117 protein-coding genes and 1 riboswitch (2 of these 118 cut by a window edge) are annotated in these 115,343 nt (G+C 38.3%); of the genes, 26 read left to right on the forward strand and 91 right to left on the reverse strand.

The genetic code is table 11. The annotated features are described in order from the left end of the window. A protein-coding gene (locus AC4NPH_RS09675) for an aspartate aminotransferase family protein (RefSeq protein WP_098597935.1) crosses the window boundary here: on the reverse strand, positions 1–44 show its start. It extends 1,273 nt beyond the left edge of the window; only the first 44 of its 1,317 coding nucleotides appear in the window; its start codon is at positions 42–44; its stop codon lies off the left edge, out of view. Between the two features lie 73 nt (positions 45–117). Beyond that, complete coding sequence (locus AC4NPH_RS09680) at positions 118–1,488, reverse strand: sigma-54 interaction domain-containing protein (RefSeq protein WP_255286293.1); 1,371 nt, start codon at positions 1,486–1,488, stop codon at positions 118–120. 189 nt (positions 1,489–1,677) lie between these two features. On the opposite strand from AC4NPH_RS09680, the gene AC4NPH_RS09685 reads away from it, so the two are divergent. The 4 genes from AC4NPH_RS09685 (at position 1,678) to AC4NPH_RS09700 (ending at position 6,227) form a co-directional block, all read left to right on the forward strand. Further along, complete coding sequence (locus tag AC4NPH_RS09685) at positions 1,678–2,484, forward strand: MurR/RpiR family transcriptional regulator (protein ID WP_098598565.1); 807 nt, start codon at positions 1,678–1,680, stop codon at positions 2,482–2,484. Between the two features lie 22 nt (positions 2,485–2,506). After that, on the forward strand, positions 2,507–3,334 hold the full coding sequence (locus AC4NPH_RS09690; protein WP_053486920.1) for a GNAT family N-acetyltransferase: 828 nt from the start codon (positions 2,507–2,509) through the stop codon (positions 3,332–3,334). Then, positions 3,331–4,440 (forward strand): o-succinylbenzoate synthase, encoded by a 1,110-nt coding sequence (menC, locus tag AC4NPH_RS09695; RefSeq protein WP_098597938.1) that lies wholly within the window; start codon positions 3,331–3,333, stop codon positions 4,438–4,440. Before AC4NPH_RS09690 ends, menC begins: the two co-directional genes overlap by 4 nt. A 431-nt stretch (positions 4,441–4,871) precedes the next feature. Next, a complete protein-coding gene (locus AC4NPH_RS09700) occupies positions 4,872–6,227 on the forward strand; it encodes an arsenic transporter (protein ID WP_013055776.1) in 1,356 nt (451 codons plus the stop codon). Between the two features lie 528 nt (positions 6,228–6,755). Here AC4NPH_RS09700 and AC4NPH_RS09705 read toward each other — a convergent pair. From AC4NPH_RS09705 to AC4NPH_RS09765, 13 genes are all read right to left on the reverse strand, one after another. Then, positions 6,756–6,959, reverse strand: coding sequence for an IDEAL domain-containing protein (locus AC4NPH_RS09705; RefSeq protein ID WP_016766443.1), 204 nt, complete (start codon positions 6,957–6,959; stop codon positions 6,756–6,758). Between the two features lie 49 nt (positions 6,960–7,008). Then, positions 7,009–7,176 (reverse strand): Fur-regulated basic protein FbpA, encoded by a 168-nt coding sequence (locus tag AC4NPH_RS09710; protein WP_013055774.1) that lies wholly within the window; start codon positions 7,174–7,176, stop codon positions 7,009–7,011. Positions 7,177–7,373: 197 nt separating this feature from the next. Next, on the reverse strand, positions 7,374–7,514 hold the full coding sequence (locus tag AC4NPH_RS09715; protein ID WP_170959560.1) for a hypothetical protein: 141 nt from the start codon (positions 7,512–7,514) through the stop codon (positions 7,374–7,376). 134 nt (positions 7,515–7,648) lie between these two features. Beyond that, entirely contained in the window at positions 7,649–8,491 is an 843-nt protein-coding gene (locus AC4NPH_RS09720) for an aldo/keto reductase (protein ID WP_080518329.1), read from the reverse strand. A 183-nt stretch (positions 8,492–8,674) separates the two neighbouring features. Then, the gene (locus AC4NPH_RS09725) at positions 8,675–11,989 is read right to left on the reverse strand and encodes an Ig-like domain-containing protein (protein WP_098598566.1); all 3,315 of its coding nucleotides are present in this window, start codon (positions 11,987–11,989) and stop codon (positions 8,675–8,677) included. Between the two features lie 217 nt (positions 11,990–12,206). Next, complete coding sequence (locus AC4NPH_RS09730) at positions 12,207–13,082, reverse strand: N-acetylmuramoyl-L-alanine amidase family protein (RefSeq protein WP_098598567.1); 876 nt, start codon at positions 13,080–13,082, stop codon at positions 12,207–12,209. Between the two features lie 196 nt (positions 13,083–13,278). Continuing rightward, entirely contained in the window at positions 13,279–13,743 is a 465-nt protein-coding gene (locus AC4NPH_RS09735) for a C40 family peptidase (RefSeq protein ID WP_013055770.1), read from the reverse strand. Positions 13,744–14,074: 331 nt separating this feature from the next. Next, the gene (locus AC4NPH_RS09740) at positions 14,075–14,254 is read right to left on the reverse strand and encodes a YfhD family protein (protein WP_013055768.1); all 180 of its coding nucleotides are present in this window, start codon (positions 14,252–14,254) and stop codon (positions 14,075–14,077) included. Between the two features lie 337 nt (positions 14,255–14,591). Beyond that, a complete protein-coding gene (locus AC4NPH_RS09745; protein ID WP_028407730.1) occupies positions 14,592–15,863 on the reverse strand; it encodes a cation:dicarboxylate symporter family transporter in 1,272 nt (423 codons plus the stop codon). Between the two features lie 217 nt (positions 15,864–16,080). After that, on the reverse strand, positions 16,081–17,004 hold the full coding sequence (locus AC4NPH_RS09750; RefSeq protein WP_013055765.1) for a response regulator: 924 nt from the start codon (positions 17,002–17,004) through the stop codon (positions 16,081–16,083). A gap of 1 nt (position 17,005) precedes the next feature. Then, positions 17,006–18,313 carry a sensor histidine kinase gene (locus tag AC4NPH_RS09755; RefSeq protein WP_013055764.1) on the reverse strand — a complete coding sequence of 436 codons (1,308 nt, stop codon included), beginning with the start codon at positions 18,311–18,313 and terminating at the stop codon, positions 17,006–17,008. A 578-nt stretch (positions 18,314–18,891) separates the two neighbouring features. Then, positions 18,892–20,346 carry a sodium:solute symporter family protein gene (locus AC4NPH_RS09760; protein WP_013055762.1) on the reverse strand — a complete coding sequence of 485 codons (1,455 nt, stop codon included), beginning with the start codon at positions 20,344–20,346 and terminating at the stop codon, positions 18,892–18,894. Beyond that, complete coding sequence (locus AC4NPH_RS09765) at positions 20,343–20,543, reverse strand: DUF3311 domain-containing protein (RefSeq protein WP_013055761.1); 201 nt, start codon at positions 20,541–20,543, stop codon at positions 20,343–20,345. The genes AC4NPH_RS09760 and AC4NPH_RS09765 overlap by 4 nt, the downstream gene beginning before the upstream one ends. Before the next feature lie 201 nt (positions 20,544–20,744). Between AC4NPH_RS09765 and AC4NPH_RS09770 the strand changes: the two genes are divergently transcribed. Then, a complete protein-coding gene (locus AC4NPH_RS09770) occupies positions 20,745–21,707 on the forward strand; it encodes a bile acid:sodium symporter family protein (protein ID WP_013055760.1) in 963 nt (320 codons plus the stop codon). Positions 21,708–21,864: 157 nt separating this feature from the next. Here the strand turns inward: AC4NPH_RS09770 and gdh are convergent, their stop codons facing one another. Both gdh and AC4NPH_RS09780 read right to left on the reverse strand, forming a co-directional pair. Next, the gene (gene gdh, locus AC4NPH_RS09775) at positions 21,865–22,650 is read right to left on the reverse strand and encodes a glucose 1-dehydrogenase (protein WP_013055759.1); all 786 of its coding nucleotides are present in this window, start codon (positions 22,648–22,650) and stop codon (positions 21,865–21,867) included. 62 nt (positions 22,651–22,712) lie between these two features. Continuing rightward, positions 22,713–23,564 carry a RhaT/GlcU family sugar-proton symporter gene (locus AC4NPH_RS09780; RefSeq protein WP_013055758.1) on the reverse strand — a complete coding sequence of 284 codons (852 nt, stop codon included), beginning with the start codon at positions 23,562–23,564 and terminating at the stop codon, positions 22,713–22,715. 289 nt (positions 23,565–23,853) lie between these two features. On the opposite strand from AC4NPH_RS09780, the gene AC4NPH_RS09785 reads away from it, so the two are divergent. Next, the gene (locus tag AC4NPH_RS09785) at positions 23,854–24,168 is read left to right on the forward strand and encodes a winged helix-turn-helix transcriptional regulator (RefSeq protein WP_013055757.1); all 315 of its coding nucleotides are present in this window, start codon (positions 23,854–23,856) and stop codon (positions 24,166–24,168) included. Positions 24,169–24,190: 22 nt separating this feature from the next. On the opposite strand, the gene AC4NPH_RS09790 is transcribed toward AC4NPH_RS09785, so the two are convergent. From AC4NPH_RS09790 to AC4NPH_RS09850, 13 genes are all read right to left on the reverse strand, one after another. Then, a complete protein-coding gene (locus AC4NPH_RS09790; protein ID WP_098197031.1) occupies positions 24,191–26,164 on the reverse strand; it encodes a diguanylate cyclase domain-containing protein in 1,974 nt (657 codons plus the stop codon). Between the two features lie 224 nt (positions 26,165–26,388). Further along, positions 26,389–27,162, reverse strand: coding sequence for an EAL domain-containing protein (locus AC4NPH_RS09795; RefSeq protein WP_097813336.1), 774 nt, complete (start codon positions 27,160–27,162; stop codon positions 26,389–26,391). Positions 27,163–27,441: 279 nt separating this feature from the next. Continuing rightward, positions 27,442–27,576, reverse strand: a complete 135-nt coding sequence (locus AC4NPH_RS09800) for a hypothetical protein (protein ID WP_013055754.1) — start codon at positions 27,574–27,576, stop codon at positions 27,442–27,444. Between the two features lie 254 nt (positions 27,577–27,830). After that, the gene (locus AC4NPH_RS09805) at positions 27,831–28,508 is read right to left on the reverse strand and encodes a YvcA-related protein (RefSeq protein ID WP_013055753.1); all 678 of its coding nucleotides are present in this window, start codon (positions 28,506–28,508) and stop codon (positions 27,831–27,833) included. Beyond that, positions 28,505–29,203, reverse strand: coding sequence for a YvcA-related protein (locus AC4NPH_RS09810; protein WP_013055752.1), 699 nt, complete (start codon positions 29,201–29,203; stop codon positions 28,505–28,507). Before AC4NPH_RS09810 ends, AC4NPH_RS09805 begins: the two co-directional genes overlap by 4 nt. A gap of 106 nt (positions 29,204–29,309) precedes the next feature. Beyond that, positions 29,310–29,672, reverse strand: a complete 363-nt coding sequence (locus AC4NPH_RS09815; RefSeq protein WP_055989245.1) for a hypothetical protein — start codon at positions 29,670–29,672, stop codon at positions 29,310–29,312. After that, entirely contained in the window at positions 29,673–31,286 is a 1,614-nt protein-coding gene (locus AC4NPH_RS09820) for a DUF6792 domain-containing protein (RefSeq protein ID WP_013055750.1), read from the reverse strand. Then, on the reverse strand, positions 31,279–31,962 hold the full coding sequence (locus AC4NPH_RS09825) for a YvcA-related protein (RefSeq protein WP_013055749.1): 684 nt from the start codon (positions 31,960–31,962) through the stop codon (positions 31,279–31,281). The genes AC4NPH_RS09820 and AC4NPH_RS09825 overlap by 8 nt, the downstream gene beginning before the upstream one ends. Before the next feature lie 258 nt (positions 31,963–32,220). Further along, entirely contained in the window at positions 32,221–32,610 is a 390-nt protein-coding gene (locus AC4NPH_RS09830) for a PepSY domain-containing protein (RefSeq protein WP_053486912.1), read from the reverse strand. Between the two features lie 205 nt (positions 32,611–32,815). Continuing rightward, positions 32,816–32,998, reverse strand: coding sequence for a DUF3973 domain-containing protein (locus AC4NPH_RS09835; protein ID WP_013055747.1), 183 nt, complete (start codon positions 32,996–32,998; stop codon positions 32,816–32,818). 229 nt (positions 32,999–33,227) lie between these two features. Next, positions 33,228–34,208, reverse strand: coding sequence for a UDP-glucose 4-epimerase GalE (gene galE, locus AC4NPH_RS09840; RefSeq protein ID WP_013055746.1), 981 nt, complete (start codon positions 34,206–34,208; stop codon positions 33,228–33,230). Between the two features lie 198 nt (positions 34,209–34,406). After that, a complete protein-coding gene (locus AC4NPH_RS09845) occupies positions 34,407–35,291 on the reverse strand; it encodes a fumarylacetoacetate hydrolase family protein (protein WP_491938711.1) in 885 nt (294 codons plus the stop codon). Then, positions 35,288–36,487 (reverse strand): amidase, encoded by a 1,200-nt coding sequence (locus AC4NPH_RS09850; protein WP_029324943.1) that lies wholly within the window; start codon positions 36,485–36,487, stop codon positions 35,288–35,290. The genes AC4NPH_RS09845 and AC4NPH_RS09850 overlap by 4 nt, the downstream gene beginning before the upstream one ends. 203 nt (positions 36,488–36,690) lie before the next feature. Here AC4NPH_RS09850 and AC4NPH_RS09855 point away from each other — a divergent pair, with 203 nt between their 5' ends. The 3 genes from AC4NPH_RS09855 to AC4NPH_RS09865 all read left to right on the forward strand — a co-directional run bounded on the left by AC4NPH_RS09855 (position 36,691) and on the right by AC4NPH_RS09865 (position 39,381). After that, positions 36,691–37,401, forward strand: a complete 711-nt coding sequence (locus tag AC4NPH_RS09855; protein ID WP_029324942.1) for a M50 family metallopeptidase — start codon at positions 36,691–36,693, stop codon at positions 37,399–37,401. Positions 37,402–37,540: 139 nt separating this feature from the next. Then, complete coding sequence (locus AC4NPH_RS09860) at positions 37,541–38,263, forward strand: suppressor of fused domain protein (protein WP_235565481.1); 723 nt, start codon at positions 37,541–37,543, stop codon at positions 38,261–38,263. Between the two features lie 185 nt (positions 38,264–38,448). Further along, on the forward strand, positions 38,449–39,381 hold the full coding sequence (locus AC4NPH_RS09865; RefSeq protein WP_013055741.1) for an aldo/keto reductase: 933 nt from the start codon (positions 38,449–38,451) through the stop codon (positions 39,379–39,381). A gap of 37 nt (positions 39,382–39,418) precedes the next feature. Here AC4NPH_RS09865 and AC4NPH_RS09870 read toward each other — a convergent pair whose 3' ends face one another. Then, complete coding sequence (locus tag AC4NPH_RS09870) at positions 39,419–39,772, reverse strand: DUF4181 domain-containing protein (RefSeq protein ID WP_098315104.1); 354 nt, start codon at positions 39,770–39,772, stop codon at positions 39,419–39,421. A 32-nt stretch (positions 39,773–39,804) separates the two neighbouring features. Beyond that, on the reverse strand, positions 39,805–40,674 hold the full coding sequence (locus AC4NPH_RS09875; protein ID WP_098315103.1) for a LysR family transcriptional regulator: 870 nt from the start codon (positions 40,672–40,674) through the stop codon (positions 39,805–39,807). A gap of 131 nt (positions 40,675–40,805) precedes the next feature. On the opposite strand from AC4NPH_RS09875, the gene AC4NPH_RS09880 reads away from it, so the two are divergent. Further along, positions 40,806–41,480 carry a class I SAM-dependent methyltransferase gene (locus tag AC4NPH_RS09880; RefSeq protein ID WP_098315102.1) on the forward strand — a complete coding sequence of 225 codons (675 nt, stop codon included), beginning with the start codon at positions 40,806–40,808 and terminating at the stop codon, positions 41,478–41,480. 569 nt (positions 41,481–42,049) lie between these two features. After that, positions 42,050–43,114, forward strand: coding sequence for a L,D-transpeptidase family protein (locus tag AC4NPH_RS09885; protein ID WP_013055737.1), 1,065 nt, complete (start codon positions 42,050–42,052; stop codon positions 43,112–43,114). A 66-nt stretch (positions 43,115–43,180) separates the two neighbouring features. Here the strand turns inward: AC4NPH_RS09885 and AC4NPH_RS09890 are convergent, their stop codons facing one another. Then, positions 43,181–45,112, reverse strand: coding sequence for a hypothetical protein (locus tag AC4NPH_RS09890; protein WP_098315101.1), 1,932 nt, complete (start codon positions 45,110–45,112; stop codon positions 43,181–43,183). A 136-nt stretch (positions 45,113–45,248) separates the two neighbouring features. On the opposite strand from AC4NPH_RS09890, the gene AC4NPH_RS09895 reads away from it, so the two are divergent. After that, positions 45,249–45,842: a YdbC family protein gene (locus AC4NPH_RS09895; RefSeq protein WP_013055735.1), complete on the forward strand. Its 594-nt coding sequence runs from the start codon at positions 45,249–45,251 to the stop codon at positions 45,840–45,842. 32 nt (positions 45,843–45,874) lie between these two features. On the opposite strand, the gene rpiA is transcribed toward AC4NPH_RS09895, so the two are convergent. The 16 genes from rpiA to AC4NPH_RS09975 form a co-directional block, all read right to left on the reverse strand. Next, positions 45,875–46,543 carry a ribose-5-phosphate isomerase RpiA gene (gene rpiA / locus AC4NPH_RS09900; protein WP_013055734.1) on the reverse strand — a complete coding sequence of 223 codons (669 nt, stop codon included), beginning with the start codon at positions 46,541–46,543 and terminating at the stop codon, positions 45,875–45,877. 82 nt (positions 46,544–46,625) lie between these two features. Continuing rightward, complete coding sequence (locus AC4NPH_RS09905; protein ID WP_013055733.1) at positions 46,626–47,216, reverse strand: YvcA-related protein; 591 nt, start codon at positions 47,214–47,216, stop codon at positions 46,626–46,628. Between the two features lie 131 nt (positions 47,217–47,347). Beyond that, positions 47,348–48,106 (reverse strand): carbon-nitrogen hydrolase family protein, encoded by a 759-nt coding sequence (locus AC4NPH_RS09910; RefSeq protein ID WP_013055732.1) that lies wholly within the window; start codon positions 48,104–48,106, stop codon positions 47,348–47,350. Between the two features lie 68 nt (positions 48,107–48,174). Continuing rightward, on the reverse strand, positions 48,175–49,437 hold the full coding sequence (gene ulaA, locus AC4NPH_RS09915) for a PTS ascorbate transporter subunit IIC (protein WP_013055731.1): 1,263 nt from the start codon (positions 49,435–49,437) through the stop codon (positions 48,175–48,177). A gap of 3 nt (positions 49,438–49,440) precedes the next feature. Beyond that, positions 49,441–49,716, reverse strand: a complete 276-nt coding sequence (locus AC4NPH_RS09920) for a PTS sugar transporter subunit IIB (protein WP_013055730.1) — start codon at positions 49,714–49,716, stop codon at positions 49,441–49,443. A 15-nt stretch (positions 49,717–49,731) separates the two neighbouring features. Continuing rightward, positions 49,732–51,750, reverse strand: a complete 2,019-nt coding sequence (locus AC4NPH_RS09925; protein ID WP_098315100.1) for a BglG family transcription antiterminator — start codon at positions 51,748–51,750, stop codon at positions 49,732–49,734. A gap of 167 nt (positions 51,751–51,917) precedes the next feature. Further along, a complete protein-coding gene (murQ, locus tag AC4NPH_RS09930; RefSeq protein ID WP_013055728.1) occupies positions 51,918–52,832 on the reverse strand; it encodes an N-acetylmuramic acid 6-phosphate etherase in 915 nt (304 codons plus the stop codon). 35 nt (positions 52,833–52,867) lie between these two features. Continuing rightward, positions 52,868–53,809, reverse strand: a complete 942-nt coding sequence (locus AC4NPH_RS09935) for a BadF/BadG/BcrA/BcrD ATPase family protein (RefSeq protein WP_255286294.1) — start codon at positions 53,807–53,809, stop codon at positions 52,868–52,870. Further along, entirely contained in the window at positions 53,766–54,854 is a 1,089-nt protein-coding gene (locus AC4NPH_RS09940) for a DUF871 domain-containing protein (protein WP_029324933.1), read from the reverse strand. The genes AC4NPH_RS09935 and AC4NPH_RS09940 overlap by 44 nt, the downstream gene beginning before the upstream one ends. After that, a complete protein-coding gene (locus AC4NPH_RS09945; RefSeq protein WP_013055725.1) occupies positions 54,851–55,186 on the reverse strand; it encodes a PTS lactose/cellobiose transporter subunit IIA in 336 nt (111 codons plus the stop codon). Before AC4NPH_RS09945 ends, AC4NPH_RS09940 begins: the two co-directional genes overlap by 4 nt. A gap of 17 nt (positions 55,187–55,203) precedes the next feature. Next, entirely contained in the window at positions 55,204–56,349 is a 1,146-nt protein-coding gene (gene anmK / locus AC4NPH_RS09950; RefSeq protein WP_063670782.1) for an anhydro-N-acetylmuramic acid kinase AnmK, read from the reverse strand. A gap of 1 nt (position 56,350) precedes the next feature. Then, positions 56,351–57,667 (reverse strand): 6-phospho-beta-glucosidase, encoded by a 1,317-nt coding sequence (locus AC4NPH_RS09955; protein ID WP_097826706.1) that lies wholly within the window; start codon positions 57,665–57,667, stop codon positions 56,351–56,353. Between the two features lie 16 nt (positions 57,668–57,683). Further along, entirely contained in the window at positions 57,684–57,950 is a 267-nt protein-coding gene (locus tag AC4NPH_RS09960; protein WP_013082025.1) for a hypothetical protein, read from the reverse strand. A 54-nt stretch (positions 57,951–58,004) separates the two neighbouring features. Further along, complete coding sequence (locus AC4NPH_RS09965; protein WP_057274422.1) at positions 58,005–59,306, reverse strand: PTS sugar transporter subunit IIC; 1,302 nt, start codon at positions 59,304–59,306, stop codon at positions 58,005–58,007. Between the two features lie 82 nt (positions 59,307–59,388). Beyond that, positions 59,389–59,694 carry a PTS sugar transporter subunit IIB gene (locus AC4NPH_RS09970; protein WP_013055720.1) on the reverse strand — a complete coding sequence of 102 codons (306 nt, stop codon included), beginning with the start codon at positions 59,692–59,694 and terminating at the stop codon, positions 59,389–59,391. A 14-nt stretch (positions 59,695–59,708) separates the two neighbouring features. Next, positions 59,709–60,563: a MurR/RpiR family transcriptional regulator gene (locus AC4NPH_RS09975; RefSeq protein WP_057274421.1), complete on the reverse strand. Its 855-nt coding sequence runs from the start codon at positions 60,561–60,563 to the stop codon at positions 59,709–59,711. Positions 60,564–60,778: 215 nt separating this feature from the next. Between AC4NPH_RS09975 and AC4NPH_RS09980 the strand changes: the two genes are divergently transcribed. The 3 genes from AC4NPH_RS09980 (at position 60,779) to AC4NPH_RS09990 (ending at position 63,241) form a co-directional block, all read left to right on the forward strand. Further along, complete coding sequence (locus AC4NPH_RS09980; RefSeq protein WP_063670778.1) at positions 60,779–62,329, forward strand: glycoside hydrolase family 10-like protein; 1,551 nt, start codon at positions 60,779–60,781, stop codon at positions 62,327–62,329. A gap of 91 nt (positions 62,330–62,420) precedes the next feature. Further along, on the forward strand, positions 62,421–62,915 hold the full coding sequence (locus AC4NPH_RS09985) for an NUDIX hydrolase (protein WP_029324927.1): 495 nt from the start codon (positions 62,421–62,423) through the stop codon (positions 62,913–62,915). A gap of 143 nt (positions 62,916–63,058) precedes the next feature. Continuing rightward, positions 63,059–63,241 (forward strand): CsbD family protein, encoded by a 183-nt coding sequence (locus AC4NPH_RS09990; protein ID WP_013055716.1) that lies wholly within the window; start codon positions 63,059–63,061, stop codon positions 63,239–63,241. Between the two features lie 30 nt (positions 63,242–63,271). Here the strand turns inward: AC4NPH_RS09990 and AC4NPH_RS09995 are convergent, their stop codons facing one another. The 3 genes from AC4NPH_RS09995 to AC4NPH_RS10005 all read right to left on the reverse strand — a co-directional run bounded on the left by AC4NPH_RS09995 (position 63,272) and on the right by AC4NPH_RS10005 (position 64,924). Next, positions 63,272–63,931, reverse strand: coding sequence for a haloacid dehalogenase type II (locus AC4NPH_RS09995; protein WP_029324926.1), 660 nt, complete (start codon positions 63,929–63,931; stop codon positions 63,272–63,274). 129 nt (positions 63,932–64,060) lie between these two features. After that, positions 64,061–64,534 carry a hypothetical protein gene (locus tag AC4NPH_RS10000; protein WP_098197015.1) on the reverse strand — a complete coding sequence of 158 codons (474 nt, stop codon included), beginning with the start codon at positions 64,532–64,534 and terminating at the stop codon, positions 64,061–64,063. A 222-nt stretch (positions 64,535–64,756) separates the two neighbouring features. Further along, positions 64,757–64,924 (reverse strand): hypothetical protein, encoded by a 168-nt coding sequence (locus AC4NPH_RS10005; protein WP_170959558.1) that lies wholly within the window; start codon positions 64,922–64,924, stop codon positions 64,757–64,759. A gap of 148 nt (positions 64,925–65,072) precedes the next feature. On the opposite strand from AC4NPH_RS10005, the gene AC4NPH_RS10010 reads away from it, so the two are divergent. Then, positions 65,073–65,522: a staygreen family protein gene (locus tag AC4NPH_RS10010; protein ID WP_053486899.1), complete on the forward strand. Its 450-nt coding sequence runs from the start codon at positions 65,073–65,075 to the stop codon at positions 65,520–65,522. Positions 65,523–65,548: 26 nt separating this feature from the next. Here the strand turns inward: AC4NPH_RS10010 and AC4NPH_RS10015 are convergent, their stop codons facing one another. From AC4NPH_RS10015 to pgsB, 6 genes are all read right to left on the reverse strand, one after another. Further along, positions 65,549–67,111, reverse strand: a complete 1,563-nt coding sequence (locus AC4NPH_RS10015; protein WP_029324924.1) for a gamma-glutamyltransferase family protein — start codon at positions 67,109–67,111, stop codon at positions 65,549–65,551. Positions 67,112–67,234: 123 nt separating this feature from the next. Continuing rightward, on the reverse strand, positions 67,235–67,438 hold the full coding sequence (locus AC4NPH_RS10020; RefSeq protein WP_063670776.1) for a CapE family protein: 204 nt from the start codon (positions 67,436–67,438) through the stop codon (positions 67,235–67,237). A 20-nt stretch (positions 67,439–67,458) separates the two neighbouring features. After that, on the reverse strand, positions 67,459–69,021 hold the full coding sequence (locus AC4NPH_RS10025; RefSeq protein ID WP_029324923.1) for a gamma-glutamyltransferase family protein: 1,563 nt from the start codon (positions 69,019–69,021) through the stop codon (positions 67,459–67,461). 29 nt (positions 69,022–69,050) lie between these two features. Beyond that, positions 69,051–70,247, reverse strand: a complete 1,197-nt coding sequence (locus tag AC4NPH_RS10030; RefSeq protein ID WP_013055708.1) for a CapA family protein — start codon at positions 70,245–70,247, stop codon at positions 69,051–69,053. Between the two features lie 40 nt (positions 70,248–70,287). Next, positions 70,288–70,737: a poly-gamma-glutamate biosynthesis protein PgsC gene (pgsC, locus tag AC4NPH_RS10035; RefSeq protein WP_013055707.1), complete on the reverse strand. Its 450-nt coding sequence runs from the start codon at positions 70,735–70,737 to the stop codon at positions 70,288–70,290. A 16-nt stretch (positions 70,738–70,753) separates the two neighbouring features. After that, positions 70,754–71,935 carry a poly-gamma-glutamate synthase PgsB gene (gene pgsB, locus AC4NPH_RS10040; RefSeq protein ID WP_013055706.1) on the reverse strand — a complete coding sequence of 394 codons (1,182 nt, stop codon included), beginning with the start codon at positions 71,933–71,935 and terminating at the stop codon, positions 70,754–70,756. Between the two features lie 909 nt (positions 71,936–72,844). Here pgsB and AC4NPH_RS10045 point away from each other — a divergent pair. The 5 genes from AC4NPH_RS10045 (at position 72,845) to AC4NPH_RS10065 (ending at position 75,120) form a co-directional block, all read left to right on the forward strand. Next, positions 72,845–73,498 carry a hypothetical protein gene (locus tag AC4NPH_RS10045; protein WP_013055705.1) on the forward strand — a complete coding sequence of 218 codons (654 nt, stop codon included), beginning with the start codon at positions 72,845–72,847 and terminating at the stop codon, positions 73,496–73,498. A gap of 84 nt (positions 73,499–73,582) precedes the next feature. Beyond that, positions 73,583–74,173 (forward strand): TetR/AcrR family transcriptional regulator, encoded by a 591-nt coding sequence (locus AC4NPH_RS10050; RefSeq protein ID WP_013055704.1) that lies wholly within the window; start codon positions 73,583–73,585, stop codon positions 74,171–74,173. A gap of 42 nt (positions 74,174–74,215) precedes the next feature. After that, positions 74,216–74,557 (forward strand): quaternary ammonium compound efflux SMR transporter SugE, encoded by a 342-nt coding sequence (sugE, locus tag AC4NPH_RS10055; RefSeq protein ID WP_014461313.1) that lies wholly within the window; start codon positions 74,216–74,218, stop codon positions 74,555–74,557. 1 nt (position 74,558) lies between these two features. Further along, positions 74,559–74,873, forward strand: coding sequence for a DMT family transporter (locus AC4NPH_RS10060; protein WP_013055702.1), 315 nt, complete (start codon positions 74,559–74,561; stop codon positions 74,871–74,873). A 73-nt stretch (positions 74,874–74,946) separates the two neighbouring features. Next, on the forward strand, positions 74,947–75,120 hold the full coding sequence (locus AC4NPH_RS10065) for a twin-arginine translocase TatA/TatE family subunit (protein ID WP_013055701.1): 174 nt from the start codon (positions 74,947–74,949) through the stop codon (positions 75,118–75,120). A 28-nt stretch (positions 75,121–75,148) separates the two neighbouring features. Here AC4NPH_RS10065 and AC4NPH_RS10070 read toward each other — a convergent pair whose 3' ends face one another. The 9 genes from AC4NPH_RS10070 to AC4NPH_RS10110 form a co-directional block, all read right to left on the reverse strand. Continuing rightward, positions 75,149–76,681: a diguanylate cyclase domain-containing protein gene (locus AC4NPH_RS10070; RefSeq protein WP_255286295.1), complete on the reverse strand. Its 1,533-nt coding sequence runs from the start codon at positions 76,679–76,681 to the stop codon at positions 75,149–75,151. A gap of 372 nt (positions 76,682–77,053) precedes the next feature. Then, the gene (locus AC4NPH_RS10075) at positions 77,054–77,281 is read right to left on the reverse strand and encodes a helix-turn-helix domain-containing protein (protein WP_013055697.1); all 228 of its coding nucleotides are present in this window, start codon (positions 77,279–77,281) and stop codon (positions 77,054–77,056) included. A gap of 4 nt (positions 77,282–77,285) precedes the next feature. Continuing rightward, positions 77,286–77,432, reverse strand: a complete 147-nt coding sequence (locus AC4NPH_RS10080) for a YvrJ family protein (RefSeq protein ID WP_013055696.1) — start codon at positions 77,430–77,432, stop codon at positions 77,286–77,288. After that, complete coding sequence (locus AC4NPH_RS10085; RefSeq protein ID WP_063670770.1) at positions 77,425–78,036, reverse strand: sigma-70 family RNA polymerase sigma factor; 612 nt, start codon at positions 78,034–78,036, stop codon at positions 77,425–77,427. The genes AC4NPH_RS10080 and AC4NPH_RS10085 overlap by 8 nt, the downstream gene beginning before the upstream one ends. 198 nt (positions 78,037–78,234) lie before the next feature. Continuing rightward, positions 78,235–78,414 carry a hypothetical protein gene (locus tag AC4NPH_RS10090; protein WP_055989280.1) on the reverse strand — a complete coding sequence of 60 codons (180 nt, stop codon included), beginning with the start codon at positions 78,412–78,414 and terminating at the stop codon, positions 78,235–78,237. Between the two features lie 148 nt (positions 78,415–78,562). Further along, entirely contained in the window at positions 78,563–79,006 is a 444-nt protein-coding gene (locus tag AC4NPH_RS10095; protein ID WP_013055693.1) for a TlpA family protein disulfide reductase, read from the reverse strand. Between the two features lie 117 nt (positions 79,007–79,123). Further along, positions 79,124–79,666 (reverse strand): peroxiredoxin, encoded by a 543-nt coding sequence (locus tag AC4NPH_RS10100; protein WP_014461319.1) that lies wholly within the window; start codon positions 79,664–79,666, stop codon positions 79,124–79,126. Positions 79,667–80,278: 612 nt separating this feature from the next. Beyond that, positions 80,279–81,265, reverse strand: a complete 987-nt coding sequence (locus tag AC4NPH_RS10105) for a Gfo/Idh/MocA family protein (RefSeq protein ID WP_029324917.1) — start codon at positions 81,263–81,265, stop codon at positions 80,279–80,281. A gap of 172 nt (positions 81,266–81,437) precedes the next feature. After that, positions 81,438–82,070, reverse strand: a complete 633-nt coding sequence (locus AC4NPH_RS10110; RefSeq protein ID WP_013055690.1) for an NAD(P)-dependent oxidoreductase — start codon at positions 82,068–82,070, stop codon at positions 81,438–81,440. Between the two features lie 423 nt (positions 82,071–82,493). Between AC4NPH_RS10110 and AC4NPH_RS10115 the strand changes: the two genes are divergently transcribed. After that, a complete protein-coding gene (locus AC4NPH_RS10115; RefSeq protein WP_013055689.1) occupies positions 82,494–82,691 on the forward strand; it encodes a cold-shock protein in 198 nt (65 codons plus the stop codon). Between the two features lie 47 nt (positions 82,692–82,738). On the opposite strand, the gene AC4NPH_RS10120 is transcribed toward AC4NPH_RS10115, so the two are convergent. From AC4NPH_RS10120 to AC4NPH_RS10160, 9 genes are all read right to left on the reverse strand, one after another. After that, positions 82,739–84,067 carry an amidohydrolase family protein gene (locus AC4NPH_RS10120; protein ID WP_029324916.1) on the reverse strand — a complete coding sequence of 443 codons (1,329 nt, stop codon included), beginning with the start codon at positions 84,065–84,067 and terminating at the stop codon, positions 82,739–82,741. Between the two features lie 500 nt (positions 84,068–84,567). After that, positions 84,568–84,669: riboswitch (purine riboswitch) on the reverse strand. A 161-nt stretch (positions 84,670–84,830) separates the two neighbouring features. Continuing rightward, on the reverse strand, positions 84,831–85,706 hold the full coding sequence (locus AC4NPH_RS10125; protein WP_061859596.1) for a sugar phosphate isomerase/epimerase family protein: 876 nt from the start codon (positions 85,704–85,706) through the stop codon (positions 84,831–84,833). 87 nt (positions 85,707–85,793) lie between these two features. Continuing rightward, complete coding sequence (locus AC4NPH_RS10130) at positions 85,794–87,242, reverse strand: aldehyde dehydrogenase family protein (RefSeq protein ID WP_013055686.1); 1,449 nt, start codon at positions 87,240–87,242, stop codon at positions 85,794–85,796. 151 nt (positions 87,243–87,393) lie between these two features. Beyond that, positions 87,394–88,350 carry a hydroxymethylglutaryl-CoA lyase gene (locus AC4NPH_RS10135; RefSeq protein ID WP_491938712.1) on the reverse strand — a complete coding sequence of 319 codons (957 nt, stop codon included), beginning with the start codon at positions 88,348–88,350 and terminating at the stop codon, positions 87,394–87,396. Then, positions 88,350–89,558 (reverse strand): CaiB/BaiF CoA transferase family protein, encoded by a 1,209-nt coding sequence (locus tag AC4NPH_RS10140; RefSeq protein ID WP_013055684.1) that lies wholly within the window; start codon positions 89,556–89,558, stop codon positions 88,350–88,352. Before AC4NPH_RS10140 ends, AC4NPH_RS10135 begins: the two co-directional genes overlap by 1 nt. A 111-nt stretch (positions 89,559–89,669) precedes the next feature. After that, a complete protein-coding gene (locus AC4NPH_RS10145) occupies positions 89,670–90,974 on the reverse strand; it encodes an MFS transporter (protein WP_013055683.1) in 1,305 nt (434 codons plus the stop codon). A 641-nt stretch (positions 90,975–91,615) separates the two neighbouring features. Next, complete coding sequence (locus AC4NPH_RS10150) at positions 91,616–92,512, reverse strand: shikimate dehydrogenase (protein ID WP_013055682.1); 897 nt, start codon at positions 92,510–92,512, stop codon at positions 91,616–91,618. Positions 92,513–93,027: 515 nt separating this feature from the next. Then, positions 93,028–93,606, reverse strand: a complete 579-nt coding sequence (locus tag AC4NPH_RS10155) for a DedA family protein (RefSeq protein WP_225519207.1) — start codon at positions 93,604–93,606, stop codon at positions 93,028–93,030. A 235-nt stretch (positions 93,607–93,841) separates the two neighbouring features. Beyond that, on the reverse strand, positions 93,842–94,822 hold the full coding sequence (locus AC4NPH_RS10160; protein ID WP_029324906.1) for a zinc-binding dehydrogenase: 981 nt from the start codon (positions 94,820–94,822) through the stop codon (positions 93,842–93,844). Between the two features lie 161 nt (positions 94,823–94,983). On the opposite strand from AC4NPH_RS10160, the gene AC4NPH_RS10165 reads away from it, so the two are divergent. Further along, complete coding sequence (locus AC4NPH_RS10165; RefSeq protein WP_053486889.1) at positions 94,984–95,880, forward strand: LysR family transcriptional regulator; 897 nt, start codon at positions 94,984–94,986, stop codon at positions 95,878–95,880. A gap of 277 nt (positions 95,881–96,157) precedes the next feature. Here the strand turns inward: AC4NPH_RS10165 and AC4NPH_RS10170 are convergent, their stop codons facing one another. The 4 genes from AC4NPH_RS10170 to AC4NPH_RS10185 all read right to left on the reverse strand — a co-directional run bounded on the left by AC4NPH_RS10170 (position 96,158) and on the right by AC4NPH_RS10185 (position 99,644). Next, entirely contained in the window at positions 96,158–97,192 is a 1,035-nt protein-coding gene (locus AC4NPH_RS10170) for an AI-2E family transporter (RefSeq protein ID WP_013055677.1), read from the reverse strand. A 168-nt stretch (positions 97,193–97,360) separates the two neighbouring features. Continuing rightward, positions 97,361–98,014, reverse strand: coding sequence for a 5,6-dimethylbenzimidazole synthase (bluB, locus tag AC4NPH_RS10175; protein ID WP_013055676.1), 654 nt, complete (start codon positions 98,012–98,014; stop codon positions 97,361–97,363). 470 nt (positions 98,015–98,484) lie between these two features. Beyond that, positions 98,485–98,904: a hypothetical protein gene (locus AC4NPH_RS10180; protein WP_013055675.1), complete on the reverse strand. Its 420-nt coding sequence runs from the start codon at positions 98,902–98,904 to the stop codon at positions 98,485–98,487. Between the two features lie 101 nt (positions 98,905–99,005). Further along, the gene (locus tag AC4NPH_RS10185; protein ID WP_016763237.1) at positions 99,006–99,644 is read right to left on the reverse strand and encodes a DUF1643 domain-containing protein; all 639 of its coding nucleotides are present in this window, start codon (positions 99,642–99,644) and stop codon (positions 99,006–99,008) included. A 382-nt stretch (positions 99,645–100,026) separates the two neighbouring features. Here AC4NPH_RS10185 and trhA point away from each other — a divergent pair, with 382 nt between their 5' ends. Then, the gene (gene trhA, locus AC4NPH_RS10190) at positions 100,027–100,677 is read left to right on the forward strand and encodes a PAQR family membrane homeostasis protein TrhA (protein WP_013055671.1); all 651 of its coding nucleotides are present in this window, start codon (positions 100,027–100,029) and stop codon (positions 100,675–100,677) included. Between the two features lie 43 nt (positions 100,678–100,720). Here trhA and AC4NPH_RS10195 read toward each other — a convergent pair whose 3' ends face one another. From AC4NPH_RS10195 to treP, 7 genes are all read right to left on the reverse strand, one after another. Next, positions 100,721–101,908, reverse strand: coding sequence for an NRAMP family divalent metal transporter (locus AC4NPH_RS10195; RefSeq protein ID WP_013055670.1), 1,188 nt, complete (start codon positions 101,906–101,908; stop codon positions 100,721–100,723). A gap of 9 nt (positions 101,909–101,917) precedes the next feature. Continuing rightward, positions 101,918–102,673, reverse strand: a complete 756-nt coding sequence (locus AC4NPH_RS10200) for a LamB/YcsF family protein (RefSeq protein ID WP_013055669.1) — start codon at positions 102,671–102,673, stop codon at positions 101,918–101,920. Positions 102,674–102,684: 11 nt separating this feature from the next. Then, positions 102,685–103,683 (reverse strand): 5-oxoprolinase subunit C family protein, encoded by a 999-nt coding sequence (locus AC4NPH_RS10205; protein ID WP_429582362.1) that lies wholly within the window; start codon positions 103,681–103,683, stop codon positions 102,685–102,687. Beyond that, the gene (gene pxpB / locus AC4NPH_RS10210; RefSeq protein ID WP_013055667.1) at positions 103,673–104,395 is read right to left on the reverse strand and encodes a 5-oxoprolinase subunit PxpB; all 723 of its coding nucleotides are present in this window, start codon (positions 104,393–104,395) and stop codon (positions 103,673–103,675) included. Before pxpB ends, AC4NPH_RS10205 begins: the two co-directional genes overlap by 11 nt. Positions 104,396–104,750: 355 nt before the next feature. After that, positions 104,751–105,467 carry a trehalose operon repressor gene (gene treR, locus AC4NPH_RS10215; RefSeq protein WP_013055666.1) on the reverse strand — a complete coding sequence of 239 codons (717 nt, stop codon included), beginning with the start codon at positions 105,465–105,467 and terminating at the stop codon, positions 104,751–104,753. Positions 105,468–105,555: 88 nt separating this feature from the next. After that, positions 105,556–107,241: an alpha,alpha-phosphotrehalase gene (gene treC / locus AC4NPH_RS10220; RefSeq protein ID WP_013055665.1), complete on the reverse strand. Its 1,686-nt coding sequence runs from the start codon at positions 107,239–107,241 to the stop codon at positions 105,556–105,558. Positions 107,242–107,256: 15 nt separating this feature from the next. Continuing rightward, the gene (treP, locus tag AC4NPH_RS10225; protein WP_491938713.1) at positions 107,257–108,720 is read right to left on the reverse strand and encodes a PTS system trehalose-specific EIIBC component; all 1,464 of its coding nucleotides are present in this window, start codon (positions 108,718–108,720) and stop codon (positions 107,257–107,259) included. A gap of 199 nt (positions 108,721–108,919) precedes the next feature. Here treP and AC4NPH_RS10230 point away from each other — a divergent pair, with 199 nt between their 5' ends. Beyond that, complete coding sequence (locus AC4NPH_RS10230) at positions 108,920–109,096, forward strand: YvzF family protein (RefSeq protein WP_013055663.1); 177 nt, start codon at positions 108,920–108,922, stop codon at positions 109,094–109,096. A 38-nt stretch (positions 109,097–109,134) separates the two neighbouring features. Here AC4NPH_RS10230 and aroD read toward each other — a convergent pair whose 3' ends face one another. From aroD to AC4NPH_RS10245, 3 genes are all read right to left on the reverse strand, one after another. Next, a complete protein-coding gene (gene aroD / locus AC4NPH_RS10235) occupies positions 109,135–109,920 on the reverse strand; it encodes a type I 3-dehydroquinate dehydratase (protein WP_029324895.1) in 786 nt (261 codons plus the stop codon). 66 nt (positions 109,921–109,986) lie between these two features. Then, entirely contained in the window at positions 109,987–111,744 is a 1,758-nt protein-coding gene (locus AC4NPH_RS10240) for a thiamine pyrophosphate-binding protein (protein WP_013055661.1), read from the reverse strand. Positions 111,745–111,795: 51 nt separating this feature from the next. Further along, the gene (locus AC4NPH_RS10245) at positions 111,796–113,226 is read right to left on the reverse strand and encodes an aldehyde dehydrogenase family protein (protein ID WP_029324893.1); all 1,431 of its coding nucleotides are present in this window, start codon (positions 113,224–113,226) and stop codon (positions 111,796–111,798) included. Between the two features lie 546 nt (positions 113,227–113,772). Between AC4NPH_RS10245 and AC4NPH_RS10250 the strand changes: the two genes are divergently transcribed. After that, on the forward strand, positions 113,773–114,330 hold the full coding sequence (locus AC4NPH_RS10250) for a shikimate kinase (RefSeq protein ID WP_013055659.1): 558 nt from the start codon (positions 113,773–113,775) through the stop codon (positions 114,328–114,330). Between the two features lie 24 nt (positions 114,331–114,354). On the opposite strand, the gene AC4NPH_RS10255 is transcribed toward AC4NPH_RS10250, so the two are convergent. Then, positions 114,355–115,343: the 3' portion of a LacI family DNA-binding transcriptional regulator gene (locus tag AC4NPH_RS10255; RefSeq protein WP_029324892.1), read on the reverse strand. The gene runs 43 nt beyond the window's last position; 989 of the gene's 1,032 nt are visible here — the last part of the coding sequence; the start codon falls outside the window, past its right edge; its stop codon occupies positions 114,355–114,357.

Below are 115,343 nucleotides of genomic sequence, written 5' to 3' on the forward strand. Positions count from 1 at the left end.
TCCGGTAGACTGTTCATTAACTGTGTAAGTGATGCCTGCGTCATCTGACTTCCTCCTCGCAATCTATCAAGTAATGTATTTGTACTTGTTTTACATGCAAAGAGCGTGCCAAATACGTTAAAAAACAGAATGTTTTTTTAATTTTCTAACAACTGAAGGCTGACTGATTCCAAGTGCTTCCCCTATTTCTGTTGTCGTTTTGTACTGTTTTTTTGCTTTTACTAATATCTCTTTTTCCAGCTCGTTTAATGCGTCATTAAGCTTCATTTCCCCATGTTCTTCAACGTGCTGAATCCGTTTTTTTCTATGCAGAGAATGCGGCAAATGCTCCATTGTAATCAGCGTTTGTGAAGACACAACCACGGCGTGTTCAATCACATTAATTAACTCTCGTACGTTTCCTTTCCACTCATGTGCAAGCAGTGCGTGAATAACCGCGTTATCAAACGTTCTTTTTCGGTTGTATTTCTTTTCAAACTGCTCGGCAAAATGTGTGAGCAGCGGAAAAATATCTTCGGGGCGCTCGTTCAAAGATGGAATGGTAATCGGTACGACGCTTAAACGAAAGTATAAATCTTCTCGAAACTCTTTTTCAGCAACGGCTTTTTCCAAATCTTTGTTCGTCGCTGCAATTAAGCGAAAGTCCACGGTTTTAGGCTTTCTTCCTCCAACGGAATAAAACTGTTTTTCTTGAATGAGCTTTAAGATTTTTACTTGATGCGCCGGTGACAGTTCTCCGACTTCATCTAAAAAAAGCGTACCTCCATCTGCTAATTCGACCAGTCCCACTTTTCCATTTTTAGATGCACCGGTAAAAGCACCCGCTTCGTAGCCAAACAGTTCAGCCTCAAATAAATGATCGGGAATCGCCCCGCAGTTCACTTCAATAAACGGCCCTTTGCTTCTTGTACTTTTGTAATGTATCAGCTTGGCTAAATGCGTTTTCCCTACTCCTGATTGCCCTAAAAGTAAAATATTTACGTCCACGTTCGAAACGTGAACGGCCGTACGAAGAACGTGCTGCATCTTTTCGCTGTTGCATACAATTCCTTCAGTTGATAGGTTTTGGTTTCTTAGCAGCATAAGCTCGCTCTTTACACGCTGCATTTCGCCTTCCATCGCATCAAGATATGTTTTCATTTCCATAAGCTCCGTCACATCATGAGAATAGCTGACGATTCTTTTAATCTCTCCTTTTTCATCTTTTACTGGAATGCCTGTAACGAGCACTTGCTTGCCTTGTTTAGTTGTTTGTACAAGCGTAATTTTCTTCTTTGTTTCAAGCACAATTGGCGTGACGATTGGTGTAAAAAGCCCTTGTTTTTCAAGTTCATAAACAGACTTTCCCAGCAGTTTTTCAGCTTTTACATCGTAAATGTTTCCCGTTCCTTCATGTATTCGGACAATGATGCCTTTTTCATCCGTCACAAGCAAATCATCTTTTAATGAATGAAGGATCCACTGATTTTCATTCCATTCTGAATTCATGTATGCTCCCTGCTTTCTATTCATTTTTGAATAAAATACAATTCGTTTTTGAATAACGGCATTTATTTTTGAATAATCAATTTATTATATCACGAGGACTTCTTTTTATTTTGAAACAGCAATTGAAATGAAGTTAAAAATGCATTAATATATTTTTATGAAGTTATAACTTCTTTTCTAGGAGGCTATATGAAGCAATCATTTCAAGAATTAATTAAACATAAATTCCCTAACCTTTCTCGCGGTCAAAAAAAAGTAGCTGAGTTTCTCGTTAATTTTACGGAAAAAGGCTCGCTGTACACGGCTGGGCAAATTGGCAAAGAAGCAGGTGTCAGTGAAACAACCGTTATTCGTCTAGCTTACGCACTGGGGTTAAATGGTTTTTCCGATTTGCAGGAGCTAATGCGAAAAGAATGGCTTTCTTCTGCCGAATCAAAAGAATCAGCTAGCAAGCCTGCAGCTGATTCTGCAGCGGAAGAAAAGAAACCTTTTAGTGAATGGCTTTCCCCTGTTGACGAAAAAGAATTATCTCAAGCTGTAGATGCGCTTATCAAAAGTGATCAAGTGTATATTGCAGGTTTCCGTGAATCTCATACGGCGGCTTACTGGCTGTATTATAAAATGAATCAGCTTCGCAATCATGTTCTTTTATCCTTTCCAACAGGATTTTTGCTTGAAACGCTATGCAATCTTACTAGTGAATCTGCTGTTGTTGTATTTTCACTGCCGCGCTATACAAAAGAAGCGCTCGAAGTAGCTCAGCAGGCTAAAAAACAAGGAGCGAAAGTAATTGCCATTACAGACCGCCGTTTGTCTCCGGTAGGCCAAATCGCTGATATCACGCTTTTAGCCGGAACAACCGAACATATTTTATCGCTTCTTGCCCTATCTCAAGTTGTAATTAGCAGCATGCAAAAAAGAGATGAAAAAACGGCTGGAAAACGACAAGAACACTTGGAAAAACTCTATGCCGAGCAAGGCATCTTTTTAGAATAGATAATAGAAAGGAAGTAGACAAATGACTGAAGCCTTAACGATTCGTTCACTTACAACAACCACTGAACTAGAAGAGGTACGCGCATTAGAAAGCCGCGTCTGGGGGAAAGAAGAAGCCACGCCTGTCCATCAAACCTTGACCGCTGTTAAAAATGGAGGTCTTGTTCTTGGTGCGTTTCTAAATGAAAAGCTGATTGGCTTTCAATATAGTTTTCCAGGGTTTGACGGAACGTGCGTCTATTTATGTTCTCATATATTAGCAGTTGACCCTGCCTATCGCAGCATGGGTATCGGTGCCAAGCTTAAGCATGCGCAGCGGCAAGAAAGTAAAAAAAAGGGTTATTCATATATTAGCTGGACGTATGATCCTCTAGAAAGCGCCAATGGGTATTTAAATATTGGAAAGCTTGGAGCCGTTTGTTCTACGTATATTGAAAACTGCTACGGAGACATGAACGATCCGTTAAATGCTGACTTGCCTTCTGATCGATTCGTTGTAGAATGGGCATCCGCAGAAGATACAAAACGAGCTCAGCCTCTTTATACGCCAGAACAAATAATGGACGCATCGCTCATTCAATGGACGTTAACGGATGAAGGATTTCCTTCTGTTAGAGATATTGACGAAAAACTGTTAAATGATGACGTTGTAGCTGTAGCTATTCCGTCTGCTTTTCAGCAAATGAAAGAAGCTTCTCCTTCTCTGGCATTGGACTGGCGTATGCGAACAAGACGCGTATTTCAAACGTGTTTTGCAAAAGGATTTGAAGTAACAGACTTCATGAAGCATCCAGAGAGCAGCGCACCCGTTCATTTTTATATTTTAACGAAAAAAGAGGTGCAAAAATGAACATAAAACACGTCATTTTACGGCATTTAAAAATGGATTTACTTCATCCGTTTACCACAAGTCTTGGAAAAGAAGTGGATCGAGATTTTATTTTAGTAGAAATTCAAGACGAAGACGGACGATCCGGCTGGGCTGAATCCGTAGCGTGCGCGGATCCTTTTTATAAAGAAGAAACGCTCAAAACAAACTGGCACATTATGGAGGATTTTTTAATTCCCTTGCTTCAAGAGAAAGAAATTCAGCACCCTGACGAAGTATCTCAACGCTTTGCTCATATTCGAGGCAATTACATGGCAAAAGCGGCGTTAGAAGGCGCTGTTTGGGATTTGTATGCGCGCAGGCAAATCCTCTCTCTATCTAAGGCGCTAGGAGGCAGTAAAAGTCAAATTGAAGTTGGTCTTAGCGTTGGCATTCAGCCTACGATTGACGAAACGCTTCGAAAAATTGAAGCCGGCTTGAATGAAGGATATAAGCGGATCAAAATTAAAATTAAGCCGGGCTGGGATCTTAACTTGACGCGCGCAGTTCGAAACGAGTTCCCTTCTATTCCCCTGATGGTTGATGCGAACTCTGCTTATACGCTTGCAGATGCTGATCACCTTGCTCAGCTTGATGAGTTTGATTTAATGATGATTGAACAGCCGTTGGCTCATGATGATTTAATTGATCACGCTGAACTGCAGGCCCGCATGCGCACGCCCATTTGCTTAGATGAAAGCATTCATTCAGCTGAAGACGTTCGAAAAGCTATTAAACTTGGAAGCACACAAATTATTAACATTAAAATTGGACGAGTAGGCGGACTAACAGAAGCCAAAAAAATTCATGACCTTTGTCAAACTCACGGTGTGCCCGTATGGTGCGGTGGCATGCTGGAATCGGGTATCGGACGAGCACATAATATTGCCATTACCACACTTGCTAATTTTACGCTTCCCGGAGATACGGCCGCATCATCTAAATACTGGCCGCGTGATATCGTTCATCCGGAAATCACGGTCGACAACGGTATTATTTCCGTTCCTGATACACCAGGCATCGGCTACGAACCTGATCACGATCAGATAAAAGCGCTAACTTTACACGAAAAAGTCTATACTTGCTAATCTTAAACAGACTGGAACAAAAGTATGTTAGCTGAAGGAAAATCCGAACGATGAATGGTTCGGATTTTTTTATTGATATGGTGAGCGTAGGTTTCATGTATATAGTGGCTTTTATCTGTGCAAGACGAAGACTCCTGCGGGACAAGCAGAAAGAAAAGGCTGGCATGGAAATCAACAGCAATATAAAAAGCAATGCCTACTAGCTCCTTTATCCAATTGATTTCTCTTTAGATTAGATGGGTTTAGTTATGTCCCAGCCTCTTTTTTATAGGCTCCTCTCCCGAGATGATACGTGCCTTGGCAAGATAAACAAACATATTAGCAAAAATGGTCTTATGCACAATCCTTCTAGTAATAAATGAATATAAATAGAGTGTAAGGGACATGCAAGGGTATATTCATTACAAATTTTAGAAGAAAGGAGCATACTGATGAATATTGAAATTGGAATTGCCATTTTCGTGTTTACAATGACAATGCTCGTCATTTTTTGGAGGCCAAACGGCATCAACGAAGCATGGCCGGCATCCATAGGAGCAGCCATTATCCTACTTACAGGGATTGTATCCAAATCAGACATTGTTGATATTTTCGGAAAGATAAGCGGCGCTTCTATCACCATTATTGCCACCATTGTTATGGCCGTCATATTAGAAAGTTTCGGATTCTTCCACTGGGCAGCTGCACGGCTAGTGAGTTTATCCAAAGGCTCAGGGTACCGATTATATTGGTACATTCAACTGCTTTGCTTTCTAATGACTTTACTATTTAATAATGACGGCAGTATTTTAATTACCACTCCAATTTTAATTCTACTTTTGAAAAACCTTCAGCTAAAACCCCACCAGCAGATCCCCTACCTTTTAAGTGGAGCGCTTATTGCTACCGCTTCCAGCGCGCCTATAGGTGTAAGTAATATTGTCAATTTGATTGCCTTAAAAATTGTTCATATGTCGCTTTATATGCACACGGCGATGATGTTCGTACCGGCGACACTTGGTTTATTATTTATGTCTTGGCTCATGTATACGGTCGTAAAACGCCATTTGCCAAAAAAACTGCCGCATGCTTCAAAAGATATAGAAGAGAGTTTCTTTACGAAACAGTTTCACCCCTTAAAAGGAAGCATTTCTGTTGAAACAAAACGTAAACGCACACAATTTATGCTGAAAGTTTTATTATTTGTGTTTGTTATGCGCTGTCTCCTATTTGTTGCCTCTTATTTCGGCATACCAATCGAATTGGTTGCTGTACTGGGCTCACTGATCTTACTTATTTGGAGATGGTATCACTTACGTACAAACCCAATTGATATTTTAAAGAAAACGCCGTGGCACATTTTTGTTTTTGCATTTTCGATGTACGTTATTATTTACGGACTGCATAACGTAGGCTTGACGGAGCTACTTGTAAAAGTTTGCGAACCAATTGTAAATCGAGGACTTTTTGAAGCAAGCTTTATCATGGGAGGACTTGTTTCCATTCTTTCTAACTTGTTTAATAATCACCCCGCCCTAATGGTCGGAACCATTACCTTGACTGAAATGGGGCTCGATCCTATTACTCTTAAAACCATTTATCTTGCTAATATTATTGGAAGTGATATGGGCTCGCTTTTATTGCCGATTGGAACACTGGCTTCTCTTATTTGGATGCATATTTTAAAAGAAAATCATATCAAGGTAAAATGGAAAGATTATTTAAAGGTATCACTTATCGTTATCCCGCTTACCACCATCGTTACTCTTTTCCTCCTGTTCTACTGGGTTCAGCTCATTTTTTCTTAATACTGATTTACAGGACGGATTGTACTCTTTTGAAGCTTACAGTCCGTCAGAAACAAACAAATGTCTCTCATAAAAACCAACTATATTTTTCTATTGTTTTTTTATAGATACACATTCACCCAATAAAAACATTTTTTTACATTCACTAATTATTTAGAACAATTTAAAAAGAAAATCAATAAATATATTGAATCGAATTTCCTTCATGTGATAAGATATGGTTATATTGTTACTTTAACAATACATAGAGCGAATGAATTAGAAAATATGCAGTTGCATAGAACTTTCTAAACCCCACACGCAACATTTAGAGAGTGACATTCATTTTCTCAGTAACACCCATACCTTTCTGAAAAGAGTGAGTACATTAGACTTGCTCTTTTTGTCTGTTCAGTGATAAGGTTCATTTCTTATGTGAGGCCTTCGTTTACAATAAGACAACAAAAAAACAGGTAACTAAGCATGCCGCTTCTTACCTGTTTTTATATGCTAAAATGATAAAATCAAATTCTATCGCGCGAACGCCCTCTACGAAATTGATTTTAATTCTTCAATTAATTGAAAAAATTTTTCTTTGTTTCTTTCTTCTAATGTTTGATCGACTTCACGTAAAATTTGATCTCTTCTAAAATCTCGGATAGCCTTATTTAATACCATTTTAGCAAATATAGAATCGAGGATATCCATACGGATGGGCTGCGAGTCTGTCGGGTGCTTTTCGATATAAATCAACTCCTATCCTTTCCTCTATTATAACAAATTCTAGCAATGTATCAAAATTTCATCGGGATATGCGCTGTTGTGAAATAGCTTCGTATTCTGTTTCTAGTTCTTGAAGCGTAAGCTCATATAGCTGCTTGTTTCCTTTTTTATAAACCCCTGCATCCAGCAATAAATCAATCATTGATGTTTTTTTACATTGTATGTGAGAGTAAGCTTGTTTTGTCATCGTTACACCGCCTATTTTACACTTAAAAATGAAATGATTTCTCTATCTTTCACGACCTTTCTTTATCATACGGCCCGTCCTTTAGCTTACTGTGAAGAAAATGTTAAATTTATGTAATAATGCATAAAAAGAGGCCGGGACATAACTAAATGAATCCAACCTAAAGACGAACAAATGAGATACATGAGCTGAACCGCTTATGACACCGCCGTTGATTTCCGTGCAAGGCTTCGCTTTCCGCGGGCGGGCGCTGAGCCTCCTCGTCGCTTGCGCTCCTGCTGCGGGGTCTCATCTGTCCCGCTTTTCCCGCAGGAGTCTTCGCCTTGCCCTTCAATCAACGGCTAGAAGGGACGAAACAGATGAAGCTGTATTCACCATAACAAAAAAACGAACTATTCATCAAACTTGTTGATGAATAGTTCGTTTTTCACTTGGGCTAAATTACTTTTCTCCCAGCCTCTTAGTTCTTCTATTAAAAATCAAAATTGTCCGGATCTGGACCTACCCGGTGATTTTGATTTAATCCATCAATTTTGCTTACGTCTTCAGCATCCAATTCAAAATCAAATAACGATGAATTTTCAACAATACGATGTTCTTTTGTCGATTTTGGAATCGTTACAACTCCGTTTTGCAGATCCCATCGCAGAATAATTTGAGCCACTGATTTACCGTGTTTTTCAGCAATTCCTTTTAACACATCGTTATCTAGCAATTCTCCTTGCATAAGCGGAGACCATGCTTCTAGCTGAATATCATGCTTTTGACAAAAAGCATGCAGCTCTTTTTGTGTCAAACGAGGATGATACTCCACTTGGTTAATAACAGGCTTAACATCTCCATCTTTCATTAAGTCTTCTAAATGATGAATTTGAAAATTACTTACGCCCACAGCTCTTACTTTTTCTTCTTTATAAAGCATTTCTAATGCTTTCCACGCTGCTTTATACTTACCTTCTACCGGCCAGTGAATTAAGTATAGATCTAAATATTCTAAGCCAAGCTTTTGTAAGCTTGTTTCGTAAGCAGCCAGCGTCTCTTCATAGCCTAAATCTGCGTTCCAAACTTTTGATGTAACAAAAATGTCTTCGCGTGAAAGACCTGCTTCTTTCAGACCTTGGCGAATTCCTTCTCCTACACCTTCTTCATTTCCATAAATAGCTGCCGTATCAATGCTGCGATAGCCTTTGACGATAGCTGTTTTCACCGCGTTCACTAATTCAGGCCCTTCTTCTACTTTAAATACACCTAGTCCAAGCCAAGGCATTTTGACTCCGTTGTGAAGTGTTACTGTATCTTGCAAATGATTACTCATTATAAAAAACCCCCTGCTAATTTCTTTACATTTGTTATTATGAAACAGAAAAAAAGAAAAAGATAGAACCCACTTTAAAGTAAGTTAGGCACTTCAAAGTTCTAAGGTAACTTTTTAGTAACCTTCTATCCCACTTAAAAATCACTAAAAAAAGAATCCTCCGCAGAGAATTCTTTTTTGTTTTTATTTAACGTTTATATTGACTGCTGAACTTGTATTTCCAGCGGCATCTTTTGCCGTCACAGCCAGCTTTACGCCTGATTTTTGTTTTGGGATAGTTACTTTAAACTGTCCTTTGCCATCTGCTTTGCCCGATGCGATCAGCTTTGTACCGCTTTTAATCGTAATCACGGCATTTGCTTCTGTTTTTCCAGAGATAAAGGTGGACAAAGACGTAACGGCATTCACTGCCGGAGGTGCCGGCGGGGTTGTGTCTTGCACTTTTACAATTTTATACGGGCTGTATCCTACTTTATTTTGCAGCACGGCCGTTACTTCTGTTCCTGCTTTTTGAGCAGGAATTTTTACGCTGAACTTGCCGTTTCCATCAATTTTTCCGCTCGCAATAATCTTTCCGCCTGCTTTAATATAAATAGAAGCATTTTTTTCTCCTGTTCCCGTTACGGCTGTACTTTTTTCAGTAAGCGTATTAACGGTTGGAAGCGCTGGTTTTGTCTGCGCGGCACTGACCGTTACAAACGTGTTGGAGCTGTAGTTATTGGCTGCATCTTTTGCAATAACAGCTAATTTTGTAGAAGCAGGCTGCTTTGGAATGGTGATGCTGAACGTTCCATCCGATTTTGCATTTCCTTTGCCAATTACTTTTTTGTCAATTTTCACATGCACTTCTGCGCCGGCTTCTGTGCTTCCCGTTACGACTGTATCTTGATTGCTTACAGCGTTTACTTTTGGTGTAACGGGTGCTGTTTTATCCTGCACGGTTACGGTTACAACTGGACTTACGCCCGCTGTGTTTCCAGCCGTTACAGACAGTTTGCTTCCTGCTTTTTGTTTTGCAATCGAGATGCTGTATGTTCCTTTGGCATCCGCTTTACCAGCTGCAAGCTGAAGACTTCCGTTTTTAATGATAACGGTCGCATTTGCTTCTGCTGTACCCGTAACGGCTGTACTTCGATCACTCACTTCATTAACTGTCGGTTTTACCGGAGCTTTTTGCTTTGCTGTAACGATTACAGTCGATGCAGAGCTGTTATTTCCTGCTGCATCTTTTGCTTGTACGCTTAGCTTTGTATTCGCTTTTTGCAGAGAAATGGCAACAGAAAACGCTCCGTTTGCACCTGCTTTAGCCGTTCCCACAGTTGTTGTTCCCACTTTTACAGTAACCGTCGCATTTGCTTCTGCTGTACCTGTAACTTTTGTATCTTGATCACTTACTGCGTTTACTTTTGGCGCAGCTGGTGCCGTTTTATCCTGTACGGTTACCGCAGTGGCTGAACTTGTTCCACCTGCATTTTGAGCTGTTACAGACAGCGTGCTTCCTGCTTCTTGTTTCGCAATTGAGATGCTGTAATTTCCTTTAGCATCTGCATTGCCTGCTGCAAGCTGAAGACTTCCGTTTTTAACGATGACCGTCGCATTTGCTTCAGCCGTTCCTTTAAGCATTGTGTCTTGATCACTTACTGCATTTACTTTTGGTGCAAGCGGTGCTTTTAACGTAGATTTAACCGCAAAAGAAGGAGCTTGACTTTCGTTTCCTGCTTTATCTTTTGCACTTACCGCTATTGTTGTTCCACCTATTTGTACTGGAATTGAAACAGTAAATGTACCGTTACCATCCGCTACTGCAGAGAACATTGCATCGCCCGCTTTTACCGTCACGGCGGCGTTTGCTTCTGTTACGCCTGTTACGGTCGTATCTTGTTCACTTACTTCATCTACAATTGGAACAGAAGGCGGCGTTTGATCCGTTACGGTCACTACTGTGGCCGTGCTTTCATTTTCAGCTGCATCTTTAGAGGTTACCGATACTTTTGTATCTGCTGGCTGCTTGACAATCGTAATTGCAAATTTTCCAGCTTCGTCAGCAAGACCCGTTCCAATTACTTCATTTTCCACTTTTGCAATAACAGAAGCATTTGGTTCTGTCACGCCCGTAAGTGATGTTTGGTTGTCTCCTAGTGTATTAACTGAAGGTGCATCAGGCGCAACCATATCTTTCGGTGCTTCTTGCTCCTGCTCTTTTCGCGGATATTTAGTTGTATAAAAACTTAAAAGAGTTGTTGTTGGATAATAAAAATCTAAAATTTCACGATAGTCTTTTCCTACGCTTGCCATTTTTTGAGCACCGTATTGACTCATCCCAACACCGTGTCCATTTCCTTTACCATTAAAAGTTGTTGATGTGCTTGTTTCATTTGTTTCCGTTACAAGCAGACTAAGCATCGCACGGCTGTTTAACATCGATTTTAGCTTCGTCGATGTTAAATCTGTTAATTCCAAATGATGAACCACTAGTTTTTGCGAACTGTCTACATCTCCTTTAACGAGGTAGTCCACTGTAATCGCACCTTTAGTCACACGGCCTCCTGATGAAGGAGCATAAAAACTCACCTTTGGAATAGACGTAATTTTAATGGTTTTACCAGGATGCTTATTGGCTACTAACCATGACTTCAAATTATCCGTAACGGTTTTATCTTTTTCAGAAACCGTATTCCACCAAGCGCTATAGTTAGCTAAATCTTTTCCTGTTAAATCAATTTGCGTTTTTTGAATAGCTAACGTCCACGGCGTCTGCTTATCGTATGGATCTTCTTTCACCGGGAAATAAGAAAGCTGAGTTCCTCCCCAAGCATTACTGTTTGATTCGGTTCTCCCACCGTTGCTTGATGAGAAAACGGCGTTGATTAATTTATTGTTGTATGTGACTACTTGTCCAAATGTCTCATCTACTGCTTTGTTTGTGCTGTCGTACCACGTATAGCCACCGTATACTTGATAGCTTACCGTGTCATTGATTACTTTTCCTGCATAGCTCATTGCGTATGTTCTCGCTGCTACTGCCTGAGTTTTTAAGGCTTGCAGGTTCCAAGATGTATAGACTTCATTTGGCACAACGCCTTTTAAATAGTCTTCAATCGGCAGCGTATTAACAGGTCTGACGTACGTTCCTTTTTCATTTGTAAACGCAACGTCTCCTAAGTACTGTCTGCCATTAATAGATATGGGATTTTTATAAAGAGACGGTGTAATTTCAAAGCTTGTAAAATCACCTAAGATAGTGCTTCCTTGTTTTAGAGTGACACCTTGAGTTGTTGCCGTTACCGTATACTCTGTATTTGCCTTTAAGACCAAATCCGAGTTTTTAATAGTGTATAAATAAGACGGCTTAATTGTAATTGCATGCTGATCTCCTAAATAGTTTACTAATTTTACAGACACAACTGGTTCTACCGTTTCAGCTTTCACGCTAGCAAGCGGCGTGAATTGAAACAGCAGTACGCTTAGTACTAAAGCAAATGCCGTTAACTTTCTCATCTTGTTCCCCCATTTTCATGTACTGTCTAACGCATTTTAATATCCTTCGTTATATCGACACAGTTCTATAAAAATTAAAGCATTTTACCTAGTTTTCTTTTCTGCTCGTCCGTTTTTTTGTCGAAAAAATGCTTTTTTATATCATATGAACGACAAAAAAAACGTGTGACATAAATCAATTGATTTAGTCACACGCTTTTATAGGTCTTTTCACCTTTTATTTTTTCATTTCTTCATATGCCGCTATACCATCTGCAATATGATTCATCAGCTTTGTAAGGTAAGACTGATCAGACAGGTTCCGGTCTTCTTCTGGATTCGTCATATACCCCAGTTCAACTAGCGTTACGGGTACAGTCGACCAGTTAAATCCTGAAAGATCACTGCGATAGCGAATGCCGTCTGCTTCGACAAACTGATCTTTTTTCACCTCTGTCAGAATAGCCTGAGATGCCTGCAGACTGCTTTGATAAATAGACTTTGTATACGAATTATCTTCTGCAGGAGTAAGCACAGAAAATCCTTTTACAGAAGCATTTCCAGAACCATCTGCATGTATACGTATGTGCAGATCAGCTTTTGAATTGTTCGCAAGCTCCGCTCGTTCCCGGTTGCTGATATCTACATTATCAGAACTACGAGTAAGCTTTACGGTGATGCCTTTTTCTTCGAGCAGCTGTTTTAATATCATAGAAGCTTCCAACGTTAGCTTGTATTCCGGCTTCTTGGTCACAACGCCTGATGTGCCTCCGGAAACTTTTATTTTCGTTTCTGCTGATCCCGGTCCGATTGGCTCCTTTTCTAGATTAGCCTGGGATTGATGACCAGGGTCAATGTAGACTAAAAAAGGAGGAGGATCCGCTTTTTCAGGCATGTTGTTTTTTACATTTTTCAATTCATTATCTGCTTCATGAGGCTGTACTCCTCGGAACTGTGAGATGGGCTGCTTCACTCTTTCTCCCTGCGCATGAGCTTTTGGTACAATCCCGCTAACGACGGCTTTCTCTGTTTGACCTTTCATCATAAAGAAAAATGAGAGTACTGCTACTATTGCAACAATACCTATTCCATAACTCCATACTAAGCGCTTCATCTTCGCTCACCAAACTTTCGAATAGAGTGGGATATTCCTTATGTTAAAGTACAAAATGTGTTAACGTTATTATCTCATAGAATATGGATTTTTTTGTATAAAACGTTAAAAAATAATATCGGCAATATGTTATGTATATGCAAACAAAAACAACACTACATAATGTAGTGTTGTTTTTCAAAAAAATGACGGATGGTTAAATCCGTTTTGCACCAATATAACGTGCTTTCCAGTAGCTGTTGCTAAGAGATGTAATCGTCACGCCTTTAGACGTAGAAGCTTGAAGAAACTGATTATTTCCTAAGTACACGCCTACATGTGAAGGACCTTTTTTATACGTTTGAAAGAAAACCAAATCTCCTTTTTGAAGCTTTGCTTTTGAAACGCTTGTCCCTACTCGATACATTTGTTCCGTTGTGCGCGGAAGTGTTTTTCCAGCCTTTTTGAAAATGTATTGAATAAATCCTGAGCAGTCAAAACCTTTTGTTGTTGTACCTCCCCATTTATAAGGAACACCAATTAATTTTTTACCAGTAGCAATAGCCGTGTCCTTGTATGAATATGACGCTGCTTCTACTGTTTGAGCAGGTGCAATAAACGGACTGGCTCCACTAAATAAGACTGCCGCTGCCGTTATAGACCCAATGATGGCTTTTTTCATTTTTTTCCTCCATTATGTAACCGAACGTTACGTTTCTATGAACTTATTTTTCAATATGTTCGGTTTAATTATAATGAAAAAAGCCTCAAAAACTATTACGCTATGATTAAATAATGTTACAAAATGGTTACTGAGGTATTTTTATCTTGCGGTATATATAGAAGAGATTGAGACATACCGAAATCAACCGCTAGAAGCAACTACATACCCGAAACCTACGTTTACCATCATCACAAAAAAATCCGAACGAGTTGGATTCTCCATCAAGAATCTCCATTCATCGTTCGGATTTCCCTTCAATTAAAACACTTTTGTCCAACCTCTTTTTCTCTTACTTTTCTTTTTGCTGTTTCAAAATTAAGTCCTGTTTCGCTTTAGCATCGTGATGCTGCGCTAACTCACGTGAAAATTCTTCATTTGCTTGATCCGGAGCAATTTTTAACTCTTTTGGTGTTTGAGGCAGTGACCCTTTGTTATTATGTGATGATTTGTGATTATTTGCTCTTCCCATGTTGAGACCTCCTTGTATCAATCATTTGTTTTTTATCTTTAGTTACTATTCCCAATTTTTCAAAGCAAATTCAAACGAAAAAAGATTGAGACATAACTAAATAAATTCCATCTAAAGCCGAATAAATTGGATAAATGAGCTGGTATGGATCACTTGTTGCACGGCCGTTGATTTCCATACAAGATTTCGCTTTCCGCAGGAGTCTTTGCCTTACTCTCCAATCAACAACTAGAAGCAACTGCACAGATAAAATCTACATCAACATGAAAAAAATCCGAACGAATAATCGTTCGGATCTTTCTTCAACTACAATGCTTTTGTCCCAGACTCTTTGTTGTTACGATACTTTTTTTGTTACTTCGTTAATATAAGCTTCCTTGTCTTTATCATTAAATTGACCTTCCCACTTCGAAATGACAATCGCACCAAGTGAGTTTCCAATTACGTTTACCGCTGTACGTCCCATATCTAACAAACGGTCGATTCCAGCGATAAAAGCAAGCCCTTCTACCGGAAGTCCTACAGATCCAAGCGTTGCAAGCAGTACAACAAACGATACGCCCGGAACTCCTGCAATTCCTTTAGATGTAACCATTAAAATTAATATCAGTGAAATTTGCTGTGTGATGCTCATATCAATACCGTACATTTGCGCGATAAAAATCGCAGCAAGCGCTTGATAAAGAGTAGATCCGTCTAAGTTAAACGAATATCCCGTCGGAATAACAAAAGATGTAATGGCTTTAGGACATCCAAACTTTTCCATTTTTGCAATAATACGCGGCAATACTGTTTCTGAACTTGCAGTTGAAAATGCCAGTAGCAGCTCATCTTTTAGCACTTTTAATAAGTGGAAGATGTTAACGCCTGCCCATTTAGCTACAAGTCCTAGTACAACTAATACAAAGAAAATCATTGTGCCGTAAGCAACAATTACAAGCTTACTAAGCGGAATCAGAGACGCTAGTCCAAATTTTGATACGGTTACACCGATTAATGCAAATACGCCAAACGGTGCAAACTTCATAACTAAATTCGTTACCCAAAACATCGCTTCTGCCGTGCCTTCAAAGAACCTTAAAACCGGCTTGCCTTTTTCGCCGATTGATGCAATTCCAAGTCCAAATAGGACCGAGAAGAAAATAATTGGCAGCATATCGCCTGCAGCAATTGACTCAAATACATTCGTTGGAACGATGTGAACAAATGTTTCTACAAATCCTTTTTGCTCTGTAGCTTCTGCCGTTGATGTGTAGCTGCTGATATCTGATTTTTCAAGACCGCTGCGGTCCACACCAGTACCAGGGTGAAGCAAGTTAGCTGCTAATAAGCCTACAACAATGGCAACCGTTGTAATGATTTCAAAGTAAAGAATTGTTTTTCCGCCTAATTTACCAAGCTTCTTAATATCACCAACACCCGCAACGCCCACAATGATACTAGATATAACAATCGGCACCACGATCATTTTAATTAAATGAATGAATACGTCTCCAATTGGCTGGAGCACCTCAACTGCTTTAGGATTTCCGTAAAAAATAGCCCCTACAATAATACCTGCAATCAAACCAATTAGAATTTGTCCTGCTAATCCAAGCTTTTTGAACATATCTTTGCACCTTCCTTCTTTTTTCTAACAGCTTGAAGCTGTTTATTTGCACTTAATGTATTCAACAGATACAATTCCATTAAGAACTGTTTATTAAGTAGTTCTTTTATTCATAAGATTACATTATCACAGGCATCACAAAATCTAACAAAAACCTACTGAAACTAACAAAAAAGTTTTTAGAAAATTACAAAATGAAAACGCTGTAGTTTTTTTACTACAGCGTTTGTTTGACTTCATAATAGAGCATTTGGATAAATTTTTTTACGTTTATACGACTCGGAGTACTGCTTTTTCCCGTACCTTTTTCTATATCTCTCATGCGCTGATGCACCATTGAAAAATCGAAAAACTTAGAAGCATAATTTTCAAATTTAGGATTAAAGAAGTCAACCATACCAAGAGAGGTCAAATGATTTAAAGACTGATAAATGGCTCTTCTTACTCGCTGCTCGGCTGCTTTCATTTCTTTTTGCAACACGTCTTCTGAAAAAGATGAACCAAGCTTTCTCACAGTAATTTTCTCAAATATTTCTTTGAGAGACGGAAAATGCTGTTCATACATCGTGCTTTTTTCCGTTTGATGCAAGTAATTGATGATTTCAATCAAATCTTTACTTCCGCTTTCTCCTAAAATACCAAGTTCTCTTAAAAGAAACCTGCACGCTTCTGCCGGATCGCTTTCTTTTTTACCAAAAGAAGGCGTTTTTTGCTGATTTCCTACATTAAGTACGGTATTTAACGATTCTTGAATTTTCTCCATTGATTGTTGAACATGAATTCGTTCAATTACTTTTTGAATGACCATGAGCACTTCCATACGATTGAGCGGTTTTGTAATATAGTATTCAATGCCAAGCGAGTAGGCTTTTCCAATCAAATCTTTCGTTTCTACTTGTGACATCATAATAATTTTCCCTTTAAAACTACCCTTTATTTTGCGCACGGTTTCGATTCCATCTTGAATGGGCATTAACAAATCGATAAATAAAATATCGATCTGTTGCAATAGAGAAAACTGATCGTTTAACACAATCCCGTCTTCTGCTTCTCCTATAACCTCCCCTAGATCATTATCTTCAATGATTTCAGCTAACATTGAACGAAAGACTTCGTCATCATCTATAATATAAAATCGCATATTAGTCCTTATCCCCCATTAACGTAGAAATAGGTAAATCTATAGCAAATTGAACACCGGGGCTTGGAGACAGATTAATAAACTGAATATTCCCTCCCAGCTGCTCGGTCATTTGCTTAACGTAGACAAGCCCAAGACCCGTAGAAGGTGTCCCGTCCTTTGCGTATTTGGATGTAAATCCCGCTTTAAAAATGAGATGTTCATGCCTTTTTTTCACGCCGGGACCGCTGTCTCTCACATACAGTAAGATTCGGTCTTCTTCTCGGCATACGTCGATAATAATCGTCCCTTCTTTTTCAATTGCTTCAACTGCATTCGTTACTAAGTTGTTAATTAATGACAAAAATAAGTACACGTGATAGCGAGAGTGTTCTCCTAGAATCGAATATGAAAAATGAATATCTTTTGCTAACATCGCCGCATATTTTTCATTGCTGCGCATGACGATTTGAAGCAGACTTTCGATTTCCATATACTCAGAAAATTCTTCTTTTGTAATGACCTTGGACAGTCCTGCTGATATCCGCTGATTGTCTTTTTTAATATCATGTACTTCTCCTGCAATTTGTAATGCTTTTTGGCTAAATTCGTGCAGCGAAGTAAGCTGCTCTATATTCGCTTCGTGTAATTCTTCATATAAATCATACGACTTTTTCGTAATTCTCTCAGCGTCCTGCAGCGTTTTTTTCAAATGAATGGATTCCTCATATAAATTTGAAAGCACAACAAGCAGCTGATCATTTTTTTGAGAGATTTGTCGTTCTCTCAGCTGCCCTTCGTAAAGTTTGATCATGCTAAACAGACATAAAACAAAGAAACTTCGAAAGACGCCTACAATAAAAATTTGCATGAACTCCGGAAACACAATATGATGATGAACCATTACATACATAAAAAACAATTCCATTCCGCCTGAAACCGTTTCGATGATGATGCTCCATATGCCAATAATCCACGGCTTTGAATGAAAATCGTTAATTTTAAACCAAGAAAAAGCAATTGCATAAACGAGATAATAGACCCCTGCTGAACACCTGATCTGCAACGAATGAATAAAATCAAATGATTCGTAGCTATACCAATCAAGCCACATCCGAAAACCCACTATAGCACCAGCAACTAAAATACCTGGTATAACAGGAGAAACTCTTCTTAAAAGCAGCAGTGAAAAGAAAAAAATGGGCACAGCAAAGCTAACTCTATACGTATCATGAAAAGGATAATATTTAAGCTCTCCTGCTAGCGGCACAACGACTATCATCACCAGAATGAGTAAAACATCTTTTTTTACTACCGTATCAACTTTCATCGTTCACTTCCTGCACTTTTTGAACATAAGTATATAGTTTAGCAATCTAAAAGACAATCGCTCTTCCCCATATTTTTTTGCATTCCTACTTCCATTTATAAATATAGCCCATATATAAACGGTTATTTATTCTCTTTCATTATTCTCTGTAGTTTTTTAGATTTTCTTGTTTTATTTTGTAATTTTTGTTGTATAGTAGAAGTACCTTTTAAAATGTGAGGCTGTATCACAACTATTCAATTATTATTACATCACCTGATAGCTACACTAAAAAGGAAAACTATTATTTTATAGGGGGAGCTTATTTTACAATGTGGATCATTACCGTTTACTCGAAAAACCAAAGTCCGACTATGTTTGAATTTGAATCAGAGGTAGAGGCGAAAAAGACATTTCAGGAGATTAAAGGGTGTAAGATCCTATCGGAAGTTATTTACTATAACGACCGAGTTCCCGCTTTAGCGTAAATCAGTTGATGTAGGACATTTTGCAAATTATCGGTTAAAAGCCACATAAAGAGCCAAAGGATAATTATATTCCTTTGGCTCTTTGCTGTTTGATCAAAAAAACAGCGCTTCTTATGCAGAAACGCTGTTTTTCTTCGTGAGCATACTGACTGCCCACATTACTATAAAGTTGACAAGCAGCGCAATAAATCCGACGTTGATATCTTTCATTTGCTGAGGCAGTGATGGAAATAACGTACCAATAGTAGATCCGCTGATTGTAATATAGGCTACTACAATAATTCCAGCAACAATCCCCCACGCTGCTCCTTGTTTCGTTACAAAGTTATTTTTCTTCAAGCTGAAAAGCAGAGATGGAAACAGCTGTGTCATTAGGCTATAGCCCATTAAAATAATTGTTGACAGCGTCGTTCCTCCGTTTAGCGTAAAGTAAACGGAAATGAGAGCCACAACCGGTACAAAACTTTTCGCTAAACGAGCAATACGCGCTTCGCTTGCTTGAGGCGCAAACGGTTTGTATATGTTTTTAGCCAGCAGCGTTGACGCACTCATTAACAGCATCGACCCCGGCACAAGCGCTGTCAGCAAACCCGCTCCTCCTATAATTCCAATAAACCAAGGATCAAAGGTTTGGATTGAGATCCGTAATAGCGCAAGATCCACGTCTCCTCCGCTTAAACCAGGAACTTTTAAAATAGCTGCAAATCCAACAAAAAATACAAAGAGCAGCATCAGCGTATAAAGAGGACTAATGATTGCATTTTTACGAAATACCTTTGCATTTTTCGCTGTATAGCTTGAACTAAACACCTGCGGCCACATATAAAAACCAAGTACTAGTAAAATAACGGTCGAAATAAACCACGTGACGCTTAATCCTTGCTCAGGAAACTTTAAAAACCCTGGCTTCGCTGTATTCACCGCTTCAAACATCGGACCGTATCCTCCGTAATAATGAAAAGGTAAATAAATGCCTAAAAATCCAATCACAGCAAGCATCATAATGTCTTTAATAACGGCCGTCCACGCAGAACCATGGATACCGGATATCATAACATACAGCGTTAAACTGATAGCTCCCATCCAAATGGCTGCCGGCATTGAAATGGCGCCGTATGATGCCTGTGATACAATAATCCCCAATCCTTTTAACTGCACAACAATAACAGGAATGACAGCAATCACTCCTACAGCAGCTACAAGCACACCAAGATAAGGGCTTTTATATTTGCTTACAAAAAAATCAGGCTGCGAAACGAGCTTATGATCTCTTGCATACTTCCAAATAACAGGAAGAAGCCAGTATGATAAGACATATGATAAGCTAATATAAATTAAGACATAAAGTGCAGGAGCTCCTTTTCCATAAGCCCATCCGCTTCCGCCTAGAAACGAAAACGTTGTATAGATTTCTCCGGCCATCAGCACAAACACTAAAACAGCCCCGAAACCGCGTCCGCCTACCGTCCACTGCTCCAAGTTCATATCCTTGCCTTTGGTTGATCGTATGCCAAGAAAAATAGCTGCCACTAAAAATAATAAAATAATAATAAGTGCACTATTCATTCTTCTTCCCCTTCCCGATTTCTGGGATCAAGCTTGTACATAACCCCTAAAATAATGGACGTAAGCACCACCCATATCACCATCCAAAACATATTGAACGGCATACCGAGAACAAATGGAGTCACTCGATTAACAAAAGGGAGAAAACCTAATATGCCTACGAACGGAAGGACAGACAAAATATAGATAAATTTCATGACTAAACTCCTCCGACTTTCTAAAACTAACTTCTTTATATTACCACATATTCTGTGTATTCAATGAAGGAATGCTTGCATTTAAACTGAAATAATCTCCAAAAGATAAAATATTCTGTACTATTTTACAAAAATACTGTTTTCATTTTTCTGAATAAATAGTATAATTTCTTCTTATAGTTCGCAGGAGGTATCGTACAGATGAAAACAATAGAGAAAATCAGTACATTTGCAGGAAAAACGTTTACGCTTTGGGTTATTTTAATTTCCGTTATTGCCTACTCATTCCCAGAGCACTTTGTATGGATTGGAAAGTACATCGTTCCGCTCTTAGGAATTGTCATGTTTGGAATGGGATTAACGCTGTCAGCGTCTGATTTCAGTGAAGTATTTCGAAGACCGAAAGAAGTAGCACTAGGCGTGGTGGGACATTTTATCATTATGCCGCTTCTTGCATTCGGTTTGGCGATTGGCTTAGATTTACCAAAAGAAATAGCAGTGGGCGTTATTTTAGTAGGCTGCTGTCCAAGCGGCACATCATCAAACGTAATGGTCTTTTTGGCTCGAGGAAACGTTGCGCTCGCAGTTGCTATCGCTTCTGTTTCAACCATTTTAGCACCGATTGTTACACCGCTTCTTATTTTATTATTTGCAAGCAAGTGGGTCGATATTGATATCATGTCTCTTATTATTTCCATTATACAAGTTGTCATCATTCCGCTTGCTCTTGGATTTACTATCAAAAAGTTTTTTGGAAAAGCTGCAGAAGCAAGTTCCAAAGCCCTTCCCCTTGTTTCAGTAGTCGCGATTGTCTTGATTGTATCCGCCGTTGTGGCAGGAAGCCAAGCACAGCTTGCTAAAACAGGCGGTATCATTTTTGCCGTAGTTGTTCTTCACAACATTCTTGGTTTCACAATCGGCTTCTTCTTTGCCCGCTTATGCGGAATGGATCTAGCCAAACAAAAAGCAGTGGCAATGGAAGTTGGCATGCAAAACTCAGGGCTCGGCGTCACTATCGCTTCCACTCACTTTTCGCCACTAGCCGCTGTCCCAAGCGCCATCTTCAGCGTCTGGCACAACATCTCAGGCTCAGTGCTAGCCTTTATCTTTAGCAAACTAAAAGACAAAAACCAGCCTTCTTCTAACAAAAAAATGGCTGGCTAATACAATAAAACTTATAAGGGAAGTACAAAAAGCTTTTAAAAGGTTTTACCTAGGAGAATTTCACCACCCCAGAAAGGGGGGGTGAAATTCTCTTAGGTATAGAAAAAAGACATGGCAATTTTGCCATGTCTCTTTTTTCTACATCGATTAAAAACTATTAGCCTCTTCCTGCTTGGAAAGAAGGATATTTTGTCATACCGCCATCCGCAAATAATGTAATACCTGTTACATAGCTTGCTTGTGATGATGCTAAGAATGCTGCAACTGCTGCTACTTCTTCTGGTTTACCGATGTAACCCATTGGAATCATGCTTTCTACGTCTGCACGTTGTACAGGATCTGCAAATTTCTCTGCGTTAATTGGTGTGTTCATCGCACCTGGTCCAATGTTATTTACGCGGATACCTTTTGGCGCATATTCAAGAGCTAATGTTTCCGTCATTAGTTTCATACCGCCTTTACTTGCTGCGTAGTGAACAAATAATGGCCAAGGAATCATTTCGTGAACGCTAGACATGTTAATAACGTTTCCTTTAATGTCGTTTTCAACGAAATATTTAATTGCTTCACGGCTTCCTAAGAATGCACCTGTTAAGTTTGTATCAATAACTTTGTTCCAGTTATCTAGAGATAGCTCATGAGAAGGAACTGGGTTTTCAACACCAGCATTATTAATCATAACGTCTAATGTACCAAATTCTTTAATAGCTGTTTGAACAAGATTTACAACGTCTTCTTCTTTTGTTACGTCGCCTTGAACGATGATTGCTTGTCCGCCTGCTTCTTCTACTTCTTTTTTCGCATCTAAAGCTTCTTCTTCATTGTTGTAATAGTTAATAACAACTTTTGCTTCTTCTTGACCGAAACGAACAGCCATTGCGCGTCCTAAACCTGTTGATCCACCTGTAATTACAACTACTTTATCTTTTAAATCTGTATACATAATAAAATCCTCCTAGTGTTTTCATTTATTCATACATACTATCATTAACTTTTACGTAAACGTTAACTTTTAGCCATTCCGAGGAATACGCCACCTAAAATGATGAGCACAATACCAATCGTAATCGAAATAAGCTGGCGCTTTGTTTTCTTTTCTCCTAATAAGAAGATACCGCCAAGCGTTGAAATAACAATTCCCATTTGTGATAATGAGAAGCTTGTTGCAACCCCTACTTTAGGTTGAGAAATAAATAAGAACATATTACCAGCTGCCCAAATCAGCCCTGGAATAATGTTGCGAATTGCGTATTTATTAAACGGTTTGTGTTTATAAGTAAGTATAAGTCCCCCAATTAACATACCAATAGCTTGTGGGAATAGCGCCGACCATCCGTCTACATTAAATAAACGAGCGACAACTACATACACTAAGTATCCAATTGTTGAAATAACAAGGGTAATAATCCCTTTTTTGAATTGTCCAGATTGCTCTGGGTTTTTTTCGCTTTCTAGTGATGTTAACACAATACCAATAACAATAAAGATAAGAGCTAACACGCCTAAAATAACGGTTGTTGTTGTTGACCACTCGTGAAATACGATAACACCAAACAATGATGTCGTCACAAGCTGCATACCAGTTGAAATTGGCATGGTTTTTGAAACACCAATATAATCAATCGTTTTCAACTGATTACTTTGCCCAACTGCCCAAAATAATCCTGAAACGATTCCGACAATAAAAATAAGCGGCGTCAACACTGGATGAACTACGAAGTAAATAACGGCTGAAAAGATCAGCGCACCAATTGTAGTCCCAAGCGTTTGACTGTAAGGACCTCCGCCCAATTTAACGTTGAACAGGACAATACTTCCCCAGAAAATCGCAGGAAGAATAGCCAAAAGGATATCCATTTGATACTAACCTTCTTTCTCAAACTCTTGATGTAATTGTAAATTTAAAGTACCTTTTATTTAACTAGGTAACTTTATGTAACCAATCTTAGACCTTTTTTCTTGATACGTCAATAATAATATGTCGATTCTGTGACTTTTTTTAAAAACTTTACAATACAGCGTTTCCAAGCTACTGAAAGTTTTGAAAATAAAAAAAGATAGCCTTTTCATTATCCAAATGCTAGTATATAATAACATTATAAGAGTTACTTTTAATATCCTATATACGATAAAGTAGGTGACATCAATGAATGAATTTGATGAGTTATGTCCAAAAGTGTGGAAAACGTTTGATATAATAGGAAAAAGATGGAATGGGTTAATTATTTATGTCCTGATGAGCGGTCCTAAACGCTTTAGTGAAATTCACAGCAGCATTCCCTCTTTAAGTAAACGAATGTTAACCGAACGAATGAAAGAGTTAGAAGAAGAAGGAATTGTGATCCGGCACGTTATTCCTGAACGTCCCGTTCGCATTGAATATATCTTAACCAAAAAAGGATCAGAGCTTGGTATGATCTTAGGGCCCGTCAGTAAGTGGGCAAAAACATGGATAAAATAAAAAAGCCTCCAGTGAGGCTTTTTTACGTTTGATAGAGGATATAATTATTTTTCCCTTCTCTTTTCCCTTTGTATAACGCATCATCTGCATTTTTTAATAATAAAGCAGCCGATTCCCCGTCCTCTGGATAAATAGATACGCCGATGGTAGTTGTTGTGCGCAAACAATAGCCCCGTACATTCCAGCTTTGCTGAAGAGATACATGAAGCCGCCTAGCAATTTGTTCAATTTCCCTTCCATTTGTTACGTTTAAAATAATGATAAACTCGTCGCCGCCCAAACGATAAATACGATCGCCTTTCCGTACACAGCTTTTTAATCTCTTCGTGTATGCTTTTAGAAATTCGTCGCCTATATGATGGCCATATTCATCGTTAATCTGTTTAAAATTATCACAGTCGAGAAACAAAAGCGCAAAAAACTCATCGCTTTTCCGCTGCCCTTTTTCAATTACTTTGTTTAACTCTTTTAACAGCATCGCCCGATTGGGAAGACCTGTTAAACTATCGTGAGTGGCTTCAAAATGAAGTTTATTTTCTAGCGCTTTTTGTTCAGTAATATCATTATGAATAGATACATAATGAGTAATATTTCCGTCTATATCTTTTAGGGGCACAATTGTTTTCGATACCCAGTATGACTGATGATGCTTCGTCCCCATTTCAAGCTGCCCTCGCCATACCTTTCCGCTTTTTATTGTTTCAAGCAGCTCATCGTGGTTATGATGAAGCCCTGCATCTCGATAATACTTCCCCAATAAATCTTCTTTTTCATAACCTGAATACTGTACATACATATCATTTACATAGGTAATAGTTCCACTTGCATTTATAATCATAACGCTAGCTGATTCATCGAGCGCATATTTTATATTTTCAAGTTCTTTCAGCGTATAAGCCAGCTGTTCTTCTGCTTCTTTTTGAGGCGTAATATCGTGTAAAATTGCGTAAGCACCAACCGTTTGATTATTTACTTTGACAGGAATGGTTGTAATGTACACGTGCTGTGCGGAATGTTGACTTCTACGAAATGTTAGCTCTGTGCTGTAGCTGATTTCTTCATATACATTCCAGCGTTTGTAATTACAGGCTCCCAGTCTTTTAGCAATATCTCGGTAATTTTGATGGAGCACATCGCTTGCAGAAAGCTGCAGCGTTTTTAAGAATGCACTGTTGACATTTAAAATCGTGCCTTCCAAATTCAGCATACAAACCGCGTGGTGGTGGTTTGTAAATAACGATTTGTACCACTGTTTGCTTTTTATGAGCTCCCATTCCAATTTTTTAATAGCTGCAATATCTCGGTAAATCACCGAATAGGCGACCAGTTGATTTTGATAGTCATAAATCGGTGAACAGCTGACAGATACACACACGCTTTCGCCGCTTTTTGTGTACCTGACTGTTTCATAAGGAGGCAGCGTCTTACCACTTTTTAATTCTTCTATTAATTTAAGGTTTTCTTTTTCCTCTTTCTTTGACACGATGTTCATCTCTTGACGGCTTTTTCCTATAACTTCTTCTTTTCTCCACTGAAATAGCTTTTCAAATGCTCCATTGACTGTTAAGACCTTCTCATCACAATCAGCAATTAGAATGGCATCTACCGTGTTTTCTAGAAACGCATCGAGTAAACGCGTGCTCTCTTCCTGCGTTTTTTTACAATGAATTTCTTGAGCCATGACAAGGACATGTGAAGGGGTTGTCGCTTGATTAAAAAGAGGGGTAAATGTTACTTCATATGCATGCCGGTCGGGCTGGAAAAGCTGTATGTATTGATATTGAATTGGTTCTTTCGTGGCAATAGCTTTTTCACAAAGTGTGTAAAAAAGCAGATTTTCTTCTTTATTGATTATCTTGTCTTCCATTTTGTCAAAGAATTGCTGAGCTGCTTTGTTACTTTCTTTATAATATAGCTGATGTTTTTCTTGCTGGATTAAAATCACAGGCTGCGGCATATTCATAAAATAAAATTGGAATACCCCTTCACTATACATACTAAATATCCTCCATCTGCCTTTGGAATTTCACTAAACGTCTTGTTTTGATATGCAATTCACTCATTACTCCAAACCAACACGTCTTCTTTATCCCTTAAAATATTTTAACAATCGCACAAAATCACATAATTTTATAAAAATTCAAGACATCTGCGTTGCATATAGGTCTAATTACTTATTCCTATATTACGATAAATTATCTATTTAGTGAAGTGTATGGTTTAAGAGTTCAGCAGCCTTTCTCGTCTGAATAAACTGCGGTACTTATTATAAGTTAAGTAGGAAGAGATCGACTGCGGCATGCCCAGCAAATAGCCCTGAGCAGCATGTAGGTTTAACGAAATCGCTGCGGCTAAATCTTTATCTCGTTCAACGCCTTCTAAAATGAGATTCGTATGCGGATAATAGTTAACAAGCAAATCAATCAGATCTTTCTTTTGCTTGCAGTCGGCTAGCCCTTCAGCATAGCTTCGGTCCAATTTCATATAGTGAGGCTCATACATGCTTACCTGTCTCATCGCTGCGGCTCCTGCTCCAAAATCATCAATCGCAATTTTGAAACCCGCCTCTTTCAAACTCATTACTCGGGCAAAAAGAGCAGACGATTCCCATAAAATCTTTTCATGAAGCGTTTCATTTAACTCCCATACAATACGATGTTTCGCATTTTTATAGGTGTTCAACAGATATGTTAAAAACAGTTGGAAATGCGGGTGGAGAAGAGTAGATGGAAACACATTGATAAATAAATCTTCAGATTTCAATACCTCAAACGGAAAGTTCTTTATAGCCCCTTCAATTGCCATCGTATCAAGCTTGTACAAATAATTATGGCGTCTTGCCAGTGAAAACAACTCTTCAATCTGCCCTTTTGCGAAAGCCGTGCGCAACAAAGCCTCAAAACCCAGCGTGTTCCACGAATTCAACGCATAAATAGGCTGATATACAAACTGAAAGTCTTCATACGTCAGTTCCTTTAAAACATGAGCATCCATTCTTTCGTTTAATCACCTTTCGTCTTCAATATACTATTTCTTCCATAACCTAAACTTATAAAAATATATCCTAAAAACAGATAATTGTCCATTAAAAGTAAGATATTCCATTAGACGATTTAGGTATTTTGAGACTTTCTGGGGACTTATGATAGCAACAAAGAAGTGTTTTAGAGACTTTTATGCTTTTGATAGACAGGCTGTAAAGGATGTTTCAAAAAAGAGCGGACTCAATCTCATCTAAAACAAACAAATTGGATAAAGGAGCTGGACTGCTTGTTACACCGCGGTTGATTTCCGTGCATGGCTTCGCTTTCCGCGGGCGGCCGCTGAGCCTCCTCGTCGCTTACGCTCCTGCGGGGTCTCACCACTTCCGCTTTTCCCGCAGGAGTCTTCGCCTTGCCCTCCAATCAACCCCTAGAAGCACCTAATATGTGAAATTTACGTTTACCATATACTTAGCACAATAACCTCTTATCGTTAGTTTGTAATCATAGACAAATTGCTCGTACTGATAAATAGACGCTCGTTGGAAAATTAACGATAATAGCCCCTATAAAGCATTACAAAAAAAACATTATACCTACAGCTAATATACTAACAGCTAAAGCAAATCTTATAACTTTCTTCATTTAACTCGCTATCTCTTCTTCTCTATAAATCCCCTACTATTTCCCCTCGTTAAAATGAATATTTTTTAGCATTTTCAAAAACCATTTCTTTCTATCCATTTGATTTGTTTCTGTATTTTCTCCTACACTATCGTATATTAATTTGATTACCTTATCAGAGCTTTTATCTGCTACATATGCGACATAAAGGTTGGGTGGATTTCCTTTACTGTCATGTACTATATGTTGGTTAGTACCACGAAAATATGTATAGGCAGAATCATAATAAATTCTTGTATTAGAGGTTTCTAACTGTTTAGGTTTTTTACTGCCTAATTGTTCTTTAAATAAACTCTCTACATAAATTAATTCTGATTTTGTGTCGTTCTCCGAAAATTTAACATTGATAGCGTACGTTTGTTGATCATTTTCGTAGGGTTTAATATAAGCAGCTGACCAATTTTCATATGATTCGCCATTTCTAGTGTAATCCTCGCGGTATTTATGTAGAACTTGATACTCCTCTGGAAACCACATCGTATACTGTCCTGTCTTTGACTTAAACTCATAAAAACCATCAGCTGCTTTTTTATCTTTGTTTAAGAACTTGCGCGTAAAGTGATCATCAAAAGCTGGAACGTTAGGATAACGGCTTTCGTTTACGCCCCATATGCCGCCTATTAAAATTGCGGCTCCTACAATGACTAGAATAATAGTCTTCGTATGTTTTTTCATCCTCTTACATCTCCGTTGTTTGGCTTATTAAAATGGATGCTTTTACAAAGTTTTATAAACCACTCTTCTGTTATAGGCTCAGAGTTATCTGAACGCTCACCAATACTATCAAAAGATAGCTGAATAACTTTTTTAGAGTTTTTATCAGCTACATATGCTACATATGTATTAGGAGCATGCTTACTTTTATCATCTATAACGTATTTATCTGTCCCTCTAAAATAGATATAAGCTGATTGATAGTAGATTCGAACTTCATCTGTTTCTAGCTTTTCCGGTTTACTGACATTGAAGCGTCTCTTTAATAAACTTGATACGCTAAATTCTTCGTTTTCTTGTTTTCTCGCTTCTGAAAATGTAGCTTGTATATTGTTTATTTGGTTTTCACCTTCATACTTTTTAATAGACGAAGCCCTCCATCTTTCATAGAAATTACCGTCTCTTACATACTGTTGATTATTTTCATGCAACAGCTGGTCCTCCTCTGGAAACCACATCGTATACTGCCCTGTCTTGGACTTAAACTCATAAAACCCATCGTCCACTTTTTTATCTTTGTTCAAGAACTTACGTGTAAAGTGATCATCAAAAGCTGGGACATTTGGATAGCGGCTTTCGTTTATCATCCATATTCCACCTATTAAAATAGCTGCCCCTGTAATGATTGCGGGAAGGGTCTTCGTACGTTTTTTCATGGTCATACACTCCCTTTATTATTCTTTTGAAATAAACGGGACTTAATGTAAATTGTTCAACATATAAAAATCCCTCAGACCACTGTCTGAGGAATAGCAGTATCCCTTATGTTAATTCACTTTCATCCATTGATTCTTTATATCGAATTTCGTACTCTCTCTTATGCATATCTTTAACAGAATGCATAAAACTCATAATATGCTGAAATGCTCCAGTATCATACTGCTGAGCCCTTAGCGTATATCCCCGCTCAGCTGCTTCTAATTTACTTTTAACAGCATCAGCAAACTCACCCGTTTGGTTTTCTAAATAGCTTTTAGCATGCCAAAGCTTTTCATTTACTTCTTGATCCTTTTTGATTAACTCTTTAATCCTTTTTGCCTGCTCGTCCTTAAAGTCATCACTATCAAATTGGAACGTATATTTACCGCTCGTTGTTCCTGTGTGTGTAAAATCAAAATCAAACAATTAAATCCCCCCTACTACTTCTTTCATGCTTTTAATATCTGAAGCTACCGATTCGTCTGCTTCCATCATCTTCTCGAAATTTTGGAAGAACGCTTCAAGAAACTTTTGATAGTATGTAACTTCCTCTTGAATAGAAGAAATAATCTCTTCAACAGGGGTAAATACACTATCGTCTAGCGAATCAAACGTTTTGTCAAACGTCACTTTTTCAGCCACACGCTTTTGTCCAAACCAAGCGAGAGTAGCTTCGTCTTTATCTGCCTTTTCCATAAATGACTGGGGAGAAGCTTCTTCTCTGGATATTTTCATTTTTAATTTTTTCTTCTTAGCTTCGAAGACTTCGTTAATTTCACTATGTAAATACTGCTTTAGTGCATTTAAGTTTGCCTCTTTGTCTTTAATGGCATTAGCACAGTAATAAACAAACTTCTTCATTTGTTCATAATCTAGCAAGATTTCTTCCTGAGATCCTGAATCAAAAACCTGATAATACGTCTTCATAGCATTAGCTTCTGTGTATTTGACAACATAATTAATTCCGTGGAGTTTTGCTTGATCTCTTTGAGATATTCCTTTATAAACCTGTGAGAACCCCCCGGGACTAGTTAGTAAATTAACTCCACCTGCTGCACCTAGAGCAACTCCAGCTTTTATCTCACCTAAATGGAGAAAAGGATACTTTTTTATATGCTCAAGGTATTGCTCACTCTTATTAGGAAGGTCGAGTAACGTTTCCTGTTTTACATGATCATTTGCAAAGCCTAAGCCACCTAGTATCGTTTTCACTCCAAGATTATAGCGAAATTGGTCTATCATATACACTGGGTTCCATTTTGCTTCTTTCTGAAAAGGATATTTTCCAATGTTAATCATTTCTTCTGTATCTAAATCTCCAAGCATGGTTACTTTATTGCCTGCATACCAGCTGCCAGGAAACGATTGTGCATGCATTGGTTCACCTTTCACCCAAGTATGGCTGATAGCAGCTTTTTGTCTCTCATAGTAGATGTTGGCTAGTTCTGTTAGCCTTTTAGCAGATATTTTATTTTCTCTGCCTACTTGATGCTCCACGTACCTTGCAAAGGTCTGATCAAGCTCCACTAGTTGCTTTACATTAACAGGTGCATCATTTAGGCCCCTTACACCTGTAAAATTCTTCGTTATCAAGCTCAATGTTACTATAAGGTGGCCTCCCAAAGAATGCCCATCGCCATATCTTTTTACTTTCACATTAGAGCCTTTTAAATTTGCCTCTACTTTTTTATACATCTTTACTGCATCGTTAATCTGTGCATTATTTTTTCCAGCCCCAACACCTAAAGCATCATAAACAACATCTCCAAAGTCCTTAGACGGCTCAGTGCCTCTAAAAATATAATAGACTTCGTTAATATTTCTTTGTTTATCATAAAAATGAATAGCAGCTCCGTCAAATCCAGACTTTTTTCCAATCCCCATCTCTGAGCTACTATAAATTTCAAAATTAGGAATTTCTCTCCCTGTATGTTTTTTGTATATCTCTTTAATTTCTTTTTCTTTATTAGATAAGTTTTTATATTCAAGTTGAGTTATTTTATTTCTTAAACTATCATCTAAAATGCATTTATCATTCATGCTTCTTTCCCTCTTTAAAATGAATACTATTCAGTACTTTTACAAACCAATCTTTTTTGTCAGATTCCCTACCAACTTGATTATTTAGACTGTCATCGAACCATAATTCTATTACTTTACTAGAATTCTTATCTGCTACGTATGCTATATATGTATTGGGAGCATGTTTATTTTTATCATAGATAACATGTTCTTCTGTTCCCTTAAAATAAAGATATCCTGTATCAAAGTATATACGTGTATTAGCTGTTTCCCACTTTTGAGGATTATTTACTCCAAACTCATCTTTAAATAAACTCTCCACGTAAATAGATTCATCATCAGGATTGCTCTCTGATAACTTTACTTGTAAATAGTTCAACTGATTTTCTTCTTTATTCTTAACTGATGAAGCTTTCCATCTTTCATAAAAATCTCCATCCCTTACATACTGTTGCTCATTTTCATGTAACAACTGATACTCCTCCGGAAACCACATCGTATACTGCCCGGTCTTCGACTTAAATTCATAAAACCCATCGTCCACTTTTTTATCTTTGTTTAAGAATTCACGCGTAAAGTGATCATCAAAAGCAGGGACGTTTGGGTATCGGCTTTCGTTTATCATCCATATTCCTCCTATTAAAATAGCAGCTCCTGCAATGACTGCAATAATGGTCTTCGTACGTTTTTTCATTGTCGCACACCCTTTTAGTTATGTTATAACCTATGTTTTATACATGTTCGATACTATCATACTTATAATGGGAGAGTCATAAGCAGAACGAATCAAAGAACCATAATTAGGAAGTGGTTATTTTTTACTATCACTTACCCTTTCTTTTAGATAAGTAATCGTTTCTTTTTTATTATTTGTTACCTTTGCTACAGGTTTCTCCAAATAAAGAAAACCCCACTTTCAACAAAGTGAGGTTGATTACATAATATAAGACGTTTACTGAACGTTTCGCTCTTCTTGCGCCAGCACATCAATTTCAGCGTCAATCTTCACGCTGTGGGTTTTTCCATCAAGTCCAAGAATCACAATTTCATATTGCTTGTTAGCAAGAACAACCGATTCAATAATGCCTTTATGCTGTCTTAACGCGTATGCTTTTGCACGGCTTTTGGTTAAAGGAATCGTTTTTTCTTTCAAAATACTGCCGGTTTGGGCGTTAATTTTTACTTTATGCTCTTCTCCGTTTAACGTAAGGATGTCTACTATATAAATAGGAAGAGTGAGTATTTTACTCAGCGATATGGATTTGACAATGCCTTTATATTCTTTTAATGCGAGAAGCTTTGCTTGTTCTTTCAACAAAAGTGATCGTTTTTCAGAAATCATTTGACGCCATCCTTTCTAGTTTATAAAACGGACTGCTGTTTCAATTTCTTAACGTACCATATCCTATGTATACGTCTACTAACTAGTATAGCGGGCTTGTCTTAAATTTCTCTTAATATTACATGAAAGATAGCTGAAGAAAGCTGTTATTCACTGAAAAAACTAGACCTGGTTAGATCTAGCTTCTTATTTGTGAATGTGAATTCTACATTTTTTTCGTTTCGAATCGTTCTACGGCTCTCATTTGTTTGATTGACGGGGATTTGTGTACGCACATGCCCAGATGAACTTTTTGAAGCAAATAGGGATCAATGTAAAAACCATTTTGAAAGATGTTTTCTTTTTCCTGTTCGTCATGAAATTTGGAGCATCTTACACAGTAATACATATCATAACCTCCTTGCGGACTATTTTATAAACGGGATAGTTGTGAATGGTATATTTACCTACATCATATGGAAAAGAACAAAAGTCGTGCTTGTTTAGGGAAAATGTCCGAAAAGGAGAAGGCTTGTCCATGGGCTAAACCACTGGCTTTTCAAAATGATTATTTAGAACATAAATCAGTTTGATTGTAACAAAAAAGCCTCTTTCAAAAAGAAAAGAGGCACTTTTTATTAATTTGTTACTTTTGCGCTGTTTTGATGCCAGTTCCAAGCTGATGCGATGATTTTTTCTAATGAAATTTGCGCTTTCCAGCCTAATTCTGCGTGGATTTTATCAGAAGATGCAACTAGGCGTGCCGGATCTCCAGCGCGGCGGTCTGCCATAACGACATTCGCTTTTTTACCGGTTACTTTTTCACACGTTTCGATCACTTCTTTTACAGAGTAGCCAAGGCCGTTTCCAAGATTGTACGTTGCTGTTTTCTTCGTGCCGTCTAACAGGGCTTGAAGCGCTGAGATATGAGCATTCGCTAGGTCCGTTACGTGAATGTAGTCACGGATGCACGTTCCGTCTTCAGTATCGTAGTCTGAACCGAATACAGAGATGTTTTCACGTTCACCAAGCAGGTGCTGAAGAATGATTGGAATTAAGTGCGTTTCAGGATCATGGCACTCACCAATTTCTGCTGTTTCGTAAGCACCCGCTGCGTTGAAGTAACGAAGCACCACATATTCCATATCGTAAGCACTTGCAAAGTCAGCTAAAATCTGTTCAATCATTAACTTTGAACGTCCGTACGGATTAATTGGGTTTGTTGCCGTATCTTCTGTAATGATATCTACAGAAGGAATCCCATATGTAGCAGCAGTAGATGAAAAAATAAACTTTTTCACATTGTGCTTCATCATCGTTTGTAAAAGGGTTAACGTCGCAGCTACGTTGTTTTGATAATATTTAAGAGGATCTGTTACTGACTCCCCTACTAAACTATTAGCAGCAAAATGCATGACAGCATCAATTTTATGATTTGTGAATACGCTTTCTAAATCTTTCTCATTACCTAGATTTCCTTCTACGAATACCGCTTTCTCATCGATTGCCCAGCGATGACCCGTTGATAGATTATCAAGTACCACAACTTCATTTGTTTTCACTAATTCTTTTACTAGGTGGCTTCCGATATAGCCTGCTCCTCCGATGACTAAAATCATACTGTCAGTCAGCTCCTTTTTATTAAGTGTCGCTACAGATATCGTACCCGTTTCTTTTCCATTTGTAAATATTTCATTTTTCAGTATATGATAACGCAAATGCTATCTTTTAATTAGTATATCTACTAATTGTGAACTGAGTGTGAAGATATTCGTTTCTACTTAAAAACCCGCGCGTGTAAGCAACGGGTTTTCTTCTTAGATTTGCTGAGGCACTTTCTTCATATCTTTTACTTTATTTTTTAATGGAAGCATCCCTTCAATCTGACATTCAATACAGTCCCCGTCTTCAATAACAGCCGGTCCCGGCGTTCCGGTGAGGATGATATCACCTGGATGCAGCGTCATGACTTTTGAGAAAAATGAAACACAGTATGCGATGTCGTAAATCATATTAGACACTGTATTTTCATGCTGTACGTTTCCGTTTAGCAATGTGCGCACTTGAAGTGATTTCACGTTTGATATACTTTCTTTTGTGATAAATTCTGAGCCTATACTGCAAAATGTATCAAAGCTTTTCGCTCGCATTAAGTAGCGATGATTCGCCGCATGAATATCAGCTGCGGTTACGTCAATTGCTGACGTATAACCAGCAATTACGTTTATGGCTTCATCTGGCTCTATATCCTTACACGTTTCGCCGATTACCACCGCTAGTTCTGCTTCAGCCGTTGTTTTGTAGGACTGCTTTGGAATACGAATGCTGTCATCTGGTCCAATAATGGTGGTCGCGGGTTTTAAAAAACTAACTGGATCAATGGCACGGTCGTAGGCTTTTAGTTTTTCTTCAGAAGCCGCATAATTAAACCCAATGCCTAATAATTTCAACGGATTACTAATGATAGGAGCTGTTTTTCTGCCCTGCAAGTGCAGTAAGGGAAAAGAGCTGTTCATACCAAATTTATTATGGGCATACCATGTTTCAAGGTGGCGAAGTTCTTTATATTGAATAAGATCCCAAATTGTTGTAGACCAGTTTGTTAAATATTTAGTATTGATATCTTCTATAAGCAGAATGCTGTCATTGTCTAAAATGGCTGCTTGTTCTTTCCCTTGCTCTATTATATTTACTAACTTCATGATACGCTCCTTACCGATGCTTGAATGATACGATCGCTGTTTTCTTTTACCCAATTTAATAATTTTTCATCTTGGTTGTATCCTGCAATAAAAGATAAACCGATTGGCAAACCGTCTAGTTCTCCTGCAGGTATCGTAACTTGAGGAAGACCGCTTAGGCCGGCAATACACGTCATTTGAAGTGTTCGCAATCTTCTGTTTTCTAACTCCAGCCCTTTTGCATCTTTTACAGGTGCTGGTCCTGGAGCTGTAGGAAGTACTAATATTCCTTCTTCCCCAAGCTGTGAGTACATAAAATAGCGAAGTTCACGACGCTTTTCTTCTATATAATTCATATTTAATAATGTAAGAGTGCTGGCCCATTGAAAGCGGCTTCCGATGTCTTCTCCAAACGTTGGATTTTCTTTTTGAATCCACTCTCCGTGCGTTTGCCAGATTTCTTTTCCTTGCAGCAGACGGAAGGTTTCCATATATGTAGAAAAACCCTGAGGAGCAATCGCTATCTCTTCTATAGTAGAGAAAGACTCCATTACGTGGTTGATAGACGGCGCAAGAGCTCGCATGCTTTGTTCATCCACAAGTTCCATCACATCTGTTGGTACATACAGCCGTGTAAATCCACTAGCACGCGACGTTGAATTCAATAAAACCGCTCCTACTTTTTGCAGAGTGTGGCCGTCTCTAGCCATTACACCAACTGTATCAAAGCTTGGAGCAAGTGGAATCAGACCGTTTGTAGAAATGCGTCCGTGAGAAGGACGATACCCAAAAATACCGCAGTAGCTTGAAGGAATTCGAACCGATCCTCCCGTATCTGTTCCAATTGCAAAATCAGTTATTCCCGCTGCCACAGCAACCGCTGATCCGCTCGAAGATCCTCCCGGAATTCGATCTGCGCTTTTTGGATTTATAGGTGTTCCGTAATGTGCATTTTCACCATTTAGTCCGTACATAAGCTCGTCGGTGTGCGTAACTCCCTTCAGTACAGCTCCTTCTTTTAAAAGAGCAGCTACTACGTCTGCATGTTCGCTTGCAGGCTGATGCGTGGCGAGCCAATCCGGATTTCCTGCACTTGATATATGTCCTTGTACATCAAATACGTCTTTTAACGCAAAACTCAAGTTATTTAACATTCCCGTTCCCGTTGGAGGTACGTAAAGATCACTGTCTACAAATGCGTTCCACGTATCTTTCATTCAACCATCTCCTCATTTCTTATATCTGTTTAGAATATAAAATTTGGAATAAGCTGGTCAATGAATGTGTCAGGTCTGTTAACATTAATATTATGTAGATCTCCCAGCTTCCCTTTCCCTAGAGAAACTAGCCGTTTTATTTCCCTTTTAGCACGTTTGCGAGTAAAGTAGAAACATATCATTTTACGAAAAGGACTATCGCGATGGAACAATCTACTACGCTTTTTTTATTTATTTTATTAGCTTTTGTGCTAACAAGAGGTATTCCATTTATAGGTTCACTTGCTCCTAGCATTAATACACTGCTTCGGCATATTGGACGTTATTTTTCAAATTTAAATACGATGTTTCATGAAGATGGCCACGCGTTAATGGGGCTTATTGTCGGAAAAGGCGTCAATCGCATTGAGCTTTATACCAATAATGAAGGTGTAGCTGTGACTGCCACCTACGCGGGATCCCGTGGATGGTTGCCGCGCGTCATTATTGCTTTAGCCGGCTACCCGTTCAGCTCAGCAATGGCTTATTTGTTTTTCTACCTGCTCGTTCACCATCACTACGACTGGCTTTTTTACGGGTTAGGAAGTGTTGTTGTTATTAATTTACTGCTTTGGGTACGTAACGGATACGGAATTGTGTGGCTTTTTTCTATCGGTTTGATCCTCGGAGGCATCTATTATCTGCAAGATCCACAGCTTATGCGCTACAGTATGATGTTTGTTGGTGCGCTGTTGCTTGTAGAATCTCTATTTTCTGCATTTATTATCTTTGTATTAAGTATTAAATATCCAAACGATGCAGGTGACGCTACGAGTTTAAAGCAGCTGACCCATCTTTCAGCACGCTTTTGGGGTTTGTTATTCTTCGCACAGGCCGTGTATGTGGCTTATTTGATTTTTCACCTGATTTATTAAAGACAAAATACTATGCTCTCCTAAGAAAACTTTGGGAATTTTATAATTTAAAGGAATAATTTACTTTCATGCACTAAATAATGGTTTACGAGTTCCCTTAATGAGGTATATATTGGGTACTATGAAGTCGTAAAGAGGTGTGGGATACTTGTCATTATTTTTAAAGTGGAAGCAAAAGAAGCAGGAAAAAGAAGCAGAGCGTGTTCTTGAGGAATCAATCTCAAAAAGAAAAGACTACTGGAACACAATTGGACATGTAGACGGAGACGTATTAACTCATTTGTTAAATCCCATGTTTTTTGGCGGACCTGCTTGGCCATCTGGACGTCAAACATTTATTCGTGTTCAAAAAACAGAGACGGTTATTCTCGCAAGCGACGGCTTGTCCGATCCGTTTCAATCCCCCGAAGAAAAGAGCCGAAAGCAAGGAAAAGGATTAGAATTCTATATCGAATGCGATGATGAATCTCTGCGCGGACCTTTATCTGATATCCAGGATCACTGGGCATTTGACCTTCTTTATCAAATGAGTCAAAATGCTGCCGCTCATCCTAATATGCTAGAACTATTCATGAAGCACGATATTCTTTCAATTGAATTTACTGATTTGGACGTACCGTCTCATTTTGTAAATGAAAATGGAGAAATTGGTGTATTGCTAGGCGTTCAGTCTCCTTCTGTTTCAGCTAGCCTCTCTTTACCTTACGAATCTATTAAACTGATTAGCATGAAGCTTCTTACACCAAACGAATTAGAGTATGTACGCGAACAAGGAGCGCAAGGACGCAGGCAGCTCGCTGAAACATTTCAGCTGTCAAAAAGTTATCATATTACCCTGACCAAAAGAGAGTCTCTTATTTAAAAGAGGTTCTTTTTTTATTTTTGCCGCTGAAGACGAAGCCCTATAGAATATAAGCGTCATTTATATGAAGCTCTAGTTCCAATACTTTTTTAAGGCTGCTTTTGATATGAGCGTACTATTTTTGATTCATGGTATATTTTGCTATAGTAAAAAAGAAGATATAAAAAAGGAGATGGACGTTAGACATGGCAGAAAAAGTACAGATTGGAAAATCCGAATTATATGTTAATCCTATTGGACTTGGAACAAACGCTGTAGGAGGACATAACTTATATCCTAACCTAAACGAAGAAGTCGGCAAGGACCTTGTTCATAAGGCGCTAGATAATGGCATAAACCTCCTTGATACAGCGTTCATTTATGGTCCAAAACGCTCTGAAGAACTAATTGGTGAAGTGCTAAAAGAACGTGGAAATCGTGAAGAAGCGGTTATCGCCACAAAAGGAGCACATAAAATTGTTGGAGATGAGGTACTGCTAGACAACTCTCCTGCGTTTTTAAAACAGTCGGTTGAAGATAGCTTAAAACGCCTTCAAACAGATTATATCGATTTATATTATATTCATTTCCCTGATAAAAACACACCAAAAGACGAAGCGGTCGGTGCGTTAAAAGAATTAAAAGATGAAGGAAAAATCCGTTCTATTGGCGTATCAAACTTCTCGTTAGATCAGTTAAAAGAAGCAAATAAAGATGGTTATGTAGACGTGGTGCAAGGGCAATATAACTTAATTCAAAGAGAAGCAGAAAACGATATTTTACCTTATACGGCTGCAAACCGCATTTCATTTATTCCGTACTTCCCGCTAGCTGCTGGTTTACTTGCTGGGAAATACGATAAAAACACAAAGTTTAATGACTTGCGCGAAGATATGCCTCATTTTATCGGGGAAGCATTTCAGCAAAATCTAGAAAAAGTAGAGCGTCTTCGTCAAATCTCTAGCGCAAAAGGCGTAGAAGTAGCTCATCTTGTTCTGGCTTGGTACTTAACGCGCGATTCAATTGATGTATTAATTCCGGGGGCAAAACGCGCTGATCAAGTACTTGATAACTTAAAAACATTAGATGTTCAGCTCACTTCTTCGGAAATTAAAGACATTGATCATATTTTTAAATAATATAAAAAGAGCTTTGCCATAGGTAAAGCTCTTTTTTCTATACAATTCCGCTGGTTAATAGAACAAAAGCCGTAAGGAAGAATCCCATCTGTACAAAGCTTGTTATGTACTCTTTGGTTTCTTGTTTATATTTCCATTCATCTATACCTTTCAGCAAAATAGCCGCAACTAAAAATAGGCAAGACACGATATAAGGCTCGACAAACATAAAGATCATATCGAGTACTAGAAAAAGAACAAAAGCTATCGTCACATATTTATCCCATCGTCCTAAAGCTAGACTTTCATACTCATATTCACCCCAAAATTTGCTGCGAGGTATATCAAGCACTTTTCTTAAAATAAAATCTACTAAGACTGCTGCTGCTACTAGCATGATCAATATATACATCGTCATCTCTCCTTCCTTTTTATGGTATCATTTCAGCTCGTTTCTGTTAAGGTCTCAGCCACAAAGTGCTTAAACTGCTTTGTTTCTTCTGTTTCGCCTTTTGTTACGATATACGTATGTGAAGAAGGCCGGATAATTTTTTGCTGTGAAATTACGCTTAACGTTTGATTTTCAACTTCCTTTTTCACCATAGAAAATGGCAAATAAGATACGCCTAGGCCTTCTTCAATAAAGCGCTTTGTAATTTCTACTTGCGTCACAGGAAGCAGCTGAATGTGAGGATAACAAGCCTTGATTTGAAGGAGTAAATCTTCCCAATAAACAGGATGATTATTCGTAAGGAGCCGGTAGGAAGATAACAGCTCCTGTTCCGTACGTGCCCCTGCAGAAAACGGGGCAACTAAGACTGCTTTTTCTTTATGAATTAACTCACAAAAAACGTCTGCCTGACCCGGAAGCATCCTTGTTAATCCAATATCTGACCTTCTGTCGCTGATGTCTTTTCCCACTTGAAACGAATTTGTGATATTAACCGTTACTTCAATATGGGGATATCTCTCTACAAATTGTTTGATTAGACTCGGCAAAACAGATGCTGCTATTTGAGGAGCAGCGGATATAGTCAGTTTTCGGTTATATCCTTGCTTCCATAACCTAAAATTCCCTACTCCTTCTTCATATGCTCTCACCATTTTTTGAGCATGAGGCAAAAAAAAGCGTCCTGCCTCAGTCAGCACGATATATTTACCTTTTTTTTCAAAAAGCTCATCTCCTAATTCTTGCTGCAGTCGCTGAATATGCTTTGATACAGCAGGCTGTGTTAAAAATAAATCTTCAGACGCTTGCCTGAAATTTTCATAAGAAGCCGCTATGATGAATGTTTTTAACCATTTGATCTCCATTCTCTTCTCTCCATCTCTTTCTATTCATAACAAACTGGAATCAATACTGCTTATTTTTGTTTATTTTCTTTTCTATTAAACTTCTATACGATATATGTATCTCAATATTACCAAATAAAGGAGCTGTAAAAATGAAAAATAACGTGAAAGAAAAATTTAATGCTCATGCTTCTCAGTATGATGAGCAGCGCCGCAAACTCATTCCTTGTTTTTTTGATTTTTATTCTATTCCCGTTTCGCTTCTTCACTTTTCAAAAAAGCCGCTTCGCATACTTGATATGGGAGCAGGTACAGGCTTGTTTTCTTCTTTTGTTAAAGAAAAATACCCAGATGCGCATTTCACGTTGATTGACGTCTCAGATCAAATGCTTGAAAAAGCAAAGGAACGCTTTAAAAATGAACAGCATATAGAATTTATCGTATCAGATATAACAAGCTACAAATTTGAGCACTCATTTGACATTGTGATTTCCTCACTTGCTATTCATCATTTAGAAGACGAACAAAAACAAAAGCTGTATGAACAAATTTATGATTTGCTGCATACAGGAGGAATATTTATTAATGCCGATCAAGTATTAGGCCCTTCTTCTATTATTGAAGAGTTATATAAAAAAGACTGGAGCGAAAGAATTGCCGCAAGCGGATTAACTCATGAGCAAATTGAGGCTGCTCATGAACGTACGAAGTTAGATAAAATGGCAACTTTGCACGATCAGTTAAATTGGTTAACAGCAAGCGGGTTCAGCACGGTGGATTGCATCTATAAATTTTTTAATTTTGTTGTAATGTATGCTCAAAAATAACGGTTTAAAAACTACTTGTCTCTTTGCAAGTAGTTTTTTTACTCTTTCCCTCCCTATATTCGAATAAGAATATTTATCTATTTCCGCAAAACTACGCATACTTCTTTTCCAGTTTCGTATATCTAATAATAGCTTCGTTCTCCTGAACTTTTGATTTTTTTGTACATAAAACCCATATAAAGTATTTTTATACTATTTTATGTCTTTTTATGGTACAAAAAATACAACTATGTTACAATATGATTACAAAACAATCTATATAACGCTTTCATTTCTTTACACAAAAATGAAGAACTGGAAAGGATGTGATGCTTATGTAAATGTGAATCCGCTAGATTAGTAAACTTATATTCCTAAAGTTGTACAAAGAATTAAGAAAAACTTAGTTATTCTTATTATTATAAATTCCCGCTAGTAAAGTCTTTCTACTTAATGATTTCCTTATTAAGCGCATACATACAGGGATAGAAAATGCAGCTATTCGTCTTTTATTTTATTAGTGAAGAATTTATAGCACAGCCCAAAGCATCATACGTTTTTCATTAATGCAGCCTAAGGAGGCGCAGCACATGGCAAATAGAATATCAAGAACAGCAATCGTACTCATAGCAGCTATTTTAGCTCTAGCCTGCTTGTTTGTAGGAGTTCCAAAAACAGAAGCTGCTTCAACACCATCTCATTTAATTATCATTAACAAAGCGACGAATAAACTCGCTTATTACCAAAATGGTTCACTTGTCCGAACGTTTTCAGTAGGAACAGGACGCACGCAGTCTCTTACACCAGAAGGCCATTTCAAAGTAGTAAATAAAATCGTCAATCGCCCTTATTACAAAGGGAACATTCCTGGTGGAGATCCTAGAAATCCCCTTGGCAATCGCTGGCTAGGCCTAAATGCGAGAGGTACATACGGCACGACGTATGCTATTCACGGAAATAATAATCCTGCTTCCATCGGCAAATATGTAAGCAGCGGATGCGTTCGTATGTACGATGAAGAAGTAGAATGGTTATTTAGTAAAGTGACCGTCGGTACACCGGTTGTGATTACAACTTCTTCTAAATCATTTAACGACATTGCAGCAGCAAACGGATACAACGTTTCTGGAAACTCAGGTTCTACTCCAGCTCCTTCTACAGGAACTGTTTTAAAGAAAGGCAGCAAAGGAAATGCAGTTAAAGAGCTTCAGCAGAAACTAACTTCACTTGGCTATAATACACAAGGTACGGACGGTGTGTTCGGTGCCAATACAGATTCAGCTGTTCGTAAGTTCCAAAAAGACCACGGCTTAACGGCTGACGGCATTGTTGGCCCATCAACATATAAAGCTTTAGGAAGTTCAGGAACGAACCCGAACCCGACGACACCAACAAACCCAACAAATCCAAAGCCAACAAATCCACCAGCAGATACAACAATTAACACAAAACAAACGCTTAAAAAAGGAAGCAAAGGCAGCAATGTTCAAGCTCTTCAAAAGAAATTAACAGCGATTGGCTATAATACAAAAGGTACGGACGGTATCTTCGGTGCCAATACAGAAGCTGCTGTACGTAATTTTCAAAAAGACAATAAGCTAGCAGCTGACGGCATTGCCGGACCTAATACTTTAACTGCTATTTCCAAACGCTAATAGAGCCTGATTTCAGGCTCTGTTTTTTTATTGATAAACCTCTTTTTTACATCGCGCCTTGCCCCCTTAATGAACCAGTACGCCGTCTTTCTTTTCTACGACATACTTAATCAGATGATAAACCGTTCTCATAAGAATTTGCTGCTGATAGATATCATTTTTGGCAGGAATTACGTTTTCTATCAGTCTGCTATATTTGTAGGCTTGATCGTCTTCTTTTTGTTTATAAAGAGCGAGCCAGTCATTACGGGATTTTTCAAGCAACTGTTCGTTGAAATAGGAATAAACGACGGTTGCAAACTCACCTGCCAATTCTTGAATAACCTGCTGTCGGTCGGTGACCGAATGATAGGTACTTGACCACCCAGACGGCTGGCTTAGAAAATGCTCGTAGACAGATGAAATAAAAGCGGACGTAATGACTGGCACCGGCCCTTCATGCTCTCCTAAGGAAATGTTCAAACACGTTTCTCTGTCCATATAAGGAATGTTCAGCGACTCCATCGCTTCATAAAAAGCCTGAGAGACAGTCAAGTTTAAATAAATAGGATGCAGCTCTTGCTGCTTTTTTCTCGTTTCTGATACTAAAGCTTCCTTTAAGTCTTTATACAGAAGGTGACTCTCTTTGAATTCCTCGTGTACACATTCTAAAATAGTCGTATTCCCTACTGTTAAATAGTAGTGAAGCTGCTTTTTCATAAGAGGTGAAACGCTTTTAAGCGCACCATCTATCATTTTAGCCATGGCATGTTTTTTAGCATAATCCGTACGGCAGCTTGGAGAGGTAAGCAAATCTCCGTGTGTAACACAAACGTTTATTTTAGCGCCATGACCATGTACGATGAGCTGTTGAAGAAATTGAATATCTAATTCTTTAAGCCCATGATGTACGTATAAAATAGAAGCTGCTTTTTTAAAAGAATCGTGGATGGTGCTCGTATATTCAAAAGACGGATGCTCGCAAATCGCTACCCCTTTTTTAAAAGAAAAAGGGCCGCAAACTTCAATTCTACGAAACAATGGATAAATAAGACGTCCGTTATTTTCTTCTTCTTCATTTGTTAGCGGACCAAGGGAAGACAGCTCTTTTGCTGTGAGACGGCAGGATATTGGCCAGTCGTCTTCTCCTATTTCCCATGTTCCTTCCTTGTATTCTTTCAACCGGGATTCAATGGCCAGAAGCATTTGCTCGGTGATTTTCCTACATTCAAGCCGCTTGTGCCATCCCTCTGCAAAATCTCTTCCTTCTTGATCAACAGCGTCTTTTACTATTTCACTTTCTCGTTTAATTGCATCTACAAATTGTTTGAATGAACTATTTTCGTCGTTCATTCTTAAAGGAACATCGTCATTAAAATAACGGGCTTTGTATGGGATATCTCCCAAAAGAGCGCGCAGATTGAAAGAGGAATCTCCGTGTAACAACTCAAAGACCAAGTCATAATCCGTGCCTCCTTCAGCATACACTTCAGCGCTTCTTAGTAGGATATTCTCCAATTTCCTTTGTACTTCACTTCGCGTAAAAAAAGAGACAGCAGCTTCATAGTGTTGGGAATCCTTCACCTTATACGTAGCAGAATAAGCGCCTTTACTGCCTATTCCTAGAAAGCCACATTCCTTTTTTATACCAAGAAGCTGGCGGATTAAGGCTGTTTTTCCGCTTCCTTGTTCTCCGATTACATGAATGTACTCATACTTGCTGTCAATTTGTTCGCTCGTCCTTTTTTCAATATCGTTATAAAAAGCATTCACTACTCGTTCATCATATCTTGCTTTTGCTCTTCCTTTTGCAGTACTTGTCCAAAAATCCTGCACTCTCAGCAGTTCATTCATCTCTTCAACCAGAATGTCAATTTCATCGTGTTGCTCTGTATACATAAACCGTTTAACAAACGGGTTCGATCTTCCTCTTTCATCTTTTTTAAACGGATGCTGAAACATAATTGACCAGCCTTTTCGCATAGGAGATTGACAGGCTTTTGCACGAAAAACTTTCATTCATTTCCCCTTCTTTCCCTAACATTGTCCTATTTGAAATGTATGGCTTTTAAAGGGGGGATATGTCTATGATTTTCCTCTTTTTAGAAGGATTTTTCCTTCATTTATCGAAGTAATTAATTGAGGTGATGGGAGAATGTTGACAAAAATTGTGAAATGCAGCATACCGACTGATAAAAAAGCATCTTTTTCATATACGCAACAGCATTGGGCTGCTCTTGCACACGTGAATGGTTTCATTGGCCAATTAGGGGGTTGGAACGTGGAAGATGAAACAGATGCTTGTATTCTAGCTCTGTGGGAAGATGGAACAACTTATCAAGAATTCATGAAGCATACTCATGATTCTATTTTTTATAAAAGCAAGCAGGATCAAACATATACGAATTTGGACGTTTCAACATCAGATCCGTCCTACTTCATAGGAGCACGCTACAATTATTATCGAAGCAGCGCCATTGAAAGCCGTTATTTAGTAAAGACGGAAATTGAAGTCGATTTTTACGACAAAGAAGATATCCATGAGATGGTAAAAAGCTTGATAAATCCTTCTTATCGCTGTTTATCTCACGTTGTATCACCAATCGAGCATAGCAAGCTTGTCATTTTTTCATTATACGGATCTGCTTGTCCGCAAAAAACAATTGATACTTTCGTTCATCCAAATGTACTGAACGCGTCTCAATACATATATCAATTAGAGAAAAATTGGAACGTTCTTTCCAATTAAAAAATAGAAGCCTAGGCCCGACGCCAAAGCTTCTATTTTTTTATGATATGAACATCTTGGTTTTGTACGGTAATGACTTCCTCCGTCATTCCTACAAACAAACCGCTCTCTACTACGCCCGGGATCCTTATCAGCTGTTTTTCCAACTCAGCAGGATTTTCAATTTCCGAAAAATGGCAGTCTAGAATGTAATTTCCGTTATCGGTGATAAACGGCGTATGATCATCTAAAAGCCTAAGCTGCGGTACACAACCTGCACTGCGAATGTGCTTCGCCGTCATTTCCCAGCCAAAACGTATAACTTCAACAGGAAGAGGAAAAGCTCCTAGCGTCTTCACTATTTTCTTAGAATCCGCAATTACGATAAACCGCTTTGCTGCGTACGCAATCATTTTTTCTCGAAGCAGCGCGCCTCCCCCTCCTTTAATTAAAGAAAGTTCGCTATCCACTTCATCCGCTCCGTCAATTGCTATATCAATATATTCAACATCCGCTAAGGTAACAATGGGAATACCTAGTTTCCTTGCCAGCTCTTCTGTTTTTTGAGAAGTAGGAACCGCTTTGATGTTTAATCCATTTTTTACTCGTTCACCTAGTTTTACAATTGTATAATAAGCTGTTGAACCTGTCCCTAGCCCTACAATCATTCCATCTTCCACAAATTGTGCTGCTTTTTCACCAACTGCTTGTTTTTCAATCATACAAAGGCCTCCTTACTCATATTGTACCCGTTTACATAAAAAAGCAAAAGTATTATGAACCCTTACGAAAAAACTCAGCTGACTATTGAGCTGAGTTTTTTTGAAACTGTGTATTTAGAAGAATTTTTTCTACCCAATACTGCTGTTTTGTACTGTTTGTCTGTTCGCTGCTTTTTAGTTCAAACGTATAGTAAATATACTTGTCTGAATAATCATCATTCACATAAGCATGATAAATGCTATACTTTCCATCTCTTGTTTGTTTTTTCACATAAATCGTTGCATTTTTACCTTTTAACATGTAATCAGGCTGAAATGCATCCAATTTATTTTGAGCTGCTTTGCTTTTTTTCTTAGAAAATAAAGCCGTTATTTTCCCAGCATTGTATGAATCATTTTCCTTCGTTGATGCTGTCCATACTTCACTTTCATCTTCACTGCTTTTATAAGAAGATTTATGAATAACATACTGAAGCGGAAACCACATCCTATATTGATTGGTATCCGAAGTAAATAATTCAAATCCATTGTCTGTTTGTTCATGATCGACCAAAAATGTACTCGTAAACTTATCTGCCTGCGCTTCACTTTTAAATTTCCCGCTTTGAAACAGCCAAATTCCTACGGCAATGACCAATGCTCCAGCTACTGATGCGGCTTTTTTTCGATCCATTGTTTCCACACACCTTTTAATACCCCTTTAACTTTCGATAATACCATATTGATGTTTATATCGTCATAAGGAGAAATAACCAAAGGATTATCAGAGCGCACATGCTAATTTAACTAGAAAAATAAACTTTTTTACAATAGTAAATTTGATAACAGACGCTGAGCTAACAGGCGGTTAGCCTCACCGGGCTCTATCGTATACGTTAGCAGTTCTTGCTTTTCAGCTTTCGCTTTTATCAAACATTCACCCTTTGGAGAAAGAAGAGAAGTCGTGCTTTTTTGGTTCTCTAAGGCATAATTCACGCTTGCAAAGTAAATACCATTCTCCGTACTTCTTGCAATCATTGCATAATCATAAAATTGCGGATCTGGTACTTCACCAGTAAACTGTGGATGAAACACAATGCTTGCTCCTCTTACAGCAGCCCATCGGACAGTTTCAGGATAGCGCCATCCCTCATGGCAAATAACAATACCGAATTTCACGCCGTTTATTTCAAACAACTGGCGGCCATTTCCAGGCTTGTAACCAAATTGATCTTCTGCTGGATCAATTTGATTTTTAGTTTGATACCCTAATTCTTTTCCATTTTCATCAATTACAAAAGCAGTTAAATGCATACCAAGTTCGTCGCGCCACTCCAGTGGTAAAATTACGTTGAGCTTTAACTGTTTGGCAAACAACTTAACTTTATAAAGCGTATTTTGTTGAATTTCGTGATTGTATGTCTCAACTTCAAAACCAACTCCTCTAAGTCCCGGCACAATTGATTCTGGAAAACATACAAGGTTACATCCTTCTTCTGCTGCTTGTTTCATACAATTTTCTACCGTTTCTACACCCTCTGCGGCTGACTTTGGAAATCTCACTTGCGCTAATCCAATTTTCATTCATTGCTCCTCCACTTCCAATATCATAAAAAAACTCATGCTACTAGCGTAACATGAGTTTTTTATCTTTACGTAAATAATTTAATTAGCATGCTAAGAAGAATACCTACCGCACTAAAGTCCGAATCTCCAAATGTTGTGCCTTTAAAACCTAACGACGCGAGAACAGGCAGTAAAATAGCCGGTAAAAAACTAATTAAGATTCCATTGGCAAATGACCCGACCACTGCTCCTCTTCTTCCCCCCGTCGCATTTCCAAATACTCCAGCAGCTGCTCCCGTAAAAAAGTGCGGAACGAGGCCTGGCACGATAATACTTAGACCAAATAGAGGCAAAAAGAACATTGAAATGAGACCTGCGATAAAGCTTGAAAAGAATCCAATGACCACTGCGTTAGGAGCAAACGGAAACACCGTTGGACAATCTAGAGCTGGAATGGCATTTGGTACCGCTTTGTCAGCAATTCCTTTAAATGCTGGTACAATTTCTGCTAAAAGCATACGAACACCCGCCAGCACGACATATACTCCTGCTGCAAAGGTGATTGCTTGAATTAGCGAGTACACAATAAAGTTTTGACCCCCGCTTAATTTTGTTTCGATAAATGCAGGACCTGCAAAAAGTGCAACAACAATAAATAAAACGGTCATGGTCAGTGAGACAGAAACAGATGTATCCCGAAGAAATCCTAAGGATTGAGGAACTTTAATTTCTTCTGTTGTTTTTTCGCGATTTCCTACTCGCTTGCCGATAAACCCTGCTACTAAATAGCCTAAGGAACCAAAATGACCAACGGCAATATCGTTTGACCCTGTAATTTCACGCACATACGGCTGAAGCAGTGCAGGAAATAAAACCATTAAAATACCTAATAATAGTGCACCGATCAAAACCAAAGGTGCTCCCGTTAACCCGCCGGTAGATAAAATTGCTGCAATCAAACAAGCCATAAACATGGTGTGATGCCCAGTTAAAAAGATATATTTAAATTTCGTGATGCGCGCGATAATGATATTTACAATCATACCTAAAAGCATAATCATCGCTGTTTCTGTACCAAACGTTTGTTGAGCTACAGCTACAATTGCTTCATTATTAGGAATGATCCCTTCAACGGAAAACGCTTTATTAAACATTTTCCCAAACGCTTCAAGTGAAGCAATTAATATGTTAGCTCCTGCTCCTAATATAAGAAAACCCATAATTGTTTTTAACGTGCCTGATACAATATCTGCACTTTTTTTCTTTTGAAGCAACAAACCGATGAGCGCAAACAACCCTACTAGAATAGCCGGTGTTCCTAATATATCTTTCATAATTAAATCAAACATGGCTTACGCCTCCACGAAGTATTTTTGCAGTGCTCCTTTAATTTCCGCTTGATTTAAAATGTTTTGCAGTGCCACGACCGTGCGAGTGCCATCATCCAATTGATTTACAATATCTGCAGATCCTAAATAGATATCTGCCTGCTCCGTTTTACTAGTTGTTAAATCCGTATGAGATACCTGTGCTTCAACACCAAGCTCTACTAAAATTTTCTTTACATTCATTTCCACAATAAAACTGCTTCCTAAACCGTTTCCGCATACAACTAAAATCTTTTTCATTTTTTATCTCTCCTTTTAATTTGAGTAAACTTCAATTAACGCAAGCATTTCTTGTTTTGTATTCATAGCAATAAGCTTGTCAATATTATCGTTTTCAGATAGCATCATTGAAAGCTGTGACAGTGCTTTTAAGTGGGTTTCATTATCAGTAGCAGCAAGTACGATAATAAGCTGCGCTCCGTGCTGTTTTTCAGTAGAAAAATAGACCGGCTCCTTTAAACGAAGCATGCTCATGCCCACACGATTTACACCTTGTTCCGGCCTTGCGTGAGGGAGCGCAACTTTTGGCGCAATAACAATATAAGGGCCTAACTGTTCTACACTTTTGATCATTGCTTCTACATAAGAAGGTTCAATATATTCATAGTTCAACAAAGGCTTGGCAGCCAGCCTAACAGCTGATTTCCAATCATCTGCTGAATCTGTAAGCTGCAAGAATGGCTCTTGCAATACTTCATGCAACATTGGCTTTTTATCCTCTCTTACCATTTTTTTAGATTGCTGTATCACTAGTTTTAAATTAGCTAATAGAGCTGGTTCATCTTGAATATTTGCATGCTGCTTAATAATACCCATGATGGCTTGAGTGGTTAGCTGAGAAGAAGCTGGTTCAACTAAGTCGATTAACCGCTGCTTTTCATCATCCGTTAAAATAGGATTCACAAGCATCACGTTCATTCGCTTTTTTAATGGCGTAGTTGTAATAACTAAATCATAGGTTTCTTTAAACTGCTCATAATCTCTTACCGTCATTGGCCCTATCAATTCAGCATCTGTTAACAGTTGTTCAAGCTGATACTGAAGCATACGGGACGTTCCAATTCCATTGGCACAAACAATAACAATACGCTTTTGTTTTTGCCTTCCCTCTTGTTTTTTCATCCACCCTCCGAAATGAAGAGCAAAATAAGAAATTTCGTCTTCATTAATACGTGTTTGAAGGCTGTTTTCCAAAGGAAGCAACGCTTTTTTTGTCAGTTCCACTATATCCTGATACTTTGTTTGAATAGCCGAAAGCATAGGGTTAGGGAGGTGAATATTATAGAGAAGCCTGTAATAAGCCGTCTTCAAATGAATATATAAATTTTGTTCAAGACGATTTCGATCTTCAAATACCACACAAGCATATGCTTGAAACCGTGATACCATTTCTTTTACAATGGTTCTCATCCAATCATCACTATCTGCTTGATTTACTACATTTACTTTTGCACTTAGTAAAACCGTGGCCAGATAATGTTTTTCATGAGGTGGAAAATCAAATCCTAAAACGCTTTCAATTTCTTGCAGCGCTTTGTACTGCCTGGTTTTTTCTAATTCTTCTTTTCTAGTAATCAAGGCGTCTACATAGCGCTTGCCTCCAATACGCTGAATACAGCACGTGAGCATATAGGCTAATTGCGTCAGCATCTTGTCTGTAAACGCCATTCCCAGTTTATCTTCACACTCTACAAGCCAGTTATAAATCAGTGAATATTCGTAATCTGCTTTCATAACCCTTTTCAACAACTCTTCTTGATGTTGACTTAATAATTCTGTAATGTGTATATAAAGCAAATTTCGAATGTCGCTTTCAGATCCTTTTACTTCGTACCCATCTTTATAGCTGTATGTCAAAGATATGCCTTTCTTTGCCCACTTGTTTTTTAAGTCTTTAATATCTTGTAATACAGTGTTGCGACTAACTTCTGTTTCATCCATGAGCTGCTGAGTTCCAATTTTTCCGCCTCGAAGTATACACATCAAAGCAACGTATATTTGACGGTCCTCAACTGATAAGTAAGCAGATGGCATAACATGAGAAAATTGTTTAGCAACTTGGTCCTTTGCTTGATCGTTTAGAAAAAAGCCTTTTCCATATGTGTACTGAACAAACTCTAATTCTTGCTGACACAGCCAATCGTTAATTTTCTCAATATCATAATAGATGGTACGTCTTGACACTTGAAACTGCTTCATTAACTCTTGTACTGATATAAATGTTGCGGCTTGAAGCAAAACTTGCAATACGGCCGTACTGCGTTTGTCTAACAAATGAATCACCTTCAGTCCAATTCGTGCACAAATTGAAATACTTACTATGTTTTATGCTTTTACTATACTACGGGTCTTGCAAAATGATTAGACCGAATTCACCCACATACATTGTGCAAAAAATGTGCTCAACAAAAAAGAAGTGCTGTATGCACTTCTTTTAAGGGTTAATCTTTAATCTGCTGTTCCATTGCTTCTCCAATGGCTTTTTTTAAATGTCCGTCATGTTTATCAAGCAGCCGATGCACCTCATCACCTTCTATAGAAGTAAGAAGCGCAAGAATGGCGGCTTTTGGCGTTTTGTATGTTTGTAAACTTTCCGCTGCCTCCTCTGGTGAGACGCCTGTTAGTTCCGCAATAATATTTTTAGCACGCTGTACGAGTTTATCGTTAGTCGGCTGTACGTCTACCATTAGATTGCTGTAGACTTTACCGATTTGAATCATAGAAGCGGTCGTCAGCATATTAAGAACAAGCTTTTGAGCAGTTCCGGCTTTCATTCTTGTTGAACCTGTTACAACTTCCGGCCCTGATTCTGCTACTATTGCATATTTTGCTTCTTGTTCCATAGGTGATTGAGGAGAATTTACAACACAGCCCGTTACTGTCCCCAGGCTGTTTGCATACGCAAGCGCTGAGAGTGTATAAGGAGTTCTTCCACTTGCAGCTATACCTACAAGAATATCTTTATTTGATAAATTAATCGCTTTCAAATCTTCTATCGCTTGTTTCTTGTTATCTTCTGCTCCTTCTAACGCATGACGGAGCGCCTTGTCACCCCCGGCTATAATCCCAATTACTTGTTCGGCAGGTGTACCGAATGTTGGTACACATTCAGATGCATCTAACACACCTAGCCGCCCGCTTGTACCTGCTCCGATATAAATAAGACGTCCGCCTTGTTTAAAAGCACTGACAATTTCATCTACTAACAGAGCAATAACAGGCAGCACCTTATTGATTGCCTGAGGCACTTGGTAATCTTCTTCATTAATTTTTTTTACAATTTCCAGGCTTGATAATTCATCAATGTTTAAGGTTTGCGGATTGCGTTTTTCTGTTAAGATATGATTTAAGTTCACTGTGATCCCCTGCCTTTTCCACCATCATTTTTTCTCTATTTATAATCATTCATGAACAGCTGATAAGCTCCTTTAGCAGATGATACTCGCTGTGTTGCCCACTGGATATGCTTTATTTCTTTCTCACATGCTTTTTTATAAACATCAAACACTTCTGGAACTTCCGTTAAAATGCTGCCTTTGCATGCCAGCAAGCAGCTCCCTTCAAACCGCTGTTTCTTATATAAATGAAGAGTCATGTTTGCAAGGTGCTTTCCAGCTTGTTGAAGAATGTCACTTGCTTCTTGTTTATGATTTCTTGCTTGATTTACAACAAGCGGAGTGAGTAAAGCAACTTCTGATTTAGGAGATGAATAGACAAACTTTTTTATATCGTGTATGGTATCTGCTTTTACATGTTGCAAGATTGTCTGACTAAGGCTGCTGTAAGGACGGCTTTGATCATGCTCCTTCGTCAGCAATATAAGTGCTTGAAGACCAATCCAATATCCGCTTCCTTCATCTCCAAGAAGGTGTCCCCACCCTCCTCCGTATTCGTACACCCCGTCTTTTTTCCCAATGCCGACGGCTCCAGTTCCTGCAATGGTTAAAATCCCGTCTTTTCCATGCAGTAGTGCTTCGTGTGCAATCATGGCGTCATCATATAAACCTACTTCTACCTGATAACGATCATAAAAATATCTTTTTATTTCTTCCTTAGATAATGCTTTACTTCCAGCAAGTCCTAGTGAAATGCCTTTACATGTATAACCAGTAAGCGCAGTTTTGCACGCCGTAATACATTCATCAATATGAGTAATAGCCGTATTGTAATTAATGAGTAAATTTCCATAGCCGCTTTTTGAAGCAGCGAGCTCTTGACCGTTTAAGCTGTAAGCAACGGCTTCTGTTTTTGTTCCGCCCCCGTCGATACCAATAATATAGTCCATTTTATCACCGTTCACAAAAAGCAAATTTGTCCCATGGCTGCAGTTCATTTAGTAAGAATATTTCCTCTTCTGCAATGCGTCCTACTACGTTTGTTTTACCTGAGTTTTCCATGTCTAACAGCGCAATTTGCAGCTCTCCTTTGTACTGTCCGTAGAGTTCATTTTCTATTAAAATATCGCCTCTTCGAATGGAAGGAGTATGCGTAGGCTTGAATTCTTCTTTTTTATATTTTACTCGGCTTTGCGTAGAGCGAATTAAATAATCGGATACGTCTCCGCGGTAAAAATGAAACTCTTCCAGCACAATTTTTTTCTCAAGTTCAGTAATCGTATCATACAGCGTCACATTAAAAGTAAAGCGCTCTTGCTGAACAACATCACGCAGCGCCTTCATTTCTTCTTCTGATGCATAAGCATTGGCAATAATTGCACAATCAATCAACTCCGTTTTAAAAAGATGCTTAGCCTGCACGTCGACCGGAAGCGTGCGATGCATTTCAAGCGTACAAAGCCCTTCAGTAACAGGCCACGGTCCAAACGTAGCGCTTGGTGAATTAATAAAGGCTGCTGTTTCAAGGTTATGTTCTTTAAACAATGCTGAACACTTTACAAAGTGATCATACGACAATCCTGCGTATCGATGAGGATAAAAATTATGCGACCCCAATAGCTGTTTTCGGTTTGGCTGGTAACTTAAAATATTATCCACATACTTCGTCGCATTGCTCATATTAATTTCAATTTTTAAGCCGTATGGATTAAAAGTCATAATAGACTCTTCATTTCCCGTATACCCTAGATCAAGGCGAATAGCATAAGCCCCTAATTCGTGAAAAAAAGATAAGTCATCATAAGAAATGCCAAGCGCTCCAAATACGCGAGGAGCAATATCCACTACTACTTCCATCTTTAGCTCATTGGCAAACTCAATAATTTCTTTAAAATTTGCCATTACTTTTTTCTGATCGCCTTCAACAGAAAGCAAGCATGTAAAAATGCGGGTAAATCCGTATTGATGCGCAAGTGCTATATACGCTTTATCTTTTTCGACAGTCGAATGTTCCGGGTAAATCGCAATACCTAGCTTTTTCATTGATTTTCGCCTTCTTTTTTAAATTTTTTAATAAGCTTAATCATATGTTCAATTAATTTTTGCTCTGAAATAGCCGTCATTAAATGATCTTGTGCGTGAATTAAAAGCAGTGACTTTTCAATTGTTTTTCCGTTCAATTCACGTTGAATAAGCGCAGTTTGCGTTTTATGAGCATGACTGAGCTCTTCTTGAGACTGCTTTAAAAGCTCGTCAGCTTTATTAAAATCATAGTCTTCAGCTGCTTCTAACGCTTCATATGCAAGTGACCTAGCATTTCCTCCATATGCAATAAGTTCAAAAATTTCATTTTCCATATTTGCTGCTTCTGTCATTTCTTCCATCCCCTTTTTTATAGTGGTGCAGGCGTAATGTTTCCTAGTATTACAGGAGACAAGGCGCCGGTTGCGCTTGGTACATTGCTTGGATAACCTGAAAGTGTTTCATTTGCGAGCACCGCAAATGCTACGGCTTCTTTTGCTTCTGAAGACATTCCTATTTCTTCTTGTGTATACACCCTGCAGCGCTTCCCGAGCTGCGCTTTAATCATATTCATCAGCGTATTATTATAACTTCCGCCTCCTCCAATAATCACTTCGTCAATAGAATAGGCAGGAAAAATAAATGTTTCATAGTGATGTACAATGGATGATGCCGTGAACATAGTAATCGTAGCTAGCAGATCTTTCTTTTTATGTTTGCTATATTTCTCTAGCAGTCTCTTTGTGTACTGTGTACCGAACAGCTCTCTTCCCGTCGATTTAGGAGGAGAAAGCTTCATGTAATCATGATTCATACAGTCTTCTAAAAGCTCTGAAATAATCTTTCCTCCAGCTGCTAAACGCCCATTTTCATCAAATGAAACATTAAAAAGCTGCTGACACGCTTCATCTATCATCATATTTCCCGGCCCCGTATCAAAAGCTACTACCGGTATAGGAGAGTGTTTTGGAGGAATCAACGTTACATTTCCAATACCTCCAATGTTTTGAAGCAGCCTTGTATAATTATTGTGGCTGTACAAAATCCGTTCCGTGTGAGGAACTAACGGAGCACCTTGCCCGCCTGCTGCCATGTCCATCACTCTGAAGTTTGCTACTACCTTCGTTTTGGTTTCATAAGCAATAACAGCCGGCTCTCCAATTTGGAGTGTAGACATCGCTGTACTTCCCGAAGCATAAGGCTGATGGTAAATGGTTTGCCCATGCGATCCAATAACATCTATTTGTTCAAGAGAAAAGCGGGCTTCTTGGCACACTTTTTTCACTGCATCTGCAAACGCATAGCCAAGTTTAAAATTCAAGCTGCAGATCAGCTGTACATTTGAATGTTCAAAAGAAAGCGCCTGCTCAATTTCCTTTTTTAACTGAGGTGAAAAAGGCATGGTAATGAAATGAAGAAGCTTAACTTTACTTTCATAGCCGCTTCCTTCAATTTGAACAAGAGCTGCATCAATTCCATCAAGCGACGTTCCTGACATAAGTCCAACAGCATACATACTATGCGTTCACTTCCTTAAAAAAAGCAGGTAAATACTCGCGATGAGCTTGAAGCAGTTCGTCTAAGACCGACTTAGCCAGCTCGTCACTTGGAACAAGCGGATTAATACTCAGCGCAACCAGTGCTTTTTCATAAGATCCTGTAACCGCAGCTTCTGCCCCTACTCGTTCAAACGATTTAATTTGCTGCACAAGTCCATTCACTTCTACCGGAAGTTCACCGACAGCGAGTGGTACCGGCCCTTGCTTTGTTACTACACAGTTTACTTCAACCGCAGATTCGTTTGGGAGTGAGGAAATAGCGCCATTGTTTTTTACATTTAATGTTTGAATATCGCCTTTATCGTTATGAATGGATGAAATTAAATTGCATGCGGCATCGCTGTAATAAGCGCCTCCTCGTTTTTCCAGCTGCGGAGGCTTACTTTCTAGATTTGGATTTTTATAGAGTTCAAAAAGCTCGGCTTCTAATGCTTTGACCACTTCAGCGCGTGTGGTACCTGACTGAAAGGCCAGAAGCTCTTCTGCTAATATTTCGTTTGTTTTGTAGTAGTAGCGGTGATAAGGACATAAAATCACGCCAAGAGCTTCCAAAAAGTCCGGTTGCCACGGAATAGGAGCTATGTTTCTCATTGTTACTTGGGACTTTGGATCACTTAATCGCCGAATGACTTCTTGCGTTACTTCCTTTCCTTTTGCATACACATGCAGTCCATATACCAAGTGATTTAACCCTGCAAATTCAATGTGAACATCTTCTTTTTCTATTTGAAGCAAGCTGGCGATGGAGTTTGTCATATGTACAGGCAGGTTACAGACTCCTACTACTTTAGAATGCTTTCCGTAGCGAAGCAGTGCCTCCGTTACCATACCTGCAGGATTTGTAAAATTAATAAGCCAGGCGTTTGGACAAACTTCGTGTATTTCCTCGGCAATTTTCAACAAAACGGGTATCGTTCGCAAGCCCTTAAATAATCCTCCCGCCCCGTTTGTCTCTTGACCAATCATTCCGTACTTAAGAGGGATGCGTTCATCTTGAATACGCGCATCAAGCTGACCTACTCTAAGCTGTGTCGTTACAAAATCAGCATTTATCAACGCTTTTTGTCGATCAAGCGTTAAATGAATTTCCATATCAACACCTGCTTTTTTGACCATTCTTCTCGCAAGTGCTCCTACAATTTCAAGCTTCTCTTTTCCTTCTTCAATATCTACAAGCCATAGCTCTCGAATTGGAAGCTCATCATATCGTTTAATAAACCCTTCGACCAATTCCGGTGTGTAGCTTGATCCTCCCCCTATTGTCACTACTTTCATTTTTTGTCCCTCCTTGTTAAAAAACGGCTAAATATGTAACGGCTGTGCACCCTATTCCAAGCAAAACAAAGCGTATACAAACGGCGGTTTTAGATAAAGCTGCGTTTGAAAGCCGAATGGAAATAAATGTTGTAAGCAGCGCTGCTGATAGACTTGTAATGGCAAATAAACTATGCTGCGCTGATAAACCAGCATACTGCAGCAGAGGTGTAAAAATAACGTTGCAAAGAACCATGGTTAGCAGAAATAAAAACACAGTTTTATATCGAAACCGAACAAACATTGACCCTCACTCCTACTAAAGAGATAGAAGCCAAACAAGTTGGCTTCTCTTTCTTTACATTTGAACTGAACTATCGGATGGTGCAACCGTTGCTTCATCGCTTTTTTCCATTTCGACCATCTTTCGGTCGTACATTTTAAAGAACGGAAGATAAATGACAACAGAAATAGCAATATTGATAATGACTAGCACAACCGCCCGCCAGTCTCCTCCGGTTGATAGATAAGCTCCGATCGGCGCCGGGAGCGTCCATGGAACCATTACGTAGGTTGGCGTAATAAGACCTGTCGCCGTTGCTGCGTATGAAATGATCGTTGTAATAATCGGGATAATGATAAATGGAATAATTAAAATAGGATTTAAGACAATTGGCAAACCGAAAATAATTGGTTCGTTAATATTAAAAACCGCTGGAATAAAAGATGTCCTAGAAAGCGCTTTCGAATATTTAGATTTTGAGAAAAACAGCATCGCTAAGGCAAGACCTAGCGTCGCTCCAGATCCTCCAATCCAAACAAACCACTGAAAGAACGTTTCAGGTGCAATATACGGAAGTGTGGAAGCTCCGTCCGCTACTGCTTCAGCATTTTTTGCTAAGTACACTTCCCATACAGGCCGTGCCACTGTTCCAACAACAGAGACGCCGTGGATTCCGAATGACCAGAAAAACGTGATTAAGAAAACCGGTATTAACACTCCTGCTAAACTATCTCCAGCTTCCACAAGCGGAGCAACTAGTTTATCAACTAAATGATGAAGGTCGATACCTAAAACAATCGTAATAATTGTCATAAGTACAACAACAATAGCCACTGGAATCAGCGCTTCAAAAGACCGTGATACTGAAGGAGGCACTTGTTCCGGCATTTTAATGGTGACATTTTTTGCTTTACAAAACCTGAGAATCTCGACCGATAAAATCGATACAATCATCGTCACAAATAAACCGTGACCTCCAAGGTTTGTCATTGGCAGCATAAAGCCTTCTTCTTCAATCAGCTTTGGAGTCACCGTAAGAAGTAGTGCAGCTACTGCAATTTGCGCTCCTGACAGCGGATCGAGATTATAGCTTTTAGACAAGTTGTATCCTATCCCAAAGGCTATATATAAAGACATAATAAACATCGTTACGCGATACGGTATTAAAATATTCGCGCTGTTATCAGCTGCCCATTTCGCGATTGTGCTATCTTGCGGCACAGGTGGAAATGCTAGAATCAAGAAAAAACTTCCGATAATGATAAACGGTAAAGCGGAAATTACACCATCGCGAATGGCTTGAAGATGCCGCTGTTCTGATAACCTGGCCATGGGTCCCGATAAATTGTTCTCTAAAAACGACACAAATTTGCTCATATACCCTTTCCCCCTCTATATTCTCCCCTTGTGTAAATAAAACCCCTTATCTATTTAAAAAGCAGGAATACACCTGCTTTTCTTAGCTAACGAGCTGTTGAACCGTTTTAAAAAGCGTTGGACCTCCAAGCGGCGTATAAGCCTGCGGCGGAATAGGTCCGCATGGAACGGAAGCTTTATCCGCTTCTGCTTTAACTGCGTTAAACCGGTGACGAATCTGAGGTGCAACCATTACAACGTCCCAGCCCTTTTGAATTTCCTCTGCCACTTCATTTGTTCCAATTGCCAGCACTTCCATATCCGTTCCGTGCTTCTGTGCTTCCGTTTTTAATGCTTTTACCACAATCGCACTTGACATTCCTCCAGAACATACAAACAATACCTTCATTTTCTCGTTTCCCCCTACCTCTTTATTTTTTGAATTACATTATGTGTATCGATTATGCGTTCAAACACTTGATTGCCTTTTTGAATACATAATCGTATAAACATCGCATCTACAATGGCTAACTGAGCAATACGAGCGCTCATCGTTCCAATTCGAATATGCTGTTCTTCTACCGAAATAGTCAGCAGAATATCAGCTAATCTAGAAGCTGGCGATGATCCGTGCTGCGTTAGCAAAATGACGGCTGCTCCTTTGTCTTTGGCTATTTGCATCAGCTCTACCACTTCTTTTGTTTGACCCGAAGTGGATACCACAAACAGCACATCATCTTTTGTCATATTTGTAGCCATCACCATTTGAACATGACTATCTAATGAAAACAGAGCCGAAATATCAATTCGAAGCAGTTTATACTGAGCATCTAGTGCAACTACAGATGATCCTCCTGCTCCGTATAAAAACACTCGTTTCGCTCCATGAATAGCTTCCGCAGCCGCATCAATTGCAGAAGTGCTCACTAATCGACTTGTATTCATCAGTGCGCTCATACTTTTGCTTATGACTTTTTCAAGCACAGCATCGGTCTCATCTTCAAAATTAACTGGAAGATTCGGCAGCTGTTCGGTATTCACCTTATGAGCATCTTTTGCTAATTCAATCTTTAATTCTTTAAAACTATTAATGCCTACACGCTGACAAAAGCGAATAATCGTAGCTTCGCTGCACTGACACTGCTTAGCTAGCTGTTTGGTCGTTAAGTTCAACGTGGTCGTGGGATTTTCTAGAACGTAATCGGCTACTCTTCCTTCAGCGGGACTGTAATGATTCATTTGTGCATCGATTAAAGTAAGTACGGAAAATTGGCGCATGAATTCCTCCATCGTTAAGTAACGTATTTCTAAAACATTCTTTAAATTACCATTATTATATTTTTTCTGAAGTTTAATTTCAATATTTTTCTGATATTTTTAAAACTTTATTTTATTTTTCAGAATATTTCATTAAAATCTATTGTGAATATAACGACCGCATGCTATATTATGAAAGAAATTTTATCTCAACCAAAAAAGAAGGAGGAACGAACATGCATATTAAAAAATGGGTTGGAGGCATCTTGTTTTTGCTGCTGTTTTGTTCGAGCACATTGCCTGCTAAAGCAGACGTACCTACCACATATCAAAAACGGGAGCTCCGAGCCGCTTGGATTGCAAGCGTATACAATATTGACTGGCCTTCTCAGCCTGGTCTTCCGGTTGAACAGCAGAAAAAAGAGTTTACCTATTTGCTAGATGAAGTCAAAAAGATGGGGATGAATGCTGTTGTCGTTCAAATTAAACCGACCGCCGATTCCTTTTATCCGTCAAAATATGGCCCGTGGTCAGAATATTTAACCGGTACACAAGGAAAAGATCCCGGCTATGATCCTCTGGCCTTTATGGTAGACGAAGCACACAAGCGCAACTTAGAATTCCACGCATGGTTTAACCCTTACCGCATTACAATGAATCATACTGATTTAAACAAACTAGCCGATAATCATCCTGCCAAACAACATCCTGATTGGGTCGTCTCCTACGGAAAACAACTCTACTACAACCCAGGTATTCCAGAAGTAAAAAACTTTATTATTGAAGAAGTGCTCGAAGTCGTAAGAAACTATGATATTGATGCTGTTCATATGGACGACTATTTTTATCCTTACAAAATTGCAGGTCAAACGTTCCCAGATCAAAAAACATATGAAACCTACGGTGTTCAAACGTTTCCCAATATTGAAGACTGGCGGCGTGACAATGTGAATCAGCTTGTTCAGGATTTAAATAAGTCTATTAAAAAAACAAAATCATACGTGAAGTTTGGCATCAGTCCGTTCGGCGTATGGCGAAACATCGCTAATGATCCAACCGGCTCTGAGACGACTGCCGGACAAACAAACTATGATGATTTGTATGCCGATACGCGTACGTGGATTCAAAATGGATACATTGATTACATCACTCCGCAAATTTATTGGAATATCGGATTTGAACCCGCTGCTTACGATACGCTGCTCACCTGGTGGAGAGATGAAGTGCGCGGAAAGCCAGTCCACCTTTATATTGGACAAGCTGCTTACAAAATTAATAACAACGCGGTGGAAGCTTGGTCTGATCCCGATGAGTATCCAAGGCAAATTGCTCTAAATCACCAGTTTCCAGAAGTACAGGGAAGCATGCATTTTAGCCTGAAAGATTTGAACCGAAACCCGCTAGGAATAAAAGACAAGCTGCAAAACGATATTTATAAACACCCTGCGCTTATTCCAGCAATGCCTTGGCTTGATAATACGGCACCAAAAGCACCAAAATTAAAAAATGCGGGCCCTCATACAAAAGAAGCAGCATTTGAAATTCGAGATCACCAGCAGAATGATTCCGCTTATTATGCCATTTATCGCTTTCAAGGTAATAAAAAAGGCGACATTAACGACGCAGAAAACCTGCTGACAACCGTTCGAAAAACAGGAGAAAAACAATTGTTTGTAGATCCAAATGCACTCAAAAATCAAACATACACATATGTTGTAACCTCTGTTGACCGTTTGCATAACGAAAGTGCCGTTTCCCGCACGCTTACTGTAAAAGCATCTCATTAAAAAAGGTTCTATAGCAAAATGTATGGTAGGATAAAGAAATCAAACTATGCTTTATCAAGCCATTCTGTTATAGAAAGTAGTGAAAAAAAAGATGGAACCAAACTATGATCGCGCCTTTGGCGTATATGGAATTTGTATGCGAGATAACAAGATGCTTGTTATTCGAAAAAATAGAGGTCCGTATATTCATCGTTTTGATTTGCCAGGCGGACAGCTAGAGCACGGTGAAACATTAACGGCAGCGATGAAAAGAGAATTTGTGGAAGAAACAGGCTTTGAGATTAACATTGTTTCTCAAGCGGGTACAACAGATTTTCAGTATCCCTGTAAGTGGAAAGAATTTACTCACGTGCATCACATTGCCGTATTTTATTACGTAGACATTGCCGGCGGTGAGCTTCTTTCCAACCCCGTACAGTTTGAAGGACAGGATTCTTTGGAAGCATTGTGGATTGCACCGCAAGATCTCAACATCAATAATGCTTCACCTCTTGTTCTAAAAGCAGTGGAATCTTTGAGCTTATTATCATGGCCTTATGAATCTCAGATTTATGATGATTGGGAGCTTAAAACCTCCGAACAATAGTAATGATAGTGCCTAAACATTACTCCTGAATATCGTACGCTTAGCTTCTGTTTAAGTTAAAATCAGAAAATATGTTTAATTTCTTTCTAATGGTGGAACAGACAAGTAACACTACTTAATTACTAATAGAAAGGAAGATTAAAATGAGTAAAGGTTTAGGAGATAAAATTAAAGGAAATGTATCAAAAGCTAAAGGTGAAGTAAAAGATCAAGTGGGAAATGCAACGAATAACCGCGACCTTCAGCGTGAAGGAAAAGCTGAGAAAACAAAAGGAAATGCTCAAAAAGCAGTAGGCGAAACAAAAGATACATTTAGCAATAAATAAAAAAGGACGAGCTTAATGCTCGTTCTTTTTTTATTTAGTAAGCTGATTTAAGCTCTTAATGATTACGTTTGGCTGCAATTCTTTATGTTCAGCTACATTTCCTTTTCGGTTGACCCAAGCCGTTGCGAACCCGTAGTTTTTAGCACCGGCAATGTCCCATGTATTCGATGACAAAAATAATACTTCTTCTCTTTTTGCGTTCATTTTATTTTTTGCATAGTGATAGCTTGCCATCGTAGGCTTGTACTGTTTGATTTCGTCTACGGAAATAACGTCTTCAAATAAATGATTCATGTTGTGATAAGAAACAAGCGGATCAATCATGTGCTTAGGACCATTCGTAAAAATAGCCAGACGATATCCTTTTTCTTTTAAATAGGCGAGCACCTCTTTGACCTCATCGTAGACATTCAGCTTCATGTAAGCACTCATCAGCATTTTTTCTTCGTGTTCCGTTAAATCAATATCATTTGCTTCTGCTGCATATTTCAGGGATTGATTTGTTAATGTATAAAAGTCAACGTATCGTCCCATCAGCTGATATTGCATTGCATATTCAATTTGCTTCAAACGCCATAAATGGCTAATACTTTCTCCTCGTTCCGGATACAGCTTATCACACGTTTCAATAACGGTATGTACATCAAACAGTGTTCCATATGCATCAAATAAAATCGTTTTAAATTTCATCTGTGTTCGCCTCCTTCTTTCATTTTACCCACTCGCAAAAAAACATAACGTTTTTTCTGTTAAAAAAGAGGCCTATTAACAGCTGAGGTATGCTCATTTCTTATGAAGATAAAAAAACAGCAGGCTCTCCTACTGTTTATAATCCCACACGACTTTCCATTCTCCTTTTTCACGAACAGCATACACTTTTTGCACCAAATCAAAGTTTCCATATTTCCCTTTATACGTTTGGATAACGGTCATTTCGTAAACCACAGGAAACGCTTTACGATCATTTTCCATCTTCCAGTTCTTTCTTTTTTCAGCATCTTCAATGGAATACGTAAAAGTGTCTACCCCGAAATGATTGAGAAATACGTGTGCTCGATCTTGTATGTATGCACCTTTTGTCCACTTCTTTTTCATGGATGAATGAAAAAGATCCCATGATTCCGAAAAGTTCCCTTCCTGTTCTAGCGTATAAAATTCTTTTACAGCAGATTTGGCTTGATGACTCGGAGAAAAAAATGTAAATTGAAACATCCAAACTCCCAGCGCAATAACAGAAAGAAACACAGCTACTCCTAAACTTCGCTTCAAAAGCAGTGTTTTTTTTCGATACAAGTAAAAAGCCCCTTTATCAAAAATGCAGTATACAACAGCTTATTCGATATCGGGGCTTTTTAGTATTGCCGGACTAAACTTATCCGGCAAATCTTTAAAAAAGAGATTGAGACATAACGAAATCAATGGAATCTACGTTCACCCTAACCATAAAAGATCCGAACAATTCATTGTTCGGATCTTCCTTCAACTAAACTACGTTTGTCCCAGCCTCTTTCGTCGCTATACAATGTGAAAAGCCATTTGCATGGCTGCTAAAAAGCCCACGAACACAAGGCCCGTCACGAAACCCTCTTTCCAATCTGGCCGGTCCCCTCGAACAAATTTAGCAATATCATACGATAGCATCGCTGCTAAAAAAATTGATAAGACAATATACAGCGGCTCCATCTTTTATCACCCACTATTTCTTTTCTTCAGTGTAACAACTTTTTCATAAGTATGCATGTAAGAAAAACAGCTTAAAATTCTTGACGAATGTGTGAAATTTCTCTTTTTTATGCATAAACTACTTAAAAGCGTGAAAGGAAGATGCCCTTTGTCTGCTTTTAATCCTCAGCAATTTAGCGTCACATACCGGCAAGGAAGCACGCCTACCTTTCCTTTTATTGGGCGACGCTATACGCTCACACATTCTGAACAAACAGACGATTTATTTCTTTGGATCGACGAAAAGTTTGCTGTTGATCAATTAAATGAGCAGCGAAATGAGCTTTTTGCCGAATGGCTCCACAAAGACGGTGTTGATACGCTGTATGTATACGTATTTATTGGAAATGAACAAACGGAAAAATCCGTTCAAGCCATACGATATGCTATTTTCAAACAAGAAATGCCTTACTTGCTAAAAGCTTTGCGCTACGGTGATGCCACGTTTTTCAACGCTCACCCTGCTTTAGATCGTTCCCCTATTTACGTACATTTTCATTCCAGCGACAAAGATTTTCATTGCATTCGATATTTTCAAACGCCTTCTCACTATGCCTAAGCATATGAGAAGGAATCTTTACTTCGTTAATCTCCTGTTTTCCAAACTCCATTTCTTCTAGGGTCTCCGGCTCCTTCCATTTGTTTATCTTGAAAATTAATGGTTAACGCTTGGATACCTCCATAAAAGACGTCGCTTTCCTTTGTTTCTATTCGAAACGCAGAAGGAATATTTTTTGTATTTAAATCGGGCTCTACATAAATAATCGAATCGTCAAAAATAAATCGCGGTTCGTTTACAGCTTCTTGAAGCGGTTCATTTCCTTCAAGGTTTTTAGAAAGTACCTGAGTTAAAATTTGAGGAATCCGCGTTCCGCCCGGAGAACCTATTCCCATCGCCCACTCACCTTTTTCTCTTATAATAGTTGGAGCCGTAAAAGTTCTTGCTCTTTTTCCCGGCTCGCGATTATTCGGTTCTTTGCTTCCAAAGGTATCAGCATTGTTATTAAGAAAAAAGCCGTCAACTTGTTCGCCTGTACCAAAGAAGTTACTCAACGTATTGGTTGTAGATACGACGGTTCCTTCTGAATCAATAACCACAAAATGTGTTGTACTTTCGTGTTCTTCATCGCCTTCACCTGAAGAACGTGTCGGGTGATTGACCAAGTTTGTTATATAATCATCACTAACTAATTCACTTGAGTTTTGATTATGAAAATCTGGATCGCCGATTTGTTTTAACCGGTCGGAGTAAGCTGCTTTTTTAATTCTGTTCATCGTTTCGTAATATTCTTTGTCAGGCATTGTTTCAAGATTTTCTTTCTCTGCCATTTTTAACATTTGAATCAGCGTAATTCCGGAAAAAGGCGGAGGCGCTGAAATCACTTCCGTTCCATTGTAAGCAGAAACGACAGGCTTGGTTTCTGTCACTTGATAGGAAGATAAGTCTTTTTTAGAAATAGGCGTTGCATCAGCAAGATCTTGTGCCACGTCTCCTTTATAAAATGCAGATGCACCTTCCCGCTGAATCTTGATTAGCGTTTTAGCTAACACGGGCTGCGACAGCGTTTCCCCTTCTTCGATTGCTTCTCCCTTCGGATAAAAAGCGGATAGATCGTCTACATCCATCCTTCCTCTAGAGTAATACAATCGAGAAGATAAAAGAGAGTCTACTTCAAACCCTTTTTCAGCGTATTCAACAGCCGGCTGAATTAAATCATTCATTGATTTTGTACCATACTTCTGCTGAATATATTCCATACCAGCGACAAATCCCGGCACGCCGTTTTTACCGTTCATAGAAGCTGGAGCGGTTTCCCGGTAATCGATAAAGGTAGCAGGCTGATCTTTTTTGGCAATCAGCATACCTCCACCTCCACCAATTCCGGATCCAAAAGGTTCGACTACATTGAGGGCATACGAAATAGCAATGGCCGCATCTACTGCATTCCCCCCTTCTTTTAATACGTCCATCCCTACATTTGCTGCCAGAGAATTAGAAGAGCTCACACCATAAGAATGATCATTATTTTTTTTTAGGAGCTTTTTAGGATTAAATTCTGTACTTGATTGAGTCATAAAGAAAACGGCTATAACGCCGATTAACAACAAAACAGCAACAATATTAAATAACAGTAATTTTTTATTCACACATTCCCCTCCATTTTTACTCATATGTATATTTTGTTAAGCGCTTTCATTTTTATCCATAAAATACATTGGACACAAAAAAGACATCGCCCCGGACGATGCCTTTTTATCACTATATATGTTTTATTTCCCAGACACTGCTGCAGCATCATTTACTGCATCTGCAGCAGCAGATTTTGTTTGTTCAATCATTTTTACGTTATTTTCAATTTTTTGCTGTTCATCTGTTGAAAGAGTAGCCGGATGTTTTAAAGCTCCAAGTCCTGCTACTACTCCTGCTACAATAGCAATTGGTCCTACAATCCCTACGATTCGTTTTGCGATCATTTTCTATTCCTCCAATTAAGTTAGTCTGTACTTTTTTCCCATAAACCGTGGCGGCGCGGATCAGCGTCACCTTGAATCTTATTTTTCTTTAAGTCTTTCACAAGTGCTTGAACGCCTCCGTAAAACATCGCGTTATCATTGTTTTTTAAGTCATAGCCGTACGTTTTTAAACCATCTTTAGTTGACTGTTTAAGCTTAGCTTCTGAATAAAACTTATGAGAATCAAAAATGACACGCTTGTTTTCTACTGCGTTTTTAATGGAATCTTTGTCTTCAAAATAATCCCCAATTACTTGCGTTAACACTTGAGGAATGCGATTTCCTCCCGGTGTGCCAATGGACATTACCCATTCATCACCTTCACGAATAATGGTAGGGGCTGTAAATGTTCTTGGACGCTTACCAGGTTGACGCTTATTAATTCCTTCCCCAAACGTATTGAGCGTATTATTTAAAAAGAATCCATCTACATATTCACCGCTGCCGAAGAAATTACTCAGCGTATTCGTTGTTGATACAACGGTTCCTTCACCGTCCATGACAACAAAATGAGTGGTACTTTCATGTTCTTCGACATCGCTTACTTTGGTATGATCTGTTTCAGTATTATTTAATTTATTACGAAGTAAATGCACGTAATGATCGTCGATCCAATCATTTGGCGTTTCTTTTATAAAAGCCGGATCAGCAATTTTTTTCAAGCGGTCTTGATAAGCTACTTTTGAAATTTGACCAAGAAAATGATAATAAAGACTAGGATGCGATTCCTTCAGCTTCCAAATATCTTCTTGATCCGTCATTTTTAACATTTGAATAAGCGTAGCACCAGCAAAAGGCGGAGGTGCTGAAATAATTTGATGACCTTTATAATTCGTCGATAGAGGTTTGCGTTCAACAGGCGCATACTTTCGCAAGTCTTTGTGACTTACTTTTGTTTCTTCTGTAATATCGTCTGCAATTTTTCCTCTATAAAAAGCATTTGGCCCTTCTTCCTTAATCTTTTGCAGCGTGTTCGCTAATTCATGCTGTTTGACAATTTCACCTGTGTTAATGGCGTCCTTATCTGGATAAAAGCTAGGGATTTCATCTTCATTCACATTACTTTTGTATGAAACCAGCCTATCGTGCAAATCTTTGTCCACTTTGTACCCATTCTCGGCATAGTTAATGGCCGGGTCGATTAGTTTGCTCATCGACATAGATCCGTAGTGGTGCTGAATATAATCCATACCAGCGACGAAACCTGGTACGCCAATCTCATCTTCTTTATCATTCTTAGGTGCAATTTCTCGGTAGTCAATAAATGTTGGAGAGGCATCTGCTGGATCAATCAGCATTCCGCCGCCTCCCCCAAGTCCTGATCCGTACGGTTCCACAACACCAAGCGTGTAGGAAATGGCAATAGCTGCATCAACTGCTGTACCGCCTTGTTTAAGAATTTCCATACCTACTTTTGTGGCGCGAGGATCTGAAGTACTTACTGCATATTCTTGTTTTGGAAACATAAATTGATAAACACATACACCTACTATGAGTGAAAAGATGACAATGGAAACAATAATTGTATTACGTTTATTTATCATCTTTTACCTCCTCTGTGTATGACGGGCTATTAGTTAGCTTGCGCTTCGTTCTTTTTGCGCTCCTCTGCATGTTTTATAATGCGAGAATGATCTAAGTTTAATTCAAACTTGTTTCGTTCTTTTTCTAACAGTTCAGGGTTTGAAGAAAACTTGTTTAAATCGTTATAAATACGCTTCATACGCCAAGGGTTATCTGTTGGAGTTGGTGTACCTGCTTTAATAACCATTGGAATAACATCAATTTTAGCTTGTCCCTGCTTGTTTAAATGATATTGAACCATTGCTGTATTTTTTGTACTTGACCACCCTTGGTCAAAAATAAAGTTTCCTAAGCTATAGAAAATAACCGAACCTTTATATACGTCATATGACTGTAAAACATGCGGATGGTGACCAATGATAATGTCCGCACCAGCGTCTACCATCGCTTTTGCTAGTCCTTCTTGACGAGGACTTGGCTGTGCATCGTATTCTTCACCCCAGTGGGCATTTACTACAACTAAATCAGCATTTGCTTTCGCTTTCTGAATCGTGCTGAAAATAAGATCCGGATCTGCTTTTAAAATACCTGGGTTGTTTTTTCCAGCCGACATTCCGTCTGAATGTACATCTGTAAAACCTACTGTTGCAATGCGGATACCGTCAGCATCTTTATAGGAAATATGCTTTGCTTCTTCAGAGTTACGGCCAGCACCAACAAAATCTAATTTGTTTGCTTCAAAAGTAGAGATCGTATCTTCTAACCCTTTTGCACTGTAGTCCATTGAATGGTTGTTCGCTAAGTTTAATACGTCGAAACCTGCATTTTTAACAGTCGCTAGATCAGCAGGCTTACTATATAAATGAATACCTTTTTCCATTGCTTTATATGAATCTACGTCATTTGTTAAAATCGGCGTTTCGTAGTTCCCGCTTACGTAATCCGAATTTTTAAAGAACGGCTCCACGTTGCGGAATACAAAATCTTCTCCGTAGCGTTCAGTTACTTCTCTTACATGGCGACCCATCATAATGTCTCCGACCATAGTCATCGTTAAATCATTATTGGCCTCTGGATTAGCCGTCTCAGGGTTTTCAAGAGCATCCGAACGCTCCATCCATCCTGAAAGAGCTAAAATTACGATTAAAATTGGCGTTAAGATAAGAGCTTGCTTGCCCGTTGTAGGCTTTGTTTTCTTTATAAACATCAATACTTTTTCTTGAAAGTTTAATTTTTTCTCTTTCAACGCTTTCACCTTCCTTTACCAGCTGCGGTTTGTTTGTGTATTAAAATAAATAATAAACTTGCATAATTCCAAATGTTACACCACTTAATAAAACCGTTGTTCCAACTGTTAAAGGAAGACCTTGCTTTTGCATTGTATTTGCAATTAAGCCCGGTACAATGATACCAATTCCGCGTAATTCAAACACTTCAAACGGCAAGATCGGGAAGAAATAATCAAATGCAACTTTAATCACAATACCCGTAATTAACATCGCTGTAAATTTGCGACGTCCATATAAAATAACTACTTTTGAGATTCCGTACACGACGATAACATACGTTAAAATACTAATTAAGAAAATCATTAAAATGGTAATTGGCTGATCAAATACAAGAGCTAAATACCCCGGTACGATAAGACCGGCTGGCAATACGCCCGTTTTTTCTGTAAAAATTAAGCTTAGTGTAACCCCTAACACAAGGGCGATATATAAATCTGATCCGAACATGAAATGGCCTCCTAGATTAAACTGCTTTTCTCATCTTTTTCATTTCAATAATAGCTTCAACAAGCGGCTCGGCTGAACCGTGGATATTTCCGACACCGTATACGATACGATCTTTTAAATAAGGCTTCATGCGCTCTAAAATTTCTTCTGTAGAAGCGCCTTCCATATCCCAGAATTCTTTTGTTGGCAATTCGCCTCTTTGATATGCTGCAGCGATTGGTGAGGTCGTCTGACCAATTGCAATCATTACGTCCGCTTCAATGTATGGCATTACATCTTCAGCAAATTGCTCCGTGCGATCTACACGGTCCGGACGGCAGTTCATAATGACAATAGGAAGCTTTTCACTATAGTTCATTGAATCTACACGTTCCCAAATACGAAGCGTGGAAGAAGCGTCGTTGGCAGCAAATCCATTTACTAAAAATGCTGGATTTTTTTCATCGCCAAACGTTGTAATTCTCATAGCTCCTGGGTCAGGCTGAGCATTTAACATTCCTCTCATCGCTGTTTCAGCATCGATACCAAGTGCTTCTGCTACTGCTAAACCGATGGAAGCATTATCAGGGAAAACCATATAATCAAATTCACGTAAATACTCTTCAGATACTTTATCATTGTCAGCTACAATAACTTTTGTGTTGCGCTCTGCGGCTATTTTTTTATAGTATTCCAAATATGGACCTTCAATTGTAACAAGGTGGCCATCGTAAGGAATAGTAGCAGTGAACGCTTGAGCAACTTCATCTAGAGTTGGACCCATTACATCCATGTGATCTTCTAGTACGTTTACAATTACGCCTACCTTAGCTTGAATCAGCTGATTTTGGAATGTGATTTGATAATCAGGCTGTACCGCCATACATTCACAAATAAGAGCTTCCGCGCCAATATCGGCAACTTCATTTACCACTCGTCGCTGTTCTCCAATGTTCGGACCTTCTTTACGACGAATAATTGGCTCTTCTTCACTTGTATGCCAGTAGATCATACGCGCTTGTGTTCCTGTCGTTTTCCCTACTGTTTTGTAACCTGCTTCTTTTACAATACCTGTAATCAATCGTGTAACGGTGGATTTTCCGCGAATACCATTAACATTCACTCGTACAGGAATTGAATGCAGCTTGCGTAAATGTCTGCGATACTCCCAAACGCCATACCCTACTAAAAATAGGCAGCATAGGATAATTAAGATCATGTTTCATTCTTCTCCTTCCAAACTTCTCCTGTTGGATACGTTATGAATGCTTTTGATTCATAATGATAGATATACGATTTCATAGTTTCACTCCCTATATATATGTATGGGAGCTAAATCAATTAACAGCGCTAGCATGCTGCTAAAACACCTGCTTTGAAAAATGGACTCGAGTACCAATTTCAACAGCTCTAAAACTATCATCTGCGCTCATTAGTGGTCAATAGCTCAAATGTTATATATTCTTACAATTCCGATTGTCTATTCACCGAATTAAAAACTCATCGTTTTATTTGAAATTTACAGAATAGGTCTAAAGTTTATTTACCTAGAAAAATTCCATCGATACCTTTTTTTACCATAATAACAGGAATATTTTATACACCACTCTTACAATTAACACACGGAATTATTACGTAATTAAAAATTTCTTAACTTTAGAAAACGTTTTGTAATATAAAGGTGGGATAAAAAATATTTTATCCCATTAATTCCTTTTTATGGATATACCAATTGGATTTGTCTAACAACCGTACCTGTAAGGATTATAGATAGATATAAAAGTAAGAAAAATACATTTTTTTATCATTTTATGCTTACATTTAACTTACTTAAATAGAAAGGATATTAAATATTTTTTTCTAATTATATAAGCATTTAGACACAATGTGTTCCTAGTTCTTTTGTTGTTATTTTATAGATTTCCTTTATTTAATAATCAATTCAGTAAATCTAAATCTCTTGACTATGGCCTCTTTTCCTATTTTTATTTCAATATTTTCTGAATCTTTCTACCGATAAAGGCGTCTTTCGTCCGTTAAGATTTCCTAGAAAAATGCATGATTTCTCACTTTTTTGGCATATGATGCTATCATAAAAAGAAGAAGTATCATCAAAAGGAGGAAAACAATGGTTGATACAATCCTTTATTTTCTATTTTCTTTTTGCTATATTGTCCTGTTTTTCTTTAGCATATATGTAGTGCGAAAAAACACTTCGCCGTTTTACATGCTTTTTCTTCCTTTAGTAATAGCTGGACTAATTTACGATAATATAATGATTGGGATTGGTTCATTTATCGGTGAAGGCGATACTTTACATTCACTTAGCATGCTTCGCTTTTGGTTTCACGCTTTATTTACCCCTACTTTGGTGCTCTTTGCTTATGGCGTAGCGAAATATTCGACGATTACATGGGCTAAAAAACCTGTTGCCGGCATTCTTTTTTTGCTAACTACGTTTGCCTTAATTAGCTATGAAACACTCGAGACGATTAGTCAGCGTATGGAAGTTGTACGTGAATATGGCATTGTTCGCTATACATTAGTGGGATCATCCGGTCCACCCCTTATGGTTCTCATTGTGGCGATTATTTTGCTTTTTGTTGGAATTTCCTTATTTCGCAAGACGCGCTGGAGCAGTATGATGATTGGAGTAGCCGTGATGATTGTAGGAAGTGCCGTGTCAATTCCTATACCAAGCACAGCTGTAACAAATACGTTTGAGCTTATTTTTATCTTCTCTTTATTTTTAACTCAGCGTCATTTAATGAAAATACATTAAAAAGAAGCGATTCCCTTGCTTCTTTTTTTTATATTTGATATCTTTTACCTAACGACCGTTAGTTAGATTGAGGAGGAGCTTTTCTTGAGTGAATTATCAACTGTAGAAAAAATTAGAGCTGCAGCAATGGAGCTCTTTGGAGAAAAAGGCTATACAGAAACATCGCTTGCTGATATCTCATCAAAAGTAGGCATAAAAAAACCTTCCCTGTACGCTCATTTTAAGAACAAAGACGACTTATTTTTACTAACCGTGCATGATTTAATGAATTTATTTTTAACAAAGTTATCTGTTATATACGAACAGCATAAAACAAAGTCTGCTAAAGAACAGCTTTACTGCTTTGTTGTAGATTTCTGCACGATGATTGAAAAAGATTCTTTTGGCCAGATGTACCGTCGTCTTATTTTGTTTCCACCTGAACATTTACAGTCGGAAGTAAAAGCTATTTTCTTAAGAAGCGAACGATTGTCTGATCAAATTCTGCATGCTATTTTTACACAGGGAATGGCTGAAGGCGAAATAATTGAACGTCCGATTGATTTGTATATCAATAGCTTTTATTGTTTAACCGACGGACTGTTCATTCAGCGCTTTTATTATGAACCAGAGTATTATGACCAAAAAATCCACGATGCTTGGACAATATTTTGGGAAGGCATACGTGCTAAATAGGCCCTGTAAAAAGGGCTTATTATTATGTAAGGAGGAATTAAAATGGCTTGGATTTACCTTATTATCGCTGGTTTACTCGAGATTGTATGGGCAATTGGCTTAAAATATTCACACGGATTCACTGAATTAACTCCAACAATTATTACGATCGTCACAATTGTCATCAGCTTTTATTTCTTTTCAAATGCCTTAAAAAAAATTGCTGTCGGAACAGCTTATGCAGTATTCACTGGTATAGGAGCTGCTGGCACAGCGATCCTTGGAATGACCGTTTTAGACGAAGGAGCAAATATTGGAAAGATTTTATTTTTAGGATTAATGATCTTTGGAATCGTTGGTTTAAAGTTAATTTCTACCGAAGAAACAGAAAGAGAGGAATCGTAACATGGCTTGGATTGCATTAATAGCTGCCGGTTTTTGCGAAGTGGGATTTGTGATTTTCTTAAAACTTTCAGATGGATTTAAGCGATTGTTTCCTTCGATTGGATTTATCCTTTTCGGTGCAGGAAGTTTTTATTTTCTCTCCTTAGCATTAAAGGAAATACCTCTTGGAACAGCTTACGGTATATGGACGGGAGTAGGGGCTGCCGGAAGCGTACTTCTTGGCATGCTTTTCTTTCGCGAAGCAAAAGATATGCGTCGAATTTTATTTATTTTTTGTATTGTAGCAGGTGTAATCGGCCTTAAAATCACTGGATAAGGGTGTACTACTTCCCCTCTTTTCATGCTATACTAAACTTGTAAACACTTTCAAAAAATAGGAGACGATGACAATGAACCTTGGGTTTGGAGAAATTGCCTTAATTGTATTTGTCGCTCTATTGCTTTTTGGTCCAAAGAAATTGCCGGAATTAGGCAAAGCTGCCGGAAAAACGTTAAAAGAGTTTAAAAACGCTACAAAAGGAATTATGGAAGAAGACGAAAAAGAAAAAGCTCCTCCTAAATAAGAGGCTTATATCTGTTTTAAAAGCTGACTCACACGTTTGAGTCAGCTTCTTTGTGGTGAAAATATACTGAAATTCGATTTCGACCCGTACGCTTTGCTTCATATAAAGCCTGATCTGCTTGATGGACAATTGAAATCGGGGGTATGTTTTCGGATGGGACGACTGTCATTATTCCAACACTGATTGTGACACACTTAAACACGTCAGAAGCTTGATGGATAATTCCACGCTGCTCCACTTGCTGTCTAATAGCTTCTGCCATTTTTATCGCTTCATATTGATTAGCTCTAGGAAGCAATATACCAAACTCTTCTCCTCCGTATCTTGCGACAAAAGCCGGTTCATCAAAAACAACGCTTTTAGCAATATTCGCTACTTCTTTTAAACATTCGTCTCCTTGAATATGGCCATAGGTATCGTTATACGCTTTAAAATAATCAATATCAAATAAGAGAAAAGAAAGCGGCTCTTTTTCTTTCTGTGCGTATTCCCACTCAATTTCCAGCTGTTTATCAAGAGATCGGCGGTTGTTCAGACCTGTTAAGCCATCTTTCATAGACAGCATTTCAAGCTTTTTATTGGCTTTGCGAAGATCACACTCAGCCTTCTTTTTCTCCGTAATATCTCGATATTCCCAATAGTGACCAATATACACATGACCTTCATAGATTGGAATGTAGTCCCGCGCATAAATTTTACCGTTAATAAACGTAATTTCTTCATCTACTATTGACTCTTTTGAATAAACGGTGCTTTCTACCGTTTTTGAAAACCTAGCAGGATCTTTCAACATAGGAGCGTGAGATAAAAACAGCTGATTACTTTTCAATCCAACGTATTGATTAGGAGGTCCGGGTATATCAAACATGTCACAAAAAGTTTGATTAATAACGGCTACTTCGCGCTCTGGCGTTTCAATCATGGTACCTGTCTTTGCATTTTGAACCATAACCGAAAACATTTTAGACAGCTTTTTATGCTGACTTGTCGTTACTCGAGATACATATATATATCTACCTACCAGATACACCAAACACCCACCTATAAAAGAAGCAGGCAGTAAATAAATGATAATTGTAGCAGCGTGCTTGATATCTTTAAAAAGAAAGGACAATGAGAAGAATACGCAAAGCAAGCTAATAGAATTCATTAATTGAAAACGAATAAATGGACGATAAGGTAAGCGAACCGTCCACCCAGACAGTAAAGCCATTACGATAATTGTAGCAGCGCCTATTATTCCGCTTGCCGTAATTCCAAACAAAAGCAGACGCATTACCCCTATAATACAAGCCGCAATGATAGCCGGTACCATTCCTGCATAAAGACAAACAATTGTCACCGCTAAAAAGCGAAGGTCAAGAATAATAGTAGAATCTATTTTAATTGTATATATCATTAAAATGCTGCCTAATAGGCCGTAAGAACATCCGTAATAAATTAAGCGATACATTTTGTACCGGTTTATTCCTTCTACTCTATAAATGATTTGCTCTCGAACTATACTCGCAGCAAACATGAAAGAAATAATTAACGTGATATTAAAGAGAAGTTGACTCACTTTATTCTTCACCTCTTTCCAAAAGCTAAAACAAAAAACAATAGGCTTCTTAGCTTACATATTATTTACTGCCGCTTTTTTATAAATCGTGCTGTTTGATTTATCGAACAGCACGATTTTTTCCTTCATTAAATAAAACTCTTCTATCCTCTATTCGTTGCCGACAATCCTCTCTATATGAAGAGTGATTATCTTCCTTTTATACAAGAAATTCTACTTGTTAGTATACTACTAAACTCTATTTGCACACATCACTTTTTACCTTTTTTCAATATTTATCCATTTTATATTTTTTGGATTTTTCACTGTAAGGTAAGTAGTGAAACTGCAGCAAAAATAAAAAAAGAGCGTCGATACAACGAGCGCTCTTTTTTATTTATGGCGTAAAAATTCCCAAAGTCCTGGCGTTTTGGAAAAATCAAACGTCTTAACAGCGGAAAGAATTTTAATCTTTAAATCTTGCTTTACGTCTTCTCTCTCATGCAGCGAAAAGCTTTGAACAGCTTTATTTAGTTTTGGTTCCAGCTTTTTTAATAAACGCCTTGACGCCTCTTCATCTCCAGCTTTCACTTTATTTACAAGCTCATATAGAGTTTCCATTTCTTCACTTCTTTCTTAAGTCAGTTGTTAATTCTTCCACTTTTTCTTCAAGTCGCTTTATATTGTTTTCTACACGCAGTAATAAATAAAAAGAAAGGACAGCGGGAAATCCTACGTTTCCAACAAGTTGAAGCCACTGAGGATCAAACATATCTATCACTCACCTTCATAATTTTTTTTAACTTGCTTAGCGCACGTTGATAATGACTAGAAACCGCTTGCTGAGAAATAGAAAAATAAGCAGCGATTTCTTTATGAGTCCAGCGTTCGACAATAATCAAGTGCAGCATACACTGCTGCTTGGCCGTTAATTGGCGAAATGCATGATGAAGAATACGATTTTCGAGTTGATTTCCTAAAAGTTCATGCTCCCATACAGCCCCGTCCTGTACTCCTAGCATATCTTCCACTGTTCGATTTCCATCTAGCGCAGCCGGCTGCTGCAGGCGAAGAGGAATATAAGAACGCTCTTTTTCTTTGACACGCATAACATCTCTGGAATAATGTCTGCAAAGCTTGTTAATATAATGAAGCAATCTAACTTCGCTATAAAACTGATGAAATTCTTTGTTTAGAAGTATTTGTTCTTTTGTATCATTTTTAACAACCGCTTTTTGTAATCGCTCATAGCGTTCTGGTGTCAAAAATGTATTCATTATATGAGTCTGAAGAGTTGCGCTGTGGTTTGTAAGAAATGTATGAAAGGTACATTCTTTGTCGTGCCGCTTTTCTTGCTGCGAATAGAGCTGAGTCATTGTGCAAATCTCCTCCTTTTTTTCTTATACTTATTAAAAAGGGAGAAAAGAGTAAAATAACAACACCAAAAACGAACATTTGTTCTTATATAAATTTAACTATATTAGGTTTTTTATGTCAATATGATGAAAGGCTTATTAATGATTGAAATGACTCAGTAAAAAATAAAAAAGAGATTGAGACATAATGAAATGAATCTAATTTAAAGACGAACAAATAGGATACATGAGCTGATCCGCTTGTGACACGGCCGTTGATTTCCGTGCAAGACTTCGCTTTCCGCGGGCGGCCGGTGAGCCTCCTCGTCGCATGCGCTCCTGTGGGGTCTCACCTGTTCCGCTTTTCCCGCAGGAGTCTTCGCTTTGCCCTCCAATCAACTGCTATAGGAACGAAACAGATGAAATCTACGTTCAGCATAGCAAAAAAAAACGAACCGCTAATCAAACATGTTGATCAGTGGTTCGTTTTTAACTTCGTCTAAAATATTTTTATCCCGGCCCTTTTTATTTCTTCTTCATGTAGAGATTATTCTTCTCCTAAGACGCGGTTAATACGTTTGCGAAGCATCGGCATTCCATTTCCACCCGCTTGGAAATGACGAAGCTGACCTTCTTTATCAAATACATAATATGCTGGTACATATTTATTTTCAAAAGCGTCTGTTAACTTATGCTCACTGTCTACGTAAATTGGCTGAGTAATATCGTGTCCCATGGCCATTGCCTCAATAACACCCATATCTAAGTCATCTTCCGAACGAGGCATATGAACCGCTACAACATTCAATTGATCATCATACTCATCACGAAGATCATTAACTTCAGGCATTGCTTCTTTACATAAATGGCAGCTTACTGACCAAAAGTGGATAAGCGTTGCTTTATCACCTACTAAGTCTTCCTTTGTTACTTCGTCGTTAATCCAAGATGTTGCTCCAGTTAATTCAGGCATTTGTTCACGTAATTTCATTTTAAAATCCTCCTTATTAATAAAAACTGAATATTCTGTCTTTTATAGTTAGAAAACTATCTTTTCTATTTTAATGGCAGCAGTAGAGGAATTTCTCCTCTACTCCACCGCTATTTATTAAAGTGTTTTTTGACCTGGTTTCCAGTTAGCTGGGCAAAGTCCGCCAGTTTGAAGGGCTTGAAGTACACGTAATGTTTCTTCTACGCTGCGGCCGATGTTGTTATGGTTTACAACTGCGTATTGCAATTCACCTTCTGGATTAATAATAAATAATCCGCGAAGCGCTACGCCTTCTTCTTCAATTAATACGCCGTAATCACGTGCTACTGCATGAGTTGGATCTGCAGCTAATGGATAATTCAAATCTCCAAGTCCATTATCTTTACGATCTGTGTTAATCCAAGCTAAGTGAGTATGAATTGTATCTGTAGAAACGCCTACAACTTCAGCATCTAGATCTTCAAACTCTTCGTAGTGATCTGATAGAGCTGTAATTTCTGTTGGACATACGAATGTAAAGTCCATTGGATAGAAGAACAATACTGTCCATTTACCGTTTTTCATATTTTCTTCTAAACTTACTTTTCCAAATTCCTTATTTGCAAGTACTGCTTCCATTTCGAAGCGTGGTGCTTGTTTTCCTACCATACGTTCTGCCATGTCAAAACCTCTCCTTGTACAATGTATTTCACAAGCTTATGCTTGTATGTATTATTTTTAATGCAATCAATGACAGTTTCTATTTGATAACGATTATTAGTATCATTATAAACTAGTAATAACTATTGATTACATTCTTTATTATACACGAGCTATTATTATAGTCAATACTTTTTTATAATCATTTTAATCTAGGATTAATTATCGAATGTTTTGCACTCTTTTTATTCTTTACTTTGATTAATCCTATGTATGCAGGGATGAATAAAGATAGAAGATACTAAAAAACTTCCCTTGTTTCAACATATTTGCTTTTAAAATGTGCTGCAGCAAGATTTCGAATCTCAATTATGCTCTTTATAACCACAATAAAAGAGAATGAGACATAACTATCTCAAACCAATTTAGAGACGAACAAATTGGAAAATGATCTAGTATGGATGACTGGTTACACCGCTGTTGATTTCCGTGCAACAGCTAGAAGCAACTTCATACATGAAACCTACTTTTACCCTACCCATGAAAAAATCCGAACGAGGTTGATTCTCCATCAAGAATCAACCTCGTTCGGATCTTTTTTCGACTAAACTACTTTTGTCCAGCCTCTGTTATTTATTTCTCATCATTTGGATATACAAGACCGATTTGTTCTCGCACTTTATCCATCACGTGCATTGTTAAATATGAATTCTCATAAGAATTTGTGTCTGATTCCATCTTTCCTTGCTTTAACAGCTCTACGAATTCATTTAGTTCATAGTACATAGCAGGATAAGGCTGATCGACCGTTAACTCTTCTACCCGTCCGTCATTGTATCGAATTTCTACCTTTTCAGCGGTATGTATTTTGTCAATAATCATACTGCCTTTTTCTCCTTGAATTTCACTTGGCAAATGCGAATTTGTAATCTTAGAATACATGATGACCGCGTCGCGATCTTCGTACTCTAACGCAACTGACCCTTCTCCATCTACTCCAGATTCTAGCATAAACGCCGTTGCCTTTATTTTATGAGGCCCTCCAAACAACGTAATCAGAGGATAAAGACAATATACACCTAAATCCATCAGTGAACCATTGGCAAGCTCTGGCTTAAAGGCATTAAGCACGATACCTTCTTTGTATTTATCGTAACGAGAAGAATACTGACAGTAAGATGCAACGTATTTCCGAATTGGCCCAATTTTATGTAAGTTCTCTTGAATCACTTTGAAGTTAGGAAGAAGGGTTGATTTCATCGCTTCCATTAGTAACACCTTGTGATTTTTGGCTGTTTGAATCATGCGGGTTACTTCTGCTGCATTGGCTGCGAGCGGTTTTTCACACAGTACATGCTTGTTATTTTTCAAAAATAAGATAGCTTGTTCCGCATGATAAGCATTTGGAGTAGCAATATACACTGCATCAATTTCAGCACTCGCTGCCATTTCCTCTAAATCAGTAAATATATGAGGAATATCATATTTACCTGCAAATTCTTCTGCTTTTTCAATGGTTCGAGAATAAACAGCTGCAAGCTGAAAGTCGTCTACATACTGAGCTGATTCTAACAGTCGATCTGTTATCCAGTTTGTTCCTATTATGCCAAAACGAATCATCTTTTCATCTCCTTTTTATCATCTATGTTGTATTGTATCGTTTTTAAAAAGAAAAACGAAGAAATAATAAAAATTCTATACCATTTTCCATTGCTTTATATCTATTTTGTTTTATATAAAAAACAGCTCACAACAAATGTAAGCTGTTTTTCAATATGACTCAAACGTAAGCTTATGCTTTCTCACCCACTACAGCAAAACGTTCATTCACATGGTTTTTATTTTCTAACTCATCTATTAAAGCAATCGCATAATCAGCATAGCTAATATAACTTTCATTTTGACTATTTGTGATCACATGATCTTTTCCTAATTGATAGGCTCCCGTGCGAGCACCTTCTGCATCAAAAAAGGCTGCTGGGCTTAAATAAGTCCAATTTACAGTCGACTTTTCAAGTTCTTTTAAACCTTTCCCCATGTTTGAAGCCGTTGGATAATAAGCTGCTGGAAAACCTTCTGTGCTCATTAAAGGCGTTGTTTTTTCTGCATCTACAAATAAACTTCCCGCTCCGCCCACTACTGCGAGTCGCGTTTGAACACCTTGAAATACTTTAATAAGTGATTGTATAGACTCAACGTGGAGCTGTTCGCTTCCAGGAGGTGCATTAAATGCATCTACCACAGCATCGAACTGTTCAATATCTTTTGAAGTAATGGCAAAAATATCTTTTTCCATTACGTTTGTTTGATTTTTTAGTTTAGAAGCATTTCGAACAATGGCTGTTACTTCATGTCCTCTCTGTTTTGCTTCTTCCATAATTAATTGACCTGCTTTTCCTGTTGCTCCAATAACACCAATTTTCATTTTTATTCTCTCCTTTTATTTTCGTTGTAACCATTATAGTTACATAAAACACAAAAAATTTGAGCCTTTTATAGCACTGCTAATTCTTCTCAGCTCGTTGTAACCATTATAGTTACACGTTATTCAATTTGTCAACCTCGCTATTCATTTTTTTTACGAGATAAAAGATTTTAGTGATTGCTAAAGATCCACAAAACAATAGCTTATTTGCCATTTCAAAATATATCCATATTTTCAACTTATTTTTATCTCAGAGTACTTTTTTATGAAAAAAGGTTTCTTTTTTATAAAAAAGTGTTATACTAGGTATATTATTTCTTGTTCGGTGTTAACAAATAGAAAGACTTTCTTTAAAGTGATTCTTATTGAAATTGAGCAGAGATAGTAATATATTCGTGGATTTTCCACACAGGAGGTACTACAATGGTACAAGGTAAAGTAAAATGGTTTAATGCAGAAAAAGGTTTTGGATTCATCGAAGTAGAAGGACAAGACGACGTATTCGTACACTTCTCAGCTATCCAAGGCGAAGGTTTCAAATCACTTGAAGAAGGTCAAGAAGTTACATTTGAAATCGAAGATGGAGCTCGTGGACCACAAGCTGCTAACGTTCAAAAGTAATTGATTAAGAAGCTGTCACTAATGTGACAGCTTCTTTTTATGTCTATTTAACCAATTAAAATTTGATTTTCCTGCCAAAGGTTAGTTAAGTTCGTATCAGCGAGCCGCTGATGCGTCTCCTTTACGCTAAGCCAGCGATGCTTGTTGAAAACAAAGCGAGTTTCGGGAAGTTCAGTCCATATTTCCTGTACAGACTGGACATTTAATAGAACAAAGTTTGCTTCGTTTCCTTCTTCCACTCCATACTTTTCTTTTCCAATCAGCCGGGCTGGTATACTTGTAATCATTCGGAGCAACTGCCGCTGATCATCCGGACTTCCCATATGTGCAGCATAGGCAGTTAGTAACCCTACTTGCAGCAAGTCTGCTTTTCCAAACGGATGAAAGGGGTCGTTCACGTTATCAGATGCAGTAGCAATTGGAATCGCTGCTTTTTGTATGTCGCGAATACGCGTTACGCCTCGTCTTACAATTCCTTTATCTTCTCTTCCCTGTAAATATAAATTAGAAGCAGGTAATGTGACAACTCCAATTTTCGCCTGTTTCAAAAGGTTTAAGATTTCTTTCACTTTTGCATCAGTCATTCCTGCAAGCGAGCAAAGATGCCCCACTACCACTTTTCCTTCCATATTCAGTTCAATTGTTCTATGAGCAATATTAATTATTGTATCAACAGACGGATCATCGCTTTCATCCACATGTAAATCAAGAGGTTTATTGTAGGCTTGAGCCAGCGAAAATAGAGCATCAATCTCTTTTTCTGGATTTCTAGCTAAATGAGGACAGCCTCCAATTGCATCAATTTCAAGATCGAATGCTCGTTCAATTTTATTCATCTTATGCATATCATCAATGTCTAGGTTAGAGAATAGCGGAACAACCTGCATGTCCATATATGGGCTTAATTCATCTCTCACTTCGACAGCCGCTTGTAAACTTCGAAATAAACTATCTTCTTCCATGCTGCAGTCAAAATCAATATGCGTTCGAATCGTAGTCGTACCGTTAGCTAATGCCTGCAAAGCAGTTTTAAACATTCGCTGCTTAATTTCTTCTTCTGGAAATGCCGGCAGGCTGCTGCTGTAATTTTTAATGGCTTCTTGAAGAGTTCCAGATATATTGGGCACTTGAGGAAGCGAATGAGCTTTGTCTAAATGCATATGCATATCTACAAATCCTGGTAGTAGCACACGACCCTGTGCATCAAGTGACGTTTCTTTTCCTAACACGGCCGCGTGCAGCGGAAAAAACTCGTCACCTTCAAGATAACCGTTTTGTAAAACGATAGAAGTATACATTCCATTTGAAATTTTCACTTCAAAAAGAGCGTGGTCGTGCATAATTGGCAAACGAACATTAATTAAGTGAAGCAACATAATTCCCTCCTCAATTTTTCAACTTCTTCATTTTTCATAGACCGCTTTACCTTCTCTATCATTTATTGTTTAAAGCATTAATTCGCCAAATTTCGCAAATCACCTTCTCTTTAAAGACCTTTATTTACAGAGAAAAAAGCGAGAACAAAAAAAGGAGCAGCGTCCCCACGCTGCTCATCAAAGAAAAAATGCTAGAAAATAGATAGAATGTACTTCCCATGGTTAAATGAGGGCTTACAGATAAAGCTTCAGTGAGTGATTTCATGCTTTGCATCGCTATTCTCCCCAGAAAGCAATGCAGATACAAACAAGAAATTTCCATCACTCGCTCATACTGCAAATAGACACATAAGAAAAAGCCCAAACAAAGGCAGGTCTCTCAAATACAATGAGCAAAAACCTACCCGCCTGGGCTTTTATCCCTTCGGTGTCATATCCACTTCAAAAATGAATATGTGAATCGCTTGGACCAAACTTTCTACTAACGTAAAAATGGGAACCTAGATTCACTTTTTACTCATAGTCCTATCATTTACGGTGATAAGGTAGAAACGTCTGAGCCATATTCTCAAACATATATGAGTGAACCGTATTTAGCTTTTTCTTGTCTACAAATATACTATAGGTCTTTCTATAAGTCAACTATAAACGAATAATCTTTTTAATAAAATTATATATAGTTCGCCTTTTACAAAAGTTTACTTTTTTAAAAAGTTTGTTAAACTATCTAACATCAGTTAGACTTAAAAGGGTATACAAGAACCTATCGTGTAGAATGAAAACGCAGCTGATCTTGTCCCACAGCATCATGAGAAACATACTTCTTGCGCGGATGCTTATCTAAGTATTGTTTAGCAGTTTGTAAACATTGGCGCGCAAACTCTTCATATCCTAGTTCGTTGGCACGTTTTACATTTGGCAACTCTATGGAATAAGGAACCTGCGGGATACGATTAATAATACTTGCAACATCAATGCCTTCTTCATTTAAATACAATCGTTCTTCTCTAAGAACTCGAGTCATCTCCTCCTTTGAACTCGGAATTTCCGCAGAAGCATTGCAAAGATGAAGATAGCGAAACCACTCACGAGGCACGTCTTCCAAATCTTCCACCTTATCTCCTGATCGATGAAAATGGTGGATATCAATCATAAGACCTGCATTTTCACGATTAGCCGTATGAAGAACATCCATTGCGCCTTTAAGGTTGTATACGCTCGCAATAGGAACATATTCTAATTCAATGGTTAACCCAAAAGGCTTAGCTAGATCACAGAGTTCAGCAAAGCATTCGATACCAAAATTGCGATCGTCCGTCCAAATGCTGCTAAGGACGTGGCGTCCTCCAAGTTCAGCAGCTGCTTCCATTGCAGGTAAGTAACGTTTTGGATCAACTCCCTCATAGATACGTGCTAACTCTATATCAAGAAGCTTCACTCCTGTTTCTGACATAGCAGATTTTGTTTCTCGCATCAGCTGCTTATTTTCAGCTAACGCATAGTTAGGCTCTCCAGGCAACCCCATGTAAATAGGCCTTAAACTAACAAAATCATATCCTGCCTTCGCAGCCATATACGTCATTTCAGGTGGCGAACATCCAAGAACAGTAAGATACGCAAGGGAAAATTGATTAGGCATTTTATAAATTCCTCCTTTATTGAAACGAATTAGATCGATCTAATTAAAATGACGATATATACTTATAAACGTCCTATTGATTTGATTTTAATTCTCTGTAGGCAGTCTTAATACAATCATCTTCGTTTCAGTCATTTCTTCAACAGCGTAACGTGGACCTTCTCTGCCAATACCGCTGTTTTTCACTCCGCCATATGGCCAATGATCTAATCTAAAGTTAGATGTTCCATTAATAACTACACCGCCCATTTCAAGAGAATGAGCCACTTTATAAGCCAAATCCATTTTGTTCGTAAAAATGCCTGCTTGAAGACCAAAAGCAGAATCATTTGTCTCTTCAATAGCTTCTTCAATCGTAGCGTACGGGACAATACTAATAATAGGACCAAATACTTCTTCACAAATAACTTTACTTTCTTTAGAAGGATTTAGTAGAACGGTAGGTTCCACCGTAGCTCCGCGGCGCTTTCCTCCGCATATCACTTGTGCCCCTGACTGTACGGCCTCATCAATCCAGCTCGTCACTCGTGCAGCTGCATGGACATCTACTACACACCCTACATCCGTATCAGGCAATAAGGGATCTCCGATTTTAAGTGTTAGCACCTCGTCTTTTAAAAGATTGGTAAACTCAGAGACCACGGATTGATGTACATAAATTCTCTGAACAGAGATACAGCTCTGCCCGGAATTGCTAAATCCGGTTTTAGCACACATAGCTGCAGCACGGTTTAAATCTGCGTCGTTATGGACGATCGTTGCAGCATTTCCTCCTAGTTCGAGCAATACTTTTTTCATTCCAGCTAGCTCACAGATGTTTTTGCTAGCTACTGTTCCACCTGTAAATGAAATAATATTCACACGATCATCTTTTACAATTTGCTGTGCAACCTGTCTTCGACCAAGCACCATATTTACAGCATTTTTAGGGAATCCCGCCCGCAGCAGCAGCTTTAAGAGTTCTGTTGCGATTAAAGTTGTTTGGGAAGATGGCTTTAAAATCACGCTATTCCCAGCAGCAAAAGCCGGCCCAATTTTATGGCATACAAGATTTAAAGGGGCGTTAAACGGTGTGATAGCCGCTACAACACCAACGGGCACTCGGAAAGTAGATGCAATAGCTTGTGCACCTCGTTCTGAAACGTCGCCAGGCAATGTTTCACCAATCAATCTTTTTGCCTCTTCCCCTGACAGTTCCAATGTTTCGATTGAACGGGCCACTTCGTCCAGCGTGTTTTTCAAAGGCTTTCCTAATTCTAAAGAAATAAGTCGAGCAAATTTTTCTTTCTCTTGTTCTAGTAATAGAGCCGCTTTCTTTAAAATTTTAGAACGCTGGTAAGAAGAAAGGGCGGCGACATGTTTTTTTGCTTCATAGGCTGATGCCAATGCTTTTTCAACATCTTCTTCATTTGCTAATAGCTGCTCACCTATGACTTCTCCAGAATAGGGGTTTTTTATTAAAGCAACTTCTCGATTTTCAATAATCCATCCACCGTTAATATAAGGCTGTGATTTCTTTTCAATAGTTTCTATCATATTTAGCACCAACTTTTCATTTTTATTAAACAAACTTTTATATAAAACAAGACCTGAACGTTTTTACATGAGATGAAAATAGATCGATCTAATTTATTTTGATTTAAACGCTCTCATCACCTCCTAAAAGGCTATCATGTTCACGGCTTAGTTATACTAATTTCTCTTGAACCTTTGGCTTGGCATGAAGTTGTGAACAAGGACCTGCTTGCAGCATATAGCTTCCACCGTCATGACCAATTACTTGCTTCACCTCTTTTGCTGCTTCAATAAGCTTGTTAAGATCAATGCCCGTATGAATTCCCATTTCACTTAATCCATGAACCAGATCTTCTGTAGCTATATTTCCAGTGGCGCCTGGAGCGTAGGGACACCCTCCTAAACCGATAATAGAACTATCAAAATGAATAACACCCTGCTGCAAAGCAGCCACTACATTAGAAAATGCCATTCCTCTCGTATTGTGCAAATGCATGGAGAAAATGATGGCGGGATAATTTTGTTTAAGAAACCCTAGCATACGATACACTTGCTGAGGATTTGCCATCCCCGTTGTATCCGCTAAAGAAATTTCTTCGACACCCATCATTTTGTATCGTTCTACAATAGAAGAAATGCGTTCTATAGCAACTGTTCCTTCATAAGGACATCCAAACGCTACCGAAATTGAACCTCCCACTTTAACGTTATGCTTTTCCGCTAATTCGATAATAGGATAAAAACCTTTTTGGGCCTCTTCTACAGAACAATTTGCGTTAGATAAGCTGTGAGAATCTGTAGCTGAAAGCATAAGCTTTAACTTTTTCACTCCGGCATCAATGGCTCTCTGTGCACCTTTTACATTCGGCACTAACGCGCGAAATTTGATATTTGTTAAATCTTGAACACTTTCTACGACCTGCTCGGCATCCTTTAACTGAGGAATCGCTCTCGGATGTACAAAAGATGTAATTTCCATTGATTGAATGCCTGTCTTGGCTAGCTGACGGATAATAGATATTTTTTCTTCTGTAGGAATCCACTCATGTTCAGCTTGAAACCCATCCCTTGGGGCTACTTCACAGATTATGACTTTTTCCGGTAATTCTATTTTTTGAATAGTATTCATTAAATAACCCCCTTTTCTTTTAACACCGCTAAGTCTTCACTTGATAACCCCAGTTTTCCGCCTAGAATTTCTTCATTATGTTCTCCCAATTCAGGGGCACGATGACGAATTGCTCCCGGTGTATGTGAAAACTTTGGTACTACTCCCGGAACCTTAATTTTTCCTAGGCGGGGGTGCTCTACTTCTACAATGTTTTCTCGTTCTCTATACTGAGGATCGTTAAATATATCTTCAATGCTGTAGATAGGACTAACTGGCACACCAAATGAATCTAACTTTGCCTGCAGCTCGTCTTGAGTGAAGGACTTAATCCAATTTGACACAATTTCCTGAACTTCATGATCATGTTTTAGACGCTCTACGTTGGTATAGTATCGCGGATCCTTTAACATATCTTTTCTTTCCATTGCCTCTGCAAGACGATCAAAGGTAGAGTCTGTACTGCATACTAAAACAACAAACTTTCCGTCTTTTGTTTCATATGTGCCTGCAGGGCTTGAGTGACCTGCAAGTCCAGGGCTTCTTTCTCTTACTTTTCCGTTTTGATCATATTCAGCGATTAAAAACTCCATCATTCGAAAAATAGATTCATATAATCCCATTTCTACTACTTGACCTTCCGGCTGTTCGTGTACATCTCTATGATAGATAGCGCTTACACAAGCGAACGCAGTGTATATGCCCGTTACATAATCTAGTAAAGAATAAGAAGGACTGACGGGCGGACGATCTGAATATCCTTGTAAATAAGTATGTCCGCTAAATGCTGTCCCCGGTGTACCGAATCCAGCTTTTTCTCGATAAGGACCTGTTTGTCCATAACCTGATACGCGCACCATTACTAGCTTAGGGTTAACTTTTTTAAGCTCTTCATATCCTAAGTTCCATTTTTCCAGTGTACCCGGGCGAAAATTTTCAATTAAAATGTCTACTCCACTAATTAGCTTTTTGAAAATTTCTGCTCCTTCTTCTGACCGAATGTCCAGCGTAACAGACTTTTTATTGCGAGCAAGTCCCGGCCACCTTAAGGGTTCAGTCCCTTTCCAAGGCCCTACAGTCCGAAGTGTATCTCCTTTTCCCGGAAGTTCAATTTTGGTTACTTCCGCCCCCAAGTCCGCTAGTAAAGTAGCTCCAAAGGGAGCAGCAATCATAGTAGAAATATCTAGTATTTGAACTCCTGTTAAAGGTCCATAATTTTTGGTCAACACGTTGAATCCCCTCCGGTAATAACTGTTTGCATAGTTAATTAAGATAATTAATTTGTAGATTTCCTTTTGTATGTTAAAAACCAATGATAGTAGTCAAAATATTAAGATTATTTATTTTTCTAAAGTTAACTCTTTTTCTTCTAATAGGATAGACTCTTTGCTTTCAATCGGGTCTAAATCTGTTAGCAGAAACGTATAGCTTAAAATTCCAATCACTAAAAAAGCAGCTGCTAAAAGGAAAGCATACATAAATGAACCCGTGGCCTGAACAATAAACCCAGTCGTAATAGGTGCAACAATAGCCATCGAGTTATTCCCAAATGTTAAAAGTCCCGTTAATGTTCCTACCGTTCCTTTGGGTGCAATAAATGTAGGAATACTGTAGGCAACAGCAGATGTGACAACAAGACCTCCAAGTGCTGTTGAAATCCAAAATACAGCTACGTTCGCACTGTGAGTAAACGCTGCTCCAATAATTGACAAACCAAATACCATACCTATTACTAGAAAAAACTTGCTGACACGCGTCCGGTTATACCCTTTGTTAATAAGACGATCAACAAGCCAGCCCCCGATTACTATTTCAGTAATGGTACCTACAATCCAAGGTATAGCCGAGTACCAGCCTGATTTTAAAATAGACATGTTCATTTCTGTTGCTAAATATCCAGGAAGCCAAGTCAAGAACAAAAACCATGAATAGCCGTATGCCGCAAACCCAATGAATACTGCCCAGACTTTTCTTTTAGTTAGCAAATATCGAATGTTCTCCATTGCACTGCCTTTCGCTTCTTCTGAACTTTGAGAACCGCCTTGAACAATGTAGTCATATTCTTCTTTCGTCAAACGCTCATCTTCATGAGGTTCACGATACCAGATCCAATAAACAATAGCATATATGAAACTAAGAATAGCAGTTGCTAAGAAACCGCCTCGCCAGCCCCACTCTGTTACAATTAGTGCTAATATAGGCGCCCCGATGGCGTTGGAAAGTTTGGATTGAGAATCATAAGCTGCGATAGCTTTTCCGCGTTCCTGACGCGGAACCCAATGGCTAACTGCTTTGGCAGCAGATGGAAAGAATGGTGCTTCTCCAACTCCTAACAGCACCCGAGATAAAATAATTAACCCCCATCCATTTGCTACTGCAGTTAAAAGACAAGCTACTGTCCATATCACGGTCGCTACACGCGTTACCCATTTTACGCCTATTTTATCTAGCAAAGGCCCTATAGGAAGTTGAAGTAAAGCGTAAGACCATGCAAATGCTGATAGGAAAATCCCCATCTGACCTGCTGTCAAGTTAAATTCTTTTTGTAACAATGGCATAGCAATGGACATATTAATTCGATCAAAATAGTTTACAACTACACCAACCGCAATCAAGAATACAATCGACCAACGATGTTTTTTCATTATCTTCCCTCACTCATAAGATTTTAAGTATGCGCTTTCATTTTCACAAAATATTTCTTTGCTCAGATCCCATTTATAATTGCTTGCTTACATAAAGTCTGTCTGAACTAAAGTTGAAAGATGGCAATGCTGAAAACCTAATCCTCTAGCTATTTACTTGTTCTTTTATCCTTTCGTAAAAACATTTTATTAGTGGAATTAAAAAGATTAATAGAAAGTTCTAATTAGAACGATCTAATAAATTTTTATTAGAACGATCTAATTCCAGCGGGAATCTCTTCACATATTGCGGAACGGTGCTGTATATTTTATGATCTACTCAAATATCCGAACATGATGATCAACGTCTGCTTTTTTAATTTCTCATTGTAACACCTGCCTTTTTTACTAAGCGTCGTCGTTTGACACAGCCTAATATAAAATCAATTCAAACTTGAGTTTTAGTATACTGAATTACATTTCTCTCCGCAATATATATTTTTAATTTTTAGAAAATTAAAATATACACTTTTTTAATATAACAAAACCTTTTATATATTAATCATCTGGACTTAGAATCATTTTTTTATTTTGCTAGAGAAAAAGAAGATATAGCCACTTCATTCATACAACTTTCTAGCAAAGTTAAAAAATACGCGTTTTTAATACTGTAAGCTCGGTTCAAACATTTGTTCCTTAATATACTCCACAGGCATCTCTTTTCCTGTCCACAATTCAAATGCCATGGCCCCTTGCCAGATCATCATTCCTATTCCATTAATGGTGTGACATCCAATTGATTCAGCTTGTTCTAACAGTTTTGATCTCATAGGCATATACACGACATCGGTTACAATTAAATCAGGACGCAGCATTGATATATCTTCAATAATGCTGAATTCTTCTAACGGTTTCATTCCCACTCCTGTTCCATTTGTCAAAATATCGCTCGTTCTAATTTCTTCTCTTAACATGTCTGTATCCTCAAGAGAATACAGCTTCGCTTTACATGAAACATGTTTCATCTCTTCATTAATAATTTTTACGTTTTCTACAGCTTTTGAATAAAATTCATCGTGACGAGCAAAAATTGTTAATTCTTCAAGTCCTTCTAAAGCCGCTTGAATAGCAATAGGCGTCGCTGCTCCACCCGAACCGATCAACGTCATTTTTTTCCCTGTGATATCTACGCCGTGCTCTTTTAAATTTCGAATGTAGCCCATGCCGTCTGTGCTATGCCCAACTAGTACGCCATTATCGTTTACGACGGTATTGACAGCTCCTGAAAATTTGGCGCTGTCTGCTAATTCATCAAGAAACGGGAGAATTTTTGTCTTATTGGGCATGGATACATTAAAACCTTTAACATTTAACGCTCTCAGCCCTTTAATCGCATCTTCTAACGAGTCATTTCCTACCTCAAAAGCTAAATAAGCATAATTTAATCCCAGTTTCTTAAAGGCCATATTATGCATAGATGGTGATAATGAATGTCCAATTGGAGTTGCTAAAAGGCCGATGAGCTGAGTTTTGCCATTAATACGCCCTACGCTTTTCATGATTTTACCTCCTGTTTTATTAAAATTTCAGAAATACTTGTGGTACCTAGCCTGTACTTTTTAAGCTTATTTTCATTTACGATCAAACACATTTCACATTCATATAATACAGGTAATTAGATCGATCTAATTTTAACTTATACTCATTATTCACCAACCTTTGACAAGCCGCATTCAAAACCAAAACTGCTCTACTCACATGTAAAAAACAAGAAACCGCTTACAAGTTTACGGTTTTAATAACATACGTTTGACACGTACTGTACGTCTTACCTCCCTTCACAAGGCAGCATTTCTCAACATTACTAGAAACAAAGCTTTCACCTATACCTAGATTCTTTTATTAAATGACTGCATTAAACACCCGGTGAACCAAGACAACTCTTAGCGACCTTATGTATCATAGTATCACATTTTTTTAAAAGGAAAAATGTTTTTTTGTTACTTTTCAGAAAAATCTTTTTATTTAAAGAATTTCTTTATATTAAAATAAAGCTATAACCATAATTATAGCTTTATTCTTGAGCGTGGCTTTCTCTTCTCTTTTTCATCCACCAGCCTGCACCAACTGTCACTCCGATTATAAGAATAACAATTATTAAACGATCTACATCATGCAAATATTTTTGGATTTTTTCAATATCTCCAAGTCCTCCTACATAGAGCAAAAAAACAAACCACGGAAAAATGCCTAAGGTGCTGTATAAAACAAAGTCCTTAGATTTGATTTTACTAAGGCCTGCCAAATAGGTTATATAGTTTGCGATACTGATGGGACGAGAAATCGTAATACTCCATTTTCCATATTTATGAAACCATTTTTGGGCACGCTTTATATTTTTTTCACCAAACCAGCGCTTGGTAATAGATTCAAACCTGTATCCCATAACGAACGGAATATAGTTGAATGCGATATAAATAACGGTATTGACAGCTGAAACAATAAGGATTTTCCATATTGAGAGCTGCAGCACCGAGCCAATGAGCAAAATCGATAACGTACACGGAAAAGGAATTGCCGCAGCTTCGATTGCTGTAGCAATAAAGATGCCCACTATGCCTAAATTTTGTACAAAATCAATAAACCCCTGCACCTTTATTCTCCTTTCAATCATACAAATTTCACGTTCTTTCATCATAACTCAAACTATTCAAAATTTCACGATTTCAAAGCAATTTTACTAGTAAAAAAAGCTCATACGCACCCGTTTGCTATATTTGATTATCTTCTATCATATGCAGTTCATAAGTGAAGTAACGCAAAAAAAGAAAATAGCAGAAAAAAACTCTTTTATTAGTTGTAATAAAAGAGTCTTTTCTGTCCTGCTATTATTTAACTTTAGTAATAATTTTCCCTTTCACATGGCGTTTTGAAAGCTCTTCTAATGCACTTGGCACTTCTTTTAACGAGATGATGCGCTCAATCATCGGAGCTACTTTCTTCTCTGCTACTAATGCTAAAAGCTCATCGCCCATTTTTGCTAAATCCGCTTGCGCAATCATGTCATCAATGTGGTGTGCAGCATTTAAAGCTACTTCATGATAAGAAATCACCTTTGTAAAAGGCTTTACTTTTGTATAATCAGGTGCACCAGCAATATGTGCTAAATGTCCTCTATAGGCAATCATATCTAAAGAATCCGTTGCGTTCTTTGCGCTCACCGTGTCAAGCACAGCATCTACGCCGCGGCCATTTGTCAGCTCCAATACTTTTTCCACGACATTTTCCTCGCGATAATCAATTACATAATCAGCTCCTAACGACTTCACATACTCATGATTATGTGCTGAAGCTGTTGAGAAAACGGTTTTTCCAGCGTTTTTAGCAAGCTGCACGCCAAAGCCCCCTACACCTCCAGCTCCTCCGTGAATTAAGATGGTTTGAATATGGTTCATTGGAAGTTTACGAAATAGTGCTTCATACGCCGTGTAACCTGCAGTAGGCAAAGCAGCAGCTTCTTCAAATGTAACAGCATCAGGAATGCGCGAAATTGAATGAGCAGTTGTAACCGCATATTCAGCATATCCGCCTTTTTTCATAAAGTCCCCGTGATAGACAACGCGGTCTCCTTTTTTCCAGTCAACTACTCCTTCTCCAACTGCATCAATTGTCCCAGCTACGTCTAAACCCAGAATGTGAGGATATGTCCAATGAGGGTTTCCGTTAGTAGCCGTTTTATAATCTACGGGATTAAGTCCCACTGCGTGAACTTCAACTACTACTTCCCCTTTATTTGGAAGAGGTTTTTCTATTTCTTCTACTTTCATTTCTGTCCATTTATTTTTATCTTGCAATAATAATGCTTTCACAGTCTAACTCTCCTTTTTAAATCATTTTCCTAGCGTTGCTTTTATTATTTTATCTAAAAATGATTTGCTTACTATTTTTATTTTAAAGAGAGCTTGTCTATAATACAAATTAGAAAATAAATAGATATCCATAAATAAAATTATAAGAAAGGATAGCATAAATGATTGATTTTGAATGGTATCGTAGCTTTATAAGCATTTACAAATATAGATCCGTTTCTGAAGCAGCCAGAGCGAGGATCTTAACTCAGCCGGCCATGAGTCAGCACTTAGCTGCTTTAGAAGCTGAAATAGGCGAAGGTTTATTTATCCGTGCACCAAGAAAGATGATTCCAACAGAAAAAGGTAAAGAACTGTACACGCGTATTGTCCCGTTAATTGAAAGTCTAGAAGCTGCTTCAATTGAATTAAAAATGACCGCTTCATCTCCCGACGCGCTGCCGGTCGTAAAGATTGGTTCTCCCGTAGAGTATTTTACCGAACAAGCTTTAGAAAGAATAAAAGATGCAGGTATCCGCTGCTACAGCCAGTTTGGTATTGCTTCTGTTTTACTTGAAAAGATACAAAACGACGAAATTGATATTGCTATTACAACCCAAAGATTGCAAATACCAGGAGTCGAATATACGGTCATTGAAGAAGAAGAGTTTGTCTTAACCGTCCCTCCTTCTTTTGAAATGACAGCTAGTAAAGACGTAGAAGATTTTTTATATAATCAGCGGTGGATTAGCTATGGTCTTGAACTTCCTATTATCAGGAGATTTTGGCGGCAACATTTTAAAAAACGACCTGAAATTCAGCCTCATCATGTAATTCCAAATCTTCAAACGGTGTTAAAAGCCATTCAGCATCACATGGGAATCAGCCTGCTTCCCCGCTATTTAATTCAAGAAGCGATTCGAGAAAAAAAAGTGAAAATCGAACTTGAACATTTAGCAGTAAAAAATCAGATCTTTCTTGCTTATAAACTTAAGCATCGCGATCATCCTACTATTCAAAAAACGATACGCTCGCTAAAAAAGAAGAGGTTGAGACATAACGACATGAATCCATTCTAAAGACGAACAAATAGGATATATGAACCGAACCGCTTGTGACACCGCAGTTGATTTCCATGCAAGAATTCGCTTTCCGAGGGCGAGGGCTGAGCTCCTCGTCGCTTATGCTCCTGCGGGGTCTCATCTGTTCCGCTTTTCCCGCAGGAGTCTTCGCCTTGCCCTCCAGTCAACTGCTAGAAGGAACGAAGACAGATGAAACCTACGTTCACCATAACAAAAAAAACGAACCACTAATCAAACATCTTGATTAATGGTTCGTTTTTCACCTCGTCTAAAATCATTTTGTTCCAGCCTCTTCTTTTTTTGACAGTTGCTGTGCTGAATCTACTCCTACTAAATCTAAAAAGAAAATAAAAATAGGAATGCCAAGAATTAGCCCCCATACGCCCAAGAAGTGTTCACCAAACACTAAAATGATAAACGTAATGAACGTTGGCAAGTTTGTTTTAGATGACATGAGCTTTGGATTTAATACATAGCTTTCAAGTGCGTGAAGTACTACCACCATAATTAACACAGATAGTACTTTTACACCGCCTCCTAAACTGTAAGCGATTGTACAAAGTGGAATGAGTGAAACAAATACCCCAAGAACCGGCACTAGCCCTAGTAGAAAGACCATAACGCCAAGTGCAAGCAAATTAGGAAACCCTAACACCCACAGCGCAATAACGGATAAAATGCTGTTCACAAAAGCGATAATAAACTGAACTTCTATTACCTTGCCGAAGGAATTAACAAATTTTCTCCCCAAGTAGCCAGCTTCTTTGAAAAACCAGCCCAGCCTAGATTGTTCCAGTTGGACAAATAATCGGTGAATCCGCGACTTTTCAAGTAAAAAGAATAGGCTTAACAGGAGTGCTAAGAAAACTTGTGCACTTACTTTTCCAATATTAGATAAATAGCTGTATACTAAATCAATATTCTGCTGAATATTTTCTGGTGATTTGAATCTCTTTAGATTATCGATAATATAGGTGACGAATGTATTATCAGGGGGATGCTTGTAAAAATACATCAGCTTCTGTACAAGCTCGGTAACTTGCGTCATAATAACCGGGATATATACATACCCTACAATACCGAGGGCCCCAATCAGTGCGATATAGATGACGATGAGTATAAGCGTTGAATTAAGCGGAAGCTTTCTTCTTAACGTTTGTTGAAGACGACCAATTAAAAAGGTAAAAATAAACGTAAATAACAGCAGCTGAAGCATACTTCTAATGCTGACAAGTAAAACTGTAATGATAATAAGCGTAATGATGCGAACAGTAAGTTTGTTGTGAAGCCAACTTCTTGCAATATTCATGAAACCTTCAATTCTCCTATCTCTCTTTTTCCCAAGTCATTTGTATACATATAAATAAAACGGATACGCTAGACGCTCATATCCGCTTTCGCTATATATAGTGTATCATTTAATATTCAAATTTTACTATATTTCGGCGCTTTTTAGTATGTCTTTATTTTCTCTCCGCTATTCTTTTTCATTTTCCCATACATTATGATAAATTAGCTTGTCTAAATCCCTTCTTTTTTCCCAGTTTGCTTGTTCTAAGATTGGTTTCTCAGGATATTTATCTGTATAGCCAATTGACATGAGCGCTACAGGATCAATATGAGGAGGAATATGTAAAATGTCACGTACATCATTTTTCTTATAAAAACTTACCCACCCCATTGCCAGTCCTTCTGCATATGAAGCAAGCCACATATTTTGAATCGCACACGCAGTTGACATCATATCGGTTTCTGGAATTGAGTTTCTTCCGAGAACATGAGAGCCCCCTCTTGTTGGATCACACGTTACGCAAATAGTTAACGGCGCTTCTTTTAATCCTTGAATCTTTAGCTCTAAAAAATCTTCTTTCTTTTCACCTTCATAATGAATAGCCAGTGCTCTTCTCTCTTTATCTGCTGCCCAGGCAAGTTTATTTTTCACTTCTGTATCAGATACTAATATAAAATTCCAAGGCTGCATAAACCCGACGGAAGGTCCGCTGTGAGCAGCCTGTAGAATGTTATAAACCGTTTCATTCGGAATCTCATCAGACAAAAATGTTCGTACATCTCTTCTTCCGTAAATCGCTTTGTATACCGCTTGCTTTTCGTCGTTTGTAAACGAGTTCATCTTCTTCAACCTCCATTAAACTCTCTTTTTAACTATTTTTCTAAAAAAACATTAAAAAAATGTGATCCAAACTTTATGTTTTCTCGTATTACTATATAAATCTATCATAAAGGAGGTTGCAAACATGTTCAACGACGTTTTAATGAACTTATTTAACGCGGTAAGCAGCATCATTAACACTATTGGATAATTTGATTGTACATATTTAGTAAGAGAGGAGGCATATTACATTGCTAAACGAGGTACTTATGAACTTTTTTAACGCAGTAAGCAGTATCATCAACACAATCGGATAAAAAAAGCACAAAGAAAAGGGTAACTGCCATTACCACCGTCTTTATGCTTTGCTTTACTAGTTCAAAATCATATATTTTACAATAAAAAGAACTCTTTGATTAGGAGTTCTTTTTACTTATCCTAACATGTTCCCTTTTATTTGTATATATGCCTTGCCAGTTCAACAGATTCACTTATATGTTGCAAGCATACACATAGGTCTGTAGCTCGTAGTGCAGTTCTTTTAAGTCTTCAGCTGCTTGAGTCAATAACTTCTTTCGCTGAGCTGTATACACATCTAGAATAGCTCTTTCTACTTTTACCTTTTCTTCATATAAAATATCTAACTTATCTTCATTTCCTTCAAGGGAAATAGGCTTTAACATAGCAAATTGATAAATGGGTTGTCCATAATCCAATTTTGTTAAAATAGAACTTACTAATACATCCTGCGAGCATTCATATACGAAGTTTAACAGCGTACTTAATTCTTCTAGACGAGAAATATCCAGCTCTGCATTTTCGTTGATCACAGCCCCTATATATTGAAAGCACTCTTCTTCTAACTCATTATAAATAGTTGTGATGCGGTGCAACACTTCATTCAACTTCATAAAGTTCCCCCTTCACACACGCTTCTTGATACAACCATATGACAAAACTTGATGTTTTATACTAACGAAAAAGCGAGGAATATAAACCTCGCTTCTTCTTTTCACCGATACATACTGGCAATATCTTCAATAAACATAAGCGGTTCTTCTTCTGTTAGTTGTTTAATTGGAGAATAATCCTCTCCACCAAAACTTTGATCTATGTCTTCAATAAATGAAGAAACTTCTTCTGACTCTTCACGATTAGCTGGCATTTCGTATTTTTGTAATTCTGTACGGTGCACGACGGATAAAATATGGCGAGGAAATTGCTGCTTTGTTTTTCCAAAACAGTATACCGGCTTGTGTTTCAAAAAGCGTTCTACTTCCTCTTGCCGGTTATAAATGCTTCCATGATCACCCCAAGCTACCACAACCAGTTCAGCATCTTCCACTGCTTTTTGAATATATTCACCTGTTCTTGTTCCAACAGCTTCTTCTTTTGAAAGCATGCGTAAAAACGAAACATGGTCGGTTTGATAGCTGAATAAATAAACGATTTCTAAGACTCCAAATCCCCACTTTTGCGCCAGTTCTATGCATTTGGATACAGCTGTATCATCGCTGTATTCATACGTATTTTCTGGAAATGACAAGATAAACGTAAGTTTACGTTCGTTTACTTCACTCCATTTGCATAATAGAGAGTATTTGTATGTGCCTGTTTCATCAAAAATAACTTCTTTTTTCACTGCTTCCATCCCCCTGCCTTCTTACAATCTTGTTACTTATCTATTGCAAATGAGCTAAGCAGTAATCGTAACCTTGACTGTTAAAAGTTTTATTTTATATGTATTTCAAAATCATGCCTTCATGACAACTTTTCTTCTATTTTTTCAAAAAGCAATTTTTTCTTCTATACATGCTTTTTACAGCTATTGAACATTCACATATACATCTTTCCTCTTTTCGGACCTCCAGTCAAAATAGATAAAATCAAAAGAATGGTCTATAATAAAGAAATAACCAATGACCTTTTCACTCATGTTTTTGACAGTTACGGATTTTTTCTCAGCAGGTATGTTCAAAACTGATCCTCTGAGAACATAGAAGATAAATTTGTGTAAAGAAAGGATTTTGTAAATGGCTACTACACACACATTTACAAGAGGAGAAGAAATTGCAAATGCAATTACACACGGCGTTGGAGCCGTACTCAGCATTGTTGGATTAACGCTTTTAATCGTACTTTCTTCGTTAGAAGGAACGCCTTGGCATGTTATCAGTTTTACTATTTACGGAGTAACTATGCTGCTTCTCTATGTCTCCTCTACGCTTGTCCATAGCTTTCCGGAAGGTAAGGTAAAAGATCTTTTTGAGATATTTGACCACTCTTCTATTTATTTGTTTATTGCCGGTACGTACACTCCATTTTTATTTATCGCAGTAAAAGGAACCACCGGCTGGACACTGTTTGGAATTGTATGGGGCATCGCTCTTGCAGGAATTGTATTCAAAGCTTTTTTTGTAAAGAAATTCCTTTTTATTTCCACCATTCTTTACGTATTTATGGGATGGATGATTGTGTTTGCTTGGGATTCGTTAACTCAAAACATTGCCCATCAAGGAATTGTCCTTCTCGTAGTTGGAGGCGTGTTGTATACAATCGGGGCCGTTTTTTACGTATGGCGAGGATTTCGTTTTCATCATATGATTTGGCATATGTTTGTTCTTGGCGGAACCGTACTCCACTTTTTAGCAATCATTTTATATGTATTGCCTATAACCAATTAAAAAAGGGCCCGAAGGCCCCTTTTTTAATTGGTTATAGAATTCCTTACCACAGTTTTGCCATTTGAGTCACAAGCGTATAGACTCCTAGCACAGCCATAATAACGACCACAAAACCGCCAAAAACGGTAAGCCAAGTCGGATGCTTGTAATCGCCTACTATCTTCTTTTTATACGCCGCTATAAGCATTGTTCCGAGTGTAATAGGTAAGATTAACCCATTTAATGCTCCAGCTAAAATAAGCAGAGTGACCGGCTGACCAATCGTTAAGAAAACCAGGGTTGAAATCGTAATAAATGCAATGATAATCCAGTTTTCATATTTCTCAATCCTTTTGCTGAAGGATTTAATAAAGGAAACCGATGTATATGCCGAACCAATAACTGAAGTGATAGCCGCCGCTGCCATGACGACACCGAATAATTTATAGCCAATATCCCCTGCGGCTAACTGAAAAACAGAGGCAGGTGGATTATCAGGATTCAGTTTTAACCCTTGACTCAACACACCTAATGTCGCTAAAAATAGAAAAATTCGAATGATCGAAGCAATCGTAATACCTGATACTGCTCCTCTTGTTACTTCAGGAATCGCGGCTTTTCCTTTAATTCCTGCATCTAATAAACGGTGACCTCCTGCAAATGTAATATATCCTCCTACTGTTCCTCCTACAAGAGTAACAATCGCCATTACGTCAATGTGATCCGGCCAAAATGTTTTAGAGACTGCTTCTCCTAATGGCGGAGCGGAAGAAACTGCAACATAAACCATTAAAACAATTAATATTCCGCCCATTAATTGAGCAAAACGATCCATTAATTTTCCGGCTTCTTTGACTAAAAAGATTGCGATAGAAATGATGGCTGTAATGACTGCACCCGCTTTAGGAGAAATACCAAATAGCGCATTGAAGCCAAGACCCGCTCCTCCTACGTTTCCAATATTAAATGCTAAGCCTCCGATTACAATTAAAATAGCAATAAATAAGCCGAGACCTGGCAAAACACTGTTAGCGATATCCTGTGCTCTTTTTTCTGAAACGGCAATAATACGCCATACGTTTAGCTGAACGCCAATGTCTAATAAAATCGACAGTAAAATGACAAAACCAAAACTTGCGGCGAGAGCTTGTGTAAAGACCGTTGTTTGAGTTAAAAAACCTGGACCCACTGCTGAAGTAGCCATTAAAAATGCTGCTCCAAGCAGCACGCTCCAGTTGCGTTCTTTTTTCATGATGTCACCTCATTGTGGTTGAATAATGATTTGTTCTTCTTTTAGCTTGTCACAAATAGCTTTGGCAAATTCAACAGCATGTGCACCGTCTCCATGAATACAAACGGTATCTGCTTGAATGGGAATCTCTTCATTTTGCACAGTGAATACTTTCTTTTCTTTGACCATTTTAATTACTTGAGAAATAGCCGCTTCTTCATCTTGAATCACAGCGTTTTCAACGTTTCTCGGCGTCAGCATGCCGTTCTGTTGATAGGTTCGATCTGCAAATACTTCCTGAGACGTACGCAAGCCTATTTCGTTTCCGGCTTTAATCGATTCACTTCCAGCCAAACCATATAGAATAGCTTCCTCACTAACATTATAAACGGCTTCAGCAATAGCTTTAGCTATGTCTCGATCCCCTGCAGCCATATTATATAAAGCGCCATGAGGTTTCACATGATGAAGGGTCCCTCCTTCTGCACGTATAAAAGCTGAAAGAGCCCCCATTTGATACACCATTAAATCATAAGCTTCTCGAGGCGTAATTTTCATATATCTACGTCCAAATCCAGCTAAATCTTGCAATCCGGGGTGCGCGCCAATCGCCACATTTTCACTCAAAGCCAGCTTTACTGTTTCTCTCATAACCGAAGGATCTCCGGCATGAAAGCCACAAGCAATGTTTGCTGACGTTACATAGCGTAAAATTTCTTTATCATTTCCTAATCTATAGTTCCCAAAGCTCTCTCCTAAGTCACAGTTCAAATCAACGGTAGCCATCTTCTTCCCCCTTATATTTTCATTCGAAGTGCTCTTTTAATATGATTTATTTTCTTTTCCTGCTCCATATATAAATGCTGCGCTTCACCCAGTGAAATTGCTTGAAAAGAAACCTTTTTCCCTGGGGAAATTTGCGCCAGCGCTGAAAAATCTGCAGTTGCTACCTGTCCGATTCTAGGATATCCTCCTGTCGTTTGATGATCTGCTAATAAAACAATGGGCTGCCCTTCTTTTGGTACTTGAATCGTACCGAACGTCACAGCGCTAGAGAGCAGCTCTTTTTCTTGACCAAGGACTAATTTCTTCCCTTTTAGCCTATAGCCCATGCGGTCAGATTGAGGGGTAACGGCAAATTCTTGATTAAAGAAATGTTGTTGACTTTCTTTTGTAAACCAATCAAATTCCGCACCTTTCATCGTGCGGATAATAGACGTCTCGTATGAAGGAAGAAGTTTAGGATGAATCGTCCAAAAAGCCTGCTGAAAAGAGCGGTCCGTTTGCTTTTTCACCAGTTTCTTTATAATTGCTTCCCCTGTTTCTGTAGGAGGGTGGCTTAATACTTCGTCACCTGACTGTAATGCTTTACCGTGCAGCCCGCCTATCCGAGCGCGAAGTGAAGTAGATGTACTTCCCATAACTGCAGGAACATTAAAAGCACCGGAAACCGATAAATAAGAACGGCACCCTAAAGTCGGAACACCAAACTGTAGCACGCTCCCTTTTTTCACATATAAAGGCCGCCACATCTTTACGGCTTCATCATTAACAGTTGGCGATAAATCCCCTCCTGTCAGGGCAATCAAAGCATCTTGCTGAAATTCAATTTTTGGTCCCATTAACGTAATTTCAATAACCGGCTGGTTTTCTTGATTTCCTACTAATAAGTTGGCAATCCTTAAAGCAACTTTGTCCATTGCCCCGCTGACAATCATGCCGTCCTTTTGATATCCATGTCTGCCGATATCTTGAATCGTTGTTAATAAACCGGGACGTATCACTTTAATACTCATCTTCATCCACCTCCTTTTGGGCTTCATATTCCGTTTCAGAAATGGAAACAAATCGGATACGATCACCTGCTTGAAGCAAGCTTGGCGAATCTTTTTCTGGGTTAAATAGTGTAAGAGGAGTACGCCCGATTAACTGCCATCCTCCAGGTGTCTCAATTGGGTACACGCCGGTTTGCATTCCTGCGATGCCAACTGACCCTTTTGGGATGCTGTTTCTCGGTGATTCTTTTCTTGGAGTCGCAATTTCTTCGCTCATCCCTCCCAAGTAAGGAAAACCAGGAGCAAAGCCTATCATATACACCAAATATTCTCCATTTGTATGAATGGAGATAACTTCATCAGGCGTTAATGAATGAAAAGCGGCTACTCTCTCTAAGTCCGGGCCGTACTTTCCTCCGTAACACACCGGAATTTCAATTTGTCTAGCGACCGCTTCAGATTTTTCTTCCTGGCGGAAAAGCAGTTCTTCAATATATGTAGATATTGCTGTGTAAGGATTTCTTCTTCCTTTTTCACTCATTATCCAAGGATCATAATATATTGTAACTGTTGCAAAAGCCGGCACATATTCAATCATTCCCTTACATAATGATTGCTCTAGCACCTCAGTAAATTGCTGAATACGTTTGTGTATGCCGAAATTAATTTCGTCTCCAAATGAAACGACAATGCCGCTGTCACCAAGAGGATAAAGTCGATAATCGTGACTCATTCCGTCTCCTCCTTTTTACTTAGTATTGTTTGAGCAGCTCCCTTTAATGCTGTAGTTAGATACATTCATTAGAATTACTAATGGAATTGTTGTTTTTAAATAACATTTTCTTATATATCTAATAAAAAAAAGAACAATAAATCCCTATCCTGTATGGATAACATTATACAAATATAAAATAATCTTATGTTCTACTAAAACAAACTCCAAAGAAAAATTCAACCTTTTTAAAGTTTTATCGTCAAAAGGATCACGTTTTTTCAATTTCCCCCATAAAAAAACTGCTTTGTTTTTTATACTAAAGCAGTTTTTTGTAAACATGTACAAAAAGGAAAAACTCATGGGCAGTAAAACATTATATACCTCTTCGAGCAAAATCTACAAAACGAAACTTATCAAGACGATGACGTGATTCCGTATATTGAAAAAGGCTTGCATCTTCTAAATACACATAGTTTCTTACTACCACAATATGTTCATAGTCTTTTAAATCTAAGTAACACTTATCTTCGTCCGTCAGCTCGTCAACGGAAATTTCTTTTTTGGCAAAGCTTATTTTCAGCCCAAGATCTTTTTCTAAGTATTCATAAATAGAGCCTTTGCATATGTCTTTTGTGAGGTGAGGAACATACTTTTTATGAAAAAAATCTTTATCTAAAATAATTTTCTCTCCATCGATTTCCCGCGCTCGAACCACTTTCCATATAAGATCTTTTTTCGTCGCCCCAAGCTGTGTGCACAGATCTTGATCGGCCTTAACTAATTCAAATTCTTTTACAATAGTAGTCGATGTATGCCCTAGCTTTTCCGCCACTTCTTTGAAGCTAACAAGTCCTGATACTGGAAAATCAAAGCGTGATACGTCCAATACAAATGAGCCTTTTCCTTTCATTTTTTGAATGTACCCATTTTGTGAAAGTAAATTTAACGCTTTCCGTATCGTTTCACGAGACGTTTGATACTGTTCAACAAGCTCATTTTCAGAAGGAAGTTTTGTATTAGGACGCCAGTCACCACGTTTAATTTTATCGACTAACTGTTCGTAAATACTGATAAATTTATTTTCTTTCAATTGCCATCACCTATTTTACTTTCTATATATACCCAATTGTATAAAAAGAACGATAGATTGTCACCCATCGTTCTTTTTACTTTTTTCTCTATTTTTTTAAATGATACACGATTGATTCATACGGCCGAAGTAAGACTTGCTTGAATTCCTTTGATGAATCTTTGTAGTTAGACAGCAATATTTCACTATGATATCCTTCAAAAGTTATATCTTCTGGCAGTTCAAAGGCTGTTTCGCTGCCGTAGAAATTATTTATCACCAACAGCTTTTCATCTGCTCCATTTCGGATATAAGCGAAAATCTGCTCGTCTTCTCCAAGAATCAATTCATAGTTTCCATAGGTGATAATGTCGTACTGCTTGCGTAATGCAATAAGTTTTTGATAAAAATAAAAAATTGAATCTTCATCATCTAACGCTTTTTCTACATTAATTTCACGGTAGTTATCGGCCGGATTGATCCATGGAGTTCCTTTTGTAAAACCTGCATTTGGCTCATCGCTCCATTGCACCGGTGTACGGGAATTATCTCTTGATTTATGTTTTAAAATCTCCAAAATTTCATTTTCGTTCATTCCTTGTGCACGTTTTATCTCATACACATTTAATGACTCCACATCTCTATATTCATCAATAGAGGAAAACTTCGGGTTTGTCATACCTATTTCTTCCCCTTGATAAATATAAGGTGTTCCCTGCATCAGATGAATCGTTGCAGCGAGCATTTTGGCAGATTTATTATGATAGAGTTCATCGTTTCCATAGCGGGAAACAACGCGAGGCTGATCATGGTTGCACCAAAATAGTGCATTCCATCCCCCTCCTTTATTCATCTCCGTTTGCCAAGTTGATAAAATCTCTTTTAATTTAATGAAATCAAAATCTGCTAGCGCCCACTTTTCTCCGTTTGGGTAATCGACTTTCAAATGATGAAAATTAAACGTCATGCTAAGCTCGCCCCGGTCCGGATGAGAATATTGAATACAGTGGTCAACAGTTGTCGACGACATTTCCCCAACGGTCATGCTATCGTATTTTGAAAAAACTTCTTGATTCATTTCTCGCATATATTCGTGAACGCGAGGACCGTCGGTATAAAATTTCCGTCCATCTCCTGGCGCGATAGAACCATCATCATCTAAAAAGCGCTGATCTTTTGAAATTAAGTTAATAACGTCCAGACGAAATCCATCTACTCCTTTTTCAAACCAAAACGTCATCATATCGTACACGCTGCGGCGCACACGCTCATTTTCCCAGTTCAAATCCGCTTGCGTGACATCAAACAAATGCAGATAAGATTGTTCTGTCAACTTATCATGCTCCCACGCCGAACCTCCAAATTTTGAAACCCAATTCGTCGGAGCACTTCCATCTTCTTTTTGATCTTTCCAAATATAAAAATCTCTGTACGGGTTATCTTTCGATTTTTTAGCTTCTTGAAACCATTCATGTTCAGTTGACGTATGATTAACGACAATATCCATGATGATTTTAAGATCCCGCTTATGCGCTTCTGTTATTAAACGATCGAAGTCCTCCATTGTTCCGTATTCTTCTTGAATAACAAAATAATCACTTATATCATATCCATTATCCCGCTGCGGCGATTTATAAATTGGCGTTAGCCACACAACGTCTACACCAAGCTTTTTCAAATAATCTAGCTTTTCAATAATACCAGCTATATCACCCACGCCGTTGCCAGTCGTATCGTAAAAGCTTTTAGGATAAATTTGATAGACAACCGATTTTTTCCACCAAGGTTCTTGCATTTTTAACACCACCATTTAATTCTTTGGATTATGTTGAAACGATTCTGTAGCCGCGACAGTTGATGTAACGGTTGATTTTTTCTGAAGCTTTCCAAGTGTTAACGTTAAAAGAAACGGCACCACAATTACGATTACCATTCCAATAATGAAAGCTGACCAGCTCTGTGGAACAATCGATAACGGAGCTGGGATACCACCAATTCCCACCGATGCTGCTTTCACTCCCGCTACGGATATGACGACACCTGCAATAGCTGAACCAATCACTGCAGAAATAAAAGCAAATCTAAAGCGTAAATTCACGCCAAACATTGCAGGCTCCGTAATGCCAAGCCACGCTGAAATCCCTGACGTTAAAGACAGTCCTTTTAATTTCTCATCGTCTTTTGAAAGAACCATTATCGCGAAAGCCGCAGAGCCTTGTGCAATATTAGATAATGCTACCATCGGCCATAAGAACGTACTTCCTACGCTTCCAATCAGCTGTAAATCTACGGCCAAAAATGTATGATGCATGCCTGTAATAACAAGGGGAGCATATAAGCCTCCGTATACAAGCCCTCCAATAAATGGAGCCGTTTTAAACAGCCATACAACTGCACCTGTAATCACATTTCCTATTGCAAATGTAATCGGACCAATCACAATAAAAGCGAGAAACCCTGTTACTAAAAGAGCTACAGGCGCTACAATTAAAAGCTGAAAACCATCCGGTATTCGTTTTCGTAAAAACAATTCGATTTTAGCTAACACAAACGAAGCAGCTAGCACAGGTAAAACCTGCCCCTGATAGCCAACTTTCTCAACGTGCAGACCGAATAAATTCCACGTATCGATGCTTCCTTTTTTTAATGCTTCTCCATAAGACCAGGCATTTAGCAAATCAGGATGGACCAGCATGAGCCCAAGGACAATTCCAAATAAAGGACTTCCTCCAAAACGCGTAACAGCTGACCATCCTATAAGAGCCGGCAAAAAGGCAAAAGCCGTATTAGCAATTAAATTAATCATGCTCGCGAAGTCTTTCCACTGTGTATGAACATCTACGATAGATTTATCATCGTAAAAAATTCCGGCGCCTGTTAATACATTATTGATTCCCATTAATAAACCCGCGGTTACGATAGCCGGTAAAATGGGAATAAAAATGTCAGCTAATGTTTTTATTGCGCGCTGCAGAGGATTTAAGTTTTTAGCCGCTTCGTTTTTCACTTCCTCTTTTGACAGTTCACCTATTCCTGTAAGCGCCACCATTTCTTTATATACTTTATCAACCGTGCCTTGACCAATAACAACTTGAAACTGGCCGTTTGTAGAAAAAGATCCTTTTACTAATTCGTGCTCATCTAGCATACGTTGATTGACTTTACCTTCATCTTTTAAAACAAGTCGAAGACGCGTTACACAATGCGTTGCAGCAGAGATATTTTCTTTTCCGCCAACGGCTTCTACAATGCGTTCAACAGATTCTCGATTCATGTCTTTTCCCCCTTGTTTCCGTTTTCATTTTACTCCTGTATTTCCTATCCCCCATATAAATCTCACCGCAAACCTGTATATACAAGTTTTATGTTTTTATTCTAACCTGTATATACAAGATCGTCAACAAAAATAAAATTACTTCTTTTTCATTTCATGATATAGTCAAAAAGCAAAGTATATGGAAGGAGACGTTACAATGCTGCAAGTAAGATTAATGGGAAAACAAGAAGAAATTAATGAAGCGATCAAACAGTTTGCACAGAACTACCATATAGAACATCAGTCAAAAGAATATACGCGAAGCGCTAATCCAAAGTACGAGCGCAAAAAAGATACTCGGGTGTATCTTTCCATGCATTTAAAGGATAAATAAAAAGCACAAGAGCATAGCATGCTCTTGTGCTTTTTATTTTACATTGAAACAATTTGATGGGAATGATAGTTCTCAGGATCCGTAACTTTTTTTGTTAACTGAATTATTTTTCGTAATTCATCAATTGGAACTTGCCCAGGAGCTGAGCTGCTTTTCCCTACAGCGAAAGTAACAGAAGAGCCATACATCCACCCGACGATTCGGGTAATAGCTCCTAACCCTCCCATCGACATGGTAATGAGAGGAATGCTGAGCTCTTTTTCAGCCTCTCTTGTAGCTTCTAATAAAGTTAAAACATCTTGATTGTTCTGAGGCATGACAGCTGCTTTCGCTGCATCTGCTCCGTAAAATTCAGCTAGAAATAAGCTTTTAAAAATTTCCGCTTTAGGAGGAGTAAAAGAAAAATTATGATAAGAAAGCACAAGTTTCTTATTATTTTCCTTGGAAACTTCACGTAAATAGCGGATATGCTCTGGCTGATTTGATACTTCAAAATCAATAATTGCTACATATGGATGCTTACATACCTCTGCAAGTATCGCTACTACTTCCTTTTCTGATAAGGAAATAGGCTGCCCCCCTTCTTTTTGAGAACGTACAGTAAGCAAAATAGGCGTGCGCTCGCCATTTTCATATATATCTTTAGCTGCAGAAAGGACGCTGTTTATATCTTGAATTTCTTCGTAAAAATCTAAGCGCCATTCAATTATATCCGGTTTTTTTAATAGAATTTCCGCTAGTTCTGTTAAAAGCTCTTTGCGATCTTTGCCCACTAAAGGCGTACAAATAGATGGAGAATGAGTTCCTTCTCCTCGTCCTAACATAGGAACAGCTCCTTTTTATCAAAGTTAAATGTTTCCGTTTTTATTTCAGCATTTGTTCCATACTTGTTAAACAGATACATGGTGTACTTTCTTATCCGGTGAGTAAATATCCATGATGTTCCAATGTCCTGACGTTGGTACAGGATTGTTTAACATCGCTACATCAATTACAACTGGTTTATTAGAAGCAACAGCTCTTTGAAGTGCCGGTTTAAACTCTTCGGCTGATTGAATTTTTATGCCTTCTACTCCATAAGCTTTAGCGATACTTGCAAAGTCAGGAGAATATACCTCTCCATCTTTTTCAAATATCGTGCCTAGAGTGGTTCCAAAATGTGCTTTTTGCAGTCCCGCGATCGTACCAAACGCAAAGTTGTTCATAATGATCCAAACCACAGGAATATTCTCTTCGGCTGCCGTAGCAAGCACAGCTGGATTTTGGCCGAATCCCCCGTCTCCTACTAGAGAAACAACTACTTTATCAGGCTGAGCTACCTTTGCTCCTAAAGCTGCCGGCGCTCCAAATCCCATTGTGGCAAAGCCTCCTGGAGTTAATATACTTCCAGCTTCATAGATTGGAAACTGCTGTCCTACCCCATTCTTATTCCAGCCTACATCAGTAGTAATATAGGCATCTTTCGGCAGGACTTCGCGAACTTCATTTAAAATTCGCTGCGGCTGCATTGGGAATGAATTGTCGTGAATATATTCTTCATTGCTAGCTTTAAACTCTTCACGATAAGAAGCAATCTCTTTGATTAATGCTTCATTTTTTACTCCTTCCGGAATAAGCTGTTTAGCTACGCGATTTAAGACTTTAAGGGCTTGTTTTAAATCAGCCACTGCACCGATTTCGGCAGGGTAATTACGCCCTATCTCGCTAGGATCAATATCAATATGAAGCAATTTTGTTTGTGAAAAATCAAACGTATATTCCGGCTCCCAGGAGCTAGAATCTGCTTCTGCAAATCGTGTTCCTAATGCTAAAATATAATCAGCAGTCCGACACTTTTCATTAATAAACTTCGTGCCCCAAAAACCAGTCATCCCTAGAGTCAAGTCATGATCATCTGGAAGTGCTCCTTTGCCCATTAAGGAGTGGGCTACCGGAATGTTCAAGTGGTCCACAAGCTCTTTTAATTCATTTGCTGCATCTGCTAATAGGATGCCTCCGCCTACATATAACACTGGATTTTTAGCATTAATTAATTTTTGTACAATACTCTTTGCCGTTTCATCATCGATAGAAGGTTTTTGCAAAGATTTCGTTTGGCGATGCAATCGGTCAAATAAAGAAACATCGATCTTTTTTGAAAAGATATCCATAGGTACAGATACTAATACGGGGCCAGGATTTCCACTTTCCGCTAGTAGAAATGCTTTCTCTAATATTTCTGGAAATAAATCTGGACGGTCAACTCTCCATGCACGCTTAACGAATGGACGATAAATTTCATATTGCGAAGCATCAGCATGTAAATTTACCTCTTGATGCGGATGCTTTCCATAATAATGAGTAGGAACATCACCAGCGATGACAACCATTGGAATTGAATCTAACGCTGCATTGGCTACACCTGTAGCAGCATTTGTTAAGCCAGGACCTAAGTGACTTAATACTACTGCTGCTTTTTTCGTCACACGTGCATAGCCATCAGCTGCATGCGCTGCAATTTGTTCGTGTCGAACGTTGATAAATTTAATTTTGCTTTCTTCTAAGGCTGTTAGTACCGCTATGTTTGTATGACCACACAAACCAAAAATATGCTCGATGCCTCGTTCCTCAAGATAATTTACTAATTGATGTGATATTAATTTTTCCATTGTATATCCTCCTTTAAATTCACTATATATTTTTTCAGGTAATAAACTCAGCTACGATAGCTGCAGGACAATCATTTTTGTTTCTGTCATATCTTCAATCGCAAATCGAGGTCCTTCTCTACCAACGCCGCTGTCTTTTATCCCGCCGTACGGCCAATGGTCGAGTCGAAAATTAGAGGTCCCATTAATCACAACTCCTCCTACTTCTAAAGATTCAGCAACACGGTAAGCTAAATCCATTTGATTTGTAAACAGCCCTGCTTGCAAACCGAATGATGAATCATTTGTTTCCCGAATAGCCTCTTCAATATCTTGATAAGGAATAATGCTTACCACAGGCCCAAACACTTCTTGACACACTACTTTGCTTTGTTTAGGAGGATTTAATAGAACAGTAGGTTCTATAGAAGCCCCTGTCTTTTTGCCGCCGCATATCAGCTCTGCACCTAGAGCGACTGCTTCTTCAATCCAAGCCAAAACTCGGTTTGCTGCTTTTTCATCTACTAAACATCCAACATCCGTCTGCGGCAGCAGAGGATCACCAACTTTTAAAGACGTTACCTCATTCTTCAGAAGCTCTGTAAATTCAGAAACAACTGAGTCATGTACATAAATACGCTGAACTGAAATACAGCTTTGACCGGAGTTGCTAAACCCTGTTCTCCCGCACATTTCAGCAGCTTTCTTAATGTCGGCATCTTCATGAACAATTGTTGAAGCATTTCCTCCTAATTCTAGAAGCACTTTTTTCATTCCAGCCAGTTCACATATATTTCTGCTTGCCACTGTTCCACCGGTAAAAGAAATTATATTTACACGGTCATCTTTTACGATTTGCTGTCCTGTTTCTACTCCCCCTAAAACCATATTAATAGCGCATTCAGGCATTCCAGCTTCTAATAATAGAGCTATAAATTCTGAAGCAACTAAGGTTGTTTGCGGAGCCGGTTTTAAAATAACACTGTTGCCAGCAGCAAAAGCTGGTCCAATTTTGTGGCATACTAAATTCAAAGGTGCATTAAAAGGAGTAATAGCAGCAACAACCCCGACAGGCACACGGAATGTCGAAGCTATCGCTTTTCCCCCTCGTTCGGAAGCATCTCCTGGTATCGTTTCACCGATAAGCCTTTTTGCTTCTTCCGCAGATTGTTCTAATGTTTCTACAGATCGAGATACTTCATCCAACGTATTCTTCAACGGTTTTCCTAACTCATTTGAGATGAGAGAAGCAAACTTTTCTTTTTGCTTTTCCAAAAGCCGTGCTGCTTCTTTTAAAATTTTGGCCCTTTCATAAGAAGACAGACTCGCAATTGTTTTTTTAGCTTCATAGGCGGCTGATAGCGCTCGTTCAACATCTTCTGGCGTTGCTATAATTTGCTCACCAATTACTTCCTGCGAATACGGACTTTTAATACTTACTGCTGATCGATTACCTTCAAGCCATTCTTTATTTACATAAGGCCTTGCTCGTCTAAAGCTCATTGTTATCTCTCCTTTTAACAATTGACTGACTGCTATTTTTAGATCGATCTATTTTTATATTTAGATCGATCTAAAATTTAATGCAGTTTTCTATAAATCCTATTGATTTAAAGTAACAACTCGTTTTGTAAACGTTATCATAATCCTACAACAGAAATTTTAATCTAGCAATAGAAAATTAAAGAATTTTCTAAAAATATTCATTGATCCTGAGTTCAGTTTGCCTATACTCGCTTACGTAGTCTCACATTCACTTCCTTTTTTTTCTTACATACACTGTAGGAGTATGTAAGATAGCAGCACTGTCAATATGACAAAGATTTATGATTGTGATCGAGCTTAACTATTACTTATTTATTTTCGTTACAGCGTATCACCATCTGTTGACTAACAAAAATTTTATAAACGTCAGCTGATACTTGCTTCTTAGGACATAATATACCTTTCACTGTTTTTACAAACAGTAAAATTTGTATTATAATTCTAATAACTAAAATACAAAATAATAAGTTTTTTATTGTTAAAAACAGAAAGAGGCTTTGAAAAATGACTTACAGCGAGATGTCTCTTAGAGAAAAAAGCATTGTATTTATTGGCTTTATGGGCGTAGGTAAAACAACAATCGGCGAACTAGTCGCTAAGAAATTATACAGAGATTTTGTCGATATAGACCAAGAAATTGAAAAAATGTTTCAAATGCCTACATCACAAATTTTTAAAGAGTTTGGTGAAGAGTTTTTCCGAAATAAAGAAAAAGAAGTAATTAGCCAGTTATCTCAGCAGCGTTTAAAAATTATATCCGTTGGCGGAGGCGCATTTCTTCAAGAAGAAATTCAAAAAATATGCTTATCAAATTGTATTGTATTCTTTTTAGACCTTTCATGGGATTCGTGGAAAGAGCGCATCAGCCTTATTATTGACAGTCGCCCTGTTTTACAAGGAAGAAGTCTAGAGGATATTGAAGAATTATTCTATACGCGACAAGCAATTTATTCCAACCACCACTCCAAAGTAGAAACTGACAATTTGGATATTGAAGAAGTAGCAAATTATATTGTTGATTCCCTGAAAATGGCTTGGGATATTTATGAACCGTCTAAATAATTCACAAGGAAAAGAAGCAGTTCATTAACTGCTTCTTTTTTTTGATGACGATTCTCGAACAACTAACTGAGGCGTTAAAATAATGCGATGATGATGTTCTTTTTTATCAACAATTTGGTTATGAAGACACCGTGCAGCATCTTTTCCTATTTGTCTTGCAAAAGAAGAGACGGTTGTTAGAGTAGGGTGACATACGGATGATTCCATGACATTATCAAATCCCACTACCGCTATATCTTCTCCCGGAACAATCCCTTTCTCTTTTAAACCTTGCATAACACCAAATGCAACTAAGTCGCTAAAACAAAAAACTGCTGTTGGAGGTTCAGAAATGTTCAATACTTGATGAGCAGCTTCTACACCGCCGCTTCTTGTCGGACCGCTCGGAATAACAAGCTCTTCATCAATAGAAATCCCTGCGTTCTCCAGAGCCAACCGGTAACCTTCCATTCGTTCCTTCCACGTTGTAGAACCCGTTGTTCCTCCTAAAAATGCAATTCTTTTGTGTCCCTGTTGAAGTAGATGTTGAACCGCTTTTTGAACGCCTAAGCTATAATCTACCCCTACATAATCTGACTCCACCTCAGGCAATTCCCTTACTGCTAGTACTGAAGGAACATCTAAATGCTGAATTTTTCTTATCGTATCTTCCGATGTACCCGCAACAGGACATAAAATAATGCCTCCTACCCGATGCTCTAGCATCGTAGAAAGCAGCTGATCCTGTCGATTATCCGAATCAAACGTCGTACCTAAAAATACCGTATACCCGTCTTTCTCGAGCTCCTCATGTACTCCAATTAACAATTCTGTAAAAAACGTATTAGATATATCCGTAATAATAACTCCGATTGTTGATGAAGTTTGAGATCTTAAATTTGCTGCAATTCGGTCATATACGTATCCTAACTCTTTCATCGAAGCTAGAACTTTTTTCCTTGTTTTTTCAGAAACACTTGGACTATTTCGCACAATAAGCGAAGCGGTAGCTCGAGATACTCCCGCGTGTTCTG

The sequence above is a fragment of the Priestia sp. MDV22-iso46 genome, assembly GCF_058629175.1.

Bases quoted from the DNA above. Each gene is read 5' to 3' on its own strand.
- AC4NPH_RS10080 (WP_013055696.1), bottom strand. From the start codon at position 77,432: ATGTTTGATCCTCAGTGGCTTCAACTTGTTGGAAACGTAGGATTTCCC.
- menC (WP_098597938.1), top strand. From the start codon at position 3,331: ATGAACATAAAACACGTCATTTTACGGCATTTAAAAATGGATTTACTT.
- AC4NPH_RS10065 (WP_013055701.1), top strand. From the start codon at position 74,947: ATGAACCTTGGGTTTGGAGAAATTGCCTTAATTGTATTTGTCGCTCTA.
- AC4NPH_RS09850 (WP_029324943.1), bottom strand. From the start codon at position 36,487: ATGAAAGATACGTGGAACGCATTTGTAGACAGTGATCTTTACGTACCT.
- AC4NPH_RS10045 (WP_013055705.1), top strand. From the start codon at position 72,845: ATGGTTGATACAATCCTTTATTTTCTATTTTCTTTTTGCTATATTGTC.
- AC4NPH_RS09740 (WP_013055768.1), bottom strand. From the start codon at position 14,254: ATGGGAAGAGCAAATAATCACAAATCATCACATAATAACAAAGGGTCA.
- trhA (WP_013055671.1), top strand. From the start codon at position 100,027: ATGGCTACTACACACACATTTACAAGAGGAGAAGAAATTGCAAATGCA.
- AC4NPH_RS09760 (WP_013055762.1), bottom strand. From the start codon at position 20,346: ATGAATAGTGCACTTATTATTATTTTATTATTTTTAGTGGCAGCTATT.
- AC4NPH_RS09870 (WP_098315104.1), bottom strand. From the start codon at position 39,772: ATGTATATATTGATCATGCTAGTAGCAGCAGCAGTCTTAGTAGATTTT.
- AC4NPH_RS09700 (WP_013055776.1), top strand. From the start codon at position 4,872: ATGAATATTGAAATTGGAATTGCCATTTTCGTGTTTACAATGACAATG.
- AC4NPH_RS10025 (WP_029324923.1), bottom strand. From the start codon at position 69,021: ATGATAAATAAACGTAATACAATTATTGTTTCCATTGTCATCTTTTCA.
- AC4NPH_RS09890 (WP_098315101.1), bottom strand. From the start codon at position 45,112: ATGAAAGTTTTTCGTGCAAAAGCCTGTCAATCTCCTATGCGAAAAGGC.
- AC4NPH_RS09910 (WP_013055732.1), bottom strand. From the start codon at position 48,106: ATGAAAATTGGATTAGCGCAAGTGAGATTTCCAAAGTCAGCCGCAGAG.
- pxpB (WP_013055667.1), bottom strand. From the start codon at position 104,395: ATGAGTCACGATTATCGACTTTATCCTCTTGGTGACAGCGGCATTGTC.
- AC4NPH_RS09935 (WP_255286294.1), bottom strand. From the start codon at position 53,809: ATGAACTGCAGCCATGGGACAAATTTGCTTTTTGTGAACGGTGATAAA.
- AC4NPH_RS10125 (WP_061859596.1), bottom strand. From the start codon at position 85,706: ATGCCTAATCAATTTTCCCTTGCGTATCTTACTGTTCTTGGATGTTCG.
- AC4NPH_RS09750 (WP_013055765.1), bottom strand. From the start codon at position 17,004: ATGCGATTTTATATTATAGATGATGACGAAGTCTTTCGTTCAATGTTA.
- rpiA (WP_013055734.1), bottom strand. From the start codon at position 46,543: ATGATTGAAAAACAAGCAGTTGGTGAAAAAGCAGCACAATTTGTGGAA.
- AC4NPH_RS09790 (WP_098197031.1), bottom strand. From the start codon at position 26,164: ATGTATAGTGAAGGGGTATTCCAATTTTATTTTATGAATATGCCGCAG.
- AC4NPH_RS10240 (WP_013055661.1), bottom strand. From the start codon at position 111,744: ATGGAAAAATTAATATCACATCAATTAGTAAATTATCTTGAGGAACGA.
- AC4NPH_RS10135 (WP_491938712.1), bottom strand. From the start codon at position 88,350: ATGAATACTATTCAAAAAATAGAATTACCGGAAAAAGTCATAATCTGT.
- AC4NPH_RS09820 (WP_013055750.1), bottom strand. From the start codon at position 31,286: ATGAATGATAAATGCATTTTAGATGATAGTTTAAGAAATAAAATAACT.
- AC4NPH_RS09940 (WP_029324933.1), bottom strand. From the start codon at position 54,854: ATGAAAAAGCTAGGTATTGCGATTTACCCGGAACATTCGACTGTCGAA.
- AC4NPH_RS09945 (WP_013055725.1), bottom strand. From the start codon at position 55,186: ATGACAGAAGCAGCAAATATGGAAAATGAAATTTTTGAACTTATTGCA.
- AC4NPH_RS10200 (WP_013055669.1), bottom strand. From the start codon at position 102,673: ATGGCTACCGTTGATTTGAACTGTGACTTAGGAGAGAGCTTTGGGAAC.
- sugE (WP_014461313.1), top strand. From the start codon at position 74,216: ATGGCTTGGATTTACCTTATTATCGCTGGTTTACTCGAGATTGTATGG.
- AC4NPH_RS10230 (WP_013055663.1), top strand. From the start codon at position 108,920: ATGCTGCAAGTAAGATTAATGGGAAAACAAGAAGAAATTAATGAAGCG.
- AC4NPH_RS09825 (WP_013055749.1), bottom strand. From the start codon at position 31,962: ATGAAAAAACGTACGAAGACCATTATTGCAGTCATTGCAGGAGCTGCT.
- AC4NPH_RS10245 (WP_029324893.1), bottom strand. From the start codon at position 113,226: ATGAGCTTTAGACGAGCAAGGCCTTATGTAAATAAAGAATGGCTTGAA.
- AC4NPH_RS09835 (WP_013055747.1), bottom strand. From the start codon at position 32,998: ATGTATTACTGTGTAAGATGCTCCAAATTTCATGACGAACAGGAAAAA.
- treC (WP_013055665.1), bottom strand. From the start codon at position 107,241: ATGCAAGAACCTTGGTGGAAAAAATCGGTTGTCTATCAAATTTATCCT.
- AC4NPH_RS10115 (WP_013055689.1), top strand. From the start codon at position 82,494: ATGGTACAAGGTAAAGTAAAATGGTTTAATGCAGAAAAAGGTTTTGGA.
- AC4NPH_RS09885 (WP_013055737.1), top strand. From the start codon at position 42,050: ATGGCAAATAGAATATCAAGAACAGCAATCGTACTCATAGCAGCTATT.
- AC4NPH_RS10020 (WP_063670776.1), bottom strand. From the start codon at position 67,438: ATGATCGCAAAACGAATCGTAGGGATTGTAGGACCAATTGCTATTGTA.
- pgsB (WP_013055706.1), bottom strand. From the start codon at position 71,935: ATGATCTTAATTATCCTATGCTGCCTATTTTTAGTAGGGTATGGCGTT.
- AC4NPH_RS09955 (WP_097826706.1), bottom strand. From the start codon at position 57,667: ATGAAAGTAGTGACAATAGGGGGAGGATCAAGCTACACACCGGAATTG.
- galE (WP_013055746.1), bottom strand. From the start codon at position 34,208: ATGATTTTAGTCATCGGAGGAGCAGGCTATATCGGAAGCCACCTAGTA.
- AC4NPH_RS10185 (WP_016763237.1), bottom strand. From the start codon at position 99,644: ATGGAAGCAGTGAAAAAAGAAGTTATTTTTGATGAAACAGGCACATAC.
- treP (WP_491938713.1), bottom strand. From the start codon at position 108,720: ATGAATCGAGAATCTGTTGAACGCATTGTAGAAGCCGTTGGCGGAAAA.
- AC4NPH_RS09710 (WP_013055774.1), bottom strand. From the start codon at position 7,176: ATGACAAAACAAGCTTACTCTCACATACAATGTAAAAAAACATCAATG.
- AC4NPH_RS10075 (WP_013055697.1), bottom strand. From the start codon at position 77,281: ATGGAAACTCTATATGAGCTTGTAAATAAAGTGAAAGCTGGAGATGAA.
- bluB (WP_013055676.1), bottom strand. From the start codon at position 98,014: ATGAACTCGTTTACAAACGACGAAAAGCAAGCGGTATACAAAGCGATT.
- AC4NPH_RS09855 (WP_029324942.1), top strand. From the start codon at position 36,691: ATGGAACAATCTACTACGCTTTTTTTATTTATTTTATTAGCTTTTGTG.
- AC4NPH_RS09905 (WP_013055733.1), bottom strand. From the start codon at position 47,216: ATGGATCGAAAAAAAGCCGCATCAGTAGCTGGAGCATTGGTCATTGCC.
- ulaA (WP_013055731.1), bottom strand. From the start codon at position 49,437: ATGTTTGATTTAATTATGAAAGATATATTAGGAACACCGGCTATTCTA.
- AC4NPH_RS10165 (WP_053486889.1), top strand. From the start codon at position 94,984: ATGATTGATTTTGAATGGTATCGTAGCTTTATAAGCATTTACAAATAT.
- AC4NPH_RS09845 (WP_491938711.1), bottom strand. From the start codon at position 35,291: ATGAAGTTAGTAAATATAATAGAGCAAGGGAAAGAACAAGCAGCCATT.
- AC4NPH_RS10130 (WP_013055686.1), bottom strand. From the start codon at position 87,242: ATGATAGAAACTATTGAAAAGAAATCACAGCCTTATATTAACGGTGGA.
- AC4NPH_RS10105 (WP_029324917.1), bottom strand. From the start codon at position 81,265: ATGATTCGTTTTGGCATAATAGGAACAAACTGGATAACAGATCGACTG.
- AC4NPH_RS09755 (WP_013055764.1), bottom strand. From the start codon at position 18,313: ATGAAAGTTGATACGGTAGTAAAAAAAGATGTTTTACTCATTCTGGTG.
- AC4NPH_RS09745 (WP_028407730.1), bottom strand. From the start codon at position 15,863: ATGTTCAAAAAGCTTGGATTAGCAGGACAAATTCTAATTGGTTTGATT.
- AC4NPH_RS10180 (WP_013055675.1), bottom strand. From the start codon at position 98,904: ATGAAGTTGAATGAAGTGTTGCACCGCATCACAACTATTTATAATGAG.
- AC4NPH_RS10095 (WP_013055693.1), bottom strand. From the start codon at position 79,006: ATGAAATTACGTGAACAAATGCCTGAATTAACTGGAGCAACATCTTGG.
- AC4NPH_RS10110 (WP_013055690.1), bottom strand. From the start codon at position 82,070: ATGAAAATTGGTGTTATTGGAGCAACAGGAAAAGCAGGTCAATTAATT.
- AC4NPH_RS09810 (WP_013055752.1), bottom strand. From the start codon at position 29,203: ATGAAAAAACGTACGAAGACCCTTCCCGCAATCATTACAGGGGCAGCT.
- AC4NPH_RS09830 (WP_053486912.1), bottom strand. From the start codon at position 32,610: ATGATTTCTGAAAAACGATCACTTTTGTTGAAAGAACAAGCAAAGCTT.
- AC4NPH_RS09880 (WP_098315102.1), top strand. From the start codon at position 40,806: ATGAAAAATAACGTGAAAGAAAAATTTAATGCTCATGCTTCTCAGTAT.
- AC4NPH_RS09875 (WP_098315103.1), bottom strand. From the start codon at position 40,674: ATGGAGATCAAATGGTTAAAAACATTCATCATAGCGGCTTCTTATGAA.
- AC4NPH_RS09980 (WP_063670778.1), top strand. From the start codon at position 60,779: ATGCATATTAAAAAATGGGTTGGAGGCATCTTGTTTTTGCTGCTGTTT.
- aroD (WP_029324895.1), bottom strand. From the start codon at position 109,920: ATGTTAGGACGAGGAGAAGGAACTCATTCTCCATCTATTTGTACGCCT.
- AC4NPH_RS09920 (WP_013055730.1), bottom strand. From the start codon at position 49,716: ATGAAAAAGATTTTAGTTGTATGCGGAAACGGTTTAGGAAGCAGTTTT.
- AC4NPH_RS09785 (WP_013055757.1), top strand. From the start codon at position 23,854: ATGAATGAATTTGATGAGTTATGTCCAAAAGTGTGGAAAACGTTTGAT.
- AC4NPH_RS09685 (WP_098598565.1), top strand. From the start codon at position 1,678: ATGAAGCAATCATTTCAAGAATTAATTAAACATAAATTCCCTAACCTT.
- AC4NPH_RS10145 (WP_013055683.1), bottom strand. From the start codon at position 90,974: ATGAAAAAACATCGTTGGTCGATTGTATTCTTGATTGCGGTTGGTGTA.
- AC4NPH_RS10085 (WP_063670770.1), bottom strand. From the start codon at position 78,036: ATGACTCAGCTCTATTCGCAGCAAGAAAAGCGGCACGACAAAGAATGT.
- AC4NPH_RS09995 (WP_029324926.1), bottom strand. From the start codon at position 63,931: ATGAAATTTAAAACGATTTTATTTGATGCATATGGAACACTGTTTGAT.
- AC4NPH_RS10005 (WP_170959558.1), bottom strand. From the start codon at position 64,924: ATGGAGCCGCTGTATATTGTCTTATCAATTTTTTTAGCAGCGATGCTA.
- AC4NPH_RS10150 (WP_013055682.1), bottom strand. From the start codon at position 92,512: ATGAAAAGCGTAGGGCGTATTAATGGCAAAACTCAGCTCATCGGCCTT.
- AC4NPH_RS09765 (WP_013055761.1), bottom strand. From the start codon at position 20,543: ATGAAATTTATCTATATTTTGTCTGTCCTTCCGTTCGTAGGCATATTA.
- AC4NPH_RS10205 (WP_429582362.1), bottom strand. From the start codon at position 103,683: ATGAGTATTAAAGTGATACGTCCCGGTTTATTAACAACGATTCAAGAT.
- AC4NPH_RS09895 (WP_013055735.1), top strand. From the start codon at position 45,249: ATGTTGACAAAAATTGTGAAATGCAGCATACCGACTGATAAAAAAGCA.
- AC4NPH_RS09975 (WP_057274421.1), bottom strand. From the start codon at position 60,563: ATGCGCCAATTTTCCGTACTTACTTTAATCGATGCACAAATGAATCAT.
- AC4NPH_RS09780 (WP_013055758.1), bottom strand. From the start codon at position 23,564: ATGGATATCCTTTTGGCTATTCTTCCTGCGATTTTCTGGGGAAGTATT.
- AC4NPH_RS10120 (WP_029324916.1), bottom strand. From the start codon at position 84,067: ATGTTGCTTCACTTAATTAATGTTCGTTTGCCAATTATGCACGACCAC.
- AC4NPH_RS09730 (WP_098598567.1), bottom strand. From the start codon at position 13,082: ATGAAGCGCTTAGTATGGAGTTATGGAATAGGTATTGTTGCAATAGTA.
- anmK (WP_063670782.1), bottom strand. From the start codon at position 56,349: ATGTATGCTGTTGGACTTATGTCAGGAACGTCGCTTGATGGAATTGAT.
- AC4NPH_RS09770 (WP_013055760.1), top strand. From the start codon at position 20,745: ATGAAAACAATAGAGAAAATCAGTACATTTGCAGGAAAAACGTTTACG.
- AC4NPH_RS09690 (WP_053486920.1), top strand. From the start codon at position 2,507: ATGACTGAAGCCTTAACGATTCGTTCACTTACAACAACCACTGAACTA.
- AC4NPH_RS09985 (WP_029324927.1), top strand. From the start codon at position 62,421: ATGGAACCAAACTATGATCGCGCCTTTGGCGTATATGGAATTTGTATG.
- AC4NPH_RS09725 (WP_098598566.1), bottom strand. From the start codon at position 11,989: ATGAGAAAGTTAACGGCATTTGCTTTAGTACTAAGCGTACTGCTGTTT.
- AC4NPH_RS09805 (WP_013055753.1), bottom strand. From the start codon at position 28,508: ATGAAAAAACATACGAAGACTATTATTCTAGTCATTGTAGGAGCCGCA.
- AC4NPH_RS09735 (WP_013055770.1), bottom strand. From the start codon at position 13,743: ATGAAAAAAGCCATCATTGGGTCTATAACGGCAGCGGCAGTCTTATTT.
- AC4NPH_RS10170 (WP_013055677.1), bottom strand. From the start codon at position 97,192: ATGAATATTGCAAGAAGTTGGCTTCACAACAAACTTACTGTTCGCATC.
- AC4NPH_RS10195 (WP_013055670.1), bottom strand. From the start codon at position 101,908: ATGAAAAAAGAACGCAACTGGAGCGTGCTGCTTGGAGCAGCATTTTTA.
- AC4NPH_RS09970 (WP_013055720.1), bottom strand. From the start codon at position 59,694: ATGAAGGTATTGTTTGTATGTTCTGGAGGAATGTCAAGTGCGATTGTG.
- AC4NPH_RS09720 (WP_080518329.1), bottom strand. From the start codon at position 8,491: ATGAGTAATCATTTGCAAGATACAGTAACACTTCACAACGGAGTCAAA.
- AC4NPH_RS09865 (WP_013055741.1), top strand. From the start codon at position 38,449: ATGGCAGAAAAAGTACAGATTGGAAAATCCGAATTATATGTTAATCCT.
- gdh (WP_013055759.1), bottom strand. From the start codon at position 22,650: ATGTATACAGATTTAAAAGATAAAGTAGTTGTAATTACAGGTGGATCA.
- pgsC (WP_013055707.1), bottom strand. From the start codon at position 70,737: ATGTTCGGATCAGATTTATATATCGCCCTTGTGTTAGGGGTTACACTA.
- AC4NPH_RS10060 (WP_013055702.1), top strand. From the start codon at position 74,559: ATGGCTTGGATTGCATTAATAGCTGCCGGTTTTTGCGAAGTGGGATTT.
- AC4NPH_RS09990 (WP_013055716.1), top strand. From the start codon at position 63,059: ATGAGTAAAGGTTTAGGAGATAAAATTAAAGGAAATGTATCAAAAGCT.
- AC4NPH_RS09795 (WP_097813336.1), bottom strand. From the start codon at position 27,162: ATGGATGCTCATGTTTTAAAGGAACTGACGTATGAAGACTTTCAGTTT.
- AC4NPH_RS09680 (WP_255286293.1), bottom strand. From the start codon at position 1,488: ATGAATTCAGAATGGAATGAAAATCAGTGGATCCTTCATTCATTAAAA.
- AC4NPH_RS09965 (WP_057274422.1), bottom strand. From the start codon at position 59,306: ATGAGCAAATTTGTGTCGTTTTTAGAGAACAATTTATCGGGACCCATG.
- AC4NPH_RS10250 (WP_013055659.1), top strand. From the start codon at position 113,773: ATGACTTACAGCGAGATGTCTCTTAGAGAAAAAAGCATTGTATTTATT.
- AC4NPH_RS09960 (WP_013082025.1), bottom strand. From the start codon at position 57,950: ATGTTTGTTCGGTTTCGATATAAAACTGTGTTTTTATTTCTGCTAACC.
- AC4NPH_RS10100 (WP_014461319.1), bottom strand. From the start codon at position 79,666: ATGGCAGAACGTATGGTAGGAAAACAAGCACCACGCTTCGAAATGGAA.